This is a genomic window from Streptomyces sp. NPDC001787, assembly GCF_040297465.1.
Taxonomy (GTDB): Bacteria; Actinomycetota; Actinomycetes; order Streptomycetales; family Streptomycetaceae; genus Streptomyces.
On the sequence record NZ_JBEOZE010000013.1, the window covers coordinates 1 to 115343 of the forward strand.

Here is a 115343-nt window from a genome sequence, read left to right on the forward strand (position 1 = left end):
GTTGATAGGCCAGATGTGGAAGCCCGGTAACGGGTGGAGCTGACTGGTACTAATAGGCCGAGGGCTTGTCCTCAGTTGCTCGCGTCCACTGTGTTAGTTCTGAAATAACGAACGGCCGTGTTGTTCCGGTGTTGGTTAATTTCATAGTGTTTCGGTGGTCATTGCGTTAGGGAAACGCCCGGTTACATTCCGAACCCGGAAGCTAAGCCTTTCAGCGCCGATGGTACTGCAGGGGGGACCCTGTGGGAGAGTAGGACGCCGCCGAACAATTTTTCCGGGAAAGCCCCGTGCCTTGTGGCACGGGGCTTTTCTGCGTTCACCACCAGGACGCCGATTTGCCCACCCCGGCTGGGTGGGCAATCTTCTGTCGCGACCGGGAGGCAGTGTTCAGAGTCGGCCGGCTGCCTTGAGCGCCAGATAGGCGTCGGCGAGCGCGGGGGCGAGGTTCTCGGGAGTGGCATCGACGACGGTGACGCCGTGGCGTTGAAGCTGTTCCGCCGTGCGGCGCCGCTCGGCCTGGGCCTGCGCGCCGGCAGCTGCCTCGTACACCGCGTCCACTGTGCCCCGGGCACGCGCCATCGTCTCGATCTGTGGGTCGGCGACAGCGGCGACCAGCACTGTGTGCCGCTGGGTGAGCTGAGGGAGGACCGGAAGCAAACCCTCTTCGATGGGGGCGGCATCCAGGGTGGTCAGGATGACGATCAGAGAGCGTCGGGGGGCGGCGGCCAGGGCGGCGGTGCTCAGTGCGCGGGTGTCCGTCTCGACGAGTTCCGGCTCCAGGGGAGCGAGGGCATTGACGACCTTCGCCAGGACGTCGCCCGTGTCGGTGCGGCCCTGGACACGTGCCCGGACACGGCGGTCATGGGCGAGCAGGTTCACTCGGTCGCCCGCGCGGGTGGCGAGAGCGGTGAGGAGCAGTGCCGCGTCCATCGCGGCATCGAGCCTGGGGATGTCGCCCACCCGGCCCGCTGAGGTTCGACCCGTGTCCAGGACGATGAGGATGTGGCGGTCCCGCTCCGGGCGCCAGGTACGAACCGCGACGGCCGACTGACGTGCCGTGGCCCGCCAGTCGATGGAGCGGGTGTCGTCGCCGGGCACATAGGCTCTCAGGCTGTCGAACTCCGTGCCCTCCCCACGCGTGAGGACGCTGGTGCGGCCGTCGAGTTCACGGAGTCGCGCGAGCCTGGACGGAAGATGCTTGCGGCTGGTGAACGGAGGCAGCACCCGGACTGTCCAGGGAACCTTGTGGTGTCCCTGGCGGGCGGCGAGGCCCAGCGGTCCGAGCGAGCGGACGGTGACGCGCTCGGACCGGCGGTCGCCACGGCGGGTCGGGCGGAGCAGGGTGCTGAGCCGACGTTGTTCGCCCGCGGGGACCGTGAAGGTGTGGCGGGACGCCGACCGGTCGGTGCCGGTGGGCCAGCTGCTGGGAGGCCAGGCGTCCCGGAGCTGGGCCCGCAGCCGACGCCGAGAGGTATTGGTTACGGTGAGTCGCACTTCTGCGGTTTTACCGAGTCGAACGGATGTATCACCGGATCGGGTGAAACGAAGCGTGCGCACTGGTGCTGCCAGGGCGTAGTCGCACAGAATTGCTAGAGAGAGCGGGGCGTTGACCGCGAGCATCCCTGTCCAGCTCGGAGCCAGGATGCCTACAGGGAGTGATCCCAGTGCGGCCAGCAGCGCGGCTCGTCCGGTGAGGGCCATGGTCATCGCCTCATCGGGGTACGGGGACGTGGGCGAGCACCGAGGTGATGACGGAGTCGGGGGTGACTCCCTCCATCTCCGCTTCGGGCCGCAGTTGGATGCGATGACGGAGCGTAGGGAGAGCCAGGGCCTTCACATCGTCCGGGATGACATAGTCCCGTCCGGTCAGCCAGGCCCAGGCGCGAGCGGTGGAGAGCAGTGCGGTGGCGCCTCGCGGGGAGACGCCGAGGGCGAGTGAAGGGGATTCGCGCGTGGCACGGCAGATATCGACGACATAGCCGGCGATCTCCGGGGAGACGGTGGTCCTGGCGACGGCTTCGCGGGCGGCTTCCAGATCGGCGGGGCCTGCGACCGGGCGTATGCCGGCCGCCTTCAGGTCGCGCGGGTCGAAGCCGTCGGCATGGCGGGTGAGGACATTGATCTCGTCCTGTCGCGACGGCAGCGGAACCGTCAGTTTGAGCAGAAAGCGGTCCAGTTGGGCCTCGGGGAGCGGGTACGTGCCCTCGTACTCGACGGGGTTCTGGGTCGCAGCGACCAGGAACGGGTCGGGTAGTGGGCGGGGGGTTCCGTCGACGGTGACCTGACGTTCTTCCATGGCTTCCAGGAGGGAGGCCTGAGTCTTGGGAGGGGTGCGGTTGATTTCGTCGGCGAGCAGCAGATTCGTGAACACCGGGCCGGGCTGGAAGGAGAACTCCGCCGTGCGGGCGTCGTAGACGAGGGAGCCCGTGACGTCGCTCGGCATCAGGTCGGGGGTGAACTGCACACGTTTGGTGTCGAGTTCGAGAGAGGCGGCGAGGGCCCGCACCAGGAGGGTCTTCGCCACACCGGGGACGCCTTCGAGGAGGACATGGCCTCGGCAGAGCAGCGCGACGACGAGTCCGGTGACCGCCGGGTCCTGGCCGACCACGGCCTTGGCGATCTCGGAGCGCAGGGCTTCCAGGGACGCGCGGGCGTTGTCGGAGAGCGCGGGTGCCGCGGGAGCCTCAGGGGTCCCGGTGGGCCTGGTGGGCTCGGGGGTCGGGGCGCTCATGAAGTGCGTACCTCTCTTTCGAGGGCGTCGAGTTGGTCGGCGAGAAGAACGAGTGAGGCGTCATCGGTGGGGGGCGGACCGAAGAGCAGGGTGCTGCGGTCGACGCTCGGGCCGGTGAGGCGCGCGGAGAGGGCGGGGAGCAGTACGTCGGGGGAGTGGGCGCCGTGGGAGGGCACACCGATGAAGGGGGCGACGCGGGTGCGCGTGGCAGATCGGAGCGAGGCGGCTGCCCGGTCCCGGGCGTTGGCCTTGCGGTAGAGGCGAGCGCGGCCTTCGGCGGACTCGGAGGCGCGAATGGCCACCGGGAGCCGCTCGGTGACCAGGGGGCCCAGTCGGCGGGCGCGCCAGACGGCGGCGAGTACGGCCGCGAGGGTGAGTTGCAGGGTTCCCCAGATCCAGCCGGAGGGGATCAGGTCGAGGAAGCTGCTCTCGCCCCCGGAGTCCTCGCTCCTGCCGCCGTCACCGGAGCGGTCGCCGCTGCCGGTCCGTCCGTCGCCCCGGGTCGCGGAGGGATCGGCCGGAGAGGGGAGGTACCAGACAACATGTGGACGGGAACCGAGGAGTCGCAGGGCGAGCGAGGCGTTGCCGTGCCGGGCGAGACGCTCGTTGTGGAGGAAGTCGGGGGAGCCGAGGAGGACGGTGTCGCCGCGGCCGGACGGCTTGAGGACGAGGAGTGCGGGGAGGCCGCCGCTCGGGTAGCAGGCGAGGGTGTCGAGGCCTTCCGCTGTGTAGCGGATGCCTCCCATGTCCGCGGTGCCCGCGCCTCGGGCGGCGGGGAAGGTGCATGCCGGTGCTCGTTCGGTCACCTTGCCGGGCGGTTCGGCGCGTACGCCGGGGGCCAGTTCGTCGACGGAGGCCGGGCCTGGGGCGATCAGTACGGTGCGCCCGGCGGAGGCGGCGGTCGTGGTACGGAGCCGGTGCTGTTGCCATGGGGTCAGCAGATTGGGGCGGGCGACCAGGAGCGTGGTGTCGGGGTCGGCCGCGGTCGTCGCCTCGTCGAGGGTGGTCGCGACGGTGACGGATATGCCGCGGTCCTTGAGGAGTTCGGCGATGGCGCGGCTGCCGAACGGGTCGGCGGAGCGGGGGTCGAGCCTGCCGTGGTGGTCGCCGGAGCGTACGGCGGCGAACGTGATTCCGCCGATGGCGAGGATGAGCACGGCGAGCAGCAGCCCTCGGGCGCGCTTCCAGACCTGGTGCGGAGTGGGGGAGGCCGAGGTGGGGGATGCGGTGGTGGTGGCCGCGGTCATCCGGTGGCTCCTCGGGCGGTACCGGACAACAGGGGCTTGGCGGCGTCGAGTTCGAGATCGAGGGTGCGCAGGGTCAGGTATGCCGGCTGGTCGGCCGTGCGGCCGCCGTATGTGACGTCGTCGAACGCTCTGGCGGCGGCTCGCAGGCGGGCGGCGTGCTCGGGAAGGGGGCGGCCCGCTTCTGCGGCGGCCTCGTCCGCGGTGCGGCCGGGGCGGGGGTCGAGCAGCGCTCGCTCCTCCAGGGACCGGACGACGGCCCGCATGCGTTCCTGCACGGCTTCGTTCCAGCGGAGGGCCGCCGCGTGGGTCTCGGCGGCGGTGCGGTGCTGGTCCGCGCTGCGGGTGCCGACGCTCTCGAAGAGGCCGTCGGCGGCGCGGGTGGAGCGTTGTGGTGTGCCCAGCCGCCACCACAGGGCGACGGCCAGGCCGATGACGGCCAGTACGAGCACGGCCAGCCCCACGGGGCCACCGGGCGCGTTGTCGGCGGCGGCGTCGAAGAGACCGCCGACCCAGTCCCAGAAGCGGTCGAGGCCGCGCTGGAGCAGGTTGGGGTCGTTCTCGTGGTACATCGGCTTGGACAGTTCGTGCTCGGCCGCTTCACGGGCAGGGACGCGCGGGGCGTCCACGGGTATGTCGTCCGCCCGGACGACGTGCCGTCCTGCCGTGGTGCCCCCCGCCCCCGACACAGCATCAGCTCCTGGGGGTGTCGGTGGCGTAGCCGGGCACGCCCGCGGCCCGTGCGAGATCGAGGTCGAGCGCCTCCCGGCGGATGCGCTGGTCCACGTAGAGGAGAGCCATCACACCCGCGGTGAAGGGGTAGGTGAGCGTCGAGACGATCACTTCGCCGATGCCCGTCACGATGAGGAAGGGCCAGCCGAAGCCGGCGGAGTCGGCGTTGAGGAGTTCATCGAGCCCGTTGCCGTCGGCGGAGAGTGCCACGACGCCGAACGGGATGCTGATGACCAGGGCCAGCATCAGGACGATGACGTAGGTGAGCGCCAGGATGCCGAAGGTGCGCCACCAGGCGCCCCGGACCAGCTTCGCCGACCGGCGCAGTGCGGTGGGGATGGACTGGCGTTCCAGCATCAGGGCCGGTGCGGCGAGGGTGAAGCGGACCATCAGCCAGAGGACCACGGCGCAGGCGGCGGCGAAGCCGAGGAGGGAGAGTGCCGCTCCCGCGCCGGAGCCCAGAAGTATTCCGGGAAGGATTCCCACGGCCATGATGGCGGCGCTCATCAGGGCGAGCAGCAGGGTGAGGCCGAGAAGCCGCAGGATCTGCGGGCGGGCCTCCGACCAGGCGTCGGAGAACGTCACGGGCCGGCCCAGCACGGAGCGGCTGATCACCACGGTGAGCACCGAGGTGATGAACAGCGTGGCGACCATCGTGATGAGTGTGGCCGGTCCGCTCGCGGTCAGCGTGGACTGCGCGGACTCGGTGGCCTGGCGGATGGCTTCGGCACCGGTGGCGTTCGGGTCGACGGACAGCGGTTTCGGCAGGAGGTAGCGCTGGATCAGGATGACCGCGGTCTGGGCGACCACGGAGACGGCGAGGCTGATGCCCAGCACGGTGCGCCAGTGGGTGCGCATCGTGGCCATGGCACCGTCGAGGATCTCGCCGACGCTCAGTGGCCGGAGCGGGATGACACCGGGCTTCGCCGCGGCGGGCGGCCCGCCCCACGCGGAGCCCGGCGGGCGGCCTCCCCAGCCGGGTGCGGGCGGGGGTGCCCCGGGGCCGTTGCCCGGGGTGCTCGGTGCGGACCACTGCCCGGGAGACGGCTGTGCGGGGGGTTCCTGTCCCGCTGGGCCGTTGTCTCCGTCCACGGGCCGGGAGGGTCGGGGGATGCCCGTCTCCTGGCCGTCGGAGGGGGCAGATCCGGGCGACGCCCAGCCCGGAGAGTCGTTCATTCTGGCTCCTTCACCGTCCTGTCCGCTCATGGGGGCGGCAGGTTGGCAGCCATCGTGCCACGCGTTGCTCCGGTGGGGACCAGGCGCTGTATCTCCTTCGTACCTTCATTTGTGGGCGGCTCACCGGGCAGACTGGGTGGATGGCTGATCAGGACGCGCAATCGCCGGCGGGCATCGAGCCCTCCGCGCTTCCCGTACTCCGCTGGGACGAGCCTCCGGGAGGTGCTGTTCTGGTGCTCCTCGACCAGACGCGGCTGCCCGCGGAGGAGGTCGGGCTGGTGTGCGCGGATGTGCCCGCGCTGGTGCGGGCGATCAGGACTCTGGCGGTGCGGGGGGCGCCGCTCCTGGGGATCGCCGGAGGCTACGGAGTGGCGCTGGCCGCCGCGCGGGGCCAGGACGTGGTGGAGGCCGCGGAGCTGCTGGAGCGGGCGCGGCCCACCGCTGTGAACCTCGGGTACGGGGTGCGGCGTACGGCGGGGGCGTACCGGGCGGCGGTCGCGAAGGGGGCCGGCCCCGAGGAGGCGGCCGCCGCGGCGCTCGCCGAGGCGAGGGCACTGCACCGCGAGGACGCGGAGGCCAGTGGGCGCATGGCACGGTACGGTCTTGCTCTCCTGGAGGAGTTGCTGCCGGGCGGGGGGCATCAGCTGCTGACCCACTGCAATACGGGGGCGCTGGTCTCCGGGGGTGAGGGGACGGCGTTCGCGGTGGCGCTGCGGGCCCATCGGGAGGGGCGGCTGAGGCGGCTCTGGGTGGATGAGACGCGTCCGCTGCTCCAGGGGGCCAGGCTGACCGCGTACGAGGCGGCGCGCCACGGGATGGCGTACAGCTTGCTCACGGACAACGCGGCGGGTTCGCTGTTCGCCGCGGGGGAGGTGGATGCCGTACTCATCGGGGCGGACCGCATCGCCGCCGACGGGTCGGTGGCCAACAAGGTGGGGAGCTATCCGCTGGCGGTGCTCGCGAAGTACCACCATGTGCCGTTCATCGTGGTGGCGCCGACCACGACCGTGGATCTGGACACGGTGGACGGTTCGTCGATCATCGTCGAGCAGCGTTCCGGGAGGGAAGTGACGGAGGTCACATCGTCTCGGGCGGCATCGGTCGACGGAGGAGGGGGTGGGCTGGTCGTGGCACCCCTGGGAACCGTGGCGTACAACCCGGCATTCGACATCACGCCGCCGGAACTGATCACGGCGATCGTCACGGAGGAGGGCGTCATTTCCCCGGTCACGGGGGTCGGACTGGCAGAGCTGTGTGCCAGGTCATCGCAGGTAACGATTAGCTAATGGGATGATGTCGATTATGAAGGGACGCGTCCTTGTCGTCGACGACGACACCGCACTGGCCGAGATGCTCGGGATTGTGCTGCGTGGAGAAGGTTTCGAGCCGTCGTTCGTAGCGGACGGCGACAAGGCACTTGCTGCATTTCGTGAGGCCAAACCGGACCTGGTTCTGCTGGATCTCATGCTGCCCGGACGGGACGGCATCGAGGTCTGCAGGCTGATCAGGGCCGAGTCAGGTGTGCCGATCGTCATGCTCACTGCCAAGAGCGACACCGTCGATGTGGTGGTGGGCCTGGAATCCGGGGCCGACGACTACATCGTCAAGCCGTTCAAACCGAAGGAGTTGGTTGCCCGGATCAGGGCACGTCTGAGGCGTTCCGAGGAGCCCGCGCCGGAACAGCTGACCATCGGTGACCTGGTCATCGATGTGGCTGGTCATTCGGTGAAGCGCGAGGGGCAGTCCATCGCCCTGACCCCGCTGGAGTTCGACCTGCTGGTCGCGCTCGCCCGCAAGCCGTGGCAGGTCTTCACCCGTGAGGTCCTGCTGGAGCAGGTGTGGGGCTACCGTCACGCCGCCGACACCCGTCTGGTGAATGTCCATGTCCAGCGTCTCCGCTCCAAGGTCGAGAAGGACCCGGAGCGGCCGGAGATCGTCGTGACCGTCCGCGGAGTCGGTTACAAGGCCGGACCGAGCTGACATGGCCCGAGGCAGCGCTGCTCCGAAGCCCGGGGAGCCGGGAGTCCGTGCGGGGCGGGCTGCCGGTCCGGGAGGGAAGAACTCCCGGACGGGCCGATTTCTGCGGGGCGGCCGGTTGCTCCAGGACCGGGCGCCCGGCAGTCCCGTACCGCGGCTGCTGATGCGGTGGGTGCGTCGCCCGCTGCTGCCCGCCGTACGGCTGTGGCGGCGCAACCTCCAGTTCCGCGTCGTCGCGGGCACGCTGCTGATGTCCCTCGGGGTGGTGCTGCTGCTCGGCTTCGTCGTGATCGGGCAGGTGCGCAACGGGCTGCTCGACGCCAAGGCCAAGGCAGCCCAGACCCAGGCCGCCGGTGGTTTCGCCGCGGCCCAGGAGAAGGCGAACGCTCCCCTGACCCCCGGCGGGCAGGGCGACGACGCCACCGACGGCATGACCGCCAACACCTCCTGGCGTACCGAGCTCGTCGACCAGCTCGCCAGCGGCGGCAAGAACGCCTTCAACGTGGTGGCCCTCAGCGCGGACTCCGCGACCGAGGGCGCGACCAGCCGTGCGCCGCGCGGCTCCGGCAGCGTGGAGGCGTCCAGCGTGCCGGACAGCCTGCGCAAGGCCGTGGGCGAGGGGCCGGGGGCGTTCCAGACCTACTCCCTGATCCGCTACTACGGCAAGGAGTCGCAGCCCGGACTCGTCGTCGGCAAGCGGCTCTACGACATCGACCACCATCCGTACGAGCTGTACTACCTCTTCCCGCTGACGCAGGAGGAGAAGTCCCTGACGCTGGTCAAGACGACCCTGGCGACCGCGGGACTGTTCGTGGTCGTGCTGCTCGGCGCCATCGCCTGGTTCGTGGTGCGGCAGGTCGTCACGCCGGTACGGATGGCCGCCGGCATCGTCGAGCGGCTCTCCGCCGGCCGGCTCCAGGAACGGATGAAGGTCACCGGTGAGGACGACATCGCCCGGCTCGGTGAGGCCTTCAACAAGATGGCGCAGAACCTCCAGCTGAAGATCCAGCAGTTGGAGGAGCTCTCCCGGATGCAGCGGCGGTTCGTCTCGGACGTCTCGCACGAGCTGCGGACCCCGCTGACGACCGTGCGCATGGCCGCCGATGTCATCCATGAGGCGCGCGCGGACTTCGACCCCGTCACCGCACGCTCCGCCGAACTGCTCGGGGACCAGCTCGACCGCTTCGAGTCGCTGCTCTCCGACCTGCTGGAGATCAGCAGGTTCGACGCGGGCGCGGCGGCCCTGGAGGCCGAGCCGATAGATCTGCGGTCGGTCGTACGGCGGGTCATCGGCGGAGCCGAGCCACTCGCCGAGCGCAAGGGCACCCGGATCAGGGTCGTCGGCGACGAGCAGCCGGTGATCGCCGAGGCCGACGCCCGGCGTGTCGAGCGCGTCCTGCGCAATCTCGTGGTCAACGCCGTCGAGCACGGTGAGGGCCGGGACGTCGTCGTGCGGATGGGCGCGGCACAGGGCGCCGTCGCCGTGGCGGTCCGGGACTACGGAGTGGGGCTCAAGCCCGGCGAGGCGACCCGGGTCTTCAACCGGTTCTGGCGCGCAGACCCGGCGCGGGCCCGGACGACCGGCGGTACGGGCCTGGGACTGTCGATCGCCGTCGAGGACGCCCGGCTGCACGGAGGCTGGCTGCAGGCCTGGGGCGAGCCGGGCGGCGGCTCGCAGTTCCGGCTGACGCTGCCGCGCACCGCGGACGAGCCACTGCGGGGTTCGCCGATACCACTGGAGCCGGAGGACTCGCGGCGCAACCGGGAGAGCCGCGAGCGCGCCGGTACGGCGCCGGTGACCGGCGGCGGACACCGGCTGGTGTCCGTACCGAGCCAGCCCGGTTCGACGGAGCGCCCGCCGCTGCCCGTGCCGGCTCGGGCCCCCGTGGCTCCGCGCCCGGCCCCGTCCTCCGTCCATCCGGCCGCGCTGCCCGGCAGCGGCGCACGCGTCGTGGCCCGCCCGGCCGGGGAGCGTCCGGGCGGCGGCGCCGATACCGAAGCGCGGGAACCCGACCAGGAGGACACGACACGTGGGCACTGACCGTCGTCTGGGCGGCCGAGGACGGGCGGTGCGCATGTCCGCGCTGCTCGGCTGCGGCATCGTGGTGCTGGCCGGCTGCGGATCGATGCCGGTCACCGGGGATGTGAAGGCCGTCGACGCCTCGCAGGCGGGCGACTCCCAGGTGCAGGTGTACGCGGTGCCGCCGAGGGAGGGCGCGGAGCCGAGCGAGGTGGTCGACGGGTTCCTGGAGTCGATGACCAGCGACGACCCGGACTTCCGGACGACCCGGCAGTACCTCACCAAGGAGGCGGGCCGTGCCTGGAGGCCGAGCCAGGGCACCACGGTGCTCGCCAAGGCCCCCAACCGGAGCGGGCCCTCGCTCCACGACAAGGAACGCAAGAACGCGGAGACCTCCTACACGCTGACCGGCGAGAAGGTGGCGGCGGTCGACGAACAGAGCTCCTACCAGCCGCTCGCGCCCACCGACTACTCCCAGACCCTGCACCTCGTCCGGGAGAACGGGGCGGACGGCAAGCCTGAGTGGCGCATCGACATCGTTCCCGACGGCCTGGTGCTCGGGCAGTCCGACTTCAAGCGGCTCTACCGCTCCGTCAACAAGTACTACTTCGCCACCGGTCTGACGGACGGGCAGTCCACCCTGGTCGCCGACCCCGTGTACGTACGGAACCGGACCGATCCGGTCACCCGGATGGACACGGCGACCCAGACGGTCCGGACCCTGCTGGACGGACCGACGGACTGGCTGCGCCCGGTGGCCGATTCCCGCTTCCCCACCGGTACGGCGCTGCAGAAGAGGGTCACCTCCCTGGCGCCCGACGACCAGAACGTCCTGAGGGTCCCGCTCAACGAGAAGGCCGACAAGGCCGGCCCGGCCACCTGCCGCATGATGGCCGCACAGGTCCTCTTCACCCTGCGGGATCTCACGTCCGCACGGGTCGAGCGGGTGGAGCTGGAGGGCGGCCGGGGCCGGCTGTGCTCGCTGAACTCCGACGAGGCGGAGAAGTTCGCCTCCGACAACGGCTCCGGTGCGCCCGACAGCCAGTACTTCGTCGACGGCGATGGCCGGGTGCTGCGGATCCCCGGGAATTCCAAGGGCAGCGGCGACCCGGAGCCGGTGACCGGGCCGCTCGGCACCGGAGCGGTGGTGATGAGCGCCGTCGGCGTGGCCCGTGACGAGCAGAGCGCCGCCGCGGTCTCGGCGAACCAGCAGAATCTGTATGTGTCCTCCACGGTCGCGGAGGGCGAACTGGCACCCCCCGTGGTGACCAGCAAGGCGAAGAAGGCCGCCGACCGGCTGTCGCCGCCGAGCTGGGACGGCCGGGGCGATCTGTGGGTCGCCGACCGGGACCCCGCGAACCGCAGGCTGCTGCGGCTGGCGAAGGGCGAGGGCAAGCCGCAGGAGGTGACCGTTCCGAATCTGGACGGCGGGCGGATCGAGGAGCTGCGGCTGTCGGCCGACGGTGTGCGGATCGCTCTTCTGCTGTCGAAGGACGGGCATACGACCCTGAAGATCGGCCGCGTCGAGCGGAGCGGGCCCGCGAACGCGCCGACGGTCTCGGTCGAGGATCTGCGACAGGCCGCACCGCAGCTCACGGACGTGACGGCGATTTCCTGGTCGGGCCGCAGCCGCCTCGTGGTGGTCGGCAAGGAGGAGGACGGCGTCCAGCAGGTGCGCTATGTGCAGGCGGACGGTTCCACCTCGTCCTCGGGTGTGCTGCCCGGGGTGAACCAGGTGCAGGCGGTCGCGGCGGCGGACGACGAACTGCTCCCCCTGATGGCGGAGACCGTGGGTGACGGAATCGTGAAGCTCTCGCCCGGCGACAACTGGCAGACGGTGCTCAAGGGAGGCACCTCGCTCGTCTACCCCGGCTGACCGGTGACCCGGCCGACCCGTGTCCCGGCCGCCGCTGACCCGGGCGGCCGGGAGGCGGGCGGGCACCCGGCCGGCAGGGTTTTCCACAGGGCTGGTCCGGGGTCCGTGCGCCCGGCACAGTTGACCCATGCGGGAATGGTGGCGGGAGATCACCGGCCTGGTCCTGCCGGTGGCCTGCGCCGGTTGCGGCCTGCCCCGTACGGAGCTGTGCCGGCCGTGCGCGGCGGCGCTGGACGGCGTGCCGCCGCGCCGGGTGCGTCCCTCGCCCGAGCCTCCCGGGCTGCCGGTGGTGCGGGCCGCCGCCCCGTACGAGAACGCGGTGCGCGCGGTGCTGCTGGCCCACAAGGAGCGCGGGGCACTGGGGCTTGCCGGAGCGCTCGGACGGGCTCTGGCGGGCGCCGTGAGGGCCGGGGAGGGCCGGCTGGGGGACGGGGGACCGCTGCTGCTGGTGCCCGTACCGTCGGCCCGGCGGTCCACCGGGGCGCGCGGCCATGATCCGGTGCGCCGGATCGCACTGGCGGCTGCCGGGGAGCTGCGGTGTGACGGGGCACCGGCCCGGGTGCTCGCGGTGCTGCGGCAGCGGCGTCCGGTGGCCGATCAGGCGGGGCTCGGGGCGCGGCAGCGGCAGGCGAACCTGGCGGGCGCGCTGGAGGTGGTGCCCGGTGGCGGTCGGCTCCTCGCGGGCGGCCGGGTGGTGCTGGTGGACGACCTGATGACGACGGGCGCGACCCTGGCGGAGGCGGCGCGGGCCGTTCATCGCGTACTCGATTCCCCACCCGCCTCCCCACCCGCCTCCCCGCGTGCCTTCCCACCTGCACTTCCGCGTGTCACCTCGGGTGCCGCGTCGCGTGCGATCGAGCCGGTCGTGACACGGGTAAGGACGGGCCCGGGGGCGCTGAGCGCGGCGGTTGTCTCAGCCTCTCCGTCGGCCTTCGAAATAAACTGGAACTGTTAGCAAACTTGCATCGTTGCAGGTGGTGAGAGGGTAAAAGGCACTGAACGGAGGTACGGGCGAGTAGCGGGTGCCGACATCGTGGTGGGCAGGCTATGTTCGGTTGTGAGGAATGGTGAATGCCAGACCTCGATGAATGCACCGCCAGGTTTCGGGCAGGCAACTCACCGGTAGTTCAGTGGCACGCAAGTCGGTGGGGTGGTGACCTCATCGACGGGTGAGGAGGAGGTGTACGTCACCCAGTCCGAGGCCCCGGAGATCACCGGGGCCTGGTGCAAAAGGGAGATGCTCCGCCGTCGCAGCGGAGCGATCCGGGAACGGAGTTCTGCGTGGACATCGTCGTCAAGGGCCGCAAGACCGAGGTGCCCGAGCGGTTCCGCAAGCACGTGGCCGAGAAGCTGAAGCTGGACAAGATCCAGAAGTTCGACGGCAAGGTGATCAGCCTCGACGTCGAGGTGTCCAAGGAGCCGAATCCCCGTCAGGCCGACCGTTCCGACCGGGTGGAGATCACTCTCCGCTCCCGCGGGCCGGTCATCCGGGCGGAAGCGGCAGCAGGCGACCCTTACGCAGCGCTTGACCTGGCCACCGGCAAGCTGGAGGCGCGGCTGCGCAAGCAGCACGACAAGCGCAACAGCCGCCGTGGCAGCGGCCGGCTGTCGGCCGCCGAGGTCGGCGAGGTCGTGCCGGGTGCCGCCTCGTTCAACGGGGACGGCGAGCTCACCGGCGAGGAATCGTCGCCTTCCGTGCCCACCACCAGGATCGGTTCGCTTGAGGTACAGGGCGAGGGACCGCTGGTGATGCGCGAGAAGACGCACGTCGCAGCACCGATGACGCTCGACCAGGCGCTCTACGAGATGGAGCTGGTCGGGCATGACTTCTACCTGTTCGTCGACTCGGAGAGCAAGGAACCCAGCGTCGTCTACCGGCGACACGCCTACGACTACGGTGTCATCCACCTGAGGACCGACCCGCTCGCCGCCGATGAGGCAGGCGGCGCGGGTGGCGCGCTCGGCGGCTGATGCCGCACCCCTCGTGGTGCCCCTGGAGCGTCTGTGCGCCCCCAGGGGCACCCGCGTGAGACCTCAGGATCACCGCTCCGGCGTCCGGACATGAAAGCATGGCTGTCCCAGGCCAATCGGTGTTCGGTGAACTGCCGTTGGCGGACCGTTCGAGACTTCAGGCCGTGGCTTTCAGGGGGAGGAACGATGGCGGACACCTTCGGGCCCGTGCGCGATGTGAGTGATGCCGGCGACGACACCGGCGCGCGTGCTGGTGCGGACATGGGCGGGAGTTCCCGCAAGGAGCCCATCCGGGTCCTCGTGGTCGATGACCACGCGCTGTTCCGCAGGGGTCTGGAGATCGTCCTCGCGCATGAGGAGGACATCCAGGTCGTCGGCGAGGCCGGTGACGGGGCGGAGGCCGTCGACAAGGCGGCGGACCTGCTGCCGGACATCGTGCTGATGGATGTGCGGATGCCTAAGCGGGGCGGTATCGAGGCCTGCACCTCGATCAAGGAGGTGGCCCCCAGCGCGAAGATCATCATGCTGACGATCAGCGACGAGGAGGCCGACCTCTACGACGCGATCAAGGCGGGTGCCACGGGCTATCTCCTCAAGGAGATCTCGACCGACGAGGTGGCCACGGCCATTCGCGCCGTCGCCGACGGGCAGTCCCAGATCAGTCCGTCGATGGCCTCCAAGCTCCTCACCGAGTTCAAATCGATGATCCAGCGCACCGACGAACGCAGACTCGTTCCGGCGCCCCGGCTCACCGAGCGTGAGCTCGAAGTCCTGAAACTCGTGGCGACGGGCATGAACAACCGGGATATCGCCAAGGAGCTGTTCATTTCCGAGAACACGGTGAAGAACCACGTCCGCAATATTCTGGAGAAGCTCCAGCTGCACTCCCGGATGGAAGCCGTGGTCTATGCCATGCGGGAGAAGATCCTGGAGATCAGGTAGGAGTCCCGCGAAGCCCCCGGCCGTCGGCGCGAACGACCGCTGCAGCCCGTGGAATGACCGTGGCACCCCGTGGACTGTCCGCGGCAGCCCGTGACATTTCCGCGGCCGTCAGCGGAATGCCCGCGACAGTGCCTGGGCGATTTCCGCCATGAGCGGTTCACGCAGCTCCGGGGCATCGACGCGGTCCAGCCGGACGGTGCTGCAGCCGACCCAGGACGCCGCCTCCACGAGTGCCTCCGCCATCGGCGCCACGGACTTGCGGCCCATCAGGGACACCTGCCGGGCGATCAGTGTGCTGCCCTCGCGTGCCGGGTCGACCCGGCCCTGCAGCTTCCCGCCCGCCAGCAACGGCATCGCGAAGTAGCCGTGGACCCGCTTGGGCTTGGGGACATACGCCTCCAGGCGGTGCGTGAAGCCGAAGATCCGCTCCGTACGCGCACGCTCCCAGACCAGGGAGTCGAACGGCGACAGCAGCGTCGTACGGTGTCGTCCGCGCGGCTCCGAGGCCAGTGCCTCCGGGTCCGCCCAGGCGGGCTTCGCCCAGCCCTCCACCGACACCGGGACCAGCCCCGAGTCCGCCACCACGGCGTCGAACTCCTCGCCCTTGAGCCGGTGGTAGTCCGCGATGTCCGCCCGGGTCCCGACCCCCAGCGACCGGCCCGCCAGCGCCACCAGACGGCGTCTGCACTCCGTATCGGTCAGGTCGTCGTGGAGCACGGCGTCCGGGATCGCCCGCTCGGCGAGGTCGTAGACCCGCTTCCAGCCGCGCCGCTCGGTGCACACCACCTCGCCGTACATCAGGGCCCGCTCCACCGCGACCTTCGAGGCGGACCAGTCCCACCACTCGCCGCCGTTCTTCGCGCCGCCCAGTTCGGTCGCCGTCAGCGGACCCTCGGCGCGCAGCTGCTTGATCACCGTGTCGTACGCGCCGTCCGGCAGGTCGTGGTGCCAGTGCGGACGGGAGCGGTAGGCGCGGCGGCGGAACGCGAAGTGCGGCCACTCCTCGACGGGCAGGATGCACGCGGCGTGCGACCAGTACTCGAAGGCCCGCCCGCCCGACCAGTACGCCTCCTCCACCGTGCGCCGGCCGACGGCGCCGAGCCGGGCGTACGGAATGAGCTCGTGCGAGCGGGCCAGGACCGAGATCGTGTCGAGCTGTACGGCCCCGAGATGGCGCAGCACGCCCGGCACCCCGGCCCGGCGGTCCGGAGCGCCGAGGAATCCCTGGGCGCGCAGCGCGATCCGGCGGGCCTGGTCGGCGGAGAGTTCGACTGCGGGGGGCGGCGTCGCGGGCGTCATGCGTCGACCCTAAGGGGCGGCACCGACAACCATCACGGGATCCGGTGTTCAGCCCCGTACCACCGGTTCGAGCCCGTGCGGTCAGCGGCCGGCGGTCGGCGGTCTCAGCGGCGGCGGCCTGCGGTCAGTGGTCGGCGGCCGGAGGCCTGCGGCCCGCCGGCAGGTACGGGTGGGTGCCGGGCAGGCCCAGGTCGCCGGGCAGCAGCGCGGCGATCCAGGCGTCGCGCCGTACACCCTTGTTCAGGAGCGCGGACCGCTGCTCGCACTCCATCCGGAATCCGGCCCGCAGCGCGGCGGCGCGGGAGGGGATGTTGCCGACCTCGGCCCGCCACTCCAGCCGGTCCGCCGCGAGGGAGGTGAACGCCCAGCGGGCCGAGCCGAGCACCGCCTCGGTCACATAGCCGAGCCTGCGGTGTTCCCGGGCGATCCAGAACCCGACCTCGTACGTGCCCGGCAGGTTGCGGCGGTCGATGCCGAGGGCGCCGACGAGCGCTCCGTCCTTCCGCAGGACCACCGCGAAGTTGTACATCGAGTCGTCCCGCCAGCCGGTCGGCGAGAGCGTCCCGGTGAAGAGCTCCGCGTCCGCGCGCCGGTAGGGGGAGGGGATGACCGTCCAGCGCTGGATGTCCGGGTCCTGGCAGGCGGCGTACACCCGGTCCGTGTCCCCGGGCCCGAAGGGTCGCAGCAGCAGGCGTTCCGTGGTGAGGGTGATCGGCTCCATGCGGCGATTCTGGTGAGCCGGCCCGCGCGACGCGAGCACTTTTGGGGCTTCCCGGCACCTTCCGTGCCTTCCGGCCGTTGTTCTGTGGGGGTGCTGCGAGGTCCACGCGACAGCAGCCCTCCCGACGCGGTGGGGTCCTCGCTTACGATGGCCGTTGCGGTGGGGCCCACCTGCCGTGCCCGCGCCAGAGTCCATTACACGACCCAGTGCCAGGCCCGACCGGCAAGGAGACCAGCCTCAGTGTCCGTCTTCAACAAGCTCATGCGTGCAGGCGAAGGCAAGATCCTGCGCAAACTGCACCGCATCGCGGACCAGGTCAGCTCCATCGAAGAGGACTTCGTCAACCTCTCCGACGCCGAGCTGCGGGCGCTCACCGACGAGTACAAGGAACGGTACGCGGACGGCGAGAGCCTGGACGACCTGCTTCCCGAAGCCTTCGCGACGGTCCGTGAGGCCGCCAAGCGTGTCCTCGGACAGCGCCACTACGACGTTCAGATGATGGGCGGAGCCGCCCTGCACCTCGGTTACGTGGCCGAGATGAAGACCGGTGAGGGCAAGACCCTCGTCGGCACCCTGCCCGCGTATCTCAACGCGCTCTCCGGCAAGGGTGTGCACCTGATCACGGTCAACGACTACCTGGCCGAGCGTGACTCCGAGATGATGGGCCGGGTGCACAAGTTCCTGGGCCTGGAGGTCGGCTGCATCATCGCCAACATGACCCCGGCGCAGCGACGTGAGCAGTACGCCTGCGACATCACGTACGGCACGAACAACGAGTTCGGCTTCGACTACCTCCGCGACAACATGGCCTGGTCGCAGGACGAGCTCGTCCAGCGCGGTCACAACTTCGCGATCGTCGACGAGGTCGACTCGATCCTCGTCGACGAGGCCCGTACGCCGCTGATCATCTCCGGCCCCGCCGACCAGGCCACCAAGTGGTACGGCGACTTCGCCAAGCTGGTCACGCGCCTCACCCGGGGCGAGGCGGGCAACCCGCTGAAGGGGATCGAGGAGACCGGCGACTACGAGGTCGACGAGAAGAAGCGGACCGTCGCCATCCATGAGCCCGGTGTCGCGAAGGTCGAGGACTGGCTCGGCATCGAGAACCTCTACGAGTCGGTGAACACGCCGCTCGTCGGGTATCTCAACAACGCCATCAAGGCCAAGGAACTCTTCAAGAAGGACAAGGACTACGTCGTCATCGACGGCGAAGTCATGATCGTCGACGAGCACACCGGCCGTATCCTCGCCGGCCGCCGCTACAACGAGGGCATGCACCAGGCGATCGAGGCGAAGGAAGGGGTGGACATCAAGGACGAGAACCAGACCCTCGCCACGATCACCCTGCAGAACTTCTTCCGCCTCTACGGCAAGCTCTCCGGCATGACCGGTACGGCGATGACCGAGGCCGCCGAGTTCCACCAGATCTACAAGCTGGGCGTCGTGCCGATCCCGACGAACCGGCCGATGGTCCGTGCCGACCAGTCCGACCTGATCTACCGCACCGAGGTCGCCAAGTTCGCCGCGGTCGTCGACGACATCGCCGAGAAGCACGAGAAGGGCCAGCCGATCCTGGTCGGCACCACCTCGGTCGAGAAGTCCGAGTACCTCTCGCAGCAGCTCTCCAAGCGCGGGGTGCAGCACGAGGTCCTCAACGCCAAGCAGCACGACCGGGAGGCGACGATCGTCGCCCAGGCCGGCCGCAAGGGCGCGGTCACCGTCGCCACGAACATGGCCGGCCGAGGCACCGACATCAAGCTCGGCGGCAACCCGGACGACCTCGCCGAGGCCGAGCTGCGCCAGCGCGGTCTCGACCCGGTCGAGCACGTCGAGGAGTGGGCCGCGGCGCTGCCCGCCGCCCTGGAGAAGGCCGAGCAGGCCGTGAAGGCGGAGTTCGAAGAGGTCAAGGACCTCGGCGGGCTCTACGTTCTGGGCACCGAGCGGCACGAGTCGCGCCGGATCGACAACCAGCTGCGCGGTCGTTCCGGCCGTCAGGGCGACCCGGGCGAGTCCCGCTTCTACCTGTCGCTGGGCGACGACCTGATGCGCCTGTTCAAGGCCCAGATGGTCGAGCGCGTCATGTCGATGGCCAATGTGCCCGACGATGTGCCGATCGAGAACAAGATGGTCACGCGGGCCATCGCGTCGGCGCAGTCGCAGGTCGAGCAGCAGAACTTCGAGACGCGCAAGAACGTCCTGAAGTACGACGAGGTGCTCAACCGGCAGCGCGAGGTCATCTACGGTGAGCGCCGCCGCGTCCTGGAGGGCGAGGACCTCCAGGACCAGATCCGTCACTTCATGGACGACACGATCGACGACTACATCCGGCAGGAGACCGCCGAGGGCTTCGCCGAGGAGTGGGACCTCGACCGGCTGTGGGGCGCCTTCAAGCAGCTCTACCCGGTGAAGGTCACCGTCGTGGAGCTGGAGGAGGCCGCCGGGGACCTGGCCGGTGTCACGGCGGAGTTCATCGCGGAGTCCGTCAAGGACGACATCCACGAGCAGTACGAGGAGCGTGAGAAGACGCTCGGCTCCGAGATCATGCGGGAGCTGGAGCGGCGCGTGGTGCTGTCCGTCCTGGACCGCAAGTGGCGCGAGCACCTCTACGAGATGGACTACCTCCAGGAGGGCATCGGCCTGCGGGCCATGGCGCAGAAGGACCCGCTGGTGGAGTACCAGCGCGAGGGCTTCGACATGTTCAACGCCATGATGGAAGGCATCAAGGAGGAGTCCGTCGGCTACCTGTTCAACCTGGAGGTCCAGGTCGAGCAGCAGGTCGAGGAGGTTCCGGTGCAGGACGGTGCCGAGCGGACCTCGCTCTCCAAGGAGGGCGCGCCCGCCGCGGCGGCCTCCCGTCCGGAGATCCGGGCCAAGGGCCTGGACGCTCCGCAGCGGCCGGACCGGCTGCACTTCTCCGCTCCCACGGTGGACGGGGAGGGCGGCGTCGTCGAGGGCGACTTCGCCAACGGTGACGGCGCGCGCTCCGAGGCGGACGGCATGACGCGTGCGGAGCGGCGCAAGGCGCAGAAGGGCGGCGGCACCGGAGGGCGTCGGCGCAAGAAGTAGCTCGGAGGGCCGGGCCGCCGGTACGGAAGCCCGTACGGCGGCCCGCGCCGCGTCTCCGCGCGGTACCGGGGCCGGACACCACAAGGTGTCCGGCCCCGGCCGTGTACGGGGGTGGCGCGGCGTGCGCGGTGCGGGGATCCGGTGCGGGGTGTGCGGCCCGCGGCCGTGGCGCGTGCTCAGTGGACGGCCCGGCTCGACCGGTCCAGTTCCACCGCCGCGCAGCGCCAGCGGAGGTCGGTGCCCTGTTCCAGGCGGAAGGCCATGGCCCTGACCCTGTCTCCCGCCGCGATGCTCGCGAACGCCTCGACGACGCCGGTCGCGGGCTGGGCGCCGTAGCAGCGGCGTACGACCGGGCGGCTGCCCCGGGCGGCCCTCAGCGGGGTGTCCGGGGCCAGCTCGGCCAGCTGGTCGTAGGCCTCGCCGATGGTGTGGCCGAGCATCCAGTGCACCGGGCGCTGGCCGCTGAGGACCGCGAGCAGCCGCTCCGCGAACCACTGGTGCGGGCGCGGTGGCTGCCGGGGCCGTTGCGGGGTCCGCTGCGGCGGTACGCGGCCGGGCCTGCGCTGGTCGCGTCGGCCGGTGGGCCGCCTGTTGTCCGTGCTCATGCTCATCGCCCCCGTGAACCCGGGCCCGGACGAATACCGGGCAGTAACTTCTGCTGGGGTCCTTCTACGGGGACGGTCGGCAGCACCGCAAGGGCCCCCGCGGCGGCGCCGCGCACCCGGTGGGTTCACCCATCAGTGGCACATGCCTTGGGCCGCAAGGCCCGTGACGGGGGTGACGCACTGTTACCGGTGGACGGGCGGGGCCGCTCACCGGAACCCGAAAGGGGACGTCCACGTATCCTGAAGGCGTTTCCGACTACGAAAGCGGCCTGCCATGCGCGTGTACGTCCCCCTGACCCTTTCCGGTCTCGCAGCGGCGCACCGGGCGGGCGAGGTCGGGCCCGGACCGCTGACCGCCTACGCGGTGACCCCCGGACTGCGTGAGTGGTACGTCTCCGACGACATCGAGGAGCTGGAGTACGCGGCGCTCAACCGGGCCGCCGCCGCTTCGCTCCGGATGATCGCGGGCAAGCCCGAGGAGACCCGCCGGCGGGTCGTCGTCGCCGTCGACGTACCGGACGGGCACGCCGTCGCCGACCCCGATCACAGCCTGGACGGGTCGTCCCTCGGTGAGGTGCGGATCGCCTCGGCCCTGGCGCTCGCCAAGGCGGCAGCGGTGCACGTGGACGCCGATGACGCCGAGAAGGACGTGGCCGCCGCCGCGGCGGCGCTGGGGGCGGCGGACCTCGGCGACGACGACGCGCAGTTCACCGTGGACGGTGCCGAGGACCATGAGCTGCTGTGGTTCGGCATCCAGGAGATTCCTCACCTCATCGCGTGAGTGTCGTACCGGGCGAGTACCGTTTTTCCGTATGGGGACACCGGGGAAGAACCGTTCGCATCTGGTCTGGGACTGGAACGGCACGCTGCTCGACGACATCCACGCCGTGATCCACGCGACGAACGCCGCGTTCGCCGAGGTCGAGCTGGAGCCGATCACGTCGGCGCAGTACCGCGAGATGTACTGCGTCCCGATACCCCGTTTCTACGAGCGGTTCCTGGGCCGGCCGCCCACCCGGGCCGAGTGGGAGCGGATGGACGGCAGCTTCCACCGCCACTACGCGGAGCGGCGGCCCGCCTGCGGCCTCACCGAGGGCGTCGAGGAGCTGCTCGCCCAGTGGCAGGGCGCGGGCCGCAGCCAGTCGCTGCTGAGCATGTACGGGCACGAGCAGCTGGTCCCCGTGGTGCGGGGGTACGGCATCGAGAGCCGCTTCGTCCGCGTCGACGGGCGCACGGGGCCGTCCGGCGGCAGCAAGGCGCAGCACATGGAGCGGCACTTCGCGGCGCTGGACGGGATATCCCCCGAGCACTCGGTCGTCATCGGGGACGCGGTTGACGACGCCGTGGCCGCGGCGCATGTCGGCGCGCGTGCGGTGCTCTACACCGGGGGATCGCACAGCCGGGGCAGCCTGGAGGCGGCGGGAGTGCCGGTGGTCGACAGCCTGGCGGAGGCCGTGGCGCTGGCCGAGGTGTTCACGGGCTGAGAGGAGCGCCGGACCGGGCGGCCCGCGCGGGCTCGGCGCGGGCTGGGGGCGGGCTCGGGGCGGGCTTCCGGGCCGCGGTGGAAGCCGCGCCGCGGGCGGGGGTCCTTCCCGGCAGCGCGGCGCCTCCACCACGGCCTCCGGCCGGTCTCAGCCGCCGACGTGCCGCCACGGCCTCCGGCCTCAGCCGTGACGCGTCGCCCGGTCTCGGCAGCCGGACGTGCCGGCCTGCCTCAGTCGCCGGACGCGCCGTCGGGCGATCCCGACGTCGCGCGGAGCACCTTCAGGAACTCACGCATCCAGGCCGAGTGGTCCGGCCACGCCCTGGACGAGACGAGCGTGCCGTCCACGACCGCCTCCGCGTCCTGGAACGTGGCCCCCGCGGTCTGCATGTCCGGCTCCAGCGCGGGGTACGCGGTGACCCTGCGGCCGCTGAGGCCGCCCGTCGCGGCCGTGATGAGCGGGCCGTGGCAGATCTGGGCCACCGGCCGGTCGCCGTCGAGGAACGCGCTGACGATCTTGCGCAGCTCGGCGTTGTTGCGCAGGTACTCGGGGGCCCGGCCGCCCGGGATCACCAGAGCGGCGTAGGCCCCGGGATCGACCTCGGAGAAGGCCAGGTCGGCCGGCCAGGTGTAGCCCGGCTTCTCCGTGTAGGTGTCGAAGCCCGGCTCGAAGTCATGGACCACGAAACGCAGCGTCTTGCGCTCGGGGGCCGCGATGTCGACCTCGTACCCCTCCTCGCGCAGCCGCTGGTAGGGATACAGGACTTCCAGCGACTCGGCGGCGTCACCGGTGACGAGCAGGATCTTCTGTGCCATGGCGGGGCTCCCAGGCGTCGGAGGACCGGAAGGGGCGGTTGTCGTACGGCCCGCCAGCCTGCCCCGCCGTGCGGAGTTCGCCAAGAGGGCGCGCGACGCACTGTCCAGAGTGTCAAAGTTCGTGGCCTTCTTTTGTACACATACAGCCCATGACGGTTGTGGGTGCGAGGGAGATAGCCTTGTCCCGTGATCAGCGCGATACGCCTCGGGGGCAGCGAAGCCCCCGGCCTGCGCCCGGAGTGCCACCGCACCCGGGCGATCCGCGATCTCCCCGGGGAATGCCCGCGGGTCGGGGCCATGGCCGCGACCCGCCGTACAGCCCCTGGCCCGGACCCGCTGCCGAAAATGGCCAATAAGGTCCCGGACATCTCTCATAGCGGCATAGCGTCGTCCAAGACCGGATACCCCGCGTCGTGGCGTTACGCCGTCTTTTTCACCTACGTCACGCAACGGCGCGCGACAGGAGCCAGAGGACATGCAGACCAAGCTGGACGAAGCCAAGGCCGAGCTGCTCGCACGGGCCGCCGAGGTAGCTGACAACAGCCCGGGTGGTGGTGCCGGTGGGCCGGGGGGTACCCCCAGGGTGCGCGCCGCCGCGGCCGGCACCGGGGACGAGGCCGGCCAGGGCGAGCGCCCGGCCAGGGACATGCTGCTCTCCTATCTCCAGCGCTACTACCTCCACACCGCTCCGGAGGACATCAGTGGCCGGGACCCGGTCGATGTCTTCGGCGCCGCGTCCTCCCACTACCGGCTGGCCGAGAACCGCCCCCAGGGCACGGCGAACGTCCGGGTGCACACCCCGACCGTCGAGGAGAACGGCTGGACCTCCAGCCACTCCGTCGTCGAGGTCGTCACCGACGACATGCCCTTCCTGGTCGACTCCGTCACCAATGAGCTGTCCCGCCAGGGCCGCGGCATCCATGTCGTGATCCACCCGCAGGTCATCGTCCGCCGTGACCTCACCGGCAAGCTCATCGAGGTCCTCACCGAGGGCCGCGGTGTCGCGACGAACCCCCAGGGCCGCAAGAACGCCAAGGGGGCCAAGGACGCCAAGGCGGAGCTGCCGCACGACGCGCTCGTCGAGTCCTGGATCCACGTCGAGATCGACCGCGAGACCGACCGCGCCGACCTGAAGCAGATCACCGCCGATCTGCTGCGTGTCCTGTCCGACGTACGGGAGACCGTCGAGGACTGGGAGAAGATGCGTGACGCCGCCCTGCGGATCGCCGACGACCTTCCCGGCGAACCGCTGGACGATCTGGCCGACGAGGAGGTCGACGAGGCCCGCGAGCTGCTGCGCTGGCTGGCCGCCGACCACTTCACCTTCCTCGGCTACCGCGAGTACGAGCTCAGGGACTCCGACGCGCTGGCCGCCGTGCCCGGCACCGGCCTCGGCATCCTGCGCTCCGACCCGCAGCACACCGAGGACGAGGCGCACCCCGTCAGCCCGTCCTTCGACCGGCTGCCCGCCGACGCCCGCGCCAAGGCCCGTGAGCACAAGCTCCTCGTCCTGACGAAGGCCAACAGCCGGGCGACCGTGCACCGCCCCAGCTACCTCGACTACGTCGGGGTGAAGAAGTTCGACGCCGAGGGCAACGTCATCGGCGAGCGCCGCTTCCTCGGGCTGTTCTCGTCCGCCGCCTACACCGAGTCCGTGCGCCGGGTGCCCGTCATCCGCCGCAAGGTCGCCGAGGTGCTGGAGGGCGCGGGCTTCACGTACAACAGCCACGACGGCCGCGACCTGCTCCAGATCCTGGAGACCTACCCGCGCGACGAGCTCTTCCAGACGCCCGTCGACCAGCTCCGCTCCGTCGTCACGTCCGTGCTCTACCTCCAGGAACGCCGCCGGCTGCGGCTGTACCTGCGCCAGGACGAGTACGGCCGCTACTACTCCGCGATCGTCTACCTGCCGCGCGACCGCTACACCACCGGTGTGAGGCTCCGGCTGATCGACATCCTCAAGGAGGAGCTGGGCGGCACCAGCGTCGACTTCACCGCCTGGAACACCGAGTCGATCCTCTCCCGGCTCCACTTCGTCATCCGGGTCCCCCCGGGCACCGAGCTGCCGCACCTCACCGACGCCGACGCCGACCGCATCGAGGGCCGGCTCGTCGAGGCGGCCCGCTCCTGGGCCGACGGCTTCCAGGAGGCGCTGAACGCCGAATGCGGCGAGGAACGTGCCGCCGAGCTGCTGCGCCAGTACGGGCACTCGTTCCCCGAGGGCTACAAGGCCGACCACTCGCCGCGCGCCGCCGTGGCCGACCTGGTCCACCTCGAAGCGCTCAAGCAGGACGAGAAGGACTTCGCCCTCAGCCTGTACGAGCCCGTCGGCGCCGGCCCCGGCGAGCGCCGCTTCAAGATCTACCGGACCGGCGAGCAGGTGTCCCTGTCCGCCGTGCTCCCGGCCCTTCAGCAACTCGGTGTCGAGGTCGTCGACGAGCGGCCGTACGAGCTGCGCTGCGCCGACCGCACGCATGCCTGGATCTATGACTTCGGGCTGCGGATGCCCGTTCCCACGGGCAACGGCGGCTATCTCGCGGACGACGCCCGCGACCGGTTCCAGGACGCCTTCGCCGCCGTGTGGAAGGGCGAGGCCGAGAACGACGGCTTCAACGCCCTCGTGCTCGGCGCCGGGCTGAACTGGCGGCAGGCGATGGTGCTGCGCGCCTACGCGAAGTACCTGCGCCAGGCCGGATCGACCTTCAGCCAGGACTACATGGAGAGCACTCTCCGTACCAACGTCCACACCACCCGGCTGCTGGTCTCCCTCTTCGAGGCCCGGATGTCCCCCGAGCGCCAGCGAGCGGGTACGGAGCTGACCGACGGGCTCCTCGAAGAACTCGAAGGGGCCCTGGACCAGGTCGCCTCGCTCGACGAGGACCGGATCCTGCGGTCCTTCCTCACCGTGATCAAGGCGACCCTGCGCACCAACTTCTTCCAGATGGCGGAGAGCGGCAAGCCGCACGCCTACGTCTCGATGAAGTTCGACCCGCAGGTCATCCCGGACCTGCCCGCGCCCCGTCCGGCGTTCGAGATCTGGGTGTACTCGCCGCGCGTCGAGGGCGTCCACCTGCGCTTCGGCAAGGTCGCCCGCGGCGGGCTGCGCTGGTCGGACCGGCGCGAGGACTTCCGTACGGAGATCCTCGGCCTGGTCAAGGCGCAGATGGTGAAGAACACCGTCATCGTGCCGGTCGGCGCCAAGGGCGGCTTCGTCGCCAAGCAGCTCCCCGACCCGGCGCTCGACCGTGACGCCTGGCTGGCCGAGGGCATCGCCTCGTACCGGACGTTCATCTCGGCACTGCTCGACATCACCGACAACATGGTGGCCGGCGAGGTCGTGCCGCCCGTCGACGTCGTCCGTCACGACGAGGCGGACACCTACCTCGTCGTCGCCGCCGACAAGGGCACGGCGAGCTTCTCCGACATCGCCAACGAGATCGCCGTCGCCTACGGCTTCTGGCTCGGCGACGCCTTCGCCTCCGGCGGTTCCGTCGGCTACGACCACAAGGGCATGGGCATCACGGCCCGCGGTGCCTGGGAGTCCGTCAAGCGCCACTTCCGCGAGCTGGGCCACGACACCCAGACCGAGGACTTCACCGTCGTCGGCGTCGGCGACATGTCCGGTGACGTCTTCGGCAACGGCATGCTGCTCTCCGAGCACATCAGGCTGGTCGCGGCCTTCGACCACCGGCACATCTTCCTCGACCCGAAGCCGGACGCCGCCACCTCGTACGCGGAGCGGCGCAGGCTGTTCGACCTGCCGCGCAGCTCCTGGGCCGACTACAGCACGGACCTGCTCTCCGCGGGCGGCGGCGTCCACCCCCGTACCGCGAAGGCGATCCCGCTCAACGCGCACATCCGCGAGGCGCTCGGCATCGACCCGGGCATCGCCAAGATGACGCCCGCCGAGCTGATGCAGACCATCCTCAAGGCCCCCGTCGACCTCGTGTGGAACGGCGGCATCGGCACGTACATCAAGGCCTCGTCGGAGTCGAACACCGACGTCGGCGACAAGGCCAACGACCCGATCCGGGTCAATGGCGAGGACCTGCGCGCCAAGGTCGTCGGCGAGGGCGGCAACCTCGGGGCCACCCAGCTCGGCCGGATCGAGTTCGCCCGCACCGGCGGCCGGATCAACACCGACGCGATCGACAACAGCGCCGGTGTGGACACCTCCGACCACGAGGTGAACATCAAGATCCTGCTCAACGGTCTGGTCCGGGACGGCGACATGACCGTCAAGCAGCGCAACAAGCTGCTCGCCGAGATGACCGACGAGGTCGGCGGGCTGGTGCTGCGCAACAACTACGCGCAGAACACCGCGCTCGCCAACGCCACCGCCCAGTCCCCGTCCCTGCTCCACGCCCACCAGCGCTTCATGCGCCGGCTGGGCCGCGACGGACACCTGGACCGGGCGCTGGAGTTCCTGCCGAACGACCGGCAGATCCGCGAGCTCCTCAACGGCGGCAAGGGGCTGAGCCAGCCCGAGCTGGCCGTCCTGCTCGCGTACACCAAGATCACGACCGCCGACGAGCTGATCTCCACCAGCCTGCCGGACGATCCGTATCTGCAGAAGCTCCTGCACGCGTACTTCCCGGAGCGGCTGCACGAGCGCTTCCCCGAGGCGGTGGACGGGCACGCCCTGCGGCGCGAGATCATCACGACCGTCCTGGTCAACGACACCGTGAACACCGGTGGCTCGACCTTCCTGCACCGGCTGCGGGAGGAGACCGGCGCCTCGATCGAGGAAATCGTGCGGGCGCAGGCGGCGGCCCGGGAGATCTTCGGCCTGGCGCAGGTGTGGGACGCCGTGGAGTCGCTCGACAACAAGGTCGCGGCCGATGTCCAGACCCGTATCCGGCTCCACTCGCGCCGGCTGGTCGAGCGCGGTTCGCGCTGGCTCCTGGGCAACCGGCCGCAGCCGGTCCAGATCGCGGAGACCATCGCCTTCTTCAGGGACGGGGTCGAGCAGGTCTGGAACGAGCTGCCCAAGCTGCTCATGGGCGCCGACCTCGACTGGTACCGGTCGATCCTGGACGAACTCACCTCGGTGGGGGTCCCGGACGAGCTGGCGACCCGGGTCGCCGGGTTCTCCTCCGCCTTCCCGGCGCTGGACATCGTGGCGATCGCGGACCGGACGGGCAAGGCCCCGCTGGCCGTCGCCGAGGTGTACTACGACCTCGCCGACCGGCTGCGGATCACCCAGCTGATGGACCGGATCATCGAACTGCCGCGGGCGGACCGCTGGCAGTCCATGGCCCGCGCCTCCATCCGCGAGGACCTGTACGCCGCGCACGCCGCGCTGACGGCCGACGTGCTGGGCGTGGGCAACGGGACCTCGACGCCGGAAGAGCGGTTCAGGGCGTGGGAGGAGAAGAACGCGGCGATCCTGACCCGTTCGCGGGCCACGCTGGAGGAGATCCAGAGCTCGGACGCGTTCGACCTGGCGAACCTGTCGGTGGCGATGCGGACCATGCGGACGCTGCTGCGTACGCACGCGTAGGGCCGATGCCGTAGGCGGTCGGGGACGAGTGCGGGTACCGGCTCGTCCCCGACCGCCGTACGGGCCCGGTCACTTCTTCTTGGTGAACCGCTCGTAGGCGGCGACCACCTGTTTCGCCGGACCGTCCATGCGCAGCGTTCCCGCTTCCAGCCAGAGCGCCCGGTCGCAGGTCTCGGTGATCGACTTGTTGCTGTGGCTGACCAGGAAGACCGTGCCGGCCTCCTTGCGCAGCTCCATGATCCGGTCCTTGCTGCGGCGCTGGAATCTCGCGTCGCCCGTGGACAGCGCCTCGTCGATCAGCAGCACGTCGTGGCTCTTGGCGGCGGCGATGGAGAACCGCAGGCGGGCGCCCATGCCCGAGGAGTACGTCCGCATCGGCAGGGTGATGAAGTCGCCCTTCTCGTTGATGCCGGAGAAGTCCACGATCCGGTCGTAGCGCTCGCGGATCTGGCGGCGCGTCATGCCCATCGCGAGCCCGCCGAGCACGACATTGCGCTCGCCGGTCAGATCGCTCATCAACGCGGCGTTCACGCCGAGCAGCGACGGCTGCCCCTGGGTGTGGACATGGCCCTCGGTCGGCGGCAGCAGCCCCGCGATGGCCTTCAGGAGCGTCGACTTCCCCGATCCGTTGGAGCCGATCAGGCCGATGGCCTCCCCTTTGTACGCGGCGAAGCTGACCCCCTTCACCGCGTGCACCTCGCGGACGCCGGGGCTCTGCCGGCGCGAGGTGAGCCGGCTCAGGGCGGAGGTCGCGCTGCCCCGCCCGGTACGGGCCCCGTGGACCTTGTAGGTGATGTGGACCCCGTCGACGACGACGGTGGGGACCCGGTTGTCGGGCGCGCCGGGGGTTCCGGGTGCGCCGGCCGGGCCGGGGCCCGCGCCGGGTGCTTCGGGTGCGCTGGTCGCGCCGGGTGTCTCAGCCACGTCCGTACTGCTCCTCCGCCTGCCAGAAGTACACGAATCCGGCCACTCCGCACAGGAGCGCCCAGCCCGCCGCGACCGCCCAGACGTGCGGGGGCAGCTGGTCCCGGGCGAAACTGTCGATGAGCGCGTAGCGCATCAGGTCGATGTAGACGGCCGCCGGGTTGTACTCCAGCGCCACCATCACGAAGTGCGGGACCCGGTCGCCCTTGAGCAGGCTGTCCAGGCTCCACATGACGCCCGAGGAGTACATCCACGTACGCAGCACGAACGGCGTCAGCTGCGCGATGTCCGGGGTCTTGGCGGTGAGCCGCGCCACGGCCATCGACACACCGGTGTTGAACACGGCCTGAAGCATCAGCGCGGGGACCGCCAGCAGCCAGGACGGCCGCGGGTACTGGCCGAAGACGAGCAGGATCAGGAACAGCGCGCCCATCGAGAAGAGCAGCTGCTGGAGCTGTTGCAGGGCCAGCGCCACGGGCAGCGAGGCACGCGGGAAGTGCAGGGCCCGGACCAGGCCGATGTTGCCGCTGATGGCCCGGGTGCCCGCCGTGATCGAGCTGCTGGTGAAGGTCCAGATGAAGACGCCGGTGACCAGGAACGGGACGAAGTCGGCGACGCCGTGCTTCGTGTTCATCAGGACGCCGAAGATGAAGTAGTAGACCGTCGCGTTCAGCAGCGGGGTCATGATCTGCCAGATCTGACCGAGTTTCGCCTGGCTGTACTGCGCGGTCAGCTTGGCGGTGGCGAACGCCGTGATGAAGTGCCGGCGCCCCCAGAGCTGCCGGATGTACGCGCCCAGCGACGGCCGGGCCCCGCTGACGGTCAGCCCGTGCCGGGCGGCGAGCGCGGCCAGTTCTCCCGGGGCGTAGACGGGCGGCTGGGGGGAGGTGGGTGCGGTGGGTGCGGGTGCGGGTGCGGTGTCCACCGGGGGCGGTGGAGCGGCTGTCTGGCTCACCACGATCGCTTTCGACGGAGGGGGGTGAAACGTCCGGAGGAACGTCGGACGGCGGGGCTGGGAAGTGGTTCGACGACACATCACGGTCGACGGGACGGAACCGTATCGTCGTAACGCTGAGAGTAGGACGCTCCGACGTCGCAACGCAACCGTTTCGTCGTTACGGACTATCATTCGGCCATGACCACTGAACGGGGATCCCGTCGCCGCGCCCCGGCGGGCGCCGCCGTGCTGCGGGAGGACGTGACCGACGCGATCCGCGCCGCCGTCTTCGAGGAACTGGCCGCCTCGGGATTCGCCCGGATGTCCATCGAGGGCATCGCACGGCGTGCGGGCGTCGGCAAGACCGCCGTCTACCGCCGCTGGAAGTCCAAGCTCCACCTCGTTCTGGACCTGGTCTCGGCGGTCGCGGCCCAGGGCATGCCGGCCCCGGCCACCGGTTCGCTGCACGGGGACGTGCGGGCCGTGCTCGAACTGGCCGCGTACGCGCTGCGCCACCCCGTCGCCTCGCAGGTGATCCCGGACCTGCTCGTCGAGGCGGCCCGCAATCCGGAGATCTCGGACGCGATCAAGGCCGCCCTGCTCGACCCGCAGCAGGGCGTCGCCGCGGTCGTCGTCCGGGCGGCGGTGGCCCGCGGCGAACTGCCGGAGGGCAGCGATCCGGGCCGTGCCCTGGACCTGATCGTCGGCCCGCTCTACTGGCGGCTGGCCGTGGTCCGCGGTGATCTGCCCAAGGGGTATCTGGACGATCTGGCCGCGTCGGCGGTCGCCGCGCTCAGGAACACCTGACCGGCACGGACCTCTGACCGGCATGGTTTTCCGATCGGAACGGTCCTCCGATCGGCACCCGCCCCTGAACCGCGCGGGTCCTCGTGGGGCGTCGCTGCCGTGCCCCGTCAGCCCCTCAGCTCCGTCAGCCTCCGTCGGTGAGCAGCCGGTCCGCGACCCGGCCCGCCGCCCCGCCGTCGTCCAGGTCGCAGTAGTCGCGCCGGAAGCTCTCGTACGCGTCCGCGTGCCGGGCCGCGAGCGCCCCGGTGTCCCGCAGCGCCAGGGCGACCTCCCGCGTGGTGACGAGCAGCGGACCCGGGGCCCTGGTCTCGAAGTCCAGACAGAAGCCGCGCACGGTGTCGCGGTAGTGCTCCAGGTCGTAGGTGTGGAAGAGCATCGGGCGGCCGGTGTGCGCGAAGTCGAACACCAGGCCCGCGTAGTCGGTGACCAGGACATCGGCGATCAGCAGCAGCTCGGCGGTGTCCGGGTGCCCGGAGACGTCGCGCACGGCGGGCCCCTGCGGCAGGCCGCCGGTCACCCGGGGGTGCCTGCGGACCAGCACCGTGTGGCCGTCGCCGAGCGACCGCGCCAGGGCGTGCGTGTCCAGCGCCGGGTCCCAGCGGTACAGGGCGGGGGAGTGTGCGGGGAGTGCGCCCGGCGCATGGGCCAGCTGGTCGCGGTACGTCGGCGCGTACAGCACCACGCGGTGTCCGTCCGGGATGCCGAGGCCGCGCCTGACCCGCTCGGCGGTCTTGTCGCGGTCGGGCGAGAAGAGCAGGTCGTTCGCGGGTGAGCCGGCCTCCAGCACCTCGCCCCCGTACGCCAGTGAGCGGCGCAGCAGGGGCGTGGCGAAACGGCTGGGGGAGACCAGCACGGACCACTGGGACGAGCGGTGCGGCAGGGTGGCGAGGTCGTGGTGGTCGGCGTACAGGGTGTCCGTCAGGCCGGTGCCGAAGCGGCCGAGCGGGGTGCCGTGCCAGGTCTGGACGACGGTCTGCCCCGGGCGGCGCTCGAACCAGGCGGGCAGCTGTTCGTCGGTGACGATCCGCCGGGCCCGCGCCAGCGCCTCGTACCAGTCGGCGCTGTGCGCGAGAACCGTGCGCGCGGCGGGCGGTACGGGTGCGGCGCGCCCGGGGACGGTGCCGGTGACGTAGAGGTGCTCGGTGTCGGTGCCGCGGCGTACCAGCTCGGTGTGGACGGCACGGGGGGAGTCCCCGCCCGCGTAGAGGACGGCGTCGTGGAGCGGGAGCGTGCGCCGGTCCCAGTAGTGCGTGGTGCGCAGACGGCGCTGGCGGTACGCGCCCCGCTCGGCGGGGGCGAGGGACGGTCCGATGCACACGGTCAGCCGGTCGCCGTGCCGCCGGTCGAGCACCGGCTCGGCGTGCCGGTTCCGGTGCCGGCTCCCGTTCGTGCCCTCGGTCACCTCGGTCACCCTCTCGTGCCGGTTCTCGCTCCCGCTCTCGTTCCGGATCTCGTTCCGGATCTCGTTCCGGATCTCATTCCGCTCGTCGTTCCGGAGGGGGAGGCGGGCGGCGAGGGAGGCCAGGACGCGGACCGGGGTGCCGTGGAGGTACAGGCCCCACCGGCCCTCCGGGAGCGAGCCGGGGACCAGCGCGGTGAAGCGGCCCGCCCGGCGGTCCATGGGCACGGTCACCGTCTCGCGCAGGGTCTCGTGGCGGAGCGTGAGGGAGTCATGGGTCCCGGCGCCGGTGCCGGTTTCCGCCCCTGCCCCCGCCGGTGCTGCCGCCGCCGTTCCCGCCTCCGCCGCCGTACCTGTGATGCGCAGCCCGCCGTCCTCCGCCCACTCCGCCCCGTCCGCGAACGGCTGCCCGCTCACGTCCACCACCAGCTCGCCCGCCGCGTCGGCGAGGGCCGGAGGCGGCAGGTCGGGGGCGGCGGCCAGCGGGACCCGTGTCCCGTCGGCCATGACCAGCCGGGCCCGCCAGCGCACACCGGATTCCGGTTCGACCTCGACGGGAGCCAGGTGCGGGGCGGGCGGTACGGCGGCGAGGTCCGCCAGGGGAACGCGCGCCGAGAAGACCGCGCCGCCCCCCTCACGGCCCGCGCCCCCGCCGTCCCCCTCGCTCCCTTCGTCCCCGCACACCACCGGACAGGTCCACTCCGCCCCGGCGCCTTCGGCCGCCCCGTCACGGGTCAGCAGCAGGGCGGCCGGGCGGGCCGCCCCGTACAGCCGGCCGGTCACCTCAAGGGTCCCTCCGCTTCCGCTTCCGCTTCCGCTGCCGTTTCCGATTCCGCTTCCGTCGCCGTCGTGAGCCTCGGCCAGCGCGGGCACCTGCGACACGGTCAGCACGAGGCGACCGCCCAGATAGCCGAGCACCGCCCGCCGTCCCCCGCCCAGGTCGTGGACCAGGGGCTGCGCGGCGGCGGCGTCCACGGCGCGGACGGCCACGCGGCGGGCCACGCCATGACCGGCGACCACGATCCCCACCAGCCAGCTGCCCGGCCGCAGCCGGTGCGGGTCGAGGACCATCTCGAAGCCGGAGTGGTCGTAACAGTGCGGCTCCTGCCCCGAGTCGACGGTCGCCCCGGGCATCGGGACGGACCGTACGGGCACGGTCCGCAGCCGTCGGCCTTCGGCCGTACGCACCATCCCCACCTTGAGCGAGTGCCGGGCCTTCCCCGCCCCGAGGTTGCGGATGTACGCGTACCCGCGCAGCCGGAGCTTCCCGTCCTCCCCCCAGGACGCGTCCGACAGCCGTGCCACGGCGGGCAGATCGGTACGCGACAGCCGGGCGCTCGCCCCGTCGACACCGGGGTACACCGCCCGCCGCCGCCCCGGCAGCCCCTCCACCGCGAACGTTCCCGCGCCGTTGGTCCGCTCGAAGGCGAGGACGGCCAGCAGCTCGTCCAGCCGGCGTTCGCGCACCAGCCGCCACTTGATGCGCAGCTCCACCGGCAGCCCGTCCAGGACACCGTCCCCGGCCCGGTCCAGGAAGGCGCCCGCGTCCGCCAGGAACGCCGAGCGGTAGGCCGTGCCGCCCATCGGCAGCCCGTCCAGGAAGTACACGAAGTCGTCGCGCAGACAGGACGTGTCGTACGCCCGCCGCTGCGCCGGGTCCCGTCCCGCCAGGAACGCGCTGACCTGTTCGCACGCGGCGATCCGGTCCCGTACGCCCTGCACGTCCGTACGCCGCCGGGTGATCGATCCCTCCCGCACCCGCCAGTAGTAGACATGCTCGTGCAGGACGTCGGCGGACCGGGCGAGGTGGTGCGCCGGGATCATCACCGGGGTGTCCTCGTAGAGCTTCCCCTCCGGGAAGGCGAAGGCGTGCCGGTCCCAGAAGGAGCGCCGGAACACCTTGTTCCAGGCGACCCGGTCCGCGAGCAGGCGCGGATCGCGGGTGATGTGGGTACGGCGGTGGGTGCCGGTCAGCCAGCGGTACTGCCAGGCCTGCTGCCGCCCCCGCTCGTCGAGCCGCCACACATTGCCGGTCACCAGGTCGGAGCCGGTCGACTCCAGGGAGGCCAGCATCCGTTCGTACGCGTCGTGCACGACGATGTCGTCGCTGTCGGCGAACGCCAGGTACGGGACACCGGGAGTGGTGTGGCGGATCCCGGTGTTCCGGGCCGCGCTGAGCCCCGCGTTGGGCTGGTGGACGCAGCGGAAGCGGCTGTCGCGTGCCGCGAACTCCTCCGCGATCCGGCGGCTGCCGTCCGTCGAGCCGTCATCGACGAGCACCACCTCGATCGCGTCGAGGGTCTGCCCGGCCACCGACCGCAGGCACGCCCCGAGGAAGTCCTCGACGTTGTGGACCGGGACGACGACGCTGAGGAGTGGCTTCATGCCCTGCCTCAACCGGGGTGGGACCACCGGGTCACCGGCGCTGCCCCGAACGGGTGAATGGGGTGACCGCCATGCGCGCGGGCGCGATTACGCTCGGCTGCCATGCTGCTCAGTGTCGTCGTGGCCGTTCACCGTTCCCAGGGATATCTGAGGGCGGCCCTGGACTCCGTGTGCGGGCAGACGGTCGCGGATGCGGGGGCGTGCGCGTGGGAGCTGATCGTCGTCGATGACGGTTCGGCGGACGGCGCGGCCATCGCCGCCGACTACGCGCGGCGCGATCCCCGGGTGCGCGTGCTGGCACCGCCGGACGGGAACCGGGAGGACGGACACCAGGGGGACGGTCCCCACGGGGACGAACCCCGGGGGGACGGACGCCCGGTGTCCGGAGCCGGTGCGAGGTCCGCTTCCGCGACCGGCACCGGTGCGGCCCGAAACGCCGGGGCGGCCGTGGCGCGGGGGCGGTATCTCCTCTTCCTGGACCCCGAGGACCTGTTGCTGCCGGGCGCGCTGGGGGCGATGGCGGAACGGCTGGACGCGCGACGGGCGGACGGGCAACGAGCGGGCGGGCAACGGGCGGACGGGCAGTGGGCGGACGGGCAGTGGGCGGACGGGCAACGGGCGGACGGGGACGGGCCGGACGGGGACGGGCCGGACGGGGACGGGCCGGACGGGGACGGGCCGGATGTCCTGTGCCTCGGCCACGACCGTGTCGACTGGTGGGGGGAGGTCCGGCCGCCGGACGAGGCGCCCGCCCCCGGCGCCCAGCTCTTCCGCCGCGCGTTCTGGACGGCCCACCGGCTCCACTTCCCCGACGGCCCGTACGAGGACGTCGTCCCCGTCCACCGCGCGCGTCTGCTCGCCGCCGGCTCCGGCACGCTCGACCGGCTCGACCGGCTCTGCGTCCGCCACCGCCTGCGCCGCGCCGGAACCTTCGCCACCACACCGGGCCGCGCGCACTTCGCGGTCATCGACGCCTACGCCCGCCTCCTCGCCGAGACCGGCGACGACCCCCGCGTCCACCCCCTGCGCACCACGCATCTGCTGGCCGTCCTGGCGGACCCCGGCCGGATCCGGCCCGGCGACCGGGCCGCCTTCTTCCGGGCCGCCGGGCTGCCGGGCGGATACCCCGCCCACCGGGCCCGGCAGGCCGCCCGGACCGGCCGCGCCCGGACGCGGGAGGCGTCGGTGCGGAGCAGGAAGGCGCTGCGCACCCGGGTCATGGGGGCCGCCTACCGTGCCGACCTCCACCGGCCGCTGGACCCGGACCTCGCCGTGTACGGGGCCTACTGGAACCGGGGCGTCGCCTGCAACCCGGCCGCCATCCACGCCGGGGCCCGCGAACTCGCCCCGCACATCCGCGGCCTGTGGGTGGTCTCCTCCCGGTACCGCGACCGGGTCCCGCCGGGCATCGAGTACGTCATCGAGGGCTCGCGCGCCTACTGGCGGGCGATGGCCACCGCGACGTATCTCATCAACAACTCCAGCTTCCCCGGCGGCTTCACCAAACGCCCCGGCCAGCGCTACCTCCAGACCCACCACGGGACCCCGCTGAAGACCATGGGCCTGGACCAGCGGAGCTACCCGGCCCTGACCAACGGCATCAGTTTCGAGAGGATCCTCGCCCATGCCGACCAGTGGGACTTCAGCCTCTCCGCCAACCCGCACACCACCGAGATCTGGGACCGGGTCTACCCGTCCTCGTACGAGCACCTCAACCTCGGCCATCCGCGCAACGACGTCTTCTTCACCGCGACGCGGGACCGGATCGCGACGCTGCGCGCGGACCTCGGCATCGCCCCCGGTCAGACCGCCCTGCTGTACGCCCCGACCCACCGCGACTACCGCAAGGGCTTCGTCCCGCGGCTCGACCTGGACCGGTTCACCCGTGAACTGGGGCCCCAGTACGTGGTGCTGGTGCGGGCCCACTATTTCTACGGGCGTTCGGCCGGGCTCGAAGGGTCCGGCCGCGCCATCGACGTCACGGGCCACCCGAGCGTCGAGGAACTCTGCCTGGCGGCCGACGCGTTGATCACCGACTACTCCTCCCTGATGTTCGACTACGCCTGCCTGGACCGCCCGCTCATCTGCTACGCCCCCGACTGGGAGGCCTACCGGGCCTCGCGCGGAACGTACTTCGACCTGCTCTCCGGGCTCCCCGGCGACACCCCGGGGGCCGTCGCCGCGACCCAGGACGAGCTGCTGGAGGTGGTGCGGTCGGGCGAGTGGTGCTCGCCCCGGACGGACGCCCTGCGCACCGCGTTCCGGGAGCGGTTCTGTCCGTACGACGACGGGCACGCGGCGGAACGCGTGGTGCGGCGGTTCTTCGGAACGGGCTGAAAGGCCGAGCGGTACGGGGCGAAGGCCCCAGCGGAACGTGAAGGCCCGAGCCGCACCGGGTGAAGGCCCGAGCCGCATCGGGTGAACAACCCGAGCCGCACCGGGTGAAGGCCACATGGCACCGGTGAACGCCCGAGCCGGGCACGGTGAGTGGGCGCCGCCACTCGAACGGCGCAGCGTCCGCAGTCGGTGCGATCCCTCTGCCCGGCCCCGTCGTTGTCCTCAACAGCTCGCGCACACCGCAATGTTGGGAGAACGACCATGCACCGGTCCGCCTACGAGCAGATGGCACTCTGCATCGGGGAGTATCTGCCCACGTCGACCAGGCATCGCGTCGTCGACCTCGGCTCGCGCGTCTCCGGGCGGCAGAAGCGCACCCACAAGGGGCTGCTCGCCGGGCACGACATCGACTACTTCGGGGTCGACGTGCTCGACGGGCCCAACGTCGACGCCGTGATGACCAGGCCGTACCGCATCCCCGCCAAGTCCAACAGCGCCGATGTCGTGCTGTCCGGGCAGGCCTTCGAGCACATCCCGTTCTTCTGGGCGACGATGCTGGAGATCGCCCGGGTCCTGAAGCCCGGCGGGCACGCCTTCATCACCGCCCCCTCGCGCGGACACGTCCACGACGCCCAGGACTGCTGGCGCTACTACCCCGACGGATTCCGCGCCCTGGCCGCCCACTCCCGGCTCGAACTGCGCGAGGCGTACACGGACTTCCCGCCGACCAGGGGCATCTGGCACGACTACCGGGCGATCGACGGGAAGGCCGCCTACTGGGGCGACTCCGTCGGCGTCTTCCGCAAGCCGCAGCGCTACCCCCGGCTGACCATGTTCGCCGTGCGGGAGCTGGCCGTCTGGTGGGCGAACCGGGTCGGTGGGGTCGACGGTGTTCCGCTGCCCCGGACCCTGGAGGGGCGCGAGCGGTGCGGCCGTCCCGAGGGGGTCCCCGCCGGGGCTTTTGGGGAGTCCCCGGCCGCGGCCCCCGAAGGCGTACCGGCGCCTACGGAGCCCGGGGACGTTCCCGCGCGGACCGAAGCCGGTTCCTGACCATGGGGCAACAGGGGCGAATCAATGGCAGGTTGACGAAAGATGACATGTGCGGCAAACCGCGCGTACTGTCCGGGGGCATGGCTTGGCGCAACGCCGTCAACGGCGTCCTTCAGCAGTTCACCGGATATCAGCTCAGGCGCGTGATGGTGCCCGCCGCCCGTACCGCCCCGGCGGAACCGGCCCCCGAACCCGTCGTGGCAGCCCGGACGGAGCCGGCCCCCGAGCCGAAGGCGGAGGCGGCGGCGAAGCCCAGGCCGAAGCCGAAGGCGGTCGCGCAGTTCCCGGCGGACTACGACGACGAGGCGAAGGACATCATCCGTGCGGTCAAGCCGTACTCGATGACGTCCCCCGAGCGGCTCAACGCCCTCATCCTGGCGACCCGGCACATCGTCCGGCACGACATCCCCGGCGACATCGTCGAGTGCGGTGTGTGGCGCGGCGGTTCCATGCAGGCCTGTGCGAAGACCCTGCTGTCGCTCGGCGAGACCGAGCGCGAGCTGTACCTCTTCGACACGTACGAGGGCATGACCCCGCCCACGGCGGAGGACCTGCGGCGCGACGGCAGGTCGGCGCAGGAGCTGCTCGACGCCCAGGGCAAGGACCGGCCGATCTGGGCGGTGGCCTCGCTGGAGGACGTCATGGCGGGCTTCGCGACCGTCCCGTACCCGAAGAGCCGTATCCACTATGTGCGGGGCAGGGTCGAGGACACCCTCCCGGCGAACGCGCCGGAGCGGATCTCGATCCTGCGTCTCGACACCGACTGGTACGCCTCCACCAGGCACGAGCTGGAGCACCTCTACTCGCGGCTGGTGAGCGGGGGAGTGCTGCTGATCGACGACTACGGGTACTGGCAGGGGTCGCGGCAGGCCGTCGACGAGTTCCTGGAGAAGACCGGCGAGCGGCTGTTGCTGCTGCGCATGGACGAGGGCCGGATCGCCGTCAAACCCTGAGCGGCGGCACCTGACGGATTCCCGCAGGCGTCACCGCGGGAAGCGTCAAGTCCGTCGAGACCGAAGAGACCGAAGAGACCGTGGAGTCCGTCGAGACCGTCGAGTCCGTCGGTATCGCCGGAACCGTCGAAATCGCCGACACGAGCCCCGTTCCGTACCCGGTGCGGGGCTCGCCCGCGTCACCGGTCACTCGAATGGCTCCCATCGGGTGACCGGCCCCGGCGCCGAAGGTTGTTACCCCGTAGACCAGTTGATGTCGTCCGACCGGAAGGACCGTGCACAGCGATGGCACCCCGTCTCACCGTCGTCGTCCCCCTCCACAACGTCGAGGAGTATCTCGGTGCCTGCCTGACCTCGCTCGCCGGACAGACCATGGCGGACCTGGAAGTCGTCATGGTCGACGACGGTTCCACCGACAACAGCGCGCGGATCGCGGGGGAGTTCGCCGACCGCGACCCGCGCTTCAGGCTCGTCCGGCAGGAGAACGCCGGGCTCGGCGCCGCCCGTAACGCGGGGGTCCGTGAGGCCCATCCGGACGCGGAGTACCTGACGTTCGCCGACAGCGACGATGTCGTACCGCCCGGCGCGTACGAGCGGCTGACCGCCGAACTCGGCCGCTCCGGCTCGGACTTCGCCACCGGCAACGTCCTCAGACTGCGCGCGAACGGGGCGCTCGAACAGTCCCCGATGTTCCGCGGTCCGATGGAGAAGGCCCGTTCGGCCACCCATGTCACCCGGGACTGGATCCTGCTCGGCGACCGGATCGCCTGCAACAAGGTGTTCCGCAGGTCCTTCTGGGACGAGCACGCCTTCGCCTTCCCCACCGGTGTGCTGTACGAGGACATCGCCGTCGTCCTGCCCGCCCACTTCCTGGCCCGTTCGGTCGATGTCGTCGAGGAGCCCGTCTACCACTGGCGGGACCGGGACGGCTCGATCACCAGCCGGCGCGCGGTGGCCAAGGGCATCCGCGACCGGGTCACCGCCGTGACCACCGTCAGCCGCTTCCTCGCGGAGCGGGGCCTGTCCGACGCCAAGCGGAAGTACGACGCGCACGCTCTCTCCGGCGATCTGTGGCTCTTCATCGAAGCGCTCCCCGAGGGCGACACCGAGTTCCACGAAGCCTTCCTCGCGCACGCCAACGCCTTCGCCGCCACCGTCGAACCGGCCGTCCTGGACGGGCTGCCGCTCCATCTGCGGGTCAAGTGGCAGCTCATCCGCGAACGCCGCACGGTGGAACTGCTCGCCCTCCTCGCCGACGAGAAGACCGACCGCGACACCTTCCACGTCCGGGGGCTGCTGCGGCCCCGCGCCCAGTTCCCGGCCGTCCAGGGGCCGTTGCCGCCGGCCGTCACGGCGCTGGCCGGTGCGGACCTCCCGGTGCACGCCCATCTCACCGAGGCCGTGTGGCGGGACGGGCTGCTGCACCTCACCGGGTACGCGTACGTCCGCAACGCGCCGGGCAGGTCGGCCGGTACCGGCTGGCTGCGGTCGGGGCGACGGCTGATCCCGCTGCGGGTGCGGTCCCTGCCCACGGACGAGGCCGCGGCCCGGTCGGGGCGCTCGCTGCACCGCTACGAGCGGTCCGGGTTCGAGGCCGTCGTCGACCCGCGCCGGCTCGCCGCCAGGGGGCCGGGCCGCGGTGGCCGCACCACATGGAAGCTGGAGTCCGTCGTCCTCGGCGGCGGACGGCCGCGCCGCGGACCCATGCGGCTGCTCGGCAACCCCGCCCCGCCGGCCGTCGTGCACACCGACGAGCGCACCCGGATCGTCCCCGTCCTGTCGGGCAACAAGCTGGAGCTGCGGACCGAGCGCGTCGATGCGCTCCTCACCGCGCAGAGCGCGTCCGGCGGCGCGGTGCGGCTGGAGGTGAAGGTCCTCGTGGACGACGGGCCGGTCGCGCTGCGTATCCAGGAGTGGCGCACCAAGGAGACCCGGGAGTTCCCCCTGCGGGGATCCGCGGGCTGCCGCGTCGCCGACATCCCGCTCAGCGCCTTCCGCGGCTGCGACGACGCCTGGGGCGTTCAGCTCGTGGGCGGCGGGCGCAGGCTGACGGTCGCTGTCCGGCCGGACAGCGCGGCGGGACGGTATCCGCTGGCCGGCGGCCGTGAGCTGTACGCGGCGGGCAACCCGTCCGGCGACCTGGTGCTCACCGACCGCACCGTGCAGCCCGTCATCACCTCGCTCGGCCGGACCGGGACCGGGGGGATCGTCATCACGGGCGAGTACCCGGTGACGCCCGGCCGCTCCCACGAGCTGGTCCTGCGGCACGGCGGCCACCACGAGGAGGCCGCCCTCGCGGTGGTGACCGGTGCGGCGGCGGACGCCGCCGCCGCGGACGGCGGTGCCACGGGTGCCCAGGCCGCCTCCGCCGCGTTCCGTGCCGTGCTGGCGCCCGCCGCCGTCGAGGGGCCGGGCGGCACACTGCCGCTCGCGGAGGGGCGCTGGCACCTCTTCCTGCGCGAACGGGGGGAGAGCGACCCGGAGCAGTACCGTCCGCTCCGGCTGCGGACCCCGCTGCACGCGGACCTCCCGCTCCACCGGGAGGCGGGCGGGCGGCGCTTCACCCTCCAGCGGCGCTTCCACGACCGGCTCGTCCTGGAGTCCGGCAGCGCCCTGCCCGTCACCGAGCGCGGGGCGTACGGGCAGCGGCGCCAGCGCGAGCGGTACGCGGCACTGCGCGCCGGGGGCGAGGGCCTGCTCCGCACGGTGCTGTACTCCAGCTTCGACGGGCGCCAGTACTCCGACTCGCCCCGGGCGATCCACCAGGAGCTGGCCGGGCGCGACCCCGGCATCGAACACCTCTGGGTGGTGCGCGACCAGCAGACCGCCGTACCCGCCGGGGTCCGTGCCGTGGCCCTGCACAGCGCCGAGTGGCACGAGGCCCTGGCCCGCAGCCGCTGGATCGTCACCAATACGCAGCTGCCCGAGTGGTTCGAGCGGGCCGAGGGCCAGTACGTCGTCCAGACCTGGCACGGCACCCCGCTCAAGCGGATCGGCCGCGACCTCGCGGGCACCCCGAACGCCGATTCGGCCTACATGGCGTCGATGCCCGCGCGCGCGGCCCAGTGGAGCGTGCTGATCTCCCCGAACAGCTTCTCCACGCCCATCCTGCGCCGCGCCTTCGGCCACACCGGCGAGGTCCTGGAGTGCGGCTACCCGCGCAACGACCTCCTGCACGCCCCCGACCGGGCGAAGGTGGCCGCCGCCGTACGGGAAGGTCTCGCGATCCCCGACCACAAGCGCGTCATCCTGTACGCGCCCACCTGGCGCGAGGACCGCCCCCGGCAGGGCGGCCGGTACGGGCTCGACCTCCAGCTCGACCTGCGCCGGGCGCGGGAGGCGCTCGGCGACGACCATGTCCTGCTGGTGCGCCGCCACTACCTCGTCGGCGGCAGCATCCCGCAGAGCGACTTCGTCCGCGATGTCTCGCGCTACCCGGACGTCGCGGAGCTGCTGCTGATCAGCGACTGCCTGGTCACCGACTACTCCTCACTGATGTTCGACTTCGCGCGCACCGGCCGCCCGATGCTCTTCCACACCTACGACCTGGAGCACTACCGCGACACCCTGCGCGGTTTCTGCTTCGACTTCGAGAGCCGGGCGCCGGGCCCGCTGATCCCGACCTCGGCCGGTGTCGTCGCGGCCCTGCGCGACCCCGAGACCGCCACGGCGGCCCACCGGGGGGCGTACGCCCGGTTCCGCGAGGCGTTCTGCGACCTCGACGACGGCACCGCGGCGGCGCGGGTCGTCGATCTGATGCTCAAGGAGGAGCACGCGTGAGCGACTTCAGCTGTGTGGTCACCGAGGGCGGCGGGGAGGCCGCGCTGCGCACCTCCGTGGAGTCCGTGCTCGGCCAGTCCCTGCGCGCCGGAGAGGCCGTCGTGGTCCTCGCCGCGCAGGGCGACCCCGCCTCCCGTGCCACCGCCCGAGCGCTGGCCGGGGGTGCCGCGGGCCGGGTCCGGGTGATCGTCGCCGGTCCGGAGGCACGTTCCACCGCGGCGCTGCGCAACGCCGGTCTGGACGCCGCCACCGGCCGCTACGTCCTGGTGCTCGGCACCGGCGAACAGCTCCAGCGGCACGCCTGCCGCAACCTGTGGGAGGCCGGCGAGCGCACCCGCGCCGATCTGGTCGCCGGGCGCTGGAGCCGGGTGACCGCGGAGGGCGGCAAGGAGCAGGAGCCGCCCTGGCAGGAGCAGCTGTACGCGCGCTCGCGCACCGTCGGACGCTGGACCGAGGCGCCCGAACTGGCGGTCAGGGACGCCCTGGTGACCGGGTTCTGCCTGCGCCGCGAGGCCGTGGAGCGGCACGGCCTGCGGTACGCGGAGGACCTCGGTCACAGCGAGATCCTCTTCGGGCCCGTGGCCGCCGCCGCGGTCGGCCGGATCGCCCTGGTCCGCCGGCTGATCGTGTCCGGACGCACGGTGCCCGACCGGGGCCGGGACATCGCCGCGCTGGCCGAGGCGCACCGCAGGGCCGCGGACGCGCTGGTGGCGCAGGGCCTGCACGGGCTGCGGTCCGAGCGGGAGGGGGCCTTCGCACGGGACCATCTGGTGCCGCTGGTCCGGACGTTCCCGCGGTTGCCGGCCGCCGAGCGGGCATCGGCCGCCGAGGCCGCCGCCCGCGCGCTCGGCGGCCCGGTCCCCCCGGACCTGCCGCCCCTCGAACGGGTCGCCGTCCATCTGCTGGCGCGCGGCGACGCGGACGGGCTCCTGGCGGCGGCGTACGCGCTGAGCAGACCCGGCACCGTCACGGCCCCGCTCGCCGCGAGTGAGGACGGACGGGTGCACTGGGAGATCCCGGGCGCGGACGGACAGGAGCCCACCCGGGTCGACGTCAGCGAACTGGGGCACCAGTACCGGGAGTTCGGCGAGATCCGGCTGATGAACCGGCTCACCCGCTGCACCGGTGACGCGGGCCGGCTGCTGCTCGAAGGGCACCTCGTCCTGCCCTCGCACACCGGCCCCGATCCCGCGCGGCCCCTCACCGCCCGGCTGGAGTTCCGGGTCCGGGGCGGCACCCGCGCCTTCACCCTCCCGGTGGACGAACTGCGGCGCGGGCCCACCGGGATCGCCTGGCGGACCCGGGCCGACCTCACCCGGGTCCTGCGGCCGGTCGGCCGGCGCGACACCGTGTGGGACGCCCGGATGACCGTGGAGGCGGGCGGTACCCGGTCCGTCAGCGATCTCTTCGCGCCGTGGGACCTCACGGAGGGCGGGGCGGGTGGGGACGGCCCGCTCCGGTTCCGCGCCCGCCCCCGGCTGGGCCCGCTCGCCGGGGAGACCTGGCAGCCCTATGTCACGGTCAAGGACCATCTGGCGCTCCGGCTCCTGGCCCACCGACGCCCCGCCCGGGTGACGCGGCGCCTGGTCCACTACGCCACCCACTTCCGCCCCGCCCGCCGGGCCAGGCTCCTGCGGCGCGCCCTGCGCACCCGGCTGGAACGCTACCGCTCCCGGGGGTTCAAGGCCCCCGTCTACAACACCTGGTTCTGCCGTCTCCCGATGCGCAGGGGCTCCGTCGTCTTCGAGAGCCACATGGGCAAGTGCTACGGCGACAGCCCGCGCGCCGTGTACGAGGAGATCCGCCGGCAGGGGCTGCGGCTGCGCCCCGTCTGGTCGTACGAGAACTCCCCGACGGGTTTCCCCGGTGACGCGCGGCTCGTGCGCCGCTGGTCGTGGCGGTATCTGTGGGCGCTGGCCCGCGCGGAGTACTGGGTCGACAACCAGGGCTTCCCGCAGCACCTGCGCAAGCCCGCCCGCACCACGTACCTCCAGACCTGGCACGGGTCCGCGTACAAGCGCATGGGCTTCGACGAGACCCGGGTGCGGATGCAGAACGCCCCGCAGCGCCACCGGCTCCAGGAGGCCGTGCACCGCTTCGACCACTTCCTCGTCCGCTCCGAGCACGATGTGCGCACCCTCGCCCACGCCTACCGGCTCCCCGAGGAGCGGCTGCTGCGGACCGGCTACCCGCGCAACGACGTCCTGTTCGCGGAACGGGCGCGCGACGAGGCGGAGGGCCGGCTGCCGCGCGGGCCGCTCGCCGAGGCCCTCGGACTGCCCGACCACCGCAGGACCGTCCTGTACGCGCCCACCTTCCGGGGCGGCCCCGGGAAGTACCGCAAGCGCCGTCTGCCCCTGGACATCGCGCGGTTCGCCGAGCGCTTCGGCGACGCGTACACGCTGCTCGTGCGCGCCCACTACCTGGAGGAGGCGAAGCTGCCCGCCTGCCCGCCCGGCACCGTCCTGGACGTCTCGCACCATCACGACGTCGGCGAACTCCTCACGCTCGCCGACGTACTGATCACCGACTACTCGTCGATCATGTTCGACTTCGCGCTGCTCGACCGGCCCATCGTCCTGTTCGCCCCCGACCTCGATACGTACACGGCCACCCGGGGCGGCTACTTCGACCTGAAGAAGAAGGCGCCGGGTCCGGTGGCCGGGACGGAGGAGGAACTGTTCGCCGCGCTCGCGGAACTGAAGGAGGCCGACACGGAATTCGGCCCGGCCCGCGCCGCCTTCGCCGCCGAGTTCGGCGGATACGACCGGGGCGACGCGGCCCGGCAGGTCGTCGGCACCGTGTTCGCCCGGCACACCGTCCGCCACCGGGAGGCCGGCCGATGAACCGCGATGTCTTCATCGTCTCCAACAGCACCGACGAACTCGGCGGAGTCACCGGCTGGATGCACCAGACGGCCCGGCTCCTGACCCGGCAGGGCCACCGGGTGCACGCCATCGGCATCCACGCCTCCGACCTGACGATGGCCCTGCCCGACCCGCCCGGCCACCCCGTCACCGCCCTGTACCCGGCCCATCCGCCGACCCCCTGGGCGCCCGAGGGCGTCCGGGACCGCTTCCGGATCCCCTCCCGGCGCCGGGAGGCGGTGCGGGCGGCCCGGAAGCGGCAGGCGGTGCGGCGGCTCTCGGAGCTCTTCCGCGCCGCGCGGCCCGGCGCCGTGGTGATCGTCACCCAGGTGTGGGCGATGGAATGGGTCGGTGAGGCCGACACCGCCGGGATGCGGGTGATCGGGATGAGCCACGAGTCCTACGACTACTCCCGCGCGAGCCACCGCTACCGCTGGATCAAGAACCACTACAGCGACCTCGACCACTGGCTCGTCCTCACCGAGGAGGACGCCGACATCTGGGCGGGCGACGGCATGAACAACGTCGGATTCATGCCCAACGCCCTGGCCCGGCTGCCCGAAGTGCCCTCACCGCGCAGCGAACGGACCGTGGCGAGCATCGGCAGGCTCTGTGACCAGAAGGGCATCGACATGCTCCTGGACACCTGGGCGCTGGTCGCCCCGCAACGCCCCGGCTGGCGGCTGCGGATCTACGGCGCGGGCGAGGACGAGGCGGAGCTGAGGGCGCGGTGCTCCGCGCTGGGACTGGACGGTTCCGTGCACTGGATGGGCCGTACGGACGATGTGGAGGGCGCTCTCGCCGACGCCTCCGTGTTCGTGCAGTCCTCGCGCGGCGAGGGCTTCCCGCTGGCACTGCTGGAGGCCATGGCGAGCGCGGTGCCGTGTGCCGCGTTCGACTGCGCGCCCGGGGTGCGCGAGATCGTCAAGGACGGGGAGGACGGGCTGCTCGCCCCCGCCGGGGACAGCGGCGAACTCGCCGACCGGCTGCTGCGGCTGACCGGGAACCCCCGGCTGCGGGACGCGATGGGGAACCGGGCGCGGGTCAATGTGCAGCGGTTCTCCGAGACGGAGATCCTCCGGCGCTGGGAGGAACTGTTCGCGTTCCTGGAGCGGTGAGGCCCGCGCGGCCGGGCCGTCGCGCGGTGAGCGGCGGCCGGGCGGGGGTGGGGCCCCCGGCGGGGGTGGGGCCCGGCGGGGGCCGGGAGGTCCGGACGGCGGGCTTCCCGGTCAGCCGCTGAGGTACTGCCGGGCCGACTCCTGCGCGGGCACGGCCGGGCGTGTGGGCCGCCGCTCCTTGACCGGTACCGGCAGCGGCAGCCCCCCGCTCTCGCCCAGGAAGACCCGGCGCACCACCCGCTCGGCGGCGTACCCGTCGTCGTACGGACAGAACCTCGCCCGGAACGCCGCCCGCAGCCGCGCGGAGCGGGCACCGCGCCAGTGGTCCGCGGCGAAGACGCCGAACAGCTCGTCCTGACCGCGCGCGACGATGCCGGGCGGGAAGGCCGCCAGGTCGAAGTAGGTGCCGCGGGCCGCCTCGTACGCCTCGCTGTTGTCGAGGTGCACGACGATGGGACGGTCCAGGTTGGCGTAGTCGAACATCAGCGACGAGTAGTCCGTGATCAGCGCGTCCGAGGCCAGGGCGAGCGTTTCGAGCGACGGATGGGCGCTGACGTCGATGATCCGCGGATGCGGCGTACGGCTGCCCGCCGGGGCGGGACCGTACAGATAGTGCGAGCGGGCCAGGATCACGAAGCGCGGGCCGAGGACCTTCAGGAACCGCTCCAGATCGAGGGCGCTCTGCTCGGTGCGCCGGTAGTCGCGGTGCGTCGGGGCGTACAGCAGCGCCGTGCTGCCCGCGGGGATGGACAGCGACTCGCGCAGCCGGGCCACCTGGGCGGCGGAGGTGCGGTGGTAGACGTCGTTGCGCGGATAGCCGTACTCCAGGGTTGTGTACGCGGACGGATAGGTCCGCTCCCACACCAGGGTGGAGTGCGGGTTCGACGACAGGGAGAAGTCCCACTTGTCGATGTTGCGCAGCAGCTGCACGAAGTCCGTGTCACGGGAGGCCGCCGGACGGTCCAGGAGATCGGTGCCCATGGTCTTCAGCGGGGTCCCGTGGTGGGTCTGCACCAGGATCTGGCCGCGCCGCTTCACGAGCCGCCGGTCGAAGTTGACGTTGTTCACCAGGTACTTGGAGCGCGCCAGCGCCGTCCAGTAGCCGAAGGTGCCCGGGGCGAGCCGGCGGGTGGCGGCCGGCACGGTGTGGGCGTCGGAGGGACGGCAGATCCACGCGGTCCGCAGCCCCGGCACCAGCTCGCGGGCCTTCGCCTCGACGGCCGCCGGATTGCAGGCGTAGCCGCGGTGCCAGTAGGCGGCGAACACCGCGTCCAGGGGCCGGACCGGCAGCCGCAGCTGGACGCGGTAGTGCAGCTGGAGCACGGCCCCGCGCACCGCCCGGAACACGGCCGCCGCGCCCTGCCGCGCCCTGCCGCGCAGCAGCTGAGCCTTCCACAGGGTCCGGTAGGTGCGGTGCGCGCCCAGGCGGAACAGGCCGTGCCGCAGCCGGGCGCGGCGCGGGACACGGGCGCCGGGGGTGCGGTAGCGGCCGCAGTGCGCGTGGGCGCGGCGGAAGAACGCGGCGCGGCTGCGGCGCGGCAGCCTGCCGGGCGAGGTGAACAGGGTGGAGAAGTGGTCGAGCATCCGCCGGTACAGCACCGGTCGCCAGGGGGCGAGTTCGGGACGGGCGTCGATGAACGCGAAGACCCGGTCGTACTGGTCGAAGACGTCGAAGTGCTTCTCGCTGGTGGTGGAGAGGATGTTGCCGCGGCGGCGCTGCCGGTAGGAGACGCAGACCCGGTCCAGGACGGCGATCGATCCGGCGGCCATCAGGACCGGATAGGTCCAGGGGGTGTCCTCGTAGTAGCCGGGCGGAAAGGTGAAGCCCTCGGCCTCGACGAACTCGCGGCGGTACGCCTTGTTCCAGACCACCATCAGGACCTTGAGCAGCTCGGGCCGGTCGGTGAGCCGGAAGGACGCGGGGCCGCTCTCGTCGAGCGGGGCGGCGTACGCGTTGCGCACCCGCTCGCCCGACCAGTACACCCGCGCGTAGTCGTAGACCAGCACATCGGGCCCGCCGGTCGCGTCGATCCGGTCGGCGACGGCCTGCAGGGACTCCGGTACGAGGGTGTCGTCGCCGTCCAGGAAGAGCAGGTAGTCGCCGCTCGCGCGGGCGATGCCGGCGTTGCGGGCGGGGCCCAGTCCGATGTTGCGGGGCAGATGGAGCGCGGTGACCCGGTGGTCCCGCCCGGCGTACTCGTCGGCGATCGGGCCGCAGCTGTCCGGCGAGCAGTCGTCGACCACGATGATCTCGTAGTCCTTGAAGGACTGGCTCAGCACGGAATCCAGGCACTCGTGCAGATACGCCTGGACCCGGTACGCGGGCACGATGACACTGAACCGGGGCACTACACATCCAGGGGTCGTTCGCGGGCTGCGGGTGGCCCGCAAACGGCCGGTGGAGTGACCGGGTTACGCCGTACGTGGCATTCGGGGGAAAGAACACGGAGAAGCGGCCCGGTTCCGGGGAACCGGGCCGCTCCTGGTTGACGTACGGCCGTGCGTGCGGAGCTACTTGACGGCGCCCGCCATGACGCCGGAGACGAACTGCCGCTGGAAGGCGAAGAACACGGCCAGCGGGATCACCATCGACACGAAGGCGCCGGGCGCCAGTACATCGATGTTGTTGCCGAACTGGCGTACCTGCTGCTGGAGTGCGACGGTGATCGGCGGCGAATCGGAGTCCGCGAAGATCAGCGCGACCAGCATGTCGTTCCACACCCACAGGAACTGGAAGATCCCGAGCGAGGCGATCGCCGGACCGCCCAGCGGCATCACGACCCGGGTGAAGAGCCGGATCTCACCCGCCCCGTCGAGCCGTGCCGCCTCCAGGAGTTCGCGGGGGATCTCCGCGAAGAAGTTGCGCAGGAGGAAGATCGCGAACGGCAGGCCGAAGGCCGTGTGGAACAGGATCACGCCGAAGGTCGTCTCGAAGATCCCGATGGTGCCGAAGAGCTCGGACACCGGGATCAGGGCGACCTGTACGGGCACCACCAGCAGCCCGACGACCAGCAGGAACCACCAGTCGCGGCCGGGGAAGTCCATCCAGGCGAAGGCGTATCCGGCGAGCGAGCCGATCACCACCACCAGGACGGTGGACGGCACGGTGATCATCACCGTGCTGAACAGGGAGTCGGTGATCGTCGAATTGTCCAGCAGGCGCTGGTAGTTGTCGAAGGTCAGCTCGGACGGCGCGGTGAAGATCTTCCACCAGCCGGTCGCCGCGATGTCGTCCGCCCCGCGCAGCGAGGAGAGCAGCAGGCCGATCGTCGGCATCAGCCAGAACAGGGCGACCAGCAGCAGGAAGACCCGCATGACGCCGCCGCCCGCCCGCGTCGCCAGCCGCGCGCCGAGGGACCGCTTCTTCTTCGTGGCCGTGGATGCCCCGTTCATCGGCGCCCCTCCTTCCGTGTCCGGCGGATGTTGCTGTGTTCGTCCGGGGGACAGCCCCCGTACCCCCGGCCGGGGGGCGGTGTCAGGTCGGCCGGACCGTTCATCGGCGCCCCTCCTTCCGTATCCGGCGGATGTTGAACAGCATCACCGGGATGACCAGCAGCAACAGCAGCACCGCGATGGCGCTGCCGATGCCCAGGTCCGCGTCCGTGCCGAACGAGGACCGGTACAGCTGGAGCGCCAGTACGTTCGCGTCGTCCTGGGAGGAGCCCGGCGCGATGATGAAGACCAGGTCGAAGACCTTCAGGACGTTGATCATCAGCGTGACGAGCACCACCGCGAGGACCGGTGCGAGCATCGGGACCGTGATCCGGCGGAACACCTGCCACTCGTTGGCGCCGTCCACGCGGGCCGCTTCGAGGAGTTCGCGCGGCAGCCCGGCCAGGCCCGCGGCGATCAGCACCATGGCGAATCCGGCCCACATCCATACGTAGCTGCCGATGATCCCGGGCGTCACCAGGGACGGGCCGAGCCAGTCGACGCCGTTGTACGGCTCCCTGAAGTTGTCGGCCGGGAGCCGGAGCTGGGCTCCGTCGGCCGACGCGGGCAGCGTGAACACGCCGTCCGCCCCGGCGGTCGCGGAGGCGATCACCTTGCCGTCCTTGACCGCCTCGACCTTGATGCCCTTGAGGCCGAGCTCCTCGGGGTCGACGACATTGGGCTTGCCGCCGCCGCCCCGGGTGAAGTCCAGCCAGGCGGTTCCGGTGATCTGCCCGCCGGAGGCCGCGGGGGTCTTCGCGGGCTTCGCGTCGCCGGGCATCTTCGCGGGGGCCACGCCCACCAGCGGCAGCAGCACCGGATCGCCCGCCCGTACGGTCTGCTTGGTGACGAAGGACCCGGCGTCACCCGCCTTGAGCGGATGCACGGGCAGTGGATGCGCCTTGGGGAAGCCGGCCGACTCGTTGAACGTGTCGTGCACGCCGACCCAGACGGCGTTGGCGACACCGCGCTCCGGGGCCTGGTCGTAGACCAGCCGGAAGATGATGCCCGCGGCCAGCATCGAGATCGCCATCGGCATGAAGACGATCAGCTTGAACGCCGTGCCCCAGCGGATCCGCTCGGTCAGCACCGCGAAGATCAGACCCAGGGCGGTGGAGACGGTGGGGGCGAGCACGACCCAGATCGCGTTGTTCTTCACCGCGGTGCGGATGGTGCCGTCCGAGAACAGCGCCTTGTAGTTGTCGATACCGGCGAACCCGGTGCCCGCCTGGTCGAAGAACGACCGGTAGACGGAGTACACGATGGGATAGACCACCAGCGCGCCGAGCAGCACCAGCGCGGGGAGCAGGAACGCCGCGGCCAGGAGCCTGCGGGTACCGGTCACGCTCCGGCGCGGTTTGTGGGGGGAGGTGTTCGGACTCTTGTCGGCGGGGGGCGCCGCTCCGGCGCCCCCCGCGGTGGCTGTGGTCACCGCGTCAGCTCTTGTACGCCTTGGCCGCGTCGGACTCCAGTTTCGCCTGGGTCCCCGCGATGTCCTTCGGGTTCTTCAGGAAGTCCTGGAGGATCTTCCACTCGCCCTTCCCGGGCGTCCCGCCGAACGACTGCGGGGCCTGGTCGGACATGTCGAAGCGGACGTCGTCACCGGCCGCGATCAGTGCCTCGGCCATCTTGCGCTGCACCTCGTTGGGGTACGCGGCGGCGTCCAGGCCCTTGTTCGGGGAGATGAACCCGCCCGCCTCGGCCCAGATCCGCGCCGCGTCCGTCGAGGCCAGCCAGGTCAGCAGCGCCTGCGCGCCCTTGCTGTCCTTCAGGGCCACGGCCGCGTCGCCGCCGGTCACCACGGGGGAGTCCGCGCCGACCGCCGGGAACGGGAACACCTTGGCGTCCTTACCGACCTCGGCCTTGGTCTGCGCGATGTTGATGGAGACGAAGTCGCCCTCGAAGACCATGGCGCCCTTGGGCTGGTCGCCACCGGTGAACGTCTGGGTGACGGAGGCCGGGAACTCGGTCTGGAGGGCGCCGTCGGCGCCGCCCGCGATCAGGTTCGGCTTGCCGAAGAGCTCGGCCAGCGTGGTGAGCGCGTCCTTCACGGACGGGTCCGTCCACTTGATCTCGTGCTTGGCGAGCTGGTCGTACTTCTCCGGGCCCGCCTGGGAGAGGTAGACGTTCTCGAACCAGTCGGTGAGGGTCCAGCCGTCCGCGCCGCCCACCGAGACGGGGGTGACACCGGAGGCGGAAACGGTCTCCGCGGTGGCCAGGAAGTCCTTCCAGGACTTCGGCTCGCTCGCGCCCGCGTTCTCGAACGCCTTGGTGTTGTACCAGATCAGGGACTTGTTGGCGGCCTTGAAGTAGACGCCGTACTGGGTGCCGTCCACCGCGCCGAGGTCCTGCCAGACCTTCGCGTAGTTCTTGGAGAGCTGGGCCTTGGCCTCGGCGCCCACCGGCTTGGCCCACTTCTTCGCCACGGCCTGCTGGACCGCTCCGACCTGCGGGATCATCGCGACGTCCGGCGGCTGGCCCCCCGCGATCTTCGTACCGAGGAAGTTCACGATCGGGTCCTGCGCCGGGACGAAGGTCACCGTCGCGCCCGTACGCTTCTCGAACTCGTCCAGCACCTTGGTGAAGTTGGCCTGCTCCGGTCCGGTCCAGACCGCGGCGACCGAGATCTTCTCGCCGTTCAGCTTCGGCAGCGTGACGCTCGACGGGCTCTCCTTGCCCTTCCCGGAGCCGTCACCTGCCTTGTCCTTTCCGCCGCTGTCGTCTCCGCAGCCGGTCAGCGCGAGAGCGCCTACCGCGGTGAACACCAGTGCGGCCCTACGTATCCGAAGGGTTGTGCGCATTCCTGCCCCGTCTCTTTCCTACGTGCCCGGCCACGTCTCTGTGCGCGGGCCACGTCGTCCGTGCCTTCAGTCCTACGCCGGGCACACGGGGGCCGCAATACCGCCCGGGGGCTCAACCTCCTTATCGTTGTGGGCTCGTGACGTCACATCAGTGCAGGAGAAGGGACGTTTCCGCCTGATCCTCAGGAAGGGAACGGGACGAGCGGAGGGAGTCGTTCAGCGTTCACCGAACGGGCCGCCCGCTCCAGTGCGCTGGCGAGCAGAGCCAAGTCCGTGGGCCCGTTGCCCAGTTCGCGGACGGGGCGGCGGGTGGGCGGATCACCCATCCGGTCCCACTCCAGCGGTACGACGGTGGGGCGCAGGGTCGCCGTACGGGGAATGCGGCCGGTGACCCGGCCCCCCTGGAACGGGGTCACCCGGCCGTCCGGATGGCCCAACCTGCCGCGCCCCGGCGCCGGTTCGTCCGGAGAGGGCGGCAGCACGGGCGCGTCCAGCACGATCCGCAGCCGGGCCCCGCGGGCCAGCTCCGTGTCCTCGGTGCGGTCCGGGCGGGCGGAGGTGGCGACCAGATGGACGCCGAGCCGTCCGCCGTCCCTGGCGACGGCCTCCAGCGCCCGTACGACGGAACCCGCGGCCGGCCGGCCGGGGCTGCCGAGCGCCGGGGCGACCAGGGCGTCGAAGTCGTCGGCCAGGACGACCAGCCGGGGCAGCGGGGAGGGCCCCGGGTCCATGGCCCGCGCGGCGGCGGGCCGCAGCCGCAGGGTGCCGCTGGCCGGGGAGTCCAGGTCGCCGCGCTGCTCGGCGGCGCTCGCCGGACGCTGGCCGACGAGCCGCTGGGAGACCTCGTGCTGGGCGTGCCACTCGGCGAAGTCCAGGGTGCCGAGCAGTTCCGCCCGCCGCTTCAGCTCGCCGCCCAGCGCCTGCGCGAACCCGCGCATCCGGACCGGGTCGGAGGCCATCAAGTGCGTGAAGACATGCGGCAGTTCCGTGCAGGGGCGCAGGCCTTCGCCACGCTCGCCGTGCTCACCCGCCGCCCCGTCGACCAGCAGAATGCCGAGCCGGTCGGGCCGGGCGGCGGAGGCGAGGGAGGCGGCGACGGCGCGCAGCAGCTCGGTGCGCCCGCTGCCCGCCGGTCCCTCGATCAGGAGGTGCGGTCCTTCGTCGGCGAGATCGACGCTGAGGGGTCCCCGGGGCCCGGCCCCGAGCACCAGCACCGGACGCCCGGCGTGGACGGCGGCACCCGACGCCGCCTGTGGGGCGGCCCGGGACGCGGTCCGGGGCACGGCGGCACCGGGGTGGGGGGTGCGTTCCGATCCCCGGCCCGCGGTGCCGAAGTACGGGGTGTGGTCCGACGCGCTGCCGGGATACGGGGTGCGTCCGGAGTCCCGGGTGTCCGCGGGGGGATACGGGGTGCGTCCGGAGTCCCGGGTGTCCGCGGTGGGGTACGGGGTGCGTCCGGAGTCCCGGGTGTCCGCGGCGGGGTACGGGGTGCGTCCGGAGTCCCGTTCCTGGGGGCGGTGGTACGGGTCGGAGCCCGTGCGCTGGGCGCCCACGCGGGGGCCCGTGCTGAGGGTGCGGCCCGAGCCGGGGGTCTCCAGGTCCGACCTGGGCGGGGCCTGCGCGGCGGCGGGCCGGACCGTGGCGCCCGGCTGGTCCTCCGCCGTGGAGGCCCAGCGCGCCATCAGCGACGCCGGGGTGGCGCGGGCCAGGCCCAGCTCGTCCAGCAAGCGGGCGGAGGGCGGCAGCGCCGCGGCCGTCGGCCGGCCCGGCAGCGCGGCCGAGCCCTCGTCGCGCAGCGGCGCCAGGGCCCGCCCGAACCGCTCGGCCCAGGCGGCCGACACCGCGTCCACCGTGGCGACGGTGCCATGGCCCGCGGCCTGCCCGCCCGCGGTGCGCAGCAACCGCAGTGCCGTCGCCACATCACCGCTCAGCATGGCGACCGCCCCGCACTCGCGGAAGGCGATCGAGGCCTGGCACGCGGCCTCGTAGGTCGCGGCGACGGGTGAGGTGGGTGACGCGGCCGGGGTCTCGGCCAGAGCGATCAGATGGATCCCGGCCGCCGCCCCCGCGCCGGCCAGCCGGGCCGTGGTCTCGCGCAGCGCCGAGGAACCGGGGTCGCCGTCGACGATCACCACCGTGTGCGGCCCCGTATGGGCGCGGGCGGCATCGGCGACCGCGGACCGGTCCACGCTGGGCCAGCCGGGGCCGAGCGGGCCCTCGTCCAGCCGGCGGACCAGCTCCGCCGTACGGGCCATGGCCTGCTCACGGTCGTACGCGAGAAGGAGCCGGCAGTCCTGGCCGTGTGCGGGGCGCAGATGCGGCAGCCACCCCAGCCAGGCCCAGTCCCGCCGCCGCTCCTCCGCCGAGCGGCCCCGGTCCGTGCTGATCAGCACGATCTCCAGGTCGAACGGGGAGTGCAGCGCGGCGAGCTGCGCCACCGTCGAGCGGGCCAGCCCCAGCAGCCGGGCGCGCGGCCCGGCCAGGCCGAGCGAACCGGCCTCCCGCAGCCCCACGGTCACCGGAACGGCGGGCAGCTCGGCCCGGTCGGTCGTCCCCAGCCGCACCACCAGCGCTTCCGGATGCGAGGCGGAGCGCTCCCACAGACGGGGGCCGGGCCCGAGCGCGGTCAGCAGCACGGCCGCCGGGTCCGGCCAGGTCCCCTCGGGGGCGGAGGGCACGCCGAAGGAGGAAGAGGGAGAAGGGGAGGACGAGCCCGGGAAGGAGGCGGACGGGGAGGAGGGGGACGCGGAGTGCGAGCCGTACGAGGGGCGCACGGCATCCGGGGCCGCCGCCCGCCGGTCCGCGCCGCCCGCGCCCGGCTCCTGCGCCGGTTCGCCCCTGCCGCCCGTGAGCCGCCGTGCCCAGGCGCCTATGCCGCCGCGCCGGGGCGCCTCGCTCTCTTCGTACCGGGCGCCGCGGGCGTGCGTGGAGTGCTGCCGCCGGGGCCCGTCCGGTCCCTCCGCGCCCTCCCGCTCCGGGTCCGGCCAGTGGGTGTCGTGCCCCGCGCTCCCGGGGTCCCCCTGGGAGGGGGCCCGGCCGTACGCGTGCCCGGAGCCGTCCGGGTCCTCCTCGCCGTGGCCGCCCGTGAAACCGCCGGCCCCGACGGCGGAGCCGGTCTCCGGCGCGGCGGACTCCGCCCGGGTCACCCGCAGATGTCCCTCGCCGTCCGGTGCGGTCGGCAGAGCGGCGGTGCGGGAGCCCGCGGTGAGCCGGAGCGTCGATTCGCCGAGCCGCAGCAACGCGCCGGGAAGCAGCGGAACGGGGCGCTCGCGGACCTCCGTACCGTCCAGTGAGGTGCCGTTCGTCGAACCGGGGTCGGCGACCGCGACCCGGCCGTCCTCGGAGACCGTCACCGTGCAGTGCAGCCGGGACACGTCCGGGTCGTCGAGCGGGACGTCGGCGTCGGCGGAGCGGCCGATCAGGATCTGCCCGCCGTGCAGCAGATGGACGCCGCCCGCGTCGGGCCCGGCGACCACATGCAGCTGCGCCGGAACGGTGGCGTCCGCCGCCTCGTCCTCGCCGGGCACCTGGAGGGAGAGCACCGCGCCGTCCACGAGGGGCGGATCGCCGAGGGCGATGCGCTGCGCGTCGAGCCGCTCGCGTCCGGCGAACAGCACCACCGCTCCACCGCCCAGGGAGCCCTCGGGCCCCGAGACGGCCGCGGCCAGGCCGGAGGCGACGGCGGCGAGCGCCGTCCCGGCGGGGGCGGTGACGAGCACGTCGCAGGCGCGTGCCGGGGTCTGGCCGCTGCGCGGCGCGAGGACGGTCAGCCGGATCTGCATCGCCGTCAGCGGTCCCTTCTGCGCGGGGTGCCCGGCAGGGGAAACGCCCTGTGATGTCCCCCCACCCGGCACGGACGCGTCGTCCGGTTCAGGTCGTCACGGACCGCGAGGTTCCCGACCCCAGGGTTCCGTGCTGGAAGGCATCCTCGCACCTGCCACTGACAACACGCCCGGGGGCCACCTTCAAATGATCTTGAATGGCCGAGTGTGGTCGTAAAAACGCCTGCTTGGGTCTGGTTCGAGCCGTTCGGGGGCATCGTCCGCCTCGCATCGGGCGAAGGCGGAGAACGGTTGTTCGGCAACCGTCGGCAACCTTCTGTCCGGTGTGTGCGTCTTCCTCCGGACACGGTGGGAATCCCGCGTGACACCCGCCCCGGCGTCCGTCGCGACATGGCGGAACAAGACCGGAAGACGACCGACCGGTGGCCCGTTCAGCGGCACTAGAGTGGGCCGGAACATCCGGGCGGGCCCGGGGGACCGCAAGCACCACGATCAGCAGGGAGCGCATGACGTGCGGCCGGTAGGCAGCAAGTACCTGCTCGAGGAGCCGCTCGGACGCGGCGCCACGGGCACCGTCTGGCGAGCCCGCCAGCGGGAGACCGCGGGCGCCGAGGCGGCCGTCGCCGGCGAACCCGGCGAGACTGTGGCGATCAAGGTCCTCAAGGAGGAGCTCGCCAACGACGCCGATGTCGTGATGCGGTTCCTGCGGGAGCGCTCCGTGCTGCTGCGGCTCACCCACGAGAACATCGTGCGCACCCGGGACCTGGTCGTCGAGGGCGATCTCCTCGCCCTGGTGATGGACCTGATCGACGGTCCCGACCTGCACCGCTACCTGCGCGAGAACGGCCCGCTGACCCCGGTCGCCGCCGCCCTGCTCACCGCCCAGATCGCGGACGCGCTCGCCGCCAGCCACGCGGACGGTGTCGTCCACCGCGACCTCAAGCCCGCCAACGTGCTGCTCGACGAGCGCGACGGCCAGATGCACCCGATGCTCACCGACTTCGGCATCGCGCGCCTCGCCGACTCCCCGGGGCTGACCCGGACCCACGAGTTCGTCGGCACCCCCGCCTATGTCGCGCCCGAGTCCGCCGAGGGCCGCCCGCAGACCTCCGCGGTGGACATCTACGGCGCGGGCATCCTGCTGTACGAGCTGGTGACCGGACGCCCGCCGTTCGCCGGGGGCACCGCTCTCGAAGTCCTGCACCGGCACCTCAGCGAGGAGCCCCGCCGCCCCAGCACCGTCCCCGCGCCCCTGTGGACGGTCATAGAGCGCTGCCTGAGCAAGGACCCCGGCCGGCGGCCCAGCGCCGAGAACCTCGCCCGCGGGCTGCGTACCGTCGCCGCGGGCATCGGCGTGCACGCGAACTCGGCCCAGATCGCCGCCGCCGACGGCGTGGGCGCCCTGCTGGCTCCCGACCCGGCGCCCGCCGCGGTCCCGGAGACCCCGGGGGCGGCCGACCCCACCCAGATGCTGCCGGGCAATGCGGGCTCGTACGACCCCGCGGCGCCGACCAGCGTCATGCAGCAGACCCCGGGCCAGACCCCCGGCCAGGGCGGATACGGCCAGGGTGCGGGCGGCCAGGCCGACCCGACCGCCGTTCTGCCGCCCGTTCCGCAGCGCCCCGACGGCCCTCCGCAGCCCGACGGCCCGCACCCCTGGCAGTCGCAGCTCCAGGCCGCCCGGGACCGCAACGAGCAGACGCAGGTCCAGTACCTCGACCCGAGCCAGGACCCGCTGCGCCGCCGGCCCCAGCGCCAGCAGCCGCCCCAGCAGCCACCGCAGAGGCAGCAGCCGCCGCAGCAGCACCAGCAGCGGCCTCAGCACCAGCAGTACCCGCCGCAGCAGCACCCCCAGCGCTACCAGCAGCCTCAGCCGCCCCAGCAGCCTCAGCGACAGCAGTACGCGCCCCCACAGCAGCAGCAGCCCCAGGCGCCGCCCCAGCAGCCGGCCCCGCGCCAGCCGAGGCAGCGCAGTGCCAACCCGATGCGCATCCCGGGCCTCGGCTGCCTCAAGGGCTGCCTGTTCACCGTGGTGCTGCTGGTCATCGCGGGCTGGCTCATCTGGGAGCTGACGCCGCTCCAGGACTGGGTCGCCCAGGGCAAGGGCTACTGGGAAGCGATCGGCGACGCGATCAGCACCGTGAGCGGCTGGGTCTCGGAACTCGGCGACAGCGGCAACAGCAGCGGAGTCTGAACGGCCAACTCTGTACCTTTGTCGACTTCTCCGGGCCTATTTGGTCCGGAGAAGTGAAGGTTGGCGCCATCCAGGGCACGTGACACCCCGAACGCCGCGTAACTTTGTCGACCGGGGGTCCAGAGCCAGCCGCTGAGGGAGCAGTCTTGGCACGGAATATCGGCAGCCGGTACACCGCCCACCAGATCCTGGGGCGCGGCAGCGCCGGCACGGTGTGGCTCGGCGAGGGGCCCGAGGGCCCCGTCGCCATCAAGCTGCTCCGCGAGGACCTCGCGTCCGACCAGGAGCTCGTGGGCCGCTTCGTGCAGGAGCGCACCGCCCTGCTCGGACTCGACCACCCCCAGGTGGTCTCCGTCCGCGACCTCGTCGTGGACGGCAACGACCTGGCCCTGGTCATGACGCTCGTACGCGGAACGGATCTGCGCACCCGCCTGGACCGCGAGCGCCGCCTCGCCCCCGAGGCCGCCGTGGCGATCATCGCGGACGTCGCCGACGGGCTCGCCGCCGCGCACGCCGCCGGGGTGGTGCACCGCGACGTCAAGCCGGAGAACATCCTGCTCGACATGGAGGGGCCGCTCGGCCCCGGCGGCTCGCACCCCGCGCTGCTCACCGACTTCGGCGTCGCGAAGCTGATCGACACCCCGGGCCGCACCAAGTCCACCAAGATCATCGGAACCCCGGACTATCTGGCCCCCGAGATCGTCGAGGGCCTCCCGCCGCGCGCCGCCGTGGACATCTACGCGCTCGCGACGGTGCTGTACGAGCTGCTCGCCGGGTTCACGCCCTTCGGCGGCGGCCACCCCGGTGCGGTCCTGCGCCGCCATGTCACCGAGACCGTCGTCCCGCTCCCCGGTATCCCCGAGGAGCTCTGGCAGCTCCTGGTCCAGTGCCTGGCCAAGGCCCCGGCCTCCCGGCTGCGCGCCTCGGAACTGGCGCTGCGGCTGCGCGAGCTGCTTCCCCTGCTGTCCGGGATACCCCCGCTCGACGTGGACGAGCCGGACGCCGGCGAGGCCGAACCGCAGCCCCCGGCGTACGACGAGCAGCAGTACACCCCGGCCGAGGAGCCCCGCCGCCGCGGCGCCGTTCCGCTGGTCCCCGGCTCCGCGCCGGACTCCAACCGCGACACCCACACGAGCATGCGCGTCCCGGCCCCCGACGAGCTGGCCGGCGGCCCCCTGGGCACCGCCCGCGCCCCCCGCTCCCCCGGCCGCCCCCGACCCGGCTCGGCCCGCAACAAGTCCGCGGCGGTCCGTAAGCGCCGCATCACCCTGGGTGCCGCGGCGGTTCTCCTGTGCGCCGCCGCCGCGGTGGGCGGCTGGCTGGCGACCGGTGGCGAGGACGCGGACGCGACCCCGCAGGACTCGGGGAACTCGGCTCCCGCCTCCCCCTGAGGGCCGCGGGCCGGGGCCGAAGGGCGCCCGGAACCGGCCCAGGAAGCCGCCCGGGACCGATCCGGTTCCGGGCGAGGGCAAGCTTCACCCGCCCAGCCGTTACGCTGGACCCGTGGCAGTCGTCGATATTTCCGAAGAGCTGAAGTCCCTCTCCTCGACCATGGGGTCGATCGAGGCCGTCCTGGACCTGGATGCGCTGAGGGCGGACATCGCCGCGCTCGAGGAGCAGGCGGCGGCGCCGTCCCTCTGGGACGACCCGGAGGCGGCGCAGAAGATCACCAGCAAGCTTTCGCACCTCCAGGCCGAGGTCCGCAAGGCCGAGGCCCTGCGCGGCCGCATCGACGACCTCGAAGTCCTCTTCGAGCTCGCCGAGGACGAGGGCGACGCCGATGCCCTCGCCGAGGCCGAGACCGAGCTGGAGTCGGTCCGCAAGGCGCTGGACGAGATGGAAGTCCGCACGCTCCTCTCCGGCGAGTACGACGCCCGTGAGGCCCTCGTCAACATCCGGGCCGAGGCGGGGGGCGTGGACGCCGCCGACTTCGCCGAGAAGCTCCAGCGCATGTACATCCGCTGGGCCGAGCGGCACGGCTACAAGACCGAGGTCTACGAGACGTCGTACGCGGAAGAGGCCGGCATCAAGTCGACCACCTTCGCCGTGCAGGTGCCGTACGCCTACGGCACGCTCTCCGTCGAGCAGGGCACCCACCGCCTGGTCCGGATCTCGCCCTTCGACAACCAGGGCCGCCGCCAGACGTCCTTCGCGGGCGTCGAGGTGCTTCCCGTCGTCGAGCAGACCGACCACATCGAGATCGACGAGTCCGAGCTGCGCGTCGATGTGTACCGCTCCTCCGGCCCCGGCGGCCAGGGCGTCAACACCACGGACTCCGCGGTGCGCCTGACCCACCTGCCGACCGGCATCGTCGTCTCCTGCCAGAACGAGCGCTCGCAGATCCAGAACAAGGCCTCCGCGATGAACGTCCTCCAGGCGAAGCTCCTTGAGCGCCGCCGCCAGGAGGACCAGGCGAAGATGGACGCCCTCAAGGGCGACGGCGGCAACTCCTGGGGCAACCAGATGCGTTCGTACGTCCTGCACCCCTACCAGATGGTCAAGGACCTCCGTACGGAGTTCGAGATCGGCAACCCGGAAGCGGTCTTCAACGGGGAGATCGACGGCTTCCTGGAGGCCGGCATCCGCTGGCGCAAGCAGCAGGAGAAGTAACCCCGGCCGTACGTCGGTCGAGCCCGGACAGGTGACTGTCCGGGCTCGACCGCGTTCTGGCGCCGGTTGCGTGGACCGGCGGGGAGTTGCGGGGGAGTCGTGCCCAATGCGTCACAGTCGTGATTCCGAATAGCCGTCAAGAAGCCCCATAACGGAGCGTATTGCACGGAACGGCCTTGACGTAATCCTTAACTCTGGCCAGGGTGCTAGAGCAGCATGCGTATGTCTGGGACGGGTGTGAACCGGGGGGCGGGCGGGATGGACCACGACATGACGTGGCCCCGCCGAGAGCGAACCCCGCAGGGCCGTGGCCCCGCATATATGGCTGCTCCACTGACGAGATCGGCTACTGGGGGTAGCAACAGATGACCAAGAAGACGCGCATCCGCGTCGCGCGGATAGCCGCTGGTGCGGTTATTGCCGCGGGTGCCTCGCTGACCGCGGCCGGCGCGGCACAGGCTGTCGGCATCGGCATCGAGATCGGTGTTGACGGTGAGGACGGCGTCAGTGCCAAGGCCGGGGTGACGAACGGCGAGAACCCGGCGGGCGGTGCTGACCAGGGCGGGACGTCCGGTGAGAACCCGGCGGGCGGTGCTGACGCCGGTGCCGACGGTGGCGCCGCTGACGGCGGTGCCGATGGTGGCGCTGACGGCGGTGCCGATGGTGGCGCCGATGGTGGCGCCGATGGTGGCGCTGACGGCGGTGCTGACGGCGGTGCTGACGGTGGCGCTGATGGCGGTGCTGACGGCGGTGCCGATGGTGGCGCCGATGGCGGTGCCGATGGCGGTGCTGACGGTGGCGCTGATGGCGGTGCTGACGGCGGTGCCGATGGTGGCGCTGACGGCGGTTCTGGCAACAACGGCGGTTCCGGCAACAACGGTGGCTCGGGCAACAACGGTGGCTCGGGCAACAACGGCGGTTCCGGCAACAACGGCGGTTCCGGCAACAACGGTGGCTCCGGCAACAACGGTGGCACCACGGACGGCGGCGGCGACAACGGCGGTTCGACCTCCGGCGGCGGCACCTCCGGTTCGACGTCCGGCGGCGGCGACGGTGCCGGTACCTGCACGGTGGACCTCGACGGTGCCGAGTGCGCCGACAACACCGACACCGACAGCGTCGGCAACCAGCCGGTCGAGCAGGGCAAGGGCAAGGACGAGCTCGCCGAGACCGGTGCGGCCGAGACCACGTTCCTGCTGGTCGGCGCCGCGACGATGATCGCCGGTGGCATCGGCTTCCGTATGCTGCCGCGTCTGGTCGGCGGCGGTCGTACGGTCGCCTAAGGGCCCGTACACGCACGGAGAAGGGCCCGGGAGGCCGCTACGGCCTTCCCGGGCCCTTTCGCGTATCCGACCGCTCCGCGGCCCGTACACGGGCGTATCGGCGCCCGCGGGCCGCTGCGGACAGCGGAGACCGGGTGACGGGTCAGACGGCCTGGTGCGCCAGCAGGGCCAGCGCGGCCACCAGGATCACCATCAGCGCGATCAGCATCGCCGGGTTCAGTCCGGCCAGCGGACCCTGGTCCTGCTGCTCCTGCAACTGCTGCCGCACGGCGCGGCACACCCGGCAGCGCCCCTCGGCCACGGGTGCCGCGCAGTTCGCGCACACCAGTCGGTCATAGGTCATGCGCTTTCCTCCTCCCGCGCGGCGGAGCCGCTCCTGCTTTCTCTCCGCACAACGCTTCCGGAAACGCAACCGTTCCCCCCACCACTGTGCCAGCTCGCGCGGAATTCGGCGCGGCCCGCCGGACAAGGTCCGGCACGACCCGTTTCGTTCCGACCGAGGTTCTGCCACAAATCACCCATTGCCGGACGCCGCCTGCACGCGTGAGCCCGGTTCGCGTATGGTCACGCTCACCTACTCCCGGCCGACCGTGGTGCATCCGTGATCCGATTCGACAACGTCTCCAAGACCTACCCGAAGCAGACCCGCCCGGCTCTGCGCGATGTCTCGCTCGACATCGAGAAGGGTGAGTTCGTCTTCCTGGTGGGCTCCTCCGGCTCCGGCAAGTCGACCTTCATGCGGCTGATCCTGCGCGAGGAGCGCGCCAGCACGGGCATGGTCCATGTGCTCGGCAAGGACCTCGCGAGGCTGTCCAACTGGAAGGTGCCGCAGATGCGCCGCCAGCTGGGCACGGTCTTCCAGGACTTCCGTCTCCTGCCCAACAAGACCGTCGCCGAGAACGTGGCCTTCGCGCAGGAGGTCATCGGCAAGCCGCGCGGCGAGATCCGCAAGGCGGTGCCCCAGGTCCTCGACCTCGTCGGCCTCGGCGGCAAGGAGGACCGGATGCCCGGTGAGCTCTCCGGTGGTGAGCAGCAGCGCGTGGCCATCGCCCGTGCCTTCGTCAACCGCCCCATGCTGCTGATCGCGGACGAGCCGACCGGCAACCTCGACCCGCAGACGTCCGTCGGCATCATGAAGCTGCTGGACCGGATCAACCGGACCGGCACCACCGTGATCATGGCGACCCACGACCAGAACATCGTCGACCAGATGCGCAAGCGCGTCATCGAGCTCGAACAGGGCCGTCTCGTACGCGACCAGGCACGCGGCGTGTACGGCTACCAGCACTGACCGAGGGGCTCCGGCCTTTCGTGCATTTCGAGCATCGAGTACTGAAAGGACGCCATGCGCGCCCAGTTCGTCCTGTCGGAGATCGGCGTCGGTCTTCGTCGCAACCTCACGATGACCTTCGCGGTCGTGGTCTCCGTCGCCCTCTCGCTCGCCCTGTTCGGCGGCGCGCTGCTCATGCGCGAGCAGGTCAGCACGATGAAGGACTACTGGTACGACAAGGTCAACGTCTCGATCTTCCTCTGCAACAAGAGCGACGCCAAGGACGTACCCAAGTGCGCCAAGGGTGCCGTCACTCCGCAGCAGAAGAAGGAGATCAAGGCCGATCTCGAAGAGATGGACGCCGTCGAGAAGGTCAGCTTCGAGACGGTCGACGAGGCGTACAAGCACTACCAGGAGCAGTTCGGCGACTCGCCGATGGCGGGCAACATCACGCCCGACCAGATGCAGGAGTCGTTCCGGGTCAAGCTCGACGACCCGAAGAAGTACAAGGTCGTCGCCACCGCCTTCGCGGGGCGCGACGGGGTGCAGTCCGTCCAGGACCAGCGAAGCATCCTGGACAACCTCTTCGGGCTGATGAACGGTATGAACGTCGTCGCGATATACGTGATGGTGCTGATGCTGGTCATCGCGCTGATCCTGATCGTGAACACCGTCCGGGTCTCGGCGTTCAGCCGCAGACGTGAGACGGGCATCATGCGGCTCGTGGGCGCTTCCGGCTTCTACATCCAGATGCCGTTCATCATGGAGGCGGCCGTCGCCGGCCTGATCGGGGGCCTGCTCGCCTGCGCCATGCTGCTCGGCGGCCGGTACTTCCTGATCGACGGCGGACTGGCGCTCAAGGACAAGCTGAACCTGATCGACTTCATCGGCTGGGACGCGGTCCTCACCAAGCTGCCGCTCGTCCTCGCGATCGGGCTTCTGATGCCCGCCGTGGCCGCGCTCTTCGCGCTCCGCAAGTACCTCAAGGTGTGACATGCGCCCCCTGTGGCGCACGGTCGATCGACCGTGCGCCACAGGGGGCTTGTCCTAGACTCGTCCGCATGTCGGGCCCCACGCACCGCTTCGGGCCCCGCGGTCTCTGCCGCGGGGCGGCCCTGACATTGGTCTTCGGGTGCGTCCTCGCCACGGCGGCGGCCACCGGTTCACTGCCCCACGAGGCGGAGTCGGGAGGAGACATCCAGGCCCGCGCCATCGCCTCCACCGTGGCCCCCGTCGACCGGGCCGAGATCGAGGACGCCGCCGCCGAGGCCGAGGCCGACGGGAAGTCCGGCACGGAGGCGGCCGAGGAGGTCGTCAGCCGCAGCGGTGACCGGTGGGGCGCGGTCTACGACGAGCGGGAGTACGAGGAGTTCGAGCAGGCCCTCGACGGCTCCTACACCGGCATCGGCCTCTCCGCCAGGCGCACCTCCGGCGGCCGTGTCGCCGTGGCCCGGGTGGAGAGCGGTGGCCCCGCGGACCGCGCCGGCATCCGCGCGGGGGACCTGCTGCGCACGGTCGACGGCGGCCGGGTCGACCGGCGCCCCGTCGCCGAGGTCGTCGCCCTGCTGCGCGGCGACGGTACGGGAGCGGCCGAGGGCAGCACCGTGGTTCTCGGGCTCGAACGGGGCGGGCGCTCCTGGACCGAGACCCTGGGCCGGGCCCGGCTCACCACGGAGGCGGTCACCGTCCGGCGGCTGGGCGACGAGCCCTCCGCGGCGGTCCTGGTCAAGGTCGCCGCCTTCACCAAGGGGGCCGGGACCGAGGTCCGCGACGCGGTGCGCGCGGCACCGGGCGACGCCGGCATCCTGCTGGACCTGCGCGCCAACTCGGGCGGCCTGGTCACCGAGGCCGCCGTCGCGGCCTCCGCCTTCCTGGACGGCGGCCTGGTCGCCACCTACGACGTGCACGGTGAACAGCGCGCCCTGTACGCCGAGTCCGGCGGCGACACGGACCGGCCCGTGGTGGTCCTCGTCGACGGCGGCACGATGAGCGCGGCGGAGCTGCTGACCGGTGCCCTCCAGGACCGGGGCCGCGCCGTGACCGTCGGATCGCCCACCTTCGGCAAGGGTTCCGTGCAGATGCCCAGCAAGCTTCCGGGCGGTTCCGTGGCCGAGCTGACCGTCGGGCACTACCGCACCCCGGCCGGGCGCAGCGTCGACGGCACGGGCATCACACCCGACCTCGTGGTCGACGCCCGTGCCCAGGAACGGGCCGAGACAGTATTGAGTGGCCTCGGGGGTGGGTCGTAGTGCGAAAATGACCGCACTATGGCCAAGGAAAAAGACACCGGGCGCAAGATGATCGCGCAGAACAAGAAGGCGCGGCACGACTACCACATCCTCGACACCTATGAGTGCGGGCTCGTCCTCATGGGCACCGAGGTCAAGTCCCTGCGGATGGGCCGGGCCTCGCTGGTGGACGGGTTCGTCCAGATCGACGGCCACGAGGCGTGGCTGCACAACATCCATGTGCCCGAGTACGTGCAGGGCACCTGGACCAACCACGCGGCCAAGCGCAAGCGGAAGCTGCTGCTCCACCGCGCCGAGATCGACAAGCTGGAGTCGAAGTCGCAGGAGACGGGCCACACCATCGTGCCGCTCGCGCTGTACTTCAAGGACGGCCGGGTGAAGGTCGAGATCGCGCTGGCGAAGGGCAAGAAGGAGTTCGACAAGCGCCAGACACTGCGCGAGAAGCAGGACACGAGGGAGACGAACCGTGCGATCGCGGCGGCTCGCAGGCGTCAGCGGAGCGCCTGAGCAGGAATACGCTGGCATCGCCCGGCGTTGGTCACGTACGATGGGCCGTGCACCTCACAGCGGGTGCACGTTTGAAAAATCAACATGGGGATGATCGGTTTCGACAGCGGATGTCGAAGCAGGGGAAGCGAGTCGAGGAAGCGGCAATGATCTCGTAAACCATATGTCGCAAACAATAATCGCCAATTCCAAGCGCGATTCCTCCGCCTTCGCCCTCGCTGCCTAATTAGCAGCTAGCGAAGACTCTGCGGAGTGTCAGCCCGGGGGTGATCCCGACCCGGATCCTGGCATCAACTAGGGATCTAAACTTCTCGGCCCGGTCACGGGGCTGAGAAGGAAATCAAACAGTGACTGGGCCTGTCGGAGGCTTGTTCGTGTGACCTCCGGGGCCGAGAAAAGCGTAGCGAACTGCACTCGGAGAAGCCCTGGTTCTGCACCGTTGGACGCGGGTTCGATTCCCGCCATCTCCACCACCCCATGTAAGCCTCCGCCCCGCGAGTTCACTCGCGGGGCGGAGGCTTTTTCGCTGCCGAAATACGGCTGCCGCACGCCGTTCGACGTGGGTGGTCGCCGCGCTCGGCGCGGGTGGTCACCGCCCCGCTCGGGGAAGGGCGGAGCGGTTGTCATAAGCAGGTATGGTGACAAGGTATGACGGTAAAGCGACATGATGGTTCCGCTCCCGAGGGCTCCGCCGTGCGGCTCTGGGGCGCCACGGCGCTGGAGGGCGACGCGTGGGCGGCCTCCGTGCCGACCGAGGGACGCAAGGTCGGCGAGCAGTGGCTGCTGACCACCGGCACCTTCCATACCCCCGAGCCCACCGAATGGGCCGAGGCGGCGCACCAGGAGCACGAACTGCTCTGGTCCACCACGGGCAATGTCACCGTGGAGGCCGCCGGGCGTCTGTGGCTCGTCCCGCCCGGCCTCGGGATCTGGCTGCCGGCCGGGATGCCGCACCGGGTCCGGGCGAGCGCGGGCGCCGTCACGTACGCCACCTTCCTCAGCCCGGACCGTGTGGGCGTCGACTGGGCCGCCGTGGTGGGCATTCCGATGAGCCGGCTGCTGCGGGAACTGCTGCTCCACAATCAGACGCAGGAGATGCCCGACGCCGCGCGGCTGCGCCTCCAGCAGGTCGGGGTGGATCTGATCCGGCCCGTCCAGGCCGCCTCGCTCGACATCCCGCTGCCCCGGACGCCCGAGCTGCGGACCATCGCGGAGCGGATCATCGCCGATCCGGCGGACGACCGGACGACCGAGGAGTGGGCGCGGATGCTCGGTCTCAGCGGCCGGACGCTGATGCGCTGGTTCCAGCGGGACACCGGGGTGAGTCTGACGCAGTGGCGCATTCTCGTCCGTGTCCGGTCGGCGCTCATCGACATCGCGGCGGGCAAGCCGGTGGTGGCCGTCTCGCGGCGGCTCGGCTATGCCAACCCCAGTACGTTCATCGATCTCTTCCGGCAGGTCACGGGGTACACGCCCGCCGCGTACTTCCGTTCGGTGAACGGCATCCCCGAGTCGACGCTCTGAGGGGCGCCGTGTCGTGAAACCGGAACAGGGTGTCGTCATACCCTCATGAGGTCTGAGGTAGCTTGCTTAGGTAAGCCTGCCCTAACCAACCTGTTCCGGCCATGCTCCGGCTGAAACGGGAGGGTTCCCCGAAGGAGTCCGATGACACGCCGCCCTCATTCCGCTTCCCGGCCGCCGAAGCGACGGCTGCTCGCGGTGATCGCCATGAGCGTCGCCGCCGTGCTGGGCGCGAGCTCCTGCTCCGCGGGCACCGACGGAGCGGCATCGGCCAAGGGCTCCGCCACCCGTACCGTCACCGATATCGCGGGCAAGGTCGAGGTCCCCGCCGAGCCGAAGCGGATCGTCTCCGTCGACTTCTACTCGCCCGCCACCCTGGTCGACCTCGGGGTCAAGCCGGTCGGTGTCGTCGAGGGCTTCGACGACAACGACGAGGACCTGCGGCCCAAGCGGTATCACGAGGCGCTCAAGGGCACCCCGACGATCGGGCTCTACTACGAGCTCAACATCGAAGCCGTCGCCCAGCAGAACCCCGACCTCATCTTCGCCGAGACGCGGTTCCTCCGGAAGGGCGAGCTGGAGCGCCTGAAGGGCATCGCCCCCGTCGTCCAGCTCGACGCCGCCGGGGTGGGTGCCTGGAAGGACCGGACCCTGATGATCGGGGCGGCCATCGGCAAGTCCGACGAGATCAAGAAGCAGGCCGCCGCGTTCGACAAGCGCGCCACCGAGCTGAAGACGAAGTACGCCGACGTCCTGGCGAAGAACAGGATCGCCGTCTTCGCCCACGGTCAGGACCAGTCGACCTGGGGCACCTACCCGGCCGGACACTTCTACGTCCCCTCGTGGGACGCGGTGGGCGCGAAGTTCCGCCCGTTCACCGAGGGCGAGCACAAGGGCAAGGAGGGGGCCGTCAGCGAGTGGCTGTCGCTCGAACAGATCGGCAAGCTCTCCAACGCCGACATCCTCATCTACGCGTACCCCATCGGGGACTTCGTCGAGAAGCTGAACAAGAACGCCGTGTGGAAGAACCTGCCCGCCGTCAAGAACGGCATGGTCTTCCGCAACATCCCGGCATCCGTCGTGTCCTCCTTCGAGTGGGGCACCGACAGCCTGGACGCGCTCGACGGTGTCCTCGCGCAGATCAGTGAGAAGGCCCGCGCATGACCGCCGCCACCGACTCCGGCGCCGCCCCCGCCCCGCCCGCCTACGTCCTGGCCGATGTCGTCCGGGTGACCCCGCTCTCCCCGGGCATGACCCGGATCACCCTCTTCAGCGAGACCCTGCGCGGCTACCCCTCCACCCGGGTCGGCGACGAGTACGTCCGGGTGCACTTCCCGCTGGAGAGCGGTGAACTCCTGGTCCCCGAGGTGGACGAGGGCGGCGACTGGCACTACCCGGAGGGCCGGTACCCGCACATCCAGCCCTACACCATCCGCCGCTTCGACCCGGACGCCGGTGAGGCGGACATCGACTTCGTGCTGCACGGCCACGGCCGGGCGACCCGCTGGGCGAGCGGGGCGCGCCCCGGCGACCGGCTGCTCTTCGGCCCGCCGCGCTCCCTGTACGAGGCCCCGGCCGCCGCCGCACGGCAGATCTTCGTCACCGACGCCACGGGGCTCCCCGCTCTCGGCCGTCTCCTGGAACAGCTCGACCCGGCCACCCGTGCCGTCGCCGTCGTGGAGATCGCCGACGCCTCGCACCGGATCCCCCTCACCAGCCCCGCCCGGCTGGAGGTGCGCTGGGTCGCGGGCCGGGGCAACGGCGTGGCGCCCAGTGCCATCACCGAGATCCTGCGCGGACTCGACATCGCCCCCGGGACCTATGTGTGGGTGGCGGGTGAGTCCCGGGAACTCCGCGACGCCCGCCGCTACCTGCGCCACGAGCGGCGACTGCCCGGAGACTGGTACAAGGTCATCGGCTACTGGACGTACAAGCAGGAGGAGTGGCGGCAGAAGTACGAGGCCCTCGACCCCGGCGTCCTGGCGCAGCTGAACGACGTGTGGGAAGCGACCGAGGACGAGGAACTGCGCCGCGACCTCTACGAGGCCGGGCTGGAGCGGCTCGGGCTATGACGACCACTCTTGCCGCCGCGCCTCCACGCCGGGAGGACGCGGCGGCCGGACGGGAGGAGCGCCCCGGGCTCGTCCGCACGAACACCGGACGCGCCCTCGGCCTTCTCCTCGCACTCGTGCTTCTCCTCGTGTGCCTCACGGTGAGTCTGGCGGTCGGCGCGAAATCCGTTCCCGCGGCGGATGTCTGGCACGCCCTCACCGCGTACGACGGTTCCGAGAACGCCTTCATCGTGCGCGAACTCCGGGTGCCCCGGGCGCTGCTGGCGCTGGCCGCGGGGGCCGCGCTCGGGGTCTCCGGAGCCCTCATCCAGGCGCTCACCCGCAACCCGCTCGCGGATCCCGGCATCCTCGGGGTCAACGCGGGCGCCGGATTCGCCGTGACGATCGGGGTCGGCTTCCTCGGCCTCTCCTCGATCGACGCCTATCTGTGGATGTCGTTCCTCGGGGCGATCGTCGTCACCGCCCTCGTCTACGTCATCGGCTCGGCCGGGCAGGGCGGCGGGACCCCGGTCCGGCTGACCCTCGTCGGCGTCGCGATCGGTGCCGTACTGGCCGGGGTGTCCTCGGCCGTCACGCTGCTGAAGCCGGACGCCTTCGTCAAACTCCGCGGCTGGTCGGCCGGTTCGCTCGCCGGACGGGACTGGCACATCCTGTTCACCGTCCTGCCCTTCATCGGGGCCGGGCTGCTGCTCGCCCTGCTCGTGGCACGGTCGCTGAACGCCGTCGCCCTCGGCGACGACCTCGCGCGGACCCTCGGGTCGAACATCGTCCGCACCCGGATCCTGGTGATCGTCGCCGTCACCCTGCTCGCCGGGGCCGCGACCGGAGCGGCCGGACCGATCGGCTTCGTCGGCCTGATGGTCCCGCACGTGGCCCGCTGGTTCATCGGCCCCGACCAGCGCTGGATCATCCCGTACACCATCGTCTGCGCACCGGTCCTCCTGATCGTCGCCGATGTCATCGGCCGGGTCGTGCTGTCCCCGCAGGAACTCCAGGCGGGCCTCGTGACCGCGTTCGTCGGCGCACCCGTCCTGATCCTGCTCGTCCGTCGCAGAAAGGTGAGCGGGCTGTGAGCTCCGTCCCCACGACGCCGGTGTCCGGCGGGGCCGTCGACTTCGGCCGGTCCACCCTCGTGACACGCGGCCCCCGCTGGTCGTTCCGCCTCGATGTGCGTACGGCGGTCAGCTGCGCCGTCCTCCTCGTCCTCACGTTCGCCGTGGTGGTCGTGACCCTGGCGTACGGCACCTACGAGATCCCGCTCCCCGATGTCGTACGGGCCCTGCTGGGCGAAGGGCCGGCCGGTACCCGGACGGTGGTCGTCGAATGGCGGCTGCCCAGGGCGCTGCTCGCCGTGCTCCTGGGCGCGGCCCTCGCGGTCTCCGGCGCGGTCTTCCAGTCGATCACCAGGAACCCGCTGGGCTCGCCCGATGTCATCGGCTTCTCCTCCGGCTCGTACACCGGGGCGCTCGTCGTGATGCTGGTGACCGGCGGCGGCTACTACCAGGTGGCCGCCGGATCGCTGGCCGGCGGTGTGCTCGCCGCGTTCCTGGTCTTCGCCCTGGCCCACCGCAAGGGGTCCGAGGGGTTCCGGCTGATCATCGTCGGCATCGCGGTCTCGTCCATGCTCGGCGCGTTCAACACCTGGCTGGTGCTCAAGGCCGGCATCGAGGAGGCCATGCTCGCGGCGGTGTGGGGCGGCGGATCGCTCAACAGCCTCGGATACGGCCAGCTCTGGCCGGTGCTCTGCGTCCTCGCGGTGCTCGTACCGATGGCCGTCGCCCTCGGCCCGTCGATGCGTCTGATGGAACTGGGTGACGACGCGGCGTCCGCCCTCGGCACCCGCACCGGGGCGGTACGGCTCGTGATGGTCGTCCTGGGGGTGGGGCTCACGGCGCTGGTGACCGCCGCCGCCGGGCCGATCGCGTTCATCGCGCTGGTCGCCCCGCAGATGGCCCGCCGGATCACCCGTACCTCCGCGGTCGCGCTCCTGCCCTCGGCCGTGATGGGCGCGCTGCTGCTGGCCGTGGCCGATCTGGTGGGCCAACGGCTGTTCGCCCCCGTCCAGTTGCCCGTGGGGATCGTGACCGTATCGATCGGCGGCCTGTACTTCGTCTGGCTGCTCGTCCGCGAAGCGCGCCGGACCTGACCCGCGACTCCCGTCGAAGGAAGACCTCCATGACCCAGCTCCACCCCGCCCCCGCCGCCCTGTCCGCGGCTGCCCGGGACGCCGCGGAACAGAGCCCCCCGGCGGCCCGGCTGCGGGCCGACGGCATCACCATCGGCTACGACCGGCGGACCATTTCGAGCAACCTGTCCGTCGGCATCCCCGATGGCTCCTTCACCGTGATCGTCGGCCCGAACGCCTGCGGCAAATCCACTCTCCTGCGCGGCCTTTCGAAGCTCCTGCGCCCCAGCACCGGACAGGTCGTCCTGGACGGCCGGGCGATCACCTCGTACAAGTCGAAGGAGGTGGCCCGGCGGCTCGGGCTGCTCCCGCAGACCTCGAACGCCCCGGACGGGATCACGGTCGCCGACCTCATCGCCCGGGGCCGTCACCCGCACCAGAAACTGATCAAGCAGTGGTCGCGCCAGGACGAGGAGGCGGTGGTCCGGGCGATGGAGGAGACCAGCACCACCGCGCTGTCGGGCCGCTCGGTGGACGAACTCTCCGGCGGACAGCGCCAGCGGGTGTGGGTCGCGATGGTCCTCGCCCAGGAGACCCCGCTGCTGCTGCTGGACGAGCCGACCACCTTCCTCGACATCGCCCATCAGATCGAACTCCTGGAACTGTTCCAGCGGCTCAACCGGGAGGGGCGCACCCTGGTCGCCGTGCTCCACGACCTGAACCAGGCGGCGCGCTACGGCACCCACGTCATCGCGATGAAGGACGGCGAGGTCGTCGCCGAGGGGGCGCCCGCGCAACTGCTCACCGAGGAACTCGTCGAGGAGGTGTTCGGGCTGCCCTGCCGGATCATCGAGGACCCGGTCTCGCACAGCCCGCTGGTCATCCCGCTCGGCGGGTACGCCGCACAGCCGTCCCCGCCGCGATGACCAGCGCCAGCCCCGCCGCGCACATCGGCGCCGCGTAGCCGGTCACCGTTCCGGCGTGCTCCACCAGCCAGCCGCCGGCCGCGGCCCCCGCCCCGATGCCGCCCAGCAGCGCGGTGACCGCGAGCGTCATGCCCTCGTTCAGCCGCGCCTCGGGCGTGAGCCGCTGGACCACGGTCATCCCGGTGACCATCGTGGGCGCCGTCGCCGCGCCCGCCAGCAACAGGCAGAGGGCGAGAACGGGCAGGGAACCGGTCGTGGAGGCGGCCAGCAGCGGCAGTGACATCAGTGCCGTCATGCACGCGAGACAGACCAGCAGCCGGCGGCCGACGTCCGGGGCGGGCCGCAGCGATCCGTACAGCAGCCCGGCCGCACAGGAGCCGCCCGCCTGGAGGGCGAGGATCGCGCCCCCGGCGTGCGCGATCGAGACGACCTCCATGGTCCCGAACACCGCTCCGGTGGCGAGGAAGACGGCGAGCAGCGCGGGCATCCCGGGGGTGCGGAGCGGAGAGACCGCCCGCGTACGGGCGGCGACCGGTGGTTCGGTCGAGCGCTGGGCGGCGAAGACCAGCATGCCGGTCATCAGCAGGACCGCCCCGACGAGCGTTCCCGCCTCGGGGAAGAGCACGGCGCACAGGGTCGCGGCGACGACCGGGCCCAGCATGTAGCAGAGTTCGTCGACGGCCTGTTCGAAGGAGTTCGCGGTGTGCAGGGCCGCCGGATCGCCCCGGTGCAGATACGCCCAGCGGGCCCGGGACATGCCGCCGGTGTTCGGGGTGGTCGCGGTCGCGGCGTACGCGGCGAAGAGCGTCCAGGCCGGGGCGCCGTGGTGCGCGCAGAGCAGCAGGGCCAGGGAGCCGAGCACCGCGATCGCGGTGGCGGGCACGGCGATCCGGGCCTGGCCGTAGCGGTCCACGAGCCGCGCGGTCCAGGGGGCGACCACCGCCGTCGCGGCCAGCCCGGTCGCGGTGACGGCTCCGGCCAGGGCGTACGAACCGTACGACCCGGCGATCATGATGACCGCGCTGACGCTGAACATCCCCTGGGGGAACCGGGCGATGAGGTTGCCCGCCGTGAAGGCCCGCGCGCCGGGGGTGGCGAGCAGCCGGCGATAGGGGTTGGCGGCGGGGGCGGGCCGCGCGGAGGTCTCCTTCCCGTGCTGCCCCGGTACGGACTTCCCTCCGGGCCGCCGCGGCACGGCCTCCCCGGCGAGTCGCGGAACATCTTCCCCGGCGGGTCGCGGCACGGCCTCCCCGTCCCGTTTCCCCGGCGTGGCCGGTGTCCGCGGGGCGATGATCAGCAGGTCGCCGCAGACGGTGTGCAGCGGGCCCGCGGCGCGGGGCCCGGGGGCGGCGGAGGGCATCGGCATACGGCAAGCCTCACGGCCCCCGACCCGTACGGTCCAACACCTGTTCCGTGCCGATTCACGCACCCGTGTTGTAAGTTCTGCGGCGTGACCACGCCCGACACCGACCCCCGGCTCCTGCGCGCCTTCCTCGCCGTGGCCGAGGAACTGCACTTCACCCGCGCCGCCGCCAGGCTCTTCCTCGCCCAGCAGGCCCTGAGCCGGGACATCCGCCGTCTGGAGCGCGGTCTCGGCACGGAACTGTTCGTCCGGACCACCCGTCAGGTGTCGCTCACCCCGGACGGCGAACGCCTCCTCCCGTACGCCCGGCGGGTGCTCGACGCCCACGCCGAACTGGCCGGAGCCTTCGCCGACCCGGCCGCCCGGCCGCTGCTCGTCGACCTCAACACCGACGGCATGACGGCGGCCCGGGTCCTGGCCCGCGCACGCGAACTGGCCCCCGAGTGCGAGCTGATGGCGCGCTTCGAGTCCGGGCTGACCCGGGCGGCCGACGAGATCCTCGCGGGCCGCCTCGACGTCTCCTTCGGGCGGGCCGCCGGGCTCGACCCCGCCGTGCGCGGCAGGCTCCACGTACAGCCCGTGCGGTACGAGCCGATGGCCGTCCTGCTCCCGTGCGCCCACCCGCTCGCCGGGCGGGAGACGGTCGCGCTGGATGAACTGGCCGGGGAGACCGTGTACGCCGGGGCCGGCAACGAACGCACCCGGGAGTGGACGGCCCTGGCCGCCCTGCTCTTCGCCGAGTACGGCATCGAGCAGGCCCCGCCCACGCCGCTCGCCGTCGGAGCGGCCGAATTCCAGCGGGTGATGGCCAAGGCGGGGAATCCGGTACTCGCCGTCGTCGGCTTCCCGCCCCTGCCGGGGACCGTGCTGCGCCCGCTCACCGGGCCCGTACCGCTCTCCGCGCTGATGCTGGTCTGGCGCAAGGGCCTGCGCCATCCGGGACTCGACGCCCTGCGCGCGGCGGCCGGTCAGCTCGCCGCGTCCGAGGGGTGGATGGAGAGGCCGCCCCACGACTGGCTGCCCGAGGGCGACGCGGCACTGATGCGCGAGCCCCCGCCGGCCATCGGACACTGAAGCGGCTCCCTCCCGGCCTGGCCGGAGCGTGTGCGGCTCTCCCTCACCGGACCGGAGCCCGGCCCGTGAGAGCAAGGTTGCCCACCGGTCACCTCGCGGCACCGCGCCGAAACGCGCGCTCCCTAGCGTCGGGGACAACACCCCGACCACCCGTGGAGGCGCGTGATGGCTGGCCGTTGGATCGACGAGTGGGAACCGGAGGACGAGACCTTCTGGCGGCGAACGGGTAAGCGGACCGCCCGCCGGAATCTTTGGTTCTCCGTGCTGTCCGAGCACATCGGGTTCTCGATCTGGACGCTGTGGTCGGTGATGGTCCTGTTCATGGGGCCGGAGTACGGGGTCGACCCGGCCGGGAAGTTCTTCCTGATCTCCACGGCCACCCTGGTCGGGGCGCTGGTCCGGGTCCCGTACACCTTCGCCGTCGCCCGGTTCGGCGGCCGGAACTGGACCGTGTTCAGCGCGTTGACGCTGCTGGTGCCGACACTCGCCGCGTTCGTCGTGATGGAGCCCGGGACCTCGTACACCACCTTCGTGGCCGTCGCCGCGCTCACCGGGATCGGCGGCGGCAACTTCGCCTCGTCGATGGCGAACATCAACGCCTTCTTCCCGCTGCGCGAGAAGGGCTGGGCGCTCGGCCTCAACGCGGGCGGCGGCAACATCGGCGTCCCCGTCGTCCAGTTGGCGGGTCTGCTGGTGATCGGTACGGCCGGTGCCGCGCACCCGCGCATCGTGCTCGGGGTGTACGTGCCCCTGATCGTCGTCGCCGCCGTGTGCGCCGCGCGGTACATGGACAACCTGGCACCCGTGCGCAACGACACCGGGGCCGCCCGGCTCGCGGTCCGCGACGCGCACACCTGGATCATGGCGGTGCTCTACCTCGGCACCTTCGGCTCGTTCATCGGCTACAGCTTCGCCTTCGGCCTGGTGCTCCAGACCCAGTTCGGGCGGACCCCGCTCCAGGCCGCCTCGCTCACCTTCGCCGGGCCGCTGCTCGGCTCCCTGATCCGGCCGGTCGGCGGGCTGCTCGCCGACCGTTACGGAGGTGCCCGGACCACCCTGGGGAACTTCGCGGCGATGGCCGCGGCCACCGGCGTCGTCATCCAGGCCTCCCGGACCGGGTCGCTCGCCGTCTTCCTGGCCGGATTCACCGCCCTGTTCGTCCTGACGGGGCTCGGCAACGGATCGACGTACAAGATGATCCCGGGCATCTTCCACGCCAAGGCGATCGCCAGGGGCCTGCGCGGCGAGGAGGCGGCGGCCCACGGGCGGCGGCTGTCCGGGGCGGCCATGGGGATCATCGGTGCCGTCGGCGCCCTGGGAGGGCTCGCGATCAACCTCGCCCTCCGCCAGTCGTTCCGGAGTTCGGGCAGCGGAACGGCGGCCTTCTGGTCCTTCCTCGCCTTCTACGCCGTCTGTTCCGTCCTCACCTGGGCGGTATACCTTCGCCGCACCGCCGCCGTGTCCGCGAGGCCCCGGCTCGGTTACGCGGAGGTGTGAGGACGACGGCCGGGTGCCGGGCGACGTAACGGGCGGGAAATACGGGTGAACCGAGGATGACACGCGGGGTTGGCAGTCTCGCTCCTCCGCACCACCGAGCAGCAGCGGGACCACGAGAGCCGGGTATCACGCCATGCAGGACGACGACGCAACGCACGGGCCCCTCGCCGGCTTCACGGTCGGGGTGACCGCCGCCCGCCGGGCCGGGGAACTCGGCACCCTCCTCACGCGCCGGGGCGCCGCCGTCATGCAGGCCCCCGCCCTGCGCATCGTGCCGCTCGCGGACGACCGTGAACTCCTCACCGCCACCGAGGAACTGATCGAGCACGCCCCCGATGTCGTGGTCGCCACCACGGCGATCGGCTTCCGGGGCTGGGTGGAGGCCGCGGACGGCTGGGGGATCGGCGACCGGCTCCTGGACCGGCTGCGCGGGGTCGAACTGCTGGCCCGAGGCCCCAAGGTCAAGGGAGCCATCCGGGCCGCCGGGCTGACCGAGACCTGGTCGCCCGGCTCCGAATCCATGGCCGAAGTGCTCGACCGGCTCCTCGGCGAGGGCGTCGAGGGGCGGCGTATCGCCCTCCAGCTGCACGGCGAACCGCTGCCCGGCTTCGTCGAGTCGCTCCGGGCGGGCGGCGCCGAAGTCGTCGGCGTACCCGTCTACCGCTGGATGCCCCCGCAGGACATCGCCCCGCTCGACCGGATGCTCGATGTCACGGCGGCCCGGGGCCTGGACGCGGTCACCTTCACCAGTGCCCCCGCCGCCGCCTCGTTCCTGAACCGCGCCGAGGAGCGCGGTCTGCTCCCGGAGGTCCTGGGCGCCCTGCACGACGACGTCCTGGTGGCCTGCGTCGGCCCGGTCACCGCGCTTCCCCTCCAGGCCCGGGGCATCGGCACCCTCCAGCCCGAGCGCTTCCGGCTCGGCCCCCTCGTCCAGCTGCTCTGCGCCCGGCTCCCGGGCACCGCGCGCACCCTGCCGGTCGCCGGACACCGCGTCGAGATCCGCGGCCACGCCGTGCTCGTCGACGACGAGCTGCGCCCCGTGGCGCCCGCGGGCATGGCCCTGCTGCACGCGCTGGCCCGCCGGCCGGGCTGGGTGGTGGCCCGCGCCGACCTGCTGCGGGCGCTGCCCGGCAGCGGCTCCGACGAGCACGCGGTGGAGACGGCGATGGCCCGGCTGCGTGCCGCGCTCGGTGTGCCCCGGCTGATCCAGACGGTCGTCAAGCGCGGCTACCGGCTGGCGCTGGACCCGTCGGCGGACACCAAGTACGTGGGGTAGGGGCGCGGGTGCACGACGGGCCCGCGCACAGCGGGTCGGGGCGCGGGGACGAGGGCGCGGGGACGGCGTGCGAGAAGTGGCGTACGGGGACCGGGGTACGAGAACCGGCGTACGAGGACCGGGGCGCGGGCCACCGGAATCAGGCTCCCGCACCGGGAATCGGGCTCCCCGTACCGGCACCCGACGCCCGGCCCCGGGATAACGTAATCGGATGATCCACGACAGCCACCCCGTCGCCCAGGACGTGACTCTGCGGCCCGCGGCCCTCACCGACGCCCACTCGCTGGCCGCCGTACTCGTCCGCAACCGCGCCTACATGGCTCCCTGGGAGCCCATCCGTACCGAGGCCTTCTACACGCCCGAGGGACAGGCCGCGCGCCTCACCTCGATGCTGGTCGAGCGGAACGCGGGGCGCGCCATGCCCTGGGTGCTGGCCGACGGGGAGGACCGGGCGATCGGCGCCGTCACGTTCAACAGCATCGTGCTGGGACCGCTCCGCAGCGCCGGCCTCGGCTACTGGGTCGACGCCGACCGGGCGGGCCAGGGGCTCACGACCGCCGCCGTCCGTGTCGTCTGCGACATCGCCCGGGACGAGCTGGGGCTGCACCGGGTCGCGGCCGGGACCGCCCTCGACAACGTGGCCTCCCAGCGCGTGCTCGCCAAGTGCGGCTTCGAGCACATCGGCACCGCCCCGCGCTATCTCCACATCAACGGGGAGTGGCGCGACCACCGGCTGTTCCAGCGGATTCTGCACGACGACCCGCCGCGGGACTGACCCCCGCCCCCGGGGCGTGGCGGACGTGGAGATGGCGGCCCTGGAGATGGTCCGGGGGCAGCGCGGGCAGGATCCCGGCGAGCGCGTAGCCACACTTCTCCGCCACCCGGCACGAGGCCTCGTTGTCCACGTGGTGCAGCAGTTCCAGCCGGGCCGGCGCCCGTGCGCCGAGACCCAGGAACGCCCAGTCGGTGAGCGCCCCGAGCGCCCGGGGGGCCACGCCCCGGCCCCGGGCCGCCGCCGTCGTCCAGTAGCCGACCTCCGCCAGGTCCGAGGCGGGGCCGGACCGCTTCAGCGCGAGATGGCCGACCAGTTCGCCGTCCCGCTGCGTGTCGGTCACCGCGAAACCGAACCGGTCGCCGGACTCCCACCCCGCGCGCTGTACGTCCAGCCAGCGGGCCGCCTCCTCGGCGTCCGCCACCTGTGAGCGGAGCCAGAGGCGCATCGCGGGATCGTCGTACGCGCGGACCAGCGCCGCGATGTCCCCGGGGCCCCAGGGGCGCATCAGCAGCGACCCCGCCGTGAGCGTGACGGCTCCCTGATCGTTCTCCATGGCCACCACCGTACGGCGGCCCCTCCCCGGCATGCCCCGCGGTGGCAGGGGTTCCGGCCCGGACCGGGGACGGGCACTCTGGGAGTGGCATCCCCACCGGTGACCTGGAGGCGGTGACAGGCGCATGGCTACGGGCGTGGGCACGGGCAAGGGCACGGGTACGGGCGCGAGCCGCCGGCGGTTCGACTCCGGCCGGGTCTGTCTCGACCTGGTCGCGACCGGGACGGTCACCTCGGGCGCGGGCGAACTGCTCGACGGGCCCGAGCGGCTGGCCGACTGGCTGGTGGCCGCCCGGCTGGTCCCGGAAGGGACCGCGCTGACGGCCCTGGACGACACCTGGGTGACCCGCTTCCGGCAGCTGAGGGCGGGCGTCGACCGGCTGATGACCGCCGAACTCTGCGGCCGGGGCGCGGATGCCGCCCTGGACCGGGTGAACGCGCTGGCGGCCGGGGCGCCGCCGGGGCTGCGGGCCGTGCGGGGCCGCGGCGGCACTCTCGTACGGGCGCTGAGCGCCGAACCCGACTGCGGGGCGCTGCTCGCCGCCGTGGCCAGGGACGCCGTGGAACTGCTCACGGACCCGGCGGCGCGGGCGGTGCTGCGGCGCTGCGAGGGGGACGCCTGCCGCCGCCTCTATCTGGACACCTCGCGCGGAAGGCGCCGGCGCTGGTGCTCCAGCGAGGTCTGCGGCAACCGGGAACGGGTGGCCAGACACCGGCGCCGGGTGGCCGCGGGAGGCACCGGCACGTGATCCCTCGGGCGGTTCACGCCCCGTGCCCCGGCACGCGGTGACACCGGCGCGCAATCGGCGCGCGGCCGACAGGTGCGCTCGGGCCCCCCTTCGCATAAGGTTGACGGCTGCCCAGTGCACGTCAGAAGGGGGCCTCGGTGGCCGCGCAGGATGCCGCTGTCGATTCGTTGCGGGACCGGGAAATCGGTGTCGAGCAAGAACATCTGGACCGGGTTTACCACCGCCTCGAAGAGAAGATCCACGAGGCGGAATTTCTCATGCACGACGCCGTCAAGCGCGGGCAGGTCGGCACGCCCGGCGCGCTCGCCGAGCGGGACGCCCAGGTCTTCCGGGCCGGCGTCCACCTCAACCGGCTGAACAGCGAGTTCGAGGACTTCCTCTTCGGACGGGTCGACCTGCTGCTCGGCAAGGACGGTGAACGCGGCCCGGACGGCGCGTACACCTCCGTCGAGCCCGCCGACGACGCCGTACGCGAGGACGCCACCGCCGATATCGCGGAGACGCTCCACATCGGCCGCATCGGGGTCCTGGACTCCGACTACGCCCCTCTGGTGATCGACTGGCGTGCCCCGGCCGCCGCGCCGTTCTACCGGTCGACGCCGAAGGAACCGGGCCGGGTGGTACGCCGCCGGGTCATCCGCTCCAAGGGCCGCAGGGTCCTCGGGGTCGAGGACGACCTGATGCGGCCCGAGCTGACCGCGTACCTGGACGGCGAGAAGCTGCCCGTGATCGGCGACGGTGCGCTGATGGCCGCGCTCGGCCAGGCCCGCAGCCACACCATGCGGGACATCGTCTCCTCCATCCAGGCCGAACAGGACCTGGTGATCCGGGCCCCCGCCGCCTCCGTCACGGAGGTCACCGGCGGACCGGGCACCGGCAAGACCGCCGTCGCCCTGCACCGCGCGGCGTACCTGCTCTACCAGGACCGGCGGCGGTACGCGGGCGGCATCCTCATCGTCTCCCCGACCCCGCTCCTGGTCGCGTACACCGAAGGCGTGCTGCCCTCGCTCGGCGAGGAGGGCCAGGTCGCGATCCGCGCGGTCGGCTCGCTGTCCGACGAGGCGGCGGGCGTCGCCGGGGCCACCACGTACGACGAACCGGCCGTCGCCCGGGTCAAGGGCTCCTCCCGGATGCTCCAGGTGCTGCGCAAGGCCTCGCGCGGAGCCCTGGAGACCCCGGGCACCCGTTCGGCACCGAGGGAGGGCCAGCTCGCCTTCGGCGAGGAGGCGTCGGACGGCCCCGCCGCCACACCGACCCGGCTGCGGGTGGTCGCCTTCGGCGCCCGTGTCGAGCTGAACGCCGACGAGCTCCAGCGCATCCGGCACAACGTCCTGGGCGGCACCGCGCCGGTCAACCTGCTGCGCCCGCGCGCCCGCAAGCTGCTGCTGGACGCGCTCTGGAGCAAGTCCTCGGGCAAGGGCCGCTACACCGACCCCGAACTCGTCGCGGAACTGCGCTCCTCCTTCGACGAGGACGTCTCCACGGAGACCCCGTTCCTGGTCTTCCTGAACGCCTGGTGGCCCGAACTCACCCCGCGCGGGGTGCTCGCCGCGATGGCCGACGAGAAGCGGCTCGGCCGCTGGGCACGACGGGTGCTCAACCAGGGGGAGGTACGGCGGCTGGCCCGTTCGCTCAAGCGGCTCGACGCCGATGGGCAGGGCCCCCTGTCCGTGCACGACGTGGCGATCCTGGACGAGCTCCAGGCGCTGCTCGGCACCCCGCACCGGCCGAAGAAGAAGCGCGAGTACGACCCGCTGGACCAGCTCACCGGGCTGGAGGAGCTGATGCCGCAGCGCGAGGAGACCCAGCGCGAGCGCGCGGAGCGGCTGGCGGCGGAGCGCACCGAGTACGCGCACGTCATCGTCGACGAGGCGCAGGACCTGACGCCCATGCAGTGGCGGATGGTCGGCCGTCGCGGCCGGCACGCCACCTGGACGATCGTCGGGGACCCGGCGCAGTCCTCCTGGTCCGACCCGGACGAGGCGGCGGCGGCCCGGGACGAGGCGCTCGGCAGCCGTCCGCGCCGGCGCTTCACCCTCACCGTCAACTACCGCAACCCGGCGGAGATCGCCGAGCTCGCGGCGAAGGTGCTGGCGCTCGCGATGCCCGGAACCCCGTCCCCGTCCGCCGTCCGCTCGACCGGGGTGAAGCCCCGCTTCGAGACCGTGCGGGACGGCGACCTGGCCGCCGCCGTGCGCGAGGAGGCACGCCGGCTGCTCGCCGAGGTGGACGGCACGGTCGGTGTGGTGGTGGCGATGAACCGCCGCGCCCAGGCCCGCACCTGGCTCGCGGAGCTGGGGGAGCGGGTGGTGGCGCTGGGCAGCCTGGAGGCGAAGGGCCTGGAGTACGACGCCACGGTCGTCGTCTCGCCCGCCGAGATCGCCGACGAGTCCCCGGCCGGGCTGCGGGTGCTGTATGTGGCGCTGACCCGGGCGACACAGCAGCTCACCGTGGTCTCGGGGGAGCGGGACATGCCGGACGAGGACGGTGTTCCGGACCTGCTGCGGGACTGAGAGGGGCCGGCCGGGGCCGACCCGGGCAGAACGGATGGCCGGGAACGATTCGATTCCGGGTCAACCCGCCGTGGGGGAATCACTTCTCGGGGGTGTTTGTTAGCCTGGTGTCGGCACCGGCTCGATCCAAGCCCCCGGGCCCAACCTTCGTCGCTACGAGCGACCACTTGCCGCGAGGCGAGCATGGCGGGTCGGTGCCGCTCAAGTGAAAAAGACAGGCCCGCGTCACCTGATGGTGGCGCGGGTCTGTTCTTGTTGGGGGAGCGGCAGGGGTTCCGCCGGAACGGCGACTTCTCGTATGGTGGAAAATGCTTTCCGAAGCGTGGCACTCATTACCGGCTACCGGTCGGTAGGTGCGACGATCGGGAAGCGTGTACGGGGCGATTGCCCCGGCCGCGTAGCAATGAAGCTAAGGAAAGCGAAGGACTCGGCCATGGCAACGGCGCCCAGCGTCTCGTACTCGATGACGGTCAGGCTGGAGGTGCCCGCGAGCGGCACAGCGGTCTCCCAGCTCACCACGGCCGTGGAGTCCTCCGGAGGTTCTGTCACCGGCCTCGACGTGACCGCTTCCGGCCACGAGAAGCTGCGGATCGATGTCACCATCGCGGCCTCCTCCACCTCGCACGCGGACGAGATCGTCGAAGGTCTGCGCGACATCGAGGGCGTCGTGCTCGGCAAGGTCTCCGACCGTACGTTCCTGATGCACCTCGGCGGCAAGATCGAGATGGCGTCCAAGCACCCCATCCGCAACCGTGACGACCTCTCGATGATCTACACGCCGGGTGTCGCCCGGGTCTGCATGGCGATCGCCGAGAATCCCGAGGACGCCCGCCGTCTGACCATCAAGCGCAACTCCGTCGCAGTTGTGACGGACGGCTCCGCCGTGCTCGGCCTCGGCAACATCGGCCCGATGGCCGCACTGCCGGTGATGGAGGGCAAGGCGGCCCTCTTCAAGCGCTTCGCCGGCATCGACGCCTGGCCGATCTGCCTGGACACCCAGGACACCGACGCCATCGTCGAGATCGTCAAGGCGATCGCCCCGGGCTTCGCGGGCATCAACCTGGAGGACATCTCCGCGCCCCGTTGCTTCGAGATCGAGGCGCGGCTGCGCGAGGCCCTGGACATCCCCGTCTTCCACGACGACCAGCACGGGACCGCGATCGTCGTGCTGGCCGCGCTGACCAACGCCCTGCGCGTGGTGGGCAAGGACATCGGGGACGTACGGGTCGTCATGTCCGGTGCGGGCGCCGCCGGTACGGCCATCCTGAAGCTGCTCATCGCCGCGGGCGTCAAGCACGCGGTCGTCGCCGACATCCACGGTGTGGTGCACGCGGGACGCACGGACCTGGTCTCCGCCGACCCCGATTCGCCGTTGCGCTGGATCGCCGACAACACCAACCCGGAGGGCGTCACCGGCACCCTCAAGGAGGCCGTCGTCGGCGCCGACGTCTTCATCGGCGTCTCCGCTCCGAACGTCCTGAACGGCGCCGACGTCGCGGCGATGGCGGAGGGCGCGATCGTCTTCGCGCTCGCGAACCCGGACCCCGAGGTGGACCCGGCGATCGCCCGCCAGACGGCGGCGGTCGTCGCCACCGGCCGGTCCGACTTCCCCAACCAGATCAACAACGTGCTGGTCTTCCCGGGTGTCTTCCGAGGTCTGCTGGACGCCCAGTCCCGCACCGTCAACACGGAGATGATGCTCGCCGCGGCCGGCGCCCTGGCCGATGTCGTGGCCGAGGACGAGGTGAACGCGAACTACATCATCCCGTCGGTCTTCAACGACAAGGTCGCGGGAGCCGTCGCGGGCGCGGTCCGGGCCGCCGCGAAGGCGGCGGGAGCCGACGCGGCGACGCCGGCCGTCCAGGCGTAGCACCTTTCCGCGGGGCTTTCCCGCGGGGACCTGTCACGGTTCCCGCGGGGAGTGCCGTACCTCACGCGGGCCGCCGTACGGCGCGTCGCGGGTCGCGGCGCCCCAAACGCCCCTTTAGGGTGGGCGGGCAGCGGGCCCCGCAGGCCCGGCATCCGCTGCGGACCGCTCAGGCCAGTCGACGGAACGTCACCACGAGCAAACCGTGGCGCTTTTCGTGTGACCCCGGAGGGTTCCGGATTGGCTTTCCCGCCGCAGGTGGGGGCAGGATGCGTAATCGGGCGCGAGGGTCTGACATCAGACCCGGGTCCGGGGACTGTCAGAGGGCCCTGGCAGCATCGGCTTCGATCTCACGCCTCACAGGCAAGAAGAACACGGGAGTAACAACATGAACCGCAGTGAGCTGGTGGCCGCCCTGGCCGACCGCGCCGAGGTGACTCGCAAGGACGCCGACGCCGTGCTGGCCGCGCTCGCCGAGACCGTCGGTGAGATCGTCGCCAAGGGCGACGAGAAGGTCACCATCCCCGGCTTCCTGACCTTCGAGCGCACCCACCGTGCCGCTCGCACCGCTCGTAACCCGCAGACCGGCGACCCGATCAACATCCCGGCCGGCTACAGCGTGAAGGTCTCCGCGGGCTCCAAGCTCAAGGAAGCCGCCAAGGGCAAGTAAGTCTTCTCGGGCCCGTCGTCGCACGACAGGCCCCGTGGACGCGAGAAGGGCGGCCACCCCCGACCGGGGTGGCCGCCCTTCGGCGTGTCACGTGGTGCCCCGCACGGGCTCCGGCCGTCGCGGGGGCGGGGCGAGGGGCCGCAATGGCCTGTACGGGCCTGTACGCGGCGCCCAGCGGGGCTGTAGGCCCTGCCCCGGAACCCCGCGACCCCGTGGTCGCGCCCGCGACCGCCCGCCGCACCGCACACGACCCCCGCCCACCGCATGCGGCAGCCCGCCGGTCCGGCCCCGGATGCGGGGCGGAACGGCGGGCTGCGGCGCACGGCCGGTGCTGTACGGCGGCCGTCCGGGTGTACGAGCTGCGCAATGCTGTGTGCGGCAGCACTGTGCGGGTGGGCCGGCCCGGGGTGTCACCCGGCGTCGCCCGGTGTCATCCGTCGCGTCAGACGAGCGAGCCGCCGGGCAGTTCGACCTTCGCGCCGAGCCTCTCCAGCTTGTCCATGAAGTTCTCGTAGCCGCGGTTGATCAGGTCGATGCCGTGCACCCGGGACGTGCCCTGGGCCGCCAGCGCGGCGATCAGGTACGAGAACCCGCCACGCAGATCGGGGATGACCAGGTCCGCGCCCTGGAGCTTCGTCGGCCCGGAGACGACCGCGGAGTGCAGGAAGTTGCGCTGGCCGAAGCGGCAGTCGGAGCCGCCCAGGCACTCGCGGTAGAGCTGGATGTGGGCACCCATCTGGTTGAGCGCCGAGGTGAACCCGAGCCGGGACTCGTACACCGTCTCGTGGACGATGGACAGGCCCGCGGCCTGCGTCAGCGCCACCACCAGGGGCTGCTGCCAGTCGGTCTGGAAGCCGGGGTGCACGTCGGTCTCCAGCGCGATGGCGTTCAGCGCGCCGCCGGGGTGCCAGAAGCGGATGCCCTCGTCGTCGATCTCGAACGCCCCGCCGACCCGGCGGAAGGTGTTGAGGAAGGTCATCATCGAGCGCTGCTGGGCGCCGCGCACATAGATGTTGCCCTCGGTCGCCAGCGCGGCGGACGCCCAGGAGGCGGCCTCCAGGCGGTCCGGGATCGCCCGGTGCGTATAGCCGTCGAGCCGGTCGACACCCGTGATCCGGATCGTCCGGTCGGTGTCCACGGAGATGATCGCGCCCATCTTCTGCAGTACGCAGATGAGGTCCTCGATCTCCGGCTCCACGGCCGCGTTGGACAGTTCGGTGACGCCCTCGGCGAGCACCGCCGTCAGCAGTACCTGCTCGGTGGAGCCCACCGACGGGTAGGGCAGCCGGATCTTCGTGCCGCGCAGGCGCTGCGGGGCCTCCAGATACTGGCCGTCCGCCCGCTTCTCGATGGTCGCGCCGAACTGGCGCAGCACCTCGAAGTGGAAGTCGATCGGCCGGCCGCCGATGTCGCAGCCGCCGAGGCCCGGGATGAAGGCGTGGCCCAGCCGGTGCAGCAGCGGGCCGCAGAAGAGGATCGGGATGCGCGACGAGCCGGCGTGGGTGTCGATGTCGGCGACGTTCGCGCTCTCGACGTGCGACGGGTCGAGAATCAGTTCGCCCGGTTCTTCACCGGGGCGCACGGTCACACCGTGCAGCTGGAGAAGTCCCCGGACCACCCGTACGTCACGGATGTCGGGCACATTGCGGAGTCGGCTGGGACCGCTGCCGAGCAGCGCGGCGACCATTGCCTTCGGCACCAGGTTCTTGGCGCCTCGGACGCGGATCTCGCCCTCCAGCGGGGTTCCGCCGTGGACAAGCAGGACATCGTCTGTGCCGGTCATGAATCTCGCGTTCCGGAGTGGTCGGGCGGGGGGCCAACGAAAAGGGTAATGGCCTCCTACCCCCATTCCGTAAGGCAAAGGGGGGTGGACGAACGTCATGAATCCGCCACAACACGCTCCGCGCCCCCGCACGTGCGGAGGGTCACCCTCCGCAACGCCCGCCCGCGGTGCGCTCCCCGTGCATCCGTGCGCCCTGAGCTGCGCTCGCTCGGCCCGGGTGGGCCGTGGCGCCATCCGGTGTCCACCGGGGCCGAAGATGCGGGATCATTTCTGCCATGACCGAGGTGTCCTCGCTCACAGGGCGACTGCTCGTGGCCACACCCGCACTGGCGGACCCGAATTTCGACCGGGCGGTGGTGCTTCTTCTCGACCACGACGAGGAGGGTTCGCTCGGCGTTGTCCTGAACCGCCCGACCCCGGTCGGCGTCGGTGACATCCTCGCGTCCTGGGCCGGGCTGACGGGTGAGCCCGATGTGGTCTTCCAGGGCGGCCCCGTCTCGCTGGACTCCGCCCTGGGGGTGGCGGTCATCCCCGGGGACGAGGGCCCGCTCGGCTGGCGCCGGGTGCACGGTGCGATCGGGCTGGTGGACCTGGAGGCGCCGCCCGAGCTGCTGGCCGCCGCGCTGGGCTCGCTGCGGATCTTCGCCGGGTACGCCGGATGGGGGCCGGGCCAGCTGGAGACCGAGCTGACGGACGGCGCCTGGTACGTGGTCGAGTCGGAGCCGGGCGATGTCTCCTCGCCGCGCCCGGAGAACCTCTGGCGGGCTGTTCTGCGCCGCCAGCGCAGTGAGCTGGCGATGATCGCGACGTATCCGGACGACCCTTCGCTCAACTGACTCGCGCGACTTTCAGTACCCTTGGCGGTTATGAGCACTCTTGAGCCCGAGCGCGGGGCAGGTACGGGGACCCTCGTAGAGCCGACGCCGCAGGTGTCGAACGGCGACGGCGACCACGAGCGCTACGCCCATTACGTCCAGAAGGACAAGATCATGGCGAGCGCCCTGGAGGGCACTCCCGTGGTGGCACTGTGCGGCAAGGTCTGGGTACCGGGGCGTGACCCCAAGAAGTATCCGGTCTGTCCCATGTGCAAGGAGATCTACGAGTCCATGGGCGCCGGCGGCGACAAGGACAAGGGCAAGGGCGGCAAGGACAAGAAGTAGTCCTCGCTCCCGGACACCCTCCGGAAGATGCCCCCGGGGCGCGCAGAGATGCGCGCCCCGGGGGCTTTTCGTATGCCCGGCGCGCCCGGCAGGGGTGCGTGGCGTGTGCGGCGTGCGCCCGGCTCGTCCCCCGGCGTGTGCGGCGTGTGCCCGGCTCGTCTCCCGGCGTGACGGGCGTGTGTCCGCGCGCCCGGCGCGGGGTCTCCGGGGAGGCGTCCGGGAGGGCGTCCGGGGAGGCGTCCGGCGGATGGCCGGTATTGCTCCCCTGCGAGAGCCCCTGTGCGAACCCCCGTGCGAGGCCGCGCGTTGCACGGGCTGCACCCGTGGGTCACAGAGTGGTAGAGACCACTTGTCGGCGCGAAAGTCCGGACCTACTCTCCTGCCAGTTGTGCAGAACGAAACGCCCGTTGCGCATGTTGCAACGGCCGATCGGTAAGGGTTCCTTATGAAGCTTTCTGCCCGAATTGCTGCTCCCGCGGCGGCACTTGTGCTGGCGGGGCTCACCGCCACCGCCTGCGCGCCCCAGACCTCGGACACCAGTGCGAAGGGTGATGAGAAGACCGGCACCCTGCGCGTCTGGCTGTTCCAGGAGGTCGGCAACAAGCCCAAGGAGAAGGTCGTCGACGCGGCCGTGGCCGACTTCAGGAAGAGCCACAAGGACGCGAAGGTCGAGGTCGAGTACATACCCGTCGACACCCGCGCCCAGCGGATCAAGGCGGCCTTCAACGACCCCAAGAGCGCGCCGGACCTCATCGAGTACGGCAACACCGACACGGCCGGATACGTGAAGGACGGCGGACTGGCCGATGTGAGCGCGGAGTTCGCCGCCTGGGACGAGGCCAAGGACACCGACCCGACCGCCAAGCAGTCCGTGACCGTCGGCGGCAAGGTCTACGGAGCCCCGCTCTTCGTCGGCGTACGCGCGCTCTACTACCGCACCGACGTCTTCGAGGACCTCGGCATCGACGCCCCCAAGTCCCAGGCCGAGCTGATCTCCACCGCCAAGAAGATCCACAAGGCGAAGCCCGACCTCTACGGCCTCGCGGTCGGCGGTGCCTACACCTACGGCGCGATGCCGTTCATCTGGGCGAACGGCGGCGAACTGGCCGGGGAGAGCGGCGGTACGTACAAGTCGGCCATCAACAGCGACAAGGCCCGCAAGGGCATCGAGGCCTACACCTCGCTCTTCGGCGACGACAACTGTCCGGCCGCCAAGTGCGCCTCCATGGGCGGCAACGCCACCGTCACCGCCTTCGCCTCCGGCAAGGCGGCCATGGCGATCGGCGGCGACTTCAGCCACACGGCGGTCGAGGCGGGCTCGGTCAAGGGCAAGTACGCCGTGGTGCCGCTGCCCGGCGTGGCCGAGGGCTCCATCGCCCCCGCCTTCGCCGGCGGCAACAACATCGGCGTGCTCAAGAGCAGTTCGCACCGCACCCTCGCCGTCGACCTGATGAAGTCGCTGACCGGGAAGAAGACCCAGGCCGAGCTGTTCGACGCGATGGGCTTCCTGCCGACGTACACCGACGTGCTGGACAACGCCGCGAAGAAGCAGCCGTTCGTCGCGCCGTTCGTCCGGACGCTGGGCGCGGGCGCCAAGTTCGTACCCGCCTCGGCGGGCTGGGCGCAGATCGACGCCTCGCTGATCCTGCCGACGATGTTCCAGGAGGTCGTCAGCGGCCGTAAGGACGTGGCACAGGCCTCGGACGACGCGGCGAAGAAGATGGACGCGGCGTTCACCGCCGCGGGCTGACGATGACCACGGACACCACGGCGTACAAGAGCTCCGGCCGGGCCGGCCCGTCCCGGCGCGGCGCCACCGCGCCCGGACGCCCGCCCCGGCGGCTCCGCTCCCCGTCCACCCGGCGCCCCGGCTGGACCCCCTGGCTCTATCTGCTGCCCGCGCTCGTCCTGCTGGCCGGGCTGCTGGTCTACCCGATCTACCAGCTCGGCCTGATCTCCTTCCTGGAGTACACCCAGGCCCAGGTCAGCGGTGGCGAACCGACCACCTTCAAGGGCTTCGGCAACTACGCGGCCCTCTTCAACGACGGCCAGTTCTGGCAGGTGCTCCTGGCCACCGTGGTCTTCGCCACGGCCTGTGTGCTGGCCACCCTGCTGGTCGGCTGCGCCCTCGCCGTCCTGCTGACCCGGATCCGCGCCCTGCCCCGGCTCGCGCTGATGATGGCCGCGCTGGGCGCCTGGGCGACGCCCGCGATCACCGGCTCCACCGTCTGGGTCTTCCTCTTCGACCCCGACTTCGGACCGGTCAACAAGGTGCTGGGGCTGGGTGACTTCTCCTGGACGTACGGGCGCTACAGCGCCTTCGCGCTGGTGCTCCTCGAAGTCCTCTGGTGCTCGTTCCCGTTCGTCATGGTGACGGTGTACGCGGGCATCCGGGCCATCCCCACCGAGGTGCTGGAGGCCGCGTCGCTGGACGGCGCCTCCCAGTGGCGCGTCTGGCGTTCCGTCATGGCACCGATGCTGCGCCCGATCCTGATCGTCGTCACCATCCAGTCGATCATCTGGGACTTCAAGGTCTTCACCCAGATCTACGTCATGACCAACGGCGGCGGCATCGCGGGCCAGAACCTGGTGCTGAACGTGTACGCGTACCAGAAGGCGTTCGCGTCCTCGCAGTACAGCCTCGGATCGGCGATCGGCGTCGTGATGCTGGTGATCCTGCTGGCCGTCACGCTGGTCTATCTGCGCCTCGTACGGCGCCAGGGGGAGGAACTGTGAGCCCGACCGGCACCGCCACCGGGACCGACGCCACCGAGACCGCCGCCGTCACCGCGTCCGCCGCCTCCCGCCCCGCTTCCGCGGGTGCCCGGCTGCGCACGGTCCTGCGGGTCCGCCGGCCCGGCCGGCTGGCGGCCGAGGCGGCGGCCCTGCTGATCGCCGCCGCCGTCGCCTTCCCGCTGTACTGGATGGTGCTCTCCGCCGTGAAACCGGCGGGCGAGATCCAGTCGGCCGAGGCCCGTCCCTGGACGCTGTCCCCGTCGCTCGACTCCTTCCGCCGGGTCTTCGAACAGCAGGACTTCGGCCGCTACTTCCTCAACAGCCTGCTCGTCGCGGGAACGGTCGTCCTCGCGTCCGCGCTGATCGCGTTCCTGGCCGCCACGGCCGTGACCAGATTCCGGTTCCGCTTCCGCACCACGCTGCTGATCATGTTCCTGGTCGCACAGATGGTGCCGGTCGAAGCGCTGACCATCCCGCTCTTCTTCCTGATGCGGGACTTCGGACAGCTGAACACCCTGGGCTCGCTGATCCTGCCGCATCTCGCCTTCTCGCTGCCGTTCGCGATCTGGATGCTGCGCGGCTTCGTCAAGGCGGTCCCGGAGGCGCTGGAGGAGGCCGCGTACATCGACGGGGCGAGCCGCACCCGCTTCCTGTGGCAGATCCTCTTCCCGCTGGTCTTCCCGGGCCTCGTGGCGACGAGTGTCTTCTCCTTCATCTCGACCTGGAACGACTTCCTCTTCGCGAAGTCCTTCATCATCAGCGACACCTCCCAGTCCACGCTCCCGATGGCGCTGCTGGTGTTCTTCAAACCCGACGAGAACGACTGGGGAGGGATCATGGCAGCCTCGACGGTGATGACCATTCCCGTGCTGGTCTTCTTCGTACTCGTACAGCGACGCCTGGTCTCGGGACTGGGCGGAGCGGTTAAGGACTGACGTCATGCCCATGGACCTGATCCCGGCGCCCCGGAACACCCGTGGGGCGGGGCGGCCCGGATTCGCTCCGGACCGGGACACCACCATCACCGCGGCACCCGGCACCGAGAACACGGCACGCTGGCTGCGCACCACGCTCGGGGCCGCCTTCGGCCTGCCGCTGTCGCCGCGCGCCGGCACCACCACGGGCCCCCGGAGCGCACCGGGCCCCGACAGCGCGCCGGGCGCGGAGAACACCACCCGCGCCGGGAACACCGTGGAACTGCTCATCGACCCGGACCTGGAGTCCGAGGGCTACCGGCTGTCCATCGACCCCGGACACGGCATCCGCATCACCGGCGGCAGCGCCGCAGGCGTCTTCTGGGGCGCGCAGACGCTCCGCCAGCTGCTGGGCCCCGAGGCCTTCCGGCGCGCCCCGGTGACCGCGGAACCGGACCTGGGCCTCCCCGCACTGGAGATCGAGGACGGTCCCCGCTTCGCCTGGCGCGGCCTCATGCTCGACGTCTCACGGCACTTCATGCCCAAGGAGGACGTCCTGCGCTATCTCGACCTCCTCGCCGCCCACAAGCTGAACGTCTTCCACTTCCACCTCACCGACGACCAGGGCTGGCGCGTGGAGATCAAGCGTCACCCCCGCCTCACCGAGGTCGGCGCCTGGCGCTCACGTACCAAATACGGCCACCGGGCCTCCGAACTGTGGGACGAGACCCCGTACGGCGGCTACTACACGCAGGACGACATCCGCGAGATCGTCGCGTACGCCGCCGAGCGGCATATCAGCGTCGTCCCCGAGATCGACATCCCCGGCCACTCGCAGGCCGCCATCAGCGCGTATCCCGAACTGGGCAACACCGACGTCATCGACACCACCACCCTCTCCGTCTGGGACACCTGGGGCATCAACCCGAACGTACTCGCCCCCACTGACAACACCCTGCGCTTCTTCGAGGGCGTCTTCGAGGAGATCCTGGAGCTCTTTCCCGCCACGACCTCGCCCTTCATCCATGTCGGTGGCGACGAGTGCCTGAAGGACCAGTGGCGCGAGTCCCCGACCGCCCAGGCCCGGATCGCGGAACTCGGCCTGGCCGGCGAGGACGGGCTCCAGGCCTGGTTCATCGGCCACTTCGACACCTGGCTCACCGAGCGCGGGCGCCGCCTCATCGGCTGGGACGAGATCCTCGAAGGCGGCCTTCCCCAGGGTGCCGCGGTCTCCTCGTGGCGCGGATACGCGGGCGGCGTCGCCGCCGCCGAGGCCGGGCACGACGTCGTGATGTGCCCCGAGCAGCAGGTCTACCTGGACCACCGTCAGCACGGCGGCCCCGACGAGCCGATGCCGATCGGGTTCATCCGGACCCTGGAGGACGTCTACCGCTTCGAGCCCGTACCGCCGGGCCTCTCCGAGGAGGCGGCCCGTCACATCCTGGGCACCCAGGCCAATGTGTGGACCGAGGTCATGCAGAACCGGGCCCGTGTCGACTACCAGGTCTTCCCGCGCCTCGCGGCGTTCGCGGAGGTCGCGTGGTCGGCGCTGCCCGCCTCCGCCGACCGGGACTTCGCGGAGTTCGAGCGCCGGATGACCACGCACTACGCCCGGCTCGACGCCCTCGGCGTCGACTACCGCCCGCCGGGCGGCCCGTTGCCCCGGCAGCAGCGCCCCGGCATCCTCGGACGCCCGCTGGACGGTCCGCCGCCGAACGTCTGAGTCACCCTGCCGGGCGGTTTCCGGGCCGCCGGGTTGCCCGCGCCCGCGTGAATTTCACGCGGGCGCGGGGCGTGCGGAACGAACCGCGCAAGTCGCACAGGACTCGCCGAAGAGTGGCAATTCACACTCTGCGTCAAACAGGTGCGAAAGCGGATTTTCCCCCTGGTCAGGGACGGATGCGTCCTTCGTGGACCCTCGCGTCGGTCCGGTCGGAAGATGTGCCAGAGTTGCCACGTCCGGGCTGTGAGCACGTACCGTACGGCGGAACAGGCGGACTGCCGGGACACCGGGAAGGGGCAGCTGGGTTGACCACGCACGCACCGCAGGCGATGCAGTCGGTGACACTGCCGGCCTCGTTGGACGAGGCCGTGGCGGCACTCGGCGCCATGCCCGCCGCAGTTCCGGTCGCCGGTGGCACGGACCTGATGGCGGCCGTCAACAAGGGGCTGCTGCGCCCCTCCGGACTGGTCGGTCTCGGCCGGATCAGCGAGCTGCGCGGCTGGCACTACCAGGACGGCCACGCGCTGCTCGGCGCGGGCCTCACCCACGCACGCATGGGACGGCCCGACTTCGCCGCCCTCATCCCCGCGCTCGCCGCCTCCGCGCGCGCGGCGGGCCCGCCCCAGATCCGTAACGCCGGAACGCTCGGCGGCAACATCGCCACCGCCGCGCCGACCGGTGACACCCTGCCGGTCCTCGCGGCCCTGGAGGCCGAGCTCGTCATCGCCGGCCCCGGCGGAGCCCGCCGCGAGATCCCGGTCTCGCACCTGCTGGCCGGCCGCGAGATGCTCGAACCCGCCGAGCTGGTCGGCTTCGTCCGCGTACCGCTGCTGCACGCCCCACAGGTGTTCCTGAAGGCGACCGGCCGCACCGGACCGGGCCGCGCCACCGCCTCCGTCGCGATCGTCCTGGACCCGGCCCGGCGCGGTGTGCGCTGCGCGGTCGGCGCCATCGCCCCGATGCCGCTGCGCCCGCTGGAGGCCGAGCGCTGGATCGCCTCGCTGATCGACTGGGACGGCGAACGCGGGCTGGCCCCCGACGCGCTGGCCGCCTTCGGCGAGTACGTCGCCGCGGCCTGCATCCCGGACCAGGTACCACCGGACGACGGGGGAGAGGCACCGCCGCTGTCCCCGGCCGTACTGCACCTGCGGCGTACCGTCGCCGCACTGGCCCGACGCGCGCTGGGGAGGGCACTGTCGTGAGCAATGAGGAAAACCCCGGACAGCAGGGGCACTCCGGCGGGTCCGACCCGCACTACGGGGCCTGGCAGCCGACCCCGCAGAGCGGTGAGTACGACGCCGACGCCACCGCGTTCGTCCACCTGCCGCCGGAGGACCTGGCCAACGTCCCGCTGGCCGCGCCCGGCCACGGGTACGTACCGCCGATGATCCTGCCGCTCACCCCGGCGGTGGGCCTGGACCCGACGGCGACGGGCAGCTGGGTCGTACAGACGCAGGCCCAGCAGGCGCAGGCCGAGGCGAGGGCGCAGAACCAGGCCCCCGGCGCGGTGCACTGGCCGGACCCGAACCAGCAGGGCCTTCAGAACCAGCAGGGGCTTCAGAACCAGCAGGGCCTGCGGAATCAGCAGAGTCCGCCGGACGGGCGGAGCGCGCTGGACGAGCAGCGCATGCACGAGGAACAGCGCATGCGCGACGAGCAGTACATGCGCGCCCAGCAGAACCTGTCGGGTCAGGGCGACCAGCCTGACCGGCAGGGTTTTCCGGACCAGCGGAGCCATTTGGACCAGCACGGGCTGACCGGTCAGCACGGTCTGCCCGACCAGCACGGTCTGTCGGACCCGTACCTGTCGCCGTATCAGGAGACCGCGCACTCGACGGCCCAATGGAACTTCAGCGAGGTCACCGGCGAGCCGCCCGCAGCCGACGCGGGGCCGGAGTCCATCGAGCCCGTGGGCCACACCGGCGAGTGGACGATCCCGGTGGCGGACGGGGATCTGCCGGACGAGTCGGGCGAGTTCCTGGCCTCGGCGCAGGCACCCCAGTGGTACGCCGACAGCGCGCCTCCGGCCACGCTGCCGGGCGGCGCCCCCGCACCGTGGGCGGCACCGGAGGCCCCGGCGCCGGTTCCGGCGCCCGAGGCCACCTCCGCCTCCGCCTCCGCCTCCGCCTCCGCCTCCGCCTCCGCCTCCGCCTCCGCCTCCGCCTCCGCCTCCGCCGAAGCGGTCGCCACGGTCGAGCCCTCCGCCGAGTCGCCCATGTCCGGCCCCGGCGATCACGGGCACATCGACGCGCAGGCCCCCGCCGGAGTGTCCGCCGACGCGCTCACCGACGAACCGCTCGACGCCCACGCCGACGCCCAAGTCGACGCCCACGTCCATGTCCACGCCGACGCCGACGAGTTCACCGGCGAGCTCACCGAGGGGGTCGCCGGGACCGTCGCCGGAACGACGGCCGAGGGTGCCGCGGAGGAGACCGCCGGAGCCGCTGCCGGAGAGACCGCCGAAGCGGCCACCGAGCCGGTGACCGGACCAGCCGCCGAACCGGTGTCGGAACCGGCCGGGGAACCGGCCGCCGAAGTGATGGTCGAGGGTCTCAGCGAGCACCCCGCGGCCTCCTACCTCCTGCATGTGAACGGCGTCGACCGCCCGGTGACCGACGCCTGGATCGGCGAGTCCCTGCTCTACGTGCTCCGCGAACGCCTCGGCCTCGCCGGTGCCAAGGACGGCTGCTCGCAGGGCGAATGCGGGGCCTGCAACGTCCAGGTCGACGGTCGTCTCGTCGCGTCCTGCCTGGTCCCCGCGGCCACGGCGGCGGGCAGCGAGGTCCGTACGGTCGAGGGCCTCGCCGTCGACGGCGAGCCGTCCGACGTCCAGCGGGCACTCGCCCGTTGCGGGGCCGTCCAGTGCGGCTTCTGCATCCCCGGCATGGCCATGACCGTCCATGACCTGCTGGAGGGCAACCACGCCCCCAGCGAACTGGAGACGCGCCAGGCACTCTGCGGCAACCTCTGCCGCTGCTCCGGATACCGGGGTGTGCTCGACGCCGTGGCCGAGGTGGTGGAGGCCAGGGAGGCGAGCGCGGAAGCGGCCGGGACCGCCGCCCACGACCACGACGAGGACGAAGCACGCATTCCGCACCAGGCCGCGCCCGGTGCGGGCAGTGTCCGCAGGCCCCACCCGCACGAGGGAGGCGCGCTGTGAGGCACGCACGCAGACCCGCCGCACAGCACCACGACGCCACCACCACACAGGTCACCATCTGCTGCCGCCGCAGCGGGGCGAACGACAAGGAGGCGGCGTGAGCAGCGACGCATCCACCGCGGCCAACGCGACCAGCACCACCCTGCCCAGGATCGACGCCACGGGCAGCGGCCCCGGCCCGGACGAGGAGAAGCCCGCACTCGGCCTCGGCGTCTCGCTCCCGCCCGCCGACACCCGCGCCAAGACCGAGGGCACCTTCCCGTACGCGGCCGACCTGTGGGCCGAAGGCCTGCTGTGGGCGGCCGTGCTGCGCTCGCCGCACCCGCACGCCCGGATCCTGTCCGTCGATGTCTCCGCCGCGATGGAGATGCCCGGGGTGCGTGCCGTCGTCACGCACGAGGACGTCCCCGGGGACAGCGCCTACGGCCGCCGGGTCGTCGACCGCCCGGTGTTCGCGTCCGACCTGGTACGCCACCACGGTGAACCGATCGCCGCGGTCGCCGCCGAACACCCGGACACGGCACGCCTGGCCGCGGCGGCGATCGCCGTCGAGTACGAGGTCCTGGAACCGGTCACGGACCCGGAGAAGGCCTTCGCCGCCGAGCCCCTGCACCCCGACGGCAACCTCATCCGCCATATCCCGCTGCGCTACGGCGACCCGGAGGCGACCGGCGAGGTCGTCGTCGAGGGCCTCTACCGCATCGGCCGCCAGGACCCGGCCCCGATCGGCGCCGAGGCCGGGCTCGCGGTGCCCCGCCCCGACGGCGGCGTGGAGATCTACACGGCCTCCACCGACCCGCACACCGACCGCGACCTGGCCGCGGCCTGCTTCGGCCTGGCGGCGGACCAGGTGAAGATCGTCGTGACCGGCGTCCCCGGCGCGACCGGCGACCGTGAGGACCCGGGCTTCCAGATCCCGCTCGGCCTGCTCGCCCTGCGCACCGGCTGCCCGGTGAAGCTGGCCGCCACCCGCGAGGAGTCCTTCCTCGGCCACGCCCACCGTCACCCGACGCTGCTGCGCTACCGCCACCACGCGGACGCGGAGGGCCGGCTGGTCAAGGTCGAGGCCCAGATCCTGCTGGACGCGGGCGCGTACGCGGACTCCTCGTCCGAGTCCCTGGCCGCGGCCGTGGCCTTCGCCTGCGGTCCGTACGTCGTACCGCACGCCTTCATCGAGGGCTGGGCGGTGCGCACGAACAACCCGCCCTCCGGCCATGTGCGCGGCGAGGGCGCGATGCAGGTCTGCGCCGCGTACGAGGGCCAGATGGACAAGCTGGCCGCCAAGCTCGGCATGGACCCGGCGGAACTGCGGCTGCGCAACGTCCTGTCCACCGGCGACATCCTGCCCACCGGCCAGACGGTGACCTGCCCGGCCCCGGTGGAAGAACTCCTCGGTGCCGTAAGGGACTTCCCGCTTCCCGTGCTGCCCAAGGACGCCCCGGAGGACGACTGGCTGCTCCCGGGCGGCCCGGAGGGCGCGGGCGAGCCCGGGGCCGTACGCCGGGGCGTCGGATACGCGCTCGGCATGGTGCACATGCTCGGTGCCGAGGGCACGGACGAGGTCTCCACGGCCACGGTCCGGGTCCACGACGGCATCGCCACGGTCATCTGCGCGGCGGTGGAGACCGGCCAGGGGTTCACCACGCTGGCCCGCCAGATCGTCCAGGAGACCCTGGGCATCGAGGAGGTCCACGTCGCCTCGGTCGACACCGACCAGCCCCCGGCGGGCCCGGCGACGCACGGCCGTCACACCTGGGTGTCGGGCGGTGCGGTGGAACGGGCCGCCAAGATGGTCCGCACCCAGCTCCTCCAGCCGCTGGCCCACAAGTTCGGGATGTCCACCGAGCTGCTCCAGATCGCCGACGGCAAGATCACCTCGTACGACGGGGTCCTCTCCACGACGGTCACGGAGGCCATGGACGGCAAGGAACTCTGGGCCACCGCCCAGTGCCGCCCCCATCCCACCGAACCGCTCGACGATTCCGGCCAGGGCGACGCGTTCGTCGGCCTCGCCTTCTGCGCGATCCGCGCCGTGGTGGACGTCGACATCGAGATCGGCTCGATCCGGGTGGTCGAGATGGCCGTCGCCCAGGACGTGGGCCGGATCCTCAACCCCGCCCAGCTGGCCATCCGTATCGAGGCGGGCATCACCCAGGGCATCGGCGCGGCCCTCACGGAGAACCTCCGGACCGCCCGTGGCCTGATCCGCCACCCCGACCTCACGGGCTACGCACTTCCGACGTCCCTGGACGCTCCGGACATTCGCATCGTCAAACTGGTCGAAGAGCGCGACGTGGTGGCCCCCTTCGGCGCCAAGCCCGTCTCGGCCGTACCCGTCGTGACCGCCCCCGCCGCAGTGGCCTCCGCCGTCCGCTCGGCAACCGGACGCCCGGTCAACCGCCTGCCTGTCCGGCCCCAGGCGGCGGTGGCAACGCCCAAGTCCTGACTGTCCAATTGATGATGTGATTCGCATTGCACGTGCAACCCAGGGATGCGAGTTGTCAGTGATGCTGACTACAGTGATGCCCAAAGCTGTAGCCAGCTGTAAACGGGGAGGGTGCTGTGGAGCCGACTGAGGCTGCCGTGGCGGGGTTCGCGGCGATGCCGTTCGGATCGATCATCGGGGCCGCGCACAGCGCGGTCGGTGAACTGGTCACCGAACTGTCGTCATTCACGAAGTTCCGCGACCGTATCGACGAACTGCTGACGGACCTCAAGACGTCCCCCGCCGGCCCGAACAAGCTGGGCGAAGACCCGGTGACCAAGGGCCAGTTCGGCGACCCCAGCTGGTCAGAGGCGAGCGGCCTCTACACGACGTACAACACGGTCATCACCGAGCTCGAAACCCTGTCGAAGCTGCTCTCGGACTCCATCGAAGGCATGGGCATCGCGGTCCTCGCCTCCCACAACGGCTACGAGAACCTGGACATCGACATCCGGCGCCGCATGCTGGCGATCAGCAAGGAAGCGACCGAGCACTACGGCGGTGCCTACGACCCGACGAAGCAGGACGGCAAGCCGACACCGGCGCCCACGTCCACCGAGTCCACCGGTGACGGCATCTGATGACAACGACGATCACAGGCATGACACGGGGATAGCGGGGGCTGGATATGGGAACGTCATTCGAAGGCATGTCTCATGAGCAGATGCTGGCCTGGCTCGACCAGGCGAACAGCGGGGCTGTTCAGGGAGCGGCCGACCGGCTGCTGAGCGCGGCCACGGAGATCCGCAAGATCGCGGAGGACCTGAAGATCCGCCCGCAGATGGTGGAGTGGAAGGGCGAGGGCGCGGACGCCTTCCGCACCTGGAGCGCGGACCTGGCCAACTCGACGCTGCGCCTGGGCGACTACAGCGAGGGCGCCTCGAAGTGGCTGGCCCGCGCCTCCGACGCGATCGCCGCGGCCCAGGTGGCGATCCCCCGCACCCACGCCGGCGCGGCAGCGAACCTGGCAGCGGCCAAGGAAGCGCGCAACGACCCGGATGCGTCGGCGGTCGCACGCGAGGCCGCGGACACCCTGCTGGCGAACAAGGAGGCGAACCGCCAGGAAGCGGCCGCGCAGATGCGGAAGCTGGCGGAGTCGTACGCGTTCTCGTCATCGCAGATGAAGGGCCTGGAGAAGCCGGTATTCCCGCCGCCGCCGGCGGCGATCTCTGCACCACCCGAGGAAGGGCGTGGGCAGTACGAGAATGTCGGGCGTGGCGTAGGGGCAGCTGTCGGCAGCGCTGGGCACGTTTCAGGCCCACAGGCCCCCGGCCCTGAAGGGCCGGGCAACGTCACTGCTCCGCCGATCTATGGTGAAACGCCCGGAGCCCCGGTTCGTCCCACCGTGGCCCAGCCGGTCGACATGGGGATCGACAGCGTGGCAACGCTGCCGGACCCTTCGACGCTCCCCCCGACCACCACGCCGAACGTTCCGAGTCCGGGCAGGCCCGAGACCGGCCTTCCAACGTCACCCACCGTGCTTCCCAACGTCGGACCGGTCGCTCCGCCCACGACGAGTGGAGGCGGCCGTGGGCTGCCGAATGGCGTACGGCCTCCCATACCCACTGCGGGACCTCCGAATTTCAGCGGTCCCGGTACCCGGCCTCCCGGTCCCGGCATTGTCGGTGGACGTCCCGTGCCGCAGACCCCTGGCCGCCCCATGGGTGGGCTCCCTCGCACCCCTGTGATCGGAAATGAGGGAACGCACGCCAGCCGTGGACCGATGGGACATGGTCCGGCAATGGGCGGTACCAGCGGTGGCCAGAGTGGCATTGTCGGCGGTCGCCGTCTCGCCGGTGAGACGGGCGGCATGGTGGGCGGTCGCCCGCAGCAACCCGGGCATGCCACCGCACGCCCGTTCACGCCCGGAGGCACGGGATTGGTGCGCGGAGGTACGTCGCCTGAAGGCGCCCGCGGCACTGGCCAGTTCGGGCGAGGGGGCGCAATGGCTGCACAGCGCTCAGGGGAGCCGCGTCGGGATGAGGGTGCTGACCGGCCCGACTACCTCACTGAGGACGAGGAAACCTGGCAACAGGGCAACCGCCGCATAGTTCCGCCGGTTATCGACTGACCAGTAATAACCTGGAAAAGGGATCAGATGCTTACCAGTAAGAGCAATGCGGGAGCGTACCGCTTTCGTACGGTGATTTCCGGTGCGCTCGGGCTTTTGCTGGTAGGCGCTGCATCAGCCCCGGCGCATGCAGAAACTGTGCGCTCCAAGCAGTGGCATCTTGATGCCATGCAGGCCGAGAACATGTGGAAGGTGAGCACCGGGAAGGGCGTCACTGTTGCTGTCATCGACTCGGGAGTCGATTCCTCCAATGGTGATCTCCGAGGGCAGGTAGTAAAGGGACTCAATCTGGAGAAGGATATTCCAGGGGATGAGTTCGACGATTACAATGGCCACGGCACGGGCATGGCGGGCATCATCGCTGGCACAGGCGAGAGTTACGGTGGTGACGGCGCCTTTGGCCTTGCTCCCGGAGCTAAAATCCTCCCCATTCGTATGCCGAAGTCGACGGACGCGGCCAACCAAGCCGCATCCGATCGAGAGTTCAGTCGGACGGCGCCTCAAGCCATCCGATTTGCTGTTGACCACGGGGCCAAAATCATCAATATGTCCTTGGGGAGGCAAACTAATTCACAGGCCGTATCGGATGCTGTGAAATATGCCCTGCAGAAAGACGTGTTGATCTTTGCAGCCGTCGGGAACACCGGCGACTCTGCAAATTTGGTGGAGTATCCTGCTGGGACGCCAGGGGTAGTTGGGGTCGGTGCCATCGGTAGAGACCTCAAGAAGACGAAGGAATCACAATTCGGGCCGCAGGTGGATCTTTCTGCACCCGGTGAAGAAATGATCTACGCCTGTGCGGGCAAAACAGGTGTATGTAAAGGGCATGGCACCAGCGACGCAACTGCCGTTGCCTCCGCCTCCGCCGCTCTCATCTGGTCCAAGTACCCTGACTGGACGAATAACCAGGTCCTGAGGGTCATGCTGAATACGGCCGGAGGCCCGGTCAGTGGTGACGAGCGCACGGACGCCATCGGATACGGCATCGTCCGTCCCCGTATCGCGCTGAAGACCCCCGGTGACCCCGGCCCCGCCGATGAGTACCCGCTTCCCGACTTGGCCGCAGCCGAAAACCCCGCCCCTTCCGCCAAGCCTTCTAAGGCCACGGGGAGTTCCGAGTCGGACGACAAGCCCGCTGCTGCCGCCCCTTCGACCGATGGAGACGGTGGCAGCAACACCGGTCTCTGGATCGGCATCGGTGTCGGGGCTGCTGCACTGATCGGCGGAGGCGTGGCGGTCGTGGCAGTACGGTCGCGTCGTCGAAACGCAGCTGCCTCGCCGTCGGCCGCACCTCACTCGCCGCAGTACCCGGGGCAGGCCCCGCCCGCGTACCCGCAGCAGCCGCAGGCACAACCTCCGTATCAGGGCTACGCACCGCCGCAGAATCCTCCTGGGCCCAAGCCGCCTTATGGCGGCGCGCCGGGACAGGGGCCTCGTGTCTGAGGCGAAGCCGCGTCGATGGCGCGGGATCTTCGTACCTTCATTTCACCCTTTGCGGTGAGGACTTGGCTGGATCGGTGGACTGCGAGATCCGGTGGCGGAACTGCGCAAGTCTCAGTCGGCATTGGCCCACTCGGCACCCCGCCCCGGGTCCGAGCACTTTCGTGTGTGTGCGGCGGAGGTATTGAGGCTTCCTCAGACGAAGGGCCGCACTCTTCGCCGCCGCCAGGGATTACGGGACAGCCCTTGGCAAGCGCTCCTGCGGATGATTCGCAGCAGGCGCTTGCCCTCGGTGTCATCGATTTCGCGGGCGCGTACTCGTGCTGTCGCCCGGACAGCCTGGCGGACGGTGCTTGCCAGGGCTGGAGGTGACTTCGGTTGGTCAGTCCGCTATCGGGCTCTGCGGGACTTGCGCTCGCGTGAATCCGTGGCTCCGCTCCACTTTCGCGACATGCAGTGTGTAGCTCTGGTACCACTCGGCCGGTCCGCGCTTTCGCGCCGCGCGGTGCTCGGCGTTGCTCCGCCATTCCGTGAGGGCGTCGGCATCGCGGAAGTACCCGACGGTGATGCCCAGACCGCCCGGAGTCCGCGCGTGGTCCATCCCGAGGAATCCAGGGATGTCCTTCACCAGCTCTTCCATGCGTGAGTTGGTTTCGCTGTAGCCGCTCCGGTCCTGGGTTCGCACCGTCGTGAAGACAGCCGCGTAGTAGGGAGGTTCATAGGCCTCGACGGGCGCAACAGGCGCTTCCGAGTGATCGCTCATGGCGTCACCGTAGGGCGGCATGCGCTCAACGACCCAGCGTCATTCCTGAACGGGATACACCGAGGGATCAGGTTGGTGATCGAAGCCGTCTGAGCTCTTCCCCAGCTCCGAGGAACGGCCACGGGCCTGCCGGCTCACAGAACGGTGCAAGGGAGGGCAGGCTACTCGACCGGCGCTCTGGAGGGGGCATGGACCGGGTGGTCGGGGCGATCAGGAAGGGGCATGCGTCGGGACGCAGTTGGTCGCTGGCTGAAGAATTCTGCGAGTTGCGTGCCAAGGGTGTTGATTCTCGGGAGGCGACCACGCTGTCCTTCCACATCTACGCGCCGGACGATGTGGGCGATCCGGGTAACCCTGAGGGCACTCGGCTCCTTTCGTTGGGTAAGGAGGCGGTGGCCCGTCCCCGTGTGGCCGGACTTTACTTCGAGTGTGTCAGTCCGCGAATCGACGGTTCGAGGGGTCGGCCCGTACGGATTCACGGGGGGCTGGAAGGCGCTGCGAACCGAGGCGACGCCGTGGAGCACCTGGTGGCCAATCTGACCGTTCTTCATGCCGCTTCCCTCGCCGTCGCCGAAGAGCTCGAATGCGAGAACGACGGCGGGTTGCCCCGGGAGCTGGATCCGAACCTTCAGCCCCTGCCGTAGGTCGCCTGTGCACGTTGAGCTCGTCGGCGATGCCCTTGAGACCGTCCCGTGTTCGCGGTGGTCTTCCTGGTCGCGATGTCCAGGCGGCGCCGTCCGCGCGGCGCTGTTGATGGTGCTCTCCGTGAGTGCCGCACTCCGCACGGTTGCCGTTCGCGCCGCGTGTGCCCGGCCCGCGCCCTCCCTTCTCGTGGAGTCGCGGCGGCTGGCCGCTCCGGGGGTGGCGACGTGCCGGGGAACGGTCCTCGGAAATGGAACCGTCTGCCTGGCTTTATATGTTTGGGGCGGAAAGTGATCTCGTTCCGAGGTGCCTCGGCTGAAACTGAGCCGCTAGCGTGGGCGTCATTGAGAGCGGAGCGGTGGGCTTCGGTGGCATCCGGGATTGAGTACGGGGGATTTCGTGACGTTCGACTCAGAATGGGCAACGCTTCGTGCCGAATCGACACAGCGGGTCGATATGCGGCTGAATGGTGCGCCGGCGGAGCCGGGGGGTCCCGGCGGTGGGCCGGTTGTCGCGGATCTTGCGGTGAACAAGGACAACCTGGGTGCTATCGGGCATGAGGCGTACGGTCTGCGGACCCGGGTGTCGAAGGACGGTGATCATGCCCGTCCGTCGACGTTCGACGCGGCCATCGCGCTCACGAACGGGAACTTCGAGAGTGGGTCGGGGCTTTTGAAGGTCCATGACCGGTGGAACACGCATCTGAAGACGTTGCTGGACGCGTGTGCGCAGATTTCGAATCACCTCAATTACACGACGTCGTCGCTTCAGAAGGATGATGTGCAGATCGCCGGGGATCTGATCTCGGTTTCCAAGCTGAACGAGTATCTGAAGTAATCCTCGGGGGATTTGACGTGCTGAAGTACGAGGACATTGTCGACGCGCCCGTCGCCAAGCTCCAGACGGCCGTGACCGACTGGTCGGAGATGGTCACCAAGCTGGACAAGCTGGCCACGGACGCCAACGACGGGATGAAGACCAAGGCGGACAAGGCGGAGTGGGAGGGCGAGAACGCCGGTATCACCAAGGAGTTCATCGCCAAGACCGCCAAGGAGTTCAAGGACGCCGCGGCCGAGGCCAAGGGGGTCAAGCAGATCCTGGAGGACGCCCACACGGCCATCAAGAAGGCCAAGGACGACCTGGTGAACATCCGGGACGTCGAGGGGCGCGACGCCGGCATCCATGTCGATGCCAAGGGTGTGGTGACCGCCCGGCATCCGCTGGAGAAGGACAACACCGCACGGCACGACCCGGACTACCCCGAACTCCTGCGCAAGCAGAAGGAGTCCATCGAGGCCTGGCAGAAGAAGATCGACCTGATCGTCGACAACGCCAACGACACCGATGTGGCCTTCAGGAACGCCCTTGAGGCCAACGTCACCGAGGGCAACGACTTCAGCGCCCCGAAGTACCAGAACCTCGACCAGGAGGAGGCGGCCCGCGCCGCCGACCTGGCCGCCAAGGGCCGCGACATCAATCACACCGAGCTCGCGGCGCTCAACGAACTCCTGCACGACAACAGCAAGTCGCCGGAGTTCTCGAAGAACTTCTACGAGAAGCTCGGCCCGGAGAAGGCCCTCGCGTTCTTCGGGCAGCTGTCGACCGACACGTACGACTACGGCAAGGTCGACAAGGAGCGCCTGAAGGACGTCCAGGACCTCCAGAGGAACCTGGGCCTCAACCTGGCCACCGCCTCGCAGGACCCCAAGTTCACGGCCGAGTGGGGGCCGGAGCTGCGCAAGCTCGGCACCGAGCGCGTCCCGCTGGCCAAGTACGACAGCAACGGGCCGTTCGGCTACCAGCTGCTCGGCGGCATCATGCGGTACGGGAACTACGACCCGAAGTTCCTCAACCCGATCGCCGAGCACGTGGCGCAGCTGCACCAGAAGGACCCGTACATGTTCGCCGAGAACAAGCAGGTGAACAGCCCCTTCAAGAACCCGTTCAACCCGTCCGGAGTGAACGGTTCCGGCTACGACCCGTCGGTGGCCATGCTGGAGGCGCTGGGGCACAGCCCGGAGGCGTCGAAGCAGTTCTTCACCGATCCGCCGACCGCGTACAACGAGGACGGCACCGTCAACAAGGGTGCGACGGCCGACCTCGGCAAGAAGGACGGCCAGGCGGTCGACAACTACCTGGACTTCTTCGGGAACGAGAAGTGGGAGTCCTACGGGGACGTCGACTCGCTCGACCCGGACGAACTCAAGCGGTCGCTCAACTACATGCCGGACGCCCTGGGGCATGCCCTGGAGTCGGCGACCCTCGGGTATCCGTACGACAGCCCGGACGCCACCGTCGCGCGGGACGCGGACAACGCCGATGTCATGCGTCAGGTGATGGAGAAGTACGGATCGGACGCGGGGCTGCTCAAGCAGCAGGAGGCGATGGCCGACAGCCTCGGGAACATGGGCGCGGGCTACATCGACGACATCAACTGGTCCCTGGACAAGAACAACCCGGACAGTGTGTTCGCGCCGACCAAGAACCCCGAGGGACACCTCGACTTCTCCGACCTCGCCGGCCAGGACGGTGGCCGGGACGCCGCGCGCGGCTTCCTCAGCGCGCTGGGGCAGCACCCCGACGCGTACGCCACCGTCTCCAAGGCGGAGCAGATCTACACCACGAGTGTCCTGGAGGCGCAGTACCAGGACGGGAACATCAAGGAAGGTGCCGCACGGTCGACCGTGCATGTCGGCGCCGAGGTCCAGGGCATGCTCGACCAGTCGCGGGCCGACCAGGTCGAGGCGACGAACCTCAAGACCCACGAGGAGTACGAGAAGGCCGTGGCCAAGCGGGCCGGCTGGGTGGAGTTCGGGGCCGGTGCGGCGGTCGCCGCCGGTGTCGCCTTCCTCCCGGTCACCGCGGCCGTGGGAACGGCGGCCGTTCTCATCCCGCTGGCCACGGACACGGCGAGCGGGGCCGCGGAACAGCTCATCGGTCAGGTCGTCGGCGACATCTCCGACAACTCCGTGGACAAGAACAAGGACAAGGTCGACGAACTCACCCGGGAGGAGAAGACCAAGGTCTACTCCTCCGGTGAATCGATGGCCGAGGCCCCCATGGAGAAGTTCATGGCCCTGCACCACATCGACATCAACAGCGATCTGGGCCAGGACCTCAAGGAAGCGATGCGGATCGGGTACGGGACCGGCAACGACCGCGAGAACCAGCAGGGCAACGACCCCGAGACCGGCTGACGCCGCGGGTGTGGCGAGGACGAGGGCTGTTCCGCGGCGGACCGCGGGACGGCCCTCGGGCGGAGGGACCGGTGAGGAAGGACGTGGATCGGGTGCGAGTGGTGAGGACGCTGTCCGCTGTCGGGCTGGCGATGACCGTCTGGACGGGCGCGGTGGCGTGCGGTTCCGGGGCGGAGGAATCGCCGTACGTGGGCGCCGGGGAAGTGTGCGGGGGTGTGTTCTCCGGTCCGCTGGAGAAGACCGTCGAAACCGTCACGGGCGCCACGTCCTTCGACCGTTCGGACGGCAAGGGCCTGGACCGGGTGACCGAGGCGATCGAGAAGGGCCACGAGTCGGGCCGCAGCTGGGCGACGGGCGCCGACCTCTGTGTCCTGGGCGCGGAAGGCGCCGGTCATCGCGACGACGTGAAGATCAGTTTCTCGGTCTACGCGCCGCAGGATCTGGGTGACACCCAGCTTCGCGGGGGTGCCCGTATGTTCTCCCTGGGCAAGGAGGCCACGGCGGGGCCGGTCGGGGCCCGAATCAATTTCGAATGCGTCAGCCCGCGGCTCGACGGTTCGAAGGAACGGCCCGCGCGTATCAAGGGGGGCTTCGGGAACGCCAAGGACCGTGGGCCCGCCCCGGAGAACCTGGCCGCCAATCTGACCCTCGCCCATGCCGCGTCCCTCGCCGTCGCCGAGAAGCTCGGCTGCGAGGACAACGGCGGTCTGCCGAAGAAGCCGGACCTCCGGCCGCTGCCGTAGACCGGTCTGGTGCCGTGGACCGGTCCACGGCCGTGCGCCTTCGGCCGCTGTCGTGGATCTTCGGCTCCTGCCGTGTACCGGCTACCTGCGGGAGCCGGTCTGCTGCCCCGGACCTTCGGCTCCTGCCCGGGACCTGCTTCCCCGGCGAGCCCCGTGGGCCCGTCACGCGCAAAGGCCGCCCCGGCCGGGGCGGCCTTTCCGGTGGATCCCGTAAACGGGCCGTTCCGCGAACGGAGCATCCCGTCAGCGGAAGATCCCGTGAAGCTGAACTGGAGACCGTGACCGGATTCGAACCGGTGTAACTCGAGTTGCAGTCGAGCCCCTGAGCCTCTCGGGCACACGGTCGGGGTGTGGTGCGTCGTGCTTCGTGGTGTTCGTCGTTCTGGTGTCGACCGTAGAGCGGGCGGGGGTGGCACTCAAGGGGCGGGGGCGCGCCGCAATACGACTGCCATACGCCGTTCATGACCGGCGCCGCCCGGCCTACGACCAAGGGATGAGGCAGGGGCGGCACATCGACAGGGTTCAAACCGATTCGTGCCCCTTACTCTTGGGCCATGACCGCCCTCGAACCCCGTGACGCAGACGTCGCGCCCTCCGTGCAGCACCACATATCGGACCCGACGCCGGACCGGATATCCGACGTGACCGTCGGCGACCCGGGCGAAGGGGTCCTCGGGCGGACCTACCGGGCCCTCAGTATCGGCATCGTCTCCGTCGTCCTCCTCATCGCGTTCGAGGCGACCGCCGTCGGTACCGCCATGCCGGTCGCCGCGCGGGAGCTGAACGGCATTCCGCTGTACGCGTTCGCGTTCTCCGCGTACTTCACCACCAGCCTGTTCGCCATGGTGCTCTCCGGGCAGTGGGCCGACCGGCGCGGGCCGCTCGGGCCGCTCGCCACCGGGATCAGCGCCTTCGCCGTCGGTCTGCTGCTCTCCGGCGCCGCGACCAACATGTGGATCTTCATCGCGGGCCGGGCCGTCCAGGGCCTCGGCGGCGGGCTGGTGATCGTCGCCCTGTACGTGGTCATCGGGCGGGCCTACCCGGAGCGGATCCGGCCCGCGATCATGGCCGCGTTCGCCGCGAGCTGGGTGATCCCCTCCGTCGTCGGACCGCTCGCCTCCGGAACGGTGACCGAGCACCTCGGCTGGCGCTGGGTCTTCGTCGGCATCCCCGTGCTCATCGTCTTCCCGCTGGCCCTCGCCCTCCCCGCGATCCGGCGCATGGCGGGCGGGCCGGCGGACCCGGAGGCGCCCGTCGCCCCGTACGACCGCCGTCGCATCCGGCTGGCGCTCGGTATCTCGGTGGGTGCGGCGCTGCTCCAGTACGCGGGGCAGGAGCTGAACTGGTTCGCCCTGCTGCCGGCCGCGGTGGGGGTCGCGCTGCTGGTCCCGGCCGTGCGCGGGCTGCTCCCGGCCGGTACGGTGCGGGCGGCGCGCGGGCTGCCCGCCGTGGTGCTGCTGCGCGGGATCTCCGCCGGTTCGTTCATCGCCGCCGAGTCCTTCGTACCGCTGATGCTGGTGACCCAGCGCGGGCTGACCCCGACCATGGCCGGGCTCTCGCTCGCCGTCGGCGGTGCGACCTGGGCCCTCGGCTCGTACGTGCAGTCCCGGCCGCGTCTTGAGGCGCACCGGGAGAAGCTCATGGTGAGCGGCATGGTGCTCGTCGCCGCGTCGATCGCCGTCGCGCCCTCGGTGCTCATCGAGGCCGTGCCCGTCTGGATCGTCGCTGTCGCCTGGGCGTTCGGCTGCTTCGGCATGGGCATGGTGATCGCCTCGACGAGCGTGCTGCTGCTGAAGCTGTCGGCCCCCGCGGAGGCAGGGTCCAATTCCGCCGCGCTCCAGATCTCGGACGGCCTGTCGAACGTCCTGCTGCTGGCCGCCGGGGGCGCCGCCTTCGCCGCGCTCGGCGGCGGGGCGATGGGGGCGGCGCACGGGGCGGTGGAGGCGGGAGCGTCCGGCTCCCACCCGGGGGCGTTCGCCGCGGTCTTCCTGCCGATGGCGGGGGTGGCGCTGGTGGGGGCGTGGGTGGCGGCCCGGGTGCGGGTGAAGTGAGGCACCGCGCGGTACCGACGAGCCAGGTTCGGTCGGCACCCGGTACGTGACCTGGGCCTTCCCGCACAGGAACGGGCATCCGCCGAACGCGGGCGGTGACGCGGGCGGTGACGCGGACGAGGCGGAGACGTTCGTGCCGGGCGTGTCCGGGGCGTCCTGGACACGCCCAGGATCGCCGAACAGCTGCCCGGGTTCAGGGTGCGGGCACATCTGTGAAGAGCGTCTCAACGGTGCCGAACCACGGCTCGTTCGTACGGGGTTCCGGTCCGCCCGCCGGTAGGGTGGCCCGGTTGTCGTATCTCGTACGAGGTCGTGCGAGCTCAGTACGGACAGCGCCCCACGTACCCGAGAGCCCCGAACCGGAGACCGTGACTACTACCGCCTCCCACCACCTCTCACCCGCCTTTCCCGGCCGTGCCCCCTGGGGCACCGCCGGCAAGCTGCGAGCCTGGCAGCAGGGCGCCATGGAGAGGTACATCCAGGAGCAGCCGCGTGACTTCCTCGCCGTCGCGACACCCGGCGCAGGCAAGACCACCTTCGCGCTGACCCTCGCCTCATGGCTGCTGCACCACCATGTCGTCCAGCAGGTCACCGTCGTCGCCCCGACCGAGCACCTCAAGAAGCAGTGGGCGGAGGCCGCCGCCCGGATAGGCATCAAGCTCGACCCCGACTACAGCGCCGGACCCGTCAGCAAGGACTACCACGGCGTCGCCGTCACCTACGCCGGTGTCGGCGTCCGCCCGATGCTGCACCGCAACCGCTGCGAGCAGCGCAAGACCCTCGTGATCCTCGACGAGATCCACCACGCCGGTGACTCGAAGTCCTGGGGCGAGGCCTGCCAGGAGGCGTTCGACCCGGCGACCCGGCGGCTCGCGCTGACCGGTACGCCGTTCCGGTCGGACACCAACCCGATCCCCTTCGTGGCGTACGAGGAGGGGAACGACGGCATCCGCCGGTCGTCCGCCGACTACACGTACGGATACGGGAACGCCCTCGCCGACGGCGTCGTCCGCCCGGTCATCTTCCTCAGCTACAGCGGCAACATGCGCTGGCGCACCAAGGCCGGTGACGAGATCGCCGCGCGGCTCGGCGAGCCGATGACCAGGGATGCCATCGGGCAGGCCTGGCGCACCGCGCTCTCGCCCACCGGCGACTGGATCCCGAACGTCCTCTCCGCCGCCGACAAGCGGCTCACCGAGGTGCGCAAGGGGATTCCGGACGCGGGCGGGCTGGTCATCGCGACCGACCAGGAGTCGGCGCGCGAGTACGCCAAGATCCTGAAGCGGGTCACCGGGGAGAAGGCGACCGTGGTCCTCTCCGACGAGAAGGCCGCGTCGAAGAAGATCGACCAGTTCACCGAGGACGGATCGCGCTGGATGGTCGCGGTCCGCATGGTGTCCGAGGGCGTCGACGTGCCGCGCCTGGCGGTGGGGGTGTACGCCACCACCATCTCGACGCCGCTGTTCTTCGCGCAGGCCGTCGGGCGCTTCGTGCGCTCGCGCCGGCGCGGTGAGACGGCCTCCGTCTTCGTACCGACCATCCCGATGCTGCTCGACTTCGCCAACGAGATGGAGGTCGAGCGGGACCACGTCCTGGACAAGCCCAAGAAGGGCAGCGACGAGGAGAACCCGTTTTCGGAGGAGGACAGGCTCCTCGCCGACGCCGAGAAGCTGGAGGACGAGGAGACCGAGGAGCAGCTGCCCTTCGAGGCGCTGGAGTCCGACGCGGTCTTCGACCGGGTGCTGTACGACGGTGCCGAGTTCGGCATGCAGGCCCATCCCGGCAGCGAGGAGGAGCAGGACTACCTGGGCATCCCGGGGCTGCTCGAACCCGACCAGGTGCAGCTTCTCCTCCAGAAGCGGCAGAGCCGGCAGATCGCGCACAGCCGCCAGCGGCCGGCCGAGGAGGCCGATCTCCTGGAGAAGCCCGCCGAGGCCCGCCCGGTCGTCACGCACAAGCAGCTGCTGGGCCTGCGCAAGCAGCTCAACACGATGGTGTCGGCCTACACCCACCAGAGCGGCAAGCCGCACGGCGTGATCCACACCGAGCTGCGGCGGGTCTGCGGCGGGCCGCCGAGCGCGGAGGCCACCGCCGGGCAGATCCAGCAGCGGATCTCCAAGGTCCAGGAGTGGGCCACCCGCATGACGTGACGCGGAGCGGTGCGAGGCACCCACCGGTCCGGGACGGGAGCGCGCTTCCTGTCCCGGACCGGTCGCGTTTCGGGGAGCTGCCGGGACCTACCAGACGAACGCCGCCGACTGGTTCGCCGTCGCCACGCACGGGACGGTCGCCGACGTCGGGGACGAGGCGACGATCTGCAGCGACCAGTTGGCGGCGCCCGGGGGAGAGGGCAGCACCACGGAGTTCGTCGTGTCGCCCGCGGCCAGTGTGCCGGTGGTGAGTTTCAGCGGGCCCAGGCTGATCGGACTGCCGCCGCTCATTCCCGGGTTCGTCTTCCCGGAGAACCGCACCTCGCTCGTGACGCCGCCCGAGGTCTTCGTCAGCTTGAGCGTCGTGGTGATGCTGTTCGGGTCGGCACTCGTGCCGGGCGGCATGGTGATGGCCGTGGAGGTGATCTTGATGGTCTTGCCGCCCGCGCCGTCGGCGGCGGTCAGTGTGGCCAGTCCGCTGCCCCAGCTGCCGCAGTTGTACGTCGCGGTCGCGGTGAGCGGGGTGACGGCGGCCGACGTGGTCGACAGGGCGAGCGTCGCCGCGACGGAACACGCCGCGGTGACCGTCAGCAGGGGCAGGCGTCTTCGGCGCGGCCGGCTCGGCCGGGCCTTTGTTCCGGGTACGTTCGACATGACGGGAGGAACTCCTTCCGGTTGAATTCCACAGATCCGCTGCGATTGCCGATCTGGGTGCCGGGCCCGGCATGTCGGTGCAGTGAAACGGCGCCCATCGGAGAAGTCAATAGCCGCCGGGAGCAGGTAATTACGGCGGAGAAATGCCTTCCGGGTGTTTCCCGAAAGGATCAAATAATTCTCTCTTGACTTCTCTGCACCCGCCCTCCTCAATGTGCGCAATCAATGGGGTGTGGAGGGATGTGGTGCCGATGCGTCGGGTGACACGGGTGACACACGTGAGGCGGACGATTCGCCGACGAAGATCCGGCGGTGCCGTCCGCCGGTCCGGCGGATCACGCCGTACGGGACTGCTCATGGGCTGCCTCGTACTGTCGCTGGGCTGTCTCGGTGCCACCACGACTGCCACCGCCACGACTGCCACTGCCACCGGGGCGGGTTCCGGCGCGGCCGGCACCGTCACGCCCACCGTGCACTGTGTGCTGCCCGCCGGGCAGGGCGAGGCCACCGGACCGCAGGAGATGACGGTCGAGCTGACCCCCGCCGTCGTCGCCCCCGGGGGCACCGTGCACGCCAGGGTCACCCTGGGCCCGTCGCCCGCCACCAGCGGCATCGCCCTGGAGGACGTGCCCACCATTCCGAGTCTCGACCTCGCGATGACCGGCGGGGCCACCGGCACCGTCACCGTGCGGGGCGATGAGTTCACCATGGACGTACCGGCCGGGCAGTCCATCGAAATACCGCCGTACGAGGGGGACTTCCTGGTCCCCGCGGACGCCTCCGGCGAGATCTCGTTCGCACCCGTGCGCACCCTGACCCAGACCAAGGTCTTCGGTTCGGTCTTCGAGACCCCCTGCGACGTGGTCGGCGCCGCCGGGTCCATCGGGACGGTGACGGCCGAGGGCGAGGGCGGTGAGCCCGCCACCCTGACCGCACCCGCCGGCTCCGTGCGCCCCAACACCCCTGTCACCCTCGGTGGTTCGGGATGGACGCCGGACGGAGCGCCGGTTCCCTCGCTGTGCGCGGTGGGCGGCGGTGGCTGCGATCCGCTGAAGTTCCGGGCCCACTCCCTGCGTATCGACTCCTACGGGACCCTGACCGGTACGGCGACCCTCGCCGAGGCCGGGGCGGTGCCGGACGGGGCGTACGAAGTGAAGGTCAACGACGGGGCGAAGGAGGCCACCGCCCCGCTGACCGTGAAGGCCATCGCGGCGGGCGACCGGGAGATCACGCTGTCGAGCGGCAGCGGCCCGGTGGGCAGTGTCATCACCGTCAGCGGCAAGAACTACAACCCGGACCGGTGGATCAACGTCGTCGGTCTCGACGCGGCGGGTACCGCGCTCGACGACACGGCCGTCTATGTGAAGAGCGGCACGGACGGTACCTTCTCCGCCGACTTCACCGTCACGTCCGATGCGGTCGCCGCCGTCCAGGCGGACGAGGGCAATGACCCCGCCACCGTACGGACGGCACCCTTCACCGTCACCACGGGCGGCGGCGGGGACGGCGCCACGGCCGAACAGAGGCTCACCGCCTCCGTCCGGGCCGGCACCCTGAGCATGGTCCAGGACGGCGACACCGTCGACTTCGGTACGACGGTCCTGGGCACCGGCAGCGGTGTGCAGCGCTCCCGGCTCAACCGGGTGGAGGTGGAGGACGCGCGCGGCGTCAACAGCGGCTGGTCCCTCACCGCCACGCTCACCGACTTCACCGCCGCCGGCGTCAGCGGCGCGGGCCCGGCCGTCATCCCGGCCGACGCGGTGAGCTGGACCCCCAAGTGCCGTGCGCAGAACGGCAGTCAGGGTACGCCGGTGGCGGGGTCGCCCGCGCGGCTCGGCAGCACC

At 71.3% G+C, this 115343-nt stretch carries 82 protein-coding genes, 1 tRNA gene, 2 rRNA genes and 1 other RNA gene (1 of these 86 running past the window's edge); 62 read left to right on the forward strand and 24 right to left on the reverse strand.

Going from position 1 to position 115343, the window contains the following annotated elements; translation table 11 throughout:
* Positions 1-73, forward strand: a 23S ribosomal RNA gene (locus ABT170_RS19080); the annotation flags it as partial.
* Between the two features lie 77 nt (positions 74-150).
* Positions 151-267 (forward strand): 5S ribosomal RNA (rrf, locus tag ABT170_RS19085).
* 120 nt (positions 268-387) lie between these two features.
* Here the strand turns inward: rrf and ABT170_RS19090 are convergent.
* Genes ABT170_RS19090 through ABT170_RS19110 form a run of 5 tightly spaced genes read right to left on the reverse strand, consistent with a single transcriptional unit; the run spans position 388 to position 5883 of the window.
* Positions 388-1701, reverse strand: a complete 1314-nt coding sequence (locus ABT170_RS19090; RefSeq protein WP_351869019.1) for a DUF58 domain-containing protein — start codon at positions 1699-1701, stop codon at positions 388-390.
* 10 nt (positions 1702-1711) lie between these two features.
* On the reverse strand, positions 1712-2731 hold the full coding sequence (locus tag ABT170_RS19095; RefSeq protein WP_329944156.1) for an AAA family ATPase: 1020 nt from the start codon (positions 2729-2731) through the stop codon (positions 1712-1714).
* Entirely contained in the window at positions 2728-3978 is a 1251-nt protein-coding gene (locus tag ABT170_RS19100; protein ID WP_351868765.1) for a DUF4350 domain-containing protein, read from the reverse strand. Before ABT170_RS19100 ends, ABT170_RS19095 begins: the two co-directional genes overlap by 4 nt.
* The gene (locus ABT170_RS19105; protein WP_329944158.1) at positions 3975-4664 is read right to left on the reverse strand and encodes a DUF4129 domain-containing protein; all 690 of its coding nucleotides are present in this window, start codon (positions 4662-4664) and stop codon (positions 3975-3977) included. Before ABT170_RS19105 ends, ABT170_RS19100 begins: the two co-directional genes overlap by 4 nt.
* A gap of 4 nt (positions 4665-4668) precedes the next feature.
* Positions 4669-5883, reverse strand: coding sequence for a DUF7847 domain-containing protein (locus ABT170_RS19110; RefSeq protein WP_329944159.1), 1215 nt, complete (start codon positions 5881-5883; stop codon positions 4669-4671).
* Positions 5884-6023: 140 nt separating this feature from the next.
* On the opposite strand from ABT170_RS19110, the gene mtnA reads away from it, so the two are divergent.
* The 7 genes from mtnA (at position 6024) to ABT170_RS19145 (ending at position 14669) form a co-directional block, all read left to right on the forward strand.
* Positions 6024-7169, forward strand: coding sequence for an S-methyl-5-thioribose-1-phosphate isomerase (gene mtnA, locus ABT170_RS19115; protein WP_351868769.1), 1146 nt, complete (start codon positions 6024-6026; stop codon positions 7167-7169).
* A gap of 4 nt (positions 7170-7173) precedes the next feature.
* On the forward strand, positions 7174-7863 hold the full coding sequence (gene mtrA, locus ABT170_RS19120) for a two-component system response regulator MtrA (protein WP_007448372.1): 690 nt from the start codon (positions 7174-7176) through the stop codon (positions 7861-7863).
* 1 nt (position 7864) lies between these two features.
* Complete coding sequence (gene mtrB, locus ABT170_RS19125) at positions 7865-9901, forward strand: MtrAB system histidine kinase MtrB (protein ID WP_329944161.1); 2037 nt, start codon at positions 7865-7867, stop codon at positions 9899-9901.
* A gap of 34 nt (positions 9902-9935) precedes the next feature.
* On the forward strand, positions 9936-11756 hold the full coding sequence (locus tag ABT170_RS19130; RefSeq protein ID WP_351869021.1) for an LpqB family beta-propeller domain-containing protein: 1821 nt from the start codon (positions 9936-9938) through the stop codon (positions 11754-11756).
* 127 nt (positions 11757-11883) lie between these two features.
* The gene (locus ABT170_RS19135) at positions 11884-12711 is read left to right on the forward strand and encodes a ComF family protein (protein ID WP_351868773.1); all 828 of its coding nucleotides are present in this window, start codon (positions 11884-11886) and stop codon (positions 12709-12711) included.
* A 326-nt stretch (positions 12712-13037) separates the two neighbouring features.
* Positions 13038-13727, forward strand: a complete 690-nt coding sequence (gene hpf / locus ABT170_RS19140; protein WP_329944163.1) for a ribosome hibernation-promoting factor, HPF/YfiA family — start codon at positions 13038-13040, stop codon at positions 13725-13727.
* 186 nt (positions 13728-13913) lie between these two features.
* Positions 13914-14669: a response regulator gene (locus tag ABT170_RS19145; protein WP_329944164.1), complete on the forward strand. Its 756-nt coding sequence runs from the start codon at positions 13914-13916 to the stop codon at positions 14667-14669.
* A 108-nt stretch (positions 14670-14777) separates the two neighbouring features.
* On the opposite strand, the gene ABT170_RS19150 is transcribed toward ABT170_RS19145, so the two are convergent.
* Together ABT170_RS19150 and ABT170_RS19155 are read right to left on the reverse strand one after the other, a co-directional pair.
* Positions 14778-15968, reverse strand: a complete 1191-nt coding sequence (locus ABT170_RS19150; protein WP_329944165.1) for a winged helix-turn-helix domain-containing protein — start codon at positions 15966-15968, stop codon at positions 14778-14780.
* A 124-nt stretch (positions 15969-16092) separates the two neighbouring features.
* Positions 16093-16689, reverse strand: coding sequence for a GNAT family N-acetyltransferase (locus ABT170_RS19155; protein ID WP_351868778.1), 597 nt, complete (start codon positions 16687-16689; stop codon positions 16093-16095).
* A gap of 240 nt (positions 16690-16929) precedes the next feature.
* On the opposite strand from ABT170_RS19155, the gene secA reads away from it, so the two are divergent.
* Positions 16930-19755, forward strand: coding sequence for a preprotein translocase subunit SecA (secA, locus tag ABT170_RS19160; RefSeq protein ID WP_266931575.1), 2826 nt, complete (start codon positions 16930-16932; stop codon positions 19753-19755).
* Between the two features lie 176 nt (positions 19756-19931).
* On the opposite strand, the gene ABT170_RS19165 is transcribed toward secA, so the two are convergent.
* Positions 19932-20360: an Rv3235 family protein gene (locus tag ABT170_RS19165; RefSeq protein ID WP_266931574.1), complete on the reverse strand. Its 429-nt coding sequence runs from the start codon at positions 20358-20360 to the stop codon at positions 19932-19934.
* A 274-nt stretch (positions 20361-20634) separates the two neighbouring features.
* Here ABT170_RS19165 and ABT170_RS19170 point away from each other — a divergent pair, with 274 nt between their 5' ends.
* Both ABT170_RS19170 and ABT170_RS19175 read left to right on the forward strand, forming a co-directional pair.
* Positions 20635-21141, forward strand: a complete 507-nt coding sequence (locus tag ABT170_RS19170; RefSeq protein ID WP_329944167.1) for a DUF6912 family protein — start codon at positions 20635-20637, stop codon at positions 21139-21141.
* 31 nt (positions 21142-21172) lie between these two features.
* Entirely contained in the window at positions 21173-21844 is a 672-nt protein-coding gene (locus ABT170_RS19175; RefSeq protein ID WP_351868782.1) for an HAD family hydrolase, read from the forward strand.
* Between the two features lie 230 nt (positions 21845-22074).
* Here the strand turns inward: ABT170_RS19175 and ABT170_RS19180 are convergent, their stop codons facing one another.
* Positions 22075-22659, reverse strand: a complete 585-nt coding sequence (locus ABT170_RS19180; protein ID WP_351868785.1) for a DJ-1/PfpI family protein — start codon at positions 22657-22659, stop codon at positions 22075-22077.
* A 475-nt stretch (positions 22660-23134) separates the two neighbouring features.
* Between ABT170_RS19180 and ABT170_RS19185 the strand changes: the two genes are divergently transcribed.
* Entirely contained in the window at positions 23135-28162 is a 5028-nt protein-coding gene (locus tag ABT170_RS19185) for an NAD-glutamate dehydrogenase (RefSeq protein WP_329944170.1), read from the forward strand.
* A 69-nt stretch (positions 28163-28231) separates the two neighbouring features.
* Here the strand turns inward: ABT170_RS19185 and ABT170_RS19190 are convergent, their stop codons facing one another.
* Entirely contained in the window at positions 28232-28957 is a 726-nt protein-coding gene (locus tag ABT170_RS19190) for an ABC transporter ATP-binding protein (RefSeq protein ID WP_329944404.1), read from the reverse strand.
* A gap of 121 nt (positions 28958-29078) precedes the next feature.
* Complete coding sequence (locus ABT170_RS19195; protein WP_351868789.1) at positions 29079-30044, reverse strand: ABC transporter permease; 966 nt, start codon at positions 30042-30044, stop codon at positions 29079-29081.
* 177 nt (positions 30045-30221) lie between these two features.
* Between ABT170_RS19195 and ABT170_RS19200 the strand changes: the two genes are divergently transcribed.
* Entirely contained in the window at positions 30222-30830 is a 609-nt protein-coding gene (locus tag ABT170_RS19200; RefSeq protein WP_351868792.1) for a TetR/AcrR family transcriptional regulator, read from the forward strand.
* A gap of 124 nt (positions 30831-30954) precedes the next feature.
* Here the strand turns inward: ABT170_RS19200 and ABT170_RS19205 are convergent, their stop codons facing one another.
* The gene (locus ABT170_RS19205) at positions 30955-34614 is read right to left on the reverse strand and encodes a bifunctional glycosyltransferase/CDP-glycerol:glycerophosphate glycerophosphotransferase (protein WP_351868795.1); all 3660 of its coding nucleotides are present in this window, start codon (positions 34612-34614) and stop codon (positions 30955-30957) included.
* A 102-nt stretch (positions 34615-34716) separates the two neighbouring features.
* On the opposite strand from ABT170_RS19205, the gene ABT170_RS19210 reads away from it, so the two are divergent.
* The 6 genes from ABT170_RS19210 to ABT170_RS19235 all read left to right on the forward strand — a co-directional run bounded on the left by ABT170_RS19210 (position 34717) and on the right by ABT170_RS19235 (position 46719).
* Positions 34717-36951: a bifunctional glycosyltransferase/CDP-glycerol:glycerophosphate glycerophosphotransferase gene (locus ABT170_RS19210; protein WP_351868797.1), complete on the forward strand. Its 2235-nt coding sequence runs from the start codon at positions 34717-34719 to the stop codon at positions 36949-36951.
* Positions 36952-37212: 261 nt separating this feature from the next.
* Complete coding sequence (locus tag ABT170_RS19215; protein ID WP_329944175.1) at positions 37213-38001, forward strand: methyltransferase domain-containing protein; 789 nt, start codon at positions 37213-37215, stop codon at positions 37999-38001.
* A gap of 80 nt (positions 38002-38081) precedes the next feature.
* Positions 38082-38954 (forward strand): TylF/MycF/NovP-related O-methyltransferase, encoded by an 873-nt coding sequence (locus tag ABT170_RS19220; RefSeq protein ID WP_443034318.1) that lies wholly within the window; start codon positions 38082-38084, stop codon positions 38952-38954.
* 285 nt (positions 38955-39239) lie between these two features.
* Complete coding sequence (locus ABT170_RS19225; protein WP_351868800.1) at positions 39240-42734, forward strand: bifunctional glycosyltransferase/CDP-glycerol:glycerophosphate glycerophosphotransferase; 3495 nt, start codon at positions 39240-39242, stop codon at positions 42732-42734.
* On the forward strand, positions 42731-45580 hold the full coding sequence (locus ABT170_RS19230; RefSeq protein WP_351868803.1) for a bifunctional glycosyltransferase/CDP-glycerol:glycerophosphate glycerophosphotransferase: 2850 nt from the start codon (positions 42731-42733) through the stop codon (positions 45578-45580). Before ABT170_RS19225 ends, ABT170_RS19230 begins: the two co-directional genes overlap by 4 nt.
* Positions 45577-46719 (forward strand): glycosyltransferase, encoded by a 1143-nt coding sequence (locus ABT170_RS19235; RefSeq protein ID WP_351868806.1) that lies wholly within the window; start codon positions 45577-45579, stop codon positions 46717-46719. The genes ABT170_RS19230 and ABT170_RS19235 overlap by 4 nt, the downstream gene beginning before the upstream one ends.
* A 111-nt stretch (positions 46720-46830) precedes the next feature.
* On the opposite strand, the gene ABT170_RS19240 is transcribed toward ABT170_RS19235, so the two are convergent.
* The 5 genes from ABT170_RS19240 to ABT170_RS19260 form a co-directional block, all read right to left on the reverse strand.
* Complete coding sequence (locus ABT170_RS19240) at positions 46831-49068, reverse strand: bifunctional glycosyltransferase/CDP-glycerol:glycerophosphate glycerophosphotransferase (protein WP_329944180.1); 2238 nt, start codon at positions 49066-49068, stop codon at positions 46831-46833.
* Positions 49069-49230: 162 nt separating this feature from the next.
* Positions 49231-50112 carry a carbohydrate ABC transporter permease gene (locus ABT170_RS19245; protein WP_329944181.1) on the reverse strand — a complete coding sequence of 294 codons (882 nt, stop codon included), beginning with the start codon at positions 50110-50112 and terminating at the stop codon, positions 49231-49233.
* Between the two features lie 100 nt (positions 50113-50212).
* Positions 50213-51583 carry a carbohydrate ABC transporter permease gene (locus ABT170_RS19250; protein ID WP_351868810.1) on the reverse strand — a complete coding sequence of 457 codons (1371 nt, stop codon included), beginning with the start codon at positions 51581-51583 and terminating at the stop codon, positions 50213-50215.
* Between the two features lie 4 nt (positions 51584-51587).
* Entirely contained in the window at positions 51588-52952 is a 1365-nt protein-coding gene (locus tag ABT170_RS19255) for an ABC transporter substrate-binding protein (protein WP_329944183.1), read from the reverse strand.
* Positions 52953-53134: 182 nt separating this feature from the next.
* On the reverse strand, positions 53135-56734 hold the full coding sequence (locus ABT170_RS19260; protein WP_351868814.1) for an FHA domain-containing protein: 3600 nt from the start codon (positions 56732-56734) through the stop codon (positions 53135-53137).
* 511 nt (positions 56735-57245) lie between these two features.
* Between ABT170_RS19260 and ABT170_RS19265 the strand changes: the two genes are divergently transcribed.
* From ABT170_RS19265 to ABT170_RS19280, 4 genes are all read left to right on the forward strand, one after another.
* Complete coding sequence (locus ABT170_RS19265) at positions 57246-58928, forward strand: serine/threonine-protein kinase (protein ID WP_351868817.1); 1683 nt, start codon at positions 57246-57248, stop codon at positions 58926-58928.
* Between the two features lie 146 nt (positions 58929-59074).
* A complete protein-coding gene (locus tag ABT170_RS19270; RefSeq protein ID WP_351868820.1) occupies positions 59075-60319 on the forward strand; it encodes a serine/threonine-protein kinase in 1245 nt (414 codons plus the stop codon).
* 112 nt (positions 60320-60431) lie between these two features.
* Positions 60432-61538, forward strand: coding sequence for a peptide chain release factor 2 (gene prfB / locus ABT170_RS19275; RefSeq protein WP_266931545.1), 1107 nt, complete (start codon positions 60432-60434; stop codon positions 61536-61538).
* A 365-nt stretch (positions 61539-61903) separates the two neighbouring features.
* Positions 61904-62821 (forward strand): hypothetical protein, encoded by a 918-nt coding sequence (locus ABT170_RS19280; RefSeq protein ID WP_329944187.1) that lies wholly within the window; start codon positions 61904-61906, stop codon positions 62819-62821.
* 142 nt (positions 62822-62963) lie between these two features.
* On the opposite strand, the gene ABT170_RS19285 is transcribed toward ABT170_RS19280, so the two are convergent.
* Positions 62964-63164, reverse strand: a complete 201-nt coding sequence (locus ABT170_RS19285; protein WP_266931542.1) for a hypothetical protein — start codon at positions 63162-63164, stop codon at positions 62964-62966.
* A 258-nt stretch (positions 63165-63422) separates the two neighbouring features.
* Here ABT170_RS19285 and ftsE point away from each other — a divergent pair, with 258 nt between their 5' ends.
* From ftsE to ABT170_RS19340, 11 genes are all read left to right on the forward strand, one after another.
* A complete protein-coding gene (gene ftsE, locus ABT170_RS19290) occupies positions 63423-64112 on the forward strand; it encodes a cell division ATP-binding protein FtsE (RefSeq protein ID WP_073723825.1) in 690 nt (229 codons plus the stop codon).
* 54 nt (positions 64113-64166) lie between these two features.
* Positions 64167-65084 carry a permease-like cell division protein FtsX gene (gene ftsX, locus ABT170_RS19295; protein ID WP_266931541.1) on the forward strand — a complete coding sequence of 306 codons (918 nt, stop codon included), beginning with the start codon at positions 64167-64169 and terminating at the stop codon, positions 65082-65084.
* A 68-nt stretch (positions 65085-65152) separates the two neighbouring features.
* Complete coding sequence (locus tag ABT170_RS19300) at positions 65153-66340, forward strand: S41 family peptidase (protein ID WP_351868826.1); 1188 nt, start codon at positions 65153-65155, stop codon at positions 66338-66340.
* An 18-nt stretch (positions 66341-66358) separates the two neighbouring features.
* Positions 66359-66847: an SsrA-binding protein SmpB gene (smpB, locus tag ABT170_RS19305; RefSeq protein WP_266931538.1), complete on the forward strand. Its 489-nt coding sequence runs from the start codon at positions 66359-66361 to the stop codon at positions 66845-66847.
* 86 nt (positions 66848-66933) lie between these two features.
* Positions 66934-67320: a transfer-messenger RNA gene (gene ssrA / locus ABT170_RS19310) on the forward strand.
* 175 nt (positions 67321-67495) lie between these two features.
* Complete coding sequence (locus ABT170_RS19315; protein WP_329944189.1) at positions 67496-68371, forward strand: AraC family transcriptional regulator; 876 nt, start codon at positions 67496-67498, stop codon at positions 68369-68371.
* Positions 68372-68512: 141 nt separating this feature from the next.
* Positions 68513-69532 (forward strand): ABC transporter substrate-binding protein, encoded by a 1020-nt coding sequence (locus tag ABT170_RS19320; RefSeq protein WP_329944190.1) that lies wholly within the window; start codon positions 68513-68515, stop codon positions 69530-69532.
* Positions 69529-70440 (forward strand): siderophore-interacting protein, encoded by a 912-nt coding sequence (locus ABT170_RS19325; RefSeq protein WP_351868829.1) that lies wholly within the window; start codon positions 69529-69531, stop codon positions 70438-70440. The genes ABT170_RS19320 and ABT170_RS19325 overlap by 4 nt, the downstream gene beginning before the upstream one ends.
* Entirely contained in the window at positions 70437-71513 is a 1077-nt protein-coding gene (locus tag ABT170_RS19330) for an iron chelate uptake ABC transporter family permease subunit (protein WP_351868832.1), read from the forward strand. The genes ABT170_RS19325 and ABT170_RS19330 overlap by 4 nt, the downstream gene beginning before the upstream one ends.
* Positions 71510-72586: a FecCD family ABC transporter permease gene (locus ABT170_RS19335; RefSeq protein WP_351868835.1), complete on the forward strand. Its 1077-nt coding sequence runs from the start codon at positions 71510-71512 to the stop codon at positions 72584-72586. Before ABT170_RS19330 ends, ABT170_RS19335 begins: the two co-directional genes overlap by 4 nt.
* A gap of 29 nt (positions 72587-72615) precedes the next feature.
* Positions 72616-73491, forward strand: a complete 876-nt coding sequence (locus tag ABT170_RS19340) for an ABC transporter ATP-binding protein (protein ID WP_329944405.1) — start codon at positions 72616-72618, stop codon at positions 73489-73491.
* Here the strand turns inward: ABT170_RS19340 and ABT170_RS19345 are convergent.
* Entirely contained in the window at positions 73445-74857 is a 1413-nt protein-coding gene (locus ABT170_RS19345; RefSeq protein ID WP_351868838.1) for an MFS transporter, read from the reverse strand. The genes ABT170_RS19340 and ABT170_RS19345 overlap by 47 nt on opposite strands.
* Before the next feature lie 84 nt (positions 74858-74941).
* On the opposite strand from ABT170_RS19345, the gene ABT170_RS19350 reads away from it, so the two are divergent.
* From ABT170_RS19350 to ABT170_RS19365, 4 genes are all read left to right on the forward strand, one after another.
* Positions 74942-75928 (forward strand): LysR family transcriptional regulator, encoded by a 987-nt coding sequence (locus ABT170_RS19350; protein ID WP_329944194.1) that lies wholly within the window; start codon positions 74942-74944, stop codon positions 75926-75928.
* A 165-nt stretch (positions 75929-76093) separates the two neighbouring features.
* Complete coding sequence (locus tag ABT170_RS19355; protein ID WP_351868842.1) at positions 76094-77425, forward strand: nitrate/nitrite transporter; 1332 nt, start codon at positions 76094-76096, stop codon at positions 77423-77425.
* A 133-nt stretch (positions 77426-77558) separates the two neighbouring features.
* Positions 77559-78701: a uroporphyrinogen-III synthase gene (locus tag ABT170_RS19360; RefSeq protein WP_351868845.1), complete on the forward strand. Its 1143-nt coding sequence runs from the start codon at positions 77559-77561 to the stop codon at positions 78699-78701.
* 211 nt (positions 78702-78912) lie between these two features.
* Complete coding sequence (locus tag ABT170_RS19365; RefSeq protein ID WP_329944197.1) at positions 78913-79476, forward strand: GNAT family N-acetyltransferase; 564 nt, start codon at positions 78913-78915, stop codon at positions 79474-79476.
* Here the strand turns inward: ABT170_RS19365 and ABT170_RS19370 are convergent.
* Positions 79409-80029 carry a GNAT family N-acetyltransferase gene (locus ABT170_RS19370; RefSeq protein WP_351868848.1) on the reverse strand — a complete coding sequence of 207 codons (621 nt, stop codon included), beginning with the start codon at positions 80027-80029 and terminating at the stop codon, positions 79409-79411. The two genes, ABT170_RS19365 and ABT170_RS19370, sit on opposite strands and share 68 nt — an antisense overlap.
* A 124-nt stretch (positions 80030-80153) precedes the next feature.
* Here ABT170_RS19370 and ABT170_RS19375 point away from each other — a divergent pair, with 124 nt between their 5' ends.
* The 4 genes from ABT170_RS19375 to ABT170_RS19390 all read left to right on the forward strand — a co-directional run bounded on the left by ABT170_RS19375 (position 80154) and on the right by ABT170_RS19390 (position 85827).
* Positions 80154-80777 carry a CGNR zinc finger domain-containing protein gene (locus ABT170_RS19375; RefSeq protein ID WP_351868851.1) on the forward strand — a complete coding sequence of 208 codons (624 nt, stop codon included), beginning with the start codon at positions 80154-80156 and terminating at the stop codon, positions 80775-80777.
* Positions 80778-80914: 137 nt separating this feature from the next.
* On the forward strand, positions 80915-83290 hold the full coding sequence (locus tag ABT170_RS19380; protein WP_329944200.1) for a HelD family protein: 2376 nt from the start codon (positions 80915-80917) through the stop codon (positions 83288-83290).
* Positions 83291-83723: 433 nt separating this feature from the next.
* Complete coding sequence (locus tag ABT170_RS19385) at positions 83724-85160, forward strand: NAD-dependent malic enzyme (RefSeq protein WP_329944201.1); 1437 nt, start codon at positions 83724-83726, stop codon at positions 85158-85160.
* A 385-nt stretch (positions 85161-85545) separates the two neighbouring features.
* The gene (locus ABT170_RS19390; protein WP_003968811.1) at positions 85546-85827 is read left to right on the forward strand and encodes an HU family DNA-binding protein; all 282 of its coding nucleotides are present in this window, start codon (positions 85546-85548) and stop codon (positions 85825-85827) included.
* A 442-nt stretch (positions 85828-86269) separates the two neighbouring features.
* On the opposite strand, the gene murA is transcribed toward ABT170_RS19390, so the two are convergent.
* Entirely contained in the window at positions 86270-87610 is a 1341-nt protein-coding gene (murA, locus tag ABT170_RS19395) for a UDP-N-acetylglucosamine 1-carboxyvinyltransferase (protein ID WP_329944202.1), read from the reverse strand.
* Positions 87611-87885: 275 nt separating this feature from the next.
* Between murA and ABT170_RS19400 the strand changes: the two genes are divergently transcribed.
* From ABT170_RS19400 to mycP, 12 genes are all read left to right on the forward strand, one after another.
* Positions 87886-88446: a YqgE/AlgH family protein gene (locus tag ABT170_RS19400; RefSeq protein ID WP_266931523.1), complete on the forward strand. Its 561-nt coding sequence runs from the start codon at positions 87886-87888 to the stop codon at positions 88444-88446.
* Between the two features lie 30 nt (positions 88447-88476).
* Positions 88477-88770, forward strand: a complete 294-nt coding sequence (locus ABT170_RS19405; RefSeq protein ID WP_072484142.1) for a DUF3039 domain-containing protein — start codon at positions 88477-88479, stop codon at positions 88768-88770.
* A 445-nt stretch (positions 88771-89215) separates the two neighbouring features.
* Positions 89216-90520 (forward strand): extracellular solute-binding protein, encoded by a 1305-nt coding sequence (locus ABT170_RS19410; RefSeq protein ID WP_351868856.1) that lies wholly within the window; start codon positions 89216-89218, stop codon positions 90518-90520.
* 2 nt (positions 90521-90522) lie between these two features.
* Entirely contained in the window at positions 90523-91506 is a 984-nt protein-coding gene (locus tag ABT170_RS19415; protein ID WP_351868859.1) for a carbohydrate ABC transporter permease, read from the forward strand.
* Positions 91507-91598: 92 nt separating this feature from the next.
* Complete coding sequence (locus ABT170_RS19420; protein ID WP_329944406.1) at positions 91599-92441, forward strand: carbohydrate ABC transporter permease; 843 nt, start codon at positions 91599-91601, stop codon at positions 92439-92441.
* Between the two features lie 4 nt (positions 92442-92445).
* Complete coding sequence (locus ABT170_RS19425) at positions 92446-94143, forward strand: beta-N-acetylhexosaminidase (RefSeq protein ID WP_351868862.1); 1698 nt, start codon at positions 92446-92448, stop codon at positions 94141-94143.
* 305 nt (positions 94144-94448) lie between these two features.
* Positions 94449-95345 (forward strand): FAD binding domain-containing protein, encoded by an 897-nt coding sequence (locus ABT170_RS19430; RefSeq protein WP_329944206.1) that lies wholly within the window; start codon positions 94449-94451, stop codon positions 95343-95345.
* Entirely contained in the window at positions 95342-97303 is a 1962-nt protein-coding gene (locus ABT170_RS19435) for a (2Fe-2S)-binding protein (RefSeq protein ID WP_351868865.1), read from the forward strand. Before ABT170_RS19430 ends, ABT170_RS19435 begins: the two co-directional genes overlap by 4 nt.
* A gap of 97 nt (positions 97304-97400) precedes the next feature.
* On the forward strand, positions 97401-99749 hold the full coding sequence (locus tag ABT170_RS19440) for a xanthine dehydrogenase family protein molybdopterin-binding subunit (protein WP_329944208.1): 2349 nt from the start codon (positions 97401-97403) through the stop codon (positions 99747-99749).
* Positions 99750-99865: 116 nt separating this feature from the next.
* Positions 99866-100369, forward strand: a complete 504-nt coding sequence (locus ABT170_RS19445; RefSeq protein WP_329944209.1) for a DUF2563 family protein — start codon at positions 99866-99868, stop codon at positions 100367-100369.
* 68 nt (positions 100370-100437) lie between these two features.
* On the forward strand, positions 100438-101859 hold the full coding sequence (locus tag ABT170_RS19450) for a WXG100 family type VII secretion target (protein ID WP_351868869.1): 1422 nt from the start codon (positions 100438-100440) through the stop codon (positions 101857-101859).
* 27 nt (positions 101860-101886) lie between these two features.
* Complete coding sequence (mycP, locus tag ABT170_RS19455; protein WP_351868872.1) at positions 101887-103302, forward strand: type VII secretion-associated serine protease mycosin; 1416 nt, start codon at positions 101887-101889, stop codon at positions 103300-103302.
* A gap of 379 nt (positions 103303-103681) precedes the next feature.
* Here mycP and ABT170_RS19460 read toward each other — a convergent pair whose 3' ends face one another.
* Entirely contained in the window at positions 103682-104062 is a 381-nt protein-coding gene (locus ABT170_RS19460; RefSeq protein ID WP_351868875.1) for an antibiotic biosynthesis monooxygenase family protein, read from the reverse strand.
* A gap of 188 nt (positions 104063-104250) precedes the next feature.
* Between ABT170_RS19460 and ABT170_RS19465 the strand changes: the two genes are divergently transcribed.
* The 4 genes from ABT170_RS19465 (at position 104251) to ABT170_RS19480 (ending at position 108644) form a co-directional block, all read left to right on the forward strand.
* Positions 104251-104706 carry a hypothetical protein gene (locus ABT170_RS19465; RefSeq protein ID WP_351868878.1) on the forward strand — a complete coding sequence of 152 codons (456 nt, stop codon included), beginning with the start codon at positions 104251-104253 and terminating at the stop codon, positions 104704-104706.
* 397 nt (positions 104707-105103) lie between these two features.
* Positions 105104-105541, forward strand: coding sequence for a hypothetical protein (locus ABT170_RS19470; protein ID WP_329944214.1), 438 nt, complete (start codon positions 105104-105106; stop codon positions 105539-105541).
* Between the two features lie 17 nt (positions 105542-105558).
* The gene (locus ABT170_RS19475; protein ID WP_329944215.1) at positions 105559-107901 is read left to right on the forward strand and encodes a hypothetical protein; all 2343 of its coding nucleotides are present in this window, start codon (positions 105559-105561) and stop codon (positions 107899-107901) included.
* A gap of 83 nt (positions 107902-107984) precedes the next feature.
* Positions 107985-108644, forward strand: a complete 660-nt coding sequence (locus ABT170_RS19480) for a hypothetical protein (protein ID WP_351868881.1) — start codon at positions 107985-107987, stop codon at positions 108642-108644.
* Positions 108645-108914: 270 nt separating this feature from the next.
* On the opposite strand, the gene ABT170_RS19485 is transcribed toward ABT170_RS19480, so the two are convergent.
* Positions 108915-108989 (reverse strand) — tRNA-Cys (locus ABT170_RS19485).
* A 209-nt stretch (positions 108990-109198) separates the two neighbouring features.
* Between ABT170_RS19485 and ABT170_RS19490 the strand changes: the two genes are divergently transcribed.
* Both ABT170_RS19490 and ABT170_RS19495 read left to right on the forward strand, forming a co-directional pair.
* Positions 109199-110695 carry an MFS transporter gene (locus ABT170_RS19490; protein WP_351868884.1) on the forward strand — a complete coding sequence of 499 codons (1497 nt, stop codon included), beginning with the start codon at positions 109199-109201 and terminating at the stop codon, positions 110693-110695.
* A gap of 368 nt (positions 110696-111063) precedes the next feature.
* Complete coding sequence (locus ABT170_RS19495; protein ID WP_329944218.1) at positions 111064-112845, forward strand: DEAD/DEAH box helicase; 1782 nt, start codon at positions 111064-111066, stop codon at positions 112843-112845.
* Between the two features lie 87 nt (positions 112846-112932).
* Here ABT170_RS19495 and ABT170_RS19500 read toward each other — a convergent pair whose 3' ends face one another.
* On the reverse strand, positions 112933-113499 hold the full coding sequence (locus ABT170_RS19500; RefSeq protein ID WP_329944219.1) for a hypothetical protein: 567 nt from the start codon (positions 113497-113499) through the stop codon (positions 112933-112935).
* A 356-nt stretch (positions 113500-113855) separates the two neighbouring features.
* Between ABT170_RS19500 and ABT170_RS19505 the strand changes: the two genes are divergently transcribed.
* Positions 113856-115343, forward strand: the 5' portion of a protein-coding gene (locus ABT170_RS19505) for a WxL domain-containing protein (protein ID WP_351868887.1). Its footprint extends 147 nt past the window's final position; only the first 1488 of its 1635 coding nucleotides appear in the window; it begins with the start codon at positions 113856-113858; its stop codon lies off the right edge, out of view.

Coding starts and splice junctions, on each gene's coding strand:
- ABT170_RS19090 (WP_351869019.1), bottom strand. CDS start 1,701: ATGGCCCTCACCGGACGAGCCGCGCTGCTGGCCGCACTGGGATCACTC.
- ABT170_RS19095 (WP_329944156.1), bottom strand. CDS start 2,731: ATGAGCGCCCCGACCCCCGAGCCCACCAGGCCCACCGGGACCCCTGAG.
- ABT170_RS19100 (WP_351868765.1), bottom strand. CDS start 3,978: ATGACCGCGGCCACCACCACCGCATCCCCCACCTCGGCCTCCCCCACT.
- ABT170_RS19110 (WP_329944159.1), bottom strand. CDS start 5,883: ATGAACGACTCTCCGGGCTGGGCGTCGCCCGGATCTGCCCCCTCCGAC.
- mtnA (WP_351868769.1), top strand. CDS start 6,024: ATGGCTGATCAGGACGCGCAATCGCCGGCGGGCATCGAGCCCTCCGCG.
- mtrA (WP_007448372.1), top strand. CDS start 7,174: ATGATGTCGATTATGAAGGGACGCGTCCTTGTCGTCGACGACGACACC.
- mtrB (WP_329944161.1), top strand. CDS start 7,865: ATGGCCCGAGGCAGCGCTGCTCCGAAGCCCGGGGAGCCGGGAGTCCGT.
- ABT170_RS19130 (WP_351869021.1), top strand. CDS start 9,936: ATGTCCGCGCTGCTCGGCTGCGGCATCGTGGTGCTGGCCGGCTGCGGA.
- ABT170_RS19135 (WP_351868773.1), top strand. CDS start 11,884: ATGCGGGAATGGTGGCGGGAGATCACCGGCCTGGTCCTGCCGGTGGCC.
- ABT170_RS19145 (WP_329944164.1), top strand. CDS start 13,914: ATGGCGGACACCTTCGGGCCCGTGCGCGATGTGAGTGATGCCGGCGAC.
- ABT170_RS19150 (WP_329944165.1), bottom strand. CDS start 15,968: ATGACGCCCGCGACGCCGCCCCCCGCAGTCGAACTCTCCGCCGACCAG.
- ABT170_RS19155 (WP_351868778.1), bottom strand. CDS start 16,689: ATGGAGCCGATCACCCTCACCACGGAACGCCTGCTGCTGCGACCCTTC.
- ABT170_RS19165 (WP_266931574.1), bottom strand. CDS start 20,360: ATGAGCACGGACAACAGGCGGCCCACCGGCCGACGCGACCAGCGCAGG.
- ABT170_RS19170 (WP_329944167.1), top strand. CDS start 20,635: ATGCGCGTGTACGTCCCCCTGACCCTTTCCGGTCTCGCAGCGGCGCAC.
- ABT170_RS19175 (WP_351868782.1), top strand. CDS start 21,173: ATGGGGACACCGGGGAAGAACCGTTCGCATCTGGTCTGGGACTGGAAC.
- ABT170_RS19180 (WP_351868785.1), bottom strand. CDS start 22,659: ATGGCACAGAAGATCCTGCTCGTCACCGGTGACGCCGCCGAGTCGCTG.
- ABT170_RS19185 (WP_329944170.1), top strand. CDS start 23,135: ATGCAGACCAAGCTGGACGAAGCCAAGGCCGAGCTGCTCGCACGGGCC.
- ABT170_RS19200 (WP_351868792.1), top strand. CDS start 30,222: ATGACCACTGAACGGGGATCCCGTCGCCGCGCCCCGGCGGGCGCCGCC.
- ABT170_RS19205 (WP_351868795.1), bottom strand. CDS start 34,614: ATGAAGCCACTCCTCAGCGTCGTCGTCCCGGTCCACAACGTCGAGGAC.
- ABT170_RS19210 (WP_351868797.1), top strand. CDS start 34,717: ATGCTGCTCAGTGTCGTCGTGGCCGTTCACCGTTCCCAGGGATATCTG.
- ABT170_RS19215 (WP_329944175.1), top strand. CDS start 37,213: ATGCACCGGTCCGCCTACGAGCAGATGGCACTCTGCATCGGGGAGTAT.
- ABT170_RS19220 (WP_443034318.1), top strand. CDS start 38,082: ATGGCTTGGCGCAACGCCGTCAACGGCGTCCTTCAGCAGTTCACCGGA.
- ABT170_RS19225 (WP_351868800.1), top strand. CDS start 39,240: ATGGCACCCCGTCTCACCGTCGTCGTCCCCCTCCACAACGTCGAGGAG.
- ABT170_RS19235 (WP_351868806.1), top strand. CDS start 45,577: ATGAACCGCGATGTCTTCATCGTCTCCAACAGCACCGACGAACTCGGC.
- ABT170_RS19245 (WP_329944181.1), bottom strand. CDS start 50,112: ATGAACGGGGCATCCACGGCCACGAAGAAGAAGCGGTCCCTCGGCGCG.
- ABT170_RS19255 (WP_329944183.1), bottom strand. CDS start 52,952: ATGCGCACAACCCTTCGGATACGTAGGGCCGCACTGGTGTTCACCGCG.
- ABT170_RS19260 (WP_351868814.1), bottom strand. CDS start 56,734: ATGCAGATCCGGCTGACCGTCCTCGCGCCGCGCAGCGGCCAGACCCCG.
- ABT170_RS19280 (WP_329944187.1), top strand. CDS start 61,904: ATGACCAAGAAGACGCGCATCCGCGTCGCGCGGATAGCCGCTGGTGCG.
- ABT170_RS19285 (WP_266931542.1), bottom strand. CDS start 63,164: ATGACCTATGACCGACTGGTGTGCGCGAACTGCGCGGCACCCGTGGCC.
- ftsX (WP_266931541.1), top strand. CDS start 64,167: ATGCGCGCCCAGTTCGTCCTGTCGGAGATCGGCGTCGGTCTTCGTCGC.
- ABT170_RS19300 (WP_351868826.1), top strand. CDS start 65,153: ATGTCGGGCCCCACGCACCGCTTCGGGCCCCGCGGTCTCTGCCGCGGG.
- smpB (WP_266931538.1), top strand. CDS start 66,359: ATGGCCAAGGAAAAAGACACCGGGCGCAAGATGATCGCGCAGAACAAG.
- ABT170_RS19315 (WP_329944189.1), top strand. CDS start 67,496: ATGACGGTAAAGCGACATGATGGTTCCGCTCCCGAGGGCTCCGCCGTG.
- ABT170_RS19320 (WP_329944190.1), top strand. CDS start 68,513: ATGACACGCCGCCCTCATTCCGCTTCCCGGCCGCCGAAGCGACGGCTG.
- ABT170_RS19325 (WP_351868829.1), top strand. CDS start 69,529: ATGACCGCCGCCACCGACTCCGGCGCCGCCCCCGCCCCGCCCGCCTAC.
- ABT170_RS19330 (WP_351868832.1), top strand. CDS start 70,437: ATGACGACCACTCTTGCCGCCGCGCCTCCACGCCGGGAGGACGCGGCG.
- ABT170_RS19340 (WP_329944405.1), top strand. CDS start 72,616: ATGACCCAGCTCCACCCCGCCCCCGCCGCCCTGTCCGCGGCTGCCCGG.
- ABT170_RS19345 (WP_351868838.1), bottom strand. CDS start 74,857: ATGCCGATGCCCTCCGCCGCCCCCGGGCCCCGCGCCGCGGGCCCGCTG.
- ABT170_RS19355 (WP_351868842.1), top strand. CDS start 76,094: ATGGCTGGCCGTTGGATCGACGAGTGGGAACCGGAGGACGAGACCTTC.
- ABT170_RS19360 (WP_351868845.1), top strand. CDS start 77,559: ATGCAGGACGACGACGCAACGCACGGGCCCCTCGCCGGCTTCACGGTC.
- ABT170_RS19365 (WP_329944197.1), top strand. CDS start 78,913: ATGATCCACGACAGCCACCCCGTCGCCCAGGACGTGACTCTGCGGCCC.
- ABT170_RS19370 (WP_351868848.1), bottom strand. CDS start 80,029: ATGGAGAACGATCAGGGAGCCGTCACGCTCACGGCGGGGTCGCTGCTG.
- ABT170_RS19375 (WP_351868851.1), top strand. CDS start 80,154: ATGGCTACGGGCGTGGGCACGGGCAAGGGCACGGGTACGGGCGCGAGC.
- ABT170_RS19385 (WP_329944201.1), top strand. CDS start 83,724: ATGGCAACGGCGCCCAGCGTCTCGTACTCGATGACGGTCAGGCTGGAG.
- ABT170_RS19390 (WP_003968811.1), top strand. CDS start 85,546: ATGAACCGCAGTGAGCTGGTGGCCGCCCTGGCCGACCGCGCCGAGGTG.
- murA (WP_329944202.1), bottom strand. CDS start 87,610: ATGACCGGCACAGACGATGTCCTGCTTGTCCACGGCGGAACCCCGCTG.
- ABT170_RS19400 (WP_266931523.1), top strand. CDS start 87,886: ATGACCGAGGTGTCCTCGCTCACAGGGCGACTGCTCGTGGCCACACCC.
- ABT170_RS19405 (WP_072484142.1), top strand. CDS start 88,477: ATGAGCACTCTTGAGCCCGAGCGCGGGGCAGGTACGGGGACCCTCGTA.
- ABT170_RS19410 (WP_351868856.1), top strand. CDS start 89,216: ATGAAGCTTTCTGCCCGAATTGCTGCTCCCGCGGCGGCACTTGTGCTG.
- ABT170_RS19415 (WP_351868859.1), top strand. CDS start 90,523: ATGACCACGGACACCACGGCGTACAAGAGCTCCGGCCGGGCCGGCCCG.
- ABT170_RS19425 (WP_351868862.1), top strand. CDS start 92,446: ATGCCCATGGACCTGATCCCGGCGCCCCGGAACACCCGTGGGGCGGGG.
- ABT170_RS19450 (WP_351868869.1), top strand. CDS start 100,438: ATGTCTCATGAGCAGATGCTGGCCTGGCTCGACCAGGCGAACAGCGGG.
- mycP (WP_351868872.1), top strand. CDS start 101,887: ATGCTTACCAGTAAGAGCAATGCGGGAGCGTACCGCTTTCGTACGGTG.
- ABT170_RS19460 (WP_351868875.1), bottom strand. CDS start 104,062: ATGAGCGATCACTCGGAAGCGCCTGTTGCGCCCGTCGAGGCCTATGAA.
- ABT170_RS19465 (WP_351868878.1), top strand. CDS start 104,251: ATGGACCGGGTGGTCGGGGCGATCAGGAAGGGGCATGCGTCGGGACGC.
- ABT170_RS19490 (WP_351868884.1), top strand. CDS start 109,199: ATGACCGCCCTCGAACCCCGTGACGCAGACGTCGCGCCCTCCGTGCAG.
- ABT170_RS19500 (WP_329944219.1), bottom strand. CDS start 113,499: ATGTCGAACGTACCCGGAACAAAGGCCCGGCCGAGCCGGCCGCGCCGA.